The organism is Plantactinospora sp. WMMC1484, assembly GCF_049315195.1.
Classification (GTDB): Bacteria; Actinomycetota; Actinomycetes; order Mycobacteriales; family Micromonosporaceae; genus Plantactinospora.
In genome coordinates, this window is the sequence record NZ_CP186055.1 from 3,613,720 (window position 1) to 3,727,542 (window position 113,823).

102 protein-coding genes and 1 pseudogene (1 of these 103 only partly in view) are annotated in these 113,823 nt (G+C 72.1%); 60 read left to right on the forward strand and 43 right to left on the reverse strand.

What is annotated here, in order from left to right; translation table 11 throughout:
- Nucleotides 1-265 precede the first annotated feature (265 nt).
- Entirely contained in the window at nucleotides 266-925 is a 660-nt protein-coding gene (locus ACN28C_RS15875; protein ID WP_422774214.1) for a hypothetical protein, read from the forward strand.
- A gap of 81 nt (nucleotides 926-1,006) precedes the next feature.
- On the opposite strand, the gene ACN28C_RS15880 is transcribed toward ACN28C_RS15875, so the two are convergent.
- Together ACN28C_RS15880 and ACN28C_RS15885 are read right to left on the reverse strand one after the other, a co-directional pair.
- The gene (locus ACN28C_RS15880; RefSeq protein WP_422774215.1) at nucleotides 1,007-2,302 is read right to left on the reverse strand and encodes an MFS transporter; all 1,296 of its coding nucleotides are present in this window, start codon (nucleotides 2,300-2,302) and stop codon (nucleotides 1,007-1,009) included.
- Between the two features lie 31 nt (nucleotides 2,303-2,333).
- Nucleotides 2,334-2,924, reverse strand: a complete 591-nt coding sequence (locus ACN28C_RS15885) for a winged helix-turn-helix domain-containing protein (protein ID WP_422774216.1) — start codon at nucleotides 2,922-2,924, stop codon at nucleotides 2,334-2,336.
- Between the two features lie 190 nt (nucleotides 2,925-3,114).
- Between ACN28C_RS15885 and rapZ the strand changes: the two genes are divergently transcribed.
- The 8 genes from rapZ to ACN28C_RS15925 all read left to right on the forward strand — a co-directional run bounded on the left by rapZ (nucleotide 3,115) and on the right by ACN28C_RS15925 (nucleotide 10,225).
- Complete coding sequence (rapZ, locus tag ACN28C_RS15890; RefSeq protein WP_422774217.1) at nucleotides 3,115-4,092, forward strand: RNase adapter RapZ; 978 nt, start codon at nucleotides 3,115-3,117, stop codon at nucleotides 4,090-4,092.
- Nucleotides 4,089-5,054: a gluconeogenesis factor YvcK family protein gene (locus ACN28C_RS15895; protein ID WP_422774218.1), complete on the forward strand. Its 966-nt coding sequence runs from the start codon at nucleotides 4,089-4,091 to the stop codon at nucleotides 5,052-5,054. The genes rapZ and ACN28C_RS15895 overlap by 4 nt, the downstream gene beginning before the upstream one ends.
- Nucleotides 5,055-5,149: 95 nt before the next feature.
- Nucleotides 5,150-6,130 (forward strand): DNA-binding protein WhiA, encoded by a 981-nt coding sequence (gene whiA, locus ACN28C_RS15900; RefSeq protein ID WP_422774219.1) that lies wholly within the window; start codon nucleotides 5,150-5,152, stop codon nucleotides 6,128-6,130.
- Between the two features lie 264 nt (nucleotides 6,131-6,394).
- On the forward strand, nucleotides 6,395-7,399 hold the full coding sequence (gene gap, locus ACN28C_RS15905; protein WP_422774220.1) for a type I glyceraldehyde-3-phosphate dehydrogenase: 1,005 nt from the start codon (nucleotides 6,395-6,397) through the stop codon (nucleotides 7,397-7,399).
- Between the two features lie 52 nt (nucleotides 7,400-7,451).
- A complete protein-coding gene (locus ACN28C_RS15910) occupies nucleotides 7,452-8,651 on the forward strand; it encodes a phosphoglycerate kinase (protein WP_422774221.1) in 1,200 nt (399 codons plus the stop codon).
- A gap of 32 nt (nucleotides 8,652-8,683) precedes the next feature.
- A complete protein-coding gene (gene tpiA / locus ACN28C_RS15915; protein WP_422774687.1) occupies nucleotides 8,684-9,448 on the forward strand; it encodes a triose-phosphate isomerase in 765 nt (254 codons plus the stop codon).
- Between the two features lie 52 nt (nucleotides 9,449-9,500).
- Nucleotides 9,501-9,755: a preprotein translocase subunit SecG gene (gene secG / locus ACN28C_RS15920; RefSeq protein ID WP_422774222.1), complete on the forward strand. Its 255-nt coding sequence runs from the start codon at nucleotides 9,501-9,503 to the stop codon at nucleotides 9,753-9,755.
- Nucleotides 9,756-9,874: 119 nt separating this feature from the next.
- Nucleotides 9,875-10,225 (forward strand): RNA polymerase-binding protein RbpA, encoded by a 351-nt coding sequence (locus tag ACN28C_RS15925; protein ID WP_422774223.1) that lies wholly within the window; start codon nucleotides 9,875-9,877, stop codon nucleotides 10,223-10,225.
- A gap of 80 nt (nucleotides 10,226-10,305) precedes the next feature.
- Here ACN28C_RS15925 and pgl read toward each other — a convergent pair whose 3' ends face one another.
- The 6 genes from pgl to ACN28C_RS15955 all read right to left on the reverse strand — a co-directional run bounded on the left by pgl (nucleotide 10,306) and on the right by ACN28C_RS15955 (nucleotide 16,694).
- Nucleotides 10,306-11,064, reverse strand: coding sequence for a 6-phosphogluconolactonase (pgl, locus tag ACN28C_RS15930; protein ID WP_422774224.1), 759 nt, complete (start codon nucleotides 11,062-11,064; stop codon nucleotides 10,306-10,308).
- A complete protein-coding gene (locus ACN28C_RS15935) occupies nucleotides 11,061-12,044 on the reverse strand; it encodes a glucose-6-phosphate dehydrogenase assembly protein OpcA (protein WP_422774225.1) in 984 nt (327 codons plus the stop codon). The genes pgl and ACN28C_RS15935 overlap by 4 nt, the downstream gene beginning before the upstream one ends.
- Nucleotides 12,045-12,113: 69 nt before the next feature.
- A complete protein-coding gene (gene zwf / locus ACN28C_RS15940; protein ID WP_422774226.1) occupies nucleotides 12,114-13,628 on the reverse strand; it encodes a glucose-6-phosphate dehydrogenase in 1,515 nt (504 codons plus the stop codon).
- Nucleotides 13,629-13,677: 49 nt separating this feature from the next.
- Entirely contained in the window at nucleotides 13,678-15,363 is a 1,686-nt protein-coding gene (locus tag ACN28C_RS15945; protein WP_422774227.1) for a glucose-6-phosphate isomerase, read from the reverse strand.
- The gene (gene tal, locus ACN28C_RS15950; protein WP_422774228.1) at nucleotides 15,360-16,547 is read right to left on the reverse strand and encodes a transaldolase; all 1,188 of its coding nucleotides are present in this window, start codon (nucleotides 16,545-16,547) and stop codon (nucleotides 15,360-15,362) included. The genes ACN28C_RS15945 and tal overlap by 4 nt, the downstream gene beginning before the upstream one ends.
- A gap of 15 nt (nucleotides 16,548-16,562) precedes the next feature.
- Complete coding sequence (locus ACN28C_RS15955) at nucleotides 16,563-16,694, reverse strand: hypothetical protein (protein WP_422774229.1); 132 nt, start codon at nucleotides 16,692-16,694, stop codon at nucleotides 16,563-16,565.
- Between the two features lie 433 nt (nucleotides 16,695-17,127).
- Here ACN28C_RS15955 and ACN28C_RS15960 point away from each other — a divergent pair, with 433 nt between their 5' ends.
- The 3 genes from ACN28C_RS15960 to ACN28C_RS15970 all read left to right on the forward strand — a co-directional run bounded on the left by ACN28C_RS15960 (nucleotide 17,128) and on the right by ACN28C_RS15970 (nucleotide 19,594).
- Entirely contained in the window at nucleotides 17,128-18,075 is a 948-nt protein-coding gene (locus ACN28C_RS15960) for a heme o synthase (RefSeq protein ID WP_422774230.1), read from the forward strand.
- Nucleotides 18,076-18,337: 262 nt separating this feature from the next.
- A complete protein-coding gene (locus tag ACN28C_RS15965) occupies nucleotides 18,338-18,673 on the forward strand; it encodes a hypothetical protein (protein ID WP_422774231.1) in 336 nt (111 codons plus the stop codon).
- A gap of 3 nt (nucleotides 18,674-18,676) precedes the next feature.
- Nucleotides 18,677-19,594, forward strand: coding sequence for an ATP-grasp domain-containing protein (locus ACN28C_RS15970; protein ID WP_422774688.1), 918 nt, complete (start codon nucleotides 18,677-18,679; stop codon nucleotides 19,592-19,594).
- Nucleotides 19,595-19,661: 67 nt separating this feature from the next.
- Here ACN28C_RS15970 and ACN28C_RS15975 read toward each other — a convergent pair whose 3' ends face one another.
- Complete coding sequence (locus tag ACN28C_RS15975; protein ID WP_422774232.1) at nucleotides 19,662-20,603, reverse strand: COX15/CtaA family protein; 942 nt, start codon at nucleotides 20,601-20,603, stop codon at nucleotides 19,662-19,664.
- A 179-nt stretch (nucleotides 20,604-20,782) separates the two neighbouring features.
- Between ACN28C_RS15975 and ACN28C_RS15980 the strand changes: the two genes are divergently transcribed.
- The 9 genes from ACN28C_RS15980 to ACN28C_RS16020 all read left to right on the forward strand — a co-directional run bounded on the left by ACN28C_RS15980 (nucleotide 20,783) and on the right by ACN28C_RS16020 (nucleotide 28,703).
- Complete coding sequence (locus ACN28C_RS15980; RefSeq protein ID WP_422774689.1) at nucleotides 20,783-21,496, forward strand: helix-turn-helix transcriptional regulator; 714 nt, start codon at nucleotides 20,783-20,785, stop codon at nucleotides 21,494-21,496.
- Nucleotides 21,493-22,923, forward strand: coding sequence for a Fe-S cluster assembly protein SufB (gene sufB / locus ACN28C_RS15985; RefSeq protein WP_422774233.1), 1,431 nt, complete (start codon nucleotides 21,493-21,495; stop codon nucleotides 22,921-22,923). Before ACN28C_RS15980 ends, sufB begins: the two co-directional genes overlap by 4 nt.
- 49 nt (nucleotides 22,924-22,972) lie before the next feature.
- Entirely contained in the window at nucleotides 22,973-24,157 is a 1,185-nt protein-coding gene (sufD, locus tag ACN28C_RS15990; RefSeq protein WP_422774234.1) for a Fe-S cluster assembly protein SufD, read from the forward strand.
- Nucleotides 24,157-24,486 (forward strand): non-heme iron oxygenase ferredoxin subunit, encoded by a 330-nt coding sequence (locus tag ACN28C_RS15995; protein WP_422774690.1) that lies wholly within the window; start codon nucleotides 24,157-24,159, stop codon nucleotides 24,484-24,486. Before sufD ends, ACN28C_RS15995 begins: the two co-directional genes overlap by 1 nt.
- Nucleotides 24,483-25,256, forward strand: a complete 774-nt coding sequence (sufC, locus tag ACN28C_RS16000; RefSeq protein ID WP_422774235.1) for a Fe-S cluster assembly ATPase SufC — start codon at nucleotides 24,483-24,485, stop codon at nucleotides 25,254-25,256. Before ACN28C_RS15995 ends, sufC begins: the two co-directional genes overlap by 4 nt.
- A gap of 23 nt (nucleotides 25,257-25,279) precedes the next feature.
- Entirely contained in the window at nucleotides 25,280-26,587 is a 1,308-nt protein-coding gene (locus ACN28C_RS16005; protein WP_422774236.1) for a cysteine desulfurase, read from the forward strand.
- Nucleotides 26,587-27,096, forward strand: coding sequence for a Fe-S cluster assembly sulfur transfer protein SufU (gene sufU / locus ACN28C_RS16010; RefSeq protein ID WP_422774691.1), 510 nt, complete (start codon nucleotides 26,587-26,589; stop codon nucleotides 27,094-27,096). The genes ACN28C_RS16005 and sufU overlap by 1 nt, the downstream gene beginning before the upstream one ends.
- Complete coding sequence (locus ACN28C_RS16015) at nucleotides 27,093-27,518, forward strand: metal-sulfur cluster assembly factor (protein WP_422774237.1); 426 nt, start codon at nucleotides 27,093-27,095, stop codon at nucleotides 27,516-27,518. Before sufU ends, ACN28C_RS16015 begins: the two co-directional genes overlap by 4 nt.
- Before the next feature lie 219 nt (nucleotides 27,519-27,737).
- Nucleotides 27,738-28,703, forward strand: a complete 966-nt coding sequence (locus ACN28C_RS16020; RefSeq protein ID WP_422774238.1) for a DUF559 domain-containing protein — start codon at nucleotides 27,738-27,740, stop codon at nucleotides 28,701-28,703.
- Nucleotides 28,704-28,761: 58 nt separating this feature from the next.
- Here ACN28C_RS16020 and ACN28C_RS16025 read toward each other — a convergent pair whose 3' ends face one another.
- Nucleotides 28,762-32,007, reverse strand: a complete 3,246-nt coding sequence (locus ACN28C_RS16025) for a penicillin acylase family protein (protein WP_422774239.1) — start codon at nucleotides 32,005-32,007, stop codon at nucleotides 28,762-28,764.
- A 297-nt stretch (nucleotides 32,008-32,304) separates the two neighbouring features.
- Here ACN28C_RS16025 and ACN28C_RS16030 point away from each other — a divergent pair, with 297 nt between their 5' ends.
- Together ACN28C_RS16030 and ACN28C_RS16035 are read left to right on the forward strand one after the other, a co-directional pair.
- A complete protein-coding gene (locus tag ACN28C_RS16030) occupies nucleotides 32,305-32,931 on the forward strand; it encodes a LysE family transporter (RefSeq protein WP_422774240.1) in 627 nt (208 codons plus the stop codon).
- 154 nt (nucleotides 32,932-33,085) lie between these two features.
- Nucleotides 33,086-33,736: an acVLRF1 family peptidyl-tRNA hydrolase gene (locus ACN28C_RS16035; protein ID WP_422774241.1), complete on the forward strand. Its 651-nt coding sequence runs from the start codon at nucleotides 33,086-33,088 to the stop codon at nucleotides 33,734-33,736.
- Between the two features lie 75 nt (nucleotides 33,737-33,811).
- On the opposite strand, the gene ypfJ is transcribed toward ACN28C_RS16035, so the two are convergent.
- Nucleotides 33,812-34,723 carry a KPN_02809 family neutral zinc metallopeptidase gene (gene ypfJ, locus ACN28C_RS16040; RefSeq protein ID WP_422774242.1) on the reverse strand — a complete coding sequence of 304 codons (912 nt, stop codon included), beginning with the start codon at nucleotides 34,721-34,723 and terminating at the stop codon, nucleotides 33,812-33,814.
- A 361-nt stretch (nucleotides 34,724-35,084) separates the two neighbouring features.
- Here ypfJ and ACN28C_RS16045 point away from each other — a divergent pair, with 361 nt between their 5' ends.
- The 4 genes from ACN28C_RS16045 to ACN28C_RS16060 all read left to right on the forward strand — a co-directional run bounded on the left by ACN28C_RS16045 (nucleotide 35,085) and on the right by ACN28C_RS16060 (nucleotide 40,485).
- The gene (locus tag ACN28C_RS16045; protein ID WP_422774243.1) at nucleotides 35,085-36,692 is read left to right on the forward strand and encodes an ABC-F family ATP-binding cassette domain-containing protein; all 1,608 of its coding nucleotides are present in this window, start codon (nucleotides 35,085-35,087) and stop codon (nucleotides 36,690-36,692) included.
- Between the two features lie 480 nt (nucleotides 36,693-37,172).
- Entirely contained in the window at nucleotides 37,173-37,400 is a 228-nt protein-coding gene (locus ACN28C_RS16050; protein WP_007462679.1) for a helix-turn-helix domain-containing protein, read from the forward strand.
- A gap of 46 nt (nucleotides 37,401-37,446) precedes the next feature.
- The gene (locus ACN28C_RS16055) at nucleotides 37,447-38,211 is read left to right on the forward strand and encodes an enoyl-CoA hydratase/isomerase family protein (RefSeq protein ID WP_422774244.1); all 765 of its coding nucleotides are present in this window, start codon (nucleotides 37,447-37,449) and stop codon (nucleotides 38,209-38,211) included.
- A 318-nt stretch (nucleotides 38,212-38,529) separates the two neighbouring features.
- Nucleotides 38,530-40,485: an ABC transporter ATP-binding protein gene (locus ACN28C_RS16060; RefSeq protein WP_422774692.1), complete on the forward strand. Its 1,956-nt coding sequence runs from the start codon at nucleotides 38,530-38,532 to the stop codon at nucleotides 40,483-40,485.
- Here the strand turns inward: ACN28C_RS16060 and mug are convergent.
- From mug to ACN28C_RS16090, 6 genes are all read right to left on the reverse strand, one after another.
- The gene (mug, locus tag ACN28C_RS16065; protein WP_422774245.1) at nucleotides 40,470-41,111 is read right to left on the reverse strand and encodes a G/U mismatch-specific DNA glycosylase; all 642 of its coding nucleotides are present in this window, start codon (nucleotides 41,109-41,111) and stop codon (nucleotides 40,470-40,472) included. The two genes, ACN28C_RS16060 and mug, sit on opposite strands and share 16 nt — an antisense overlap.
- A 325-nt stretch (nucleotides 41,112-41,436) precedes the next feature.
- Complete coding sequence (locus ACN28C_RS16070) at nucleotides 41,437-42,198, reverse strand: SDR family oxidoreductase (RefSeq protein WP_422774246.1); 762 nt, start codon at nucleotides 42,196-42,198, stop codon at nucleotides 41,437-41,439.
- Nucleotides 42,199-42,208: 10 nt separating this feature from the next.
- Nucleotides 42,209-42,736, reverse strand: a complete 528-nt coding sequence (locus ACN28C_RS16075) for a hypothetical protein (RefSeq protein ID WP_422774247.1) — start codon at nucleotides 42,734-42,736, stop codon at nucleotides 42,209-42,211.
- The gene (locus ACN28C_RS16080; protein WP_422774248.1) at nucleotides 42,733-43,581 is read right to left on the reverse strand and encodes a DUF692 domain-containing protein; all 849 of its coding nucleotides are present in this window, start codon (nucleotides 43,579-43,581) and stop codon (nucleotides 42,733-42,735) included. Before ACN28C_RS16080 ends, ACN28C_RS16075 begins: the two co-directional genes overlap by 4 nt.
- Nucleotides 43,582-43,652: 71 nt before the next feature.
- Complete coding sequence (locus tag ACN28C_RS16085; RefSeq protein ID WP_422774249.1) at nucleotides 43,653-44,231, reverse strand: TetR/AcrR family transcriptional regulator; 579 nt, start codon at nucleotides 44,229-44,231, stop codon at nucleotides 43,653-43,655.
- A gap of 83 nt (nucleotides 44,232-44,314) precedes the next feature.
- A complete protein-coding gene (locus tag ACN28C_RS16090) occupies nucleotides 44,315-45,112 on the reverse strand; it encodes a thioesterase family protein (RefSeq protein WP_422774250.1) in 798 nt (265 codons plus the stop codon).
- 72 nt (nucleotides 45,113-45,184) lie between these two features.
- On the opposite strand from ACN28C_RS16090, the gene ACN28C_RS16095 reads away from it, so the two are divergent.
- From ACN28C_RS16095 to ACN28C_RS16105, 3 genes are all read left to right on the forward strand, one after another.
- On the forward strand, nucleotides 45,185-46,051 hold the full coding sequence (locus ACN28C_RS16095) for a carbon-nitrogen hydrolase family protein (protein WP_422774251.1): 867 nt from the start codon (nucleotides 45,185-45,187) through the stop codon (nucleotides 46,049-46,051).
- 83 nt (nucleotides 46,052-46,134) lie between these two features.
- Complete coding sequence (locus ACN28C_RS16100) at nucleotides 46,135-46,779, forward strand: HAD family hydrolase (protein WP_422774252.1); 645 nt, start codon at nucleotides 46,135-46,137, stop codon at nucleotides 46,777-46,779.
- Between the two features lie 266 nt (nucleotides 46,780-47,045).
- Nucleotides 47,046-48,002, forward strand: a complete 957-nt coding sequence (locus ACN28C_RS16105; protein ID WP_422774693.1) for a serine protein kinase RIO — start codon at nucleotides 47,046-47,048, stop codon at nucleotides 48,000-48,002.
- A gap of 14 nt (nucleotides 48,003-48,016) precedes the next feature.
- Here ACN28C_RS16105 and ACN28C_RS16110 read toward each other — a convergent pair whose 3' ends face one another.
- The gene (locus ACN28C_RS16110; RefSeq protein WP_422774253.1) at nucleotides 48,017-48,262 is read right to left on the reverse strand and encodes a DUF2630 family protein; all 246 of its coding nucleotides are present in this window, start codon (nucleotides 48,260-48,262) and stop codon (nucleotides 48,017-48,019) included.
- Between the two features lie 639 nt (nucleotides 48,263-48,901).
- On the opposite strand from ACN28C_RS16110, the gene ACN28C_RS16115 reads away from it, so the two are divergent.
- On the forward strand, nucleotides 48,902-49,546 hold the full coding sequence (locus ACN28C_RS16115) for a hypothetical protein (RefSeq protein ID WP_422774254.1): 645 nt from the start codon (nucleotides 48,902-48,904) through the stop codon (nucleotides 49,544-49,546).
- 6 nt (nucleotides 49,547-49,552) lie between these two features.
- The gene (locus ACN28C_RS16120) at nucleotides 49,553-50,503 is read left to right on the forward strand and encodes a nucleoside-diphosphate kinase (protein ID WP_422774255.1); all 951 of its coding nucleotides are present in this window, start codon (nucleotides 49,553-49,555) and stop codon (nucleotides 50,501-50,503) included.
- 13 nt (nucleotides 50,504-50,516) lie between these two features.
- On the opposite strand, the gene ACN28C_RS16125 is transcribed toward ACN28C_RS16120, so the two are convergent.
- The 3 genes from ACN28C_RS16125 to ACN28C_RS16135 all read right to left on the reverse strand — a co-directional run bounded on the left by ACN28C_RS16125 (nucleotide 50,517) and on the right by ACN28C_RS16135 (nucleotide 54,782).
- Nucleotides 50,517-51,296, reverse strand: coding sequence for a TIGR03089 family protein (locus ACN28C_RS16125; protein ID WP_422774256.1), 780 nt, complete (start codon nucleotides 51,294-51,296; stop codon nucleotides 50,517-50,519).
- A 126-nt stretch (nucleotides 51,297-51,422) separates the two neighbouring features.
- Entirely contained in the window at nucleotides 51,423-54,257 is a 2,835-nt protein-coding gene (locus tag ACN28C_RS16130) for an aconitate hydratase (RefSeq protein WP_422774257.1), read from the reverse strand.
- A gap of 315 nt (nucleotides 54,258-54,572) precedes the next feature.
- Complete coding sequence (locus tag ACN28C_RS16135) at nucleotides 54,573-54,782, reverse strand: hypothetical protein (protein WP_422774258.1); 210 nt, start codon at nucleotides 54,780-54,782, stop codon at nucleotides 54,573-54,575.
- Between the two features lie 52 nt (nucleotides 54,783-54,834).
- Between ACN28C_RS16135 and ACN28C_RS16140 the strand changes: the two genes are divergently transcribed.
- Together ACN28C_RS16140 and ACN28C_RS16145 are read left to right on the forward strand one after the other, a co-directional pair.
- A complete protein-coding gene (locus tag ACN28C_RS16140; RefSeq protein ID WP_422774259.1) occupies nucleotides 54,835-55,515 on the forward strand; it encodes a hypothetical protein in 681 nt (226 codons plus the stop codon).
- Entirely contained in the window at nucleotides 55,512-56,210 is a 699-nt protein-coding gene (locus tag ACN28C_RS16145) for a hypothetical protein (protein ID WP_422774260.1), read from the forward strand. The genes ACN28C_RS16140 and ACN28C_RS16145 overlap by 4 nt, the downstream gene beginning before the upstream one ends.
- Here the strand turns inward: ACN28C_RS16145 and ACN28C_RS16150 are convergent.
- Complete coding sequence (locus tag ACN28C_RS16150; protein ID WP_422774261.1) at nucleotides 56,182-56,664, reverse strand: hypothetical protein; 483 nt, start codon at nucleotides 56,662-56,664, stop codon at nucleotides 56,182-56,184. The genes ACN28C_RS16145 and ACN28C_RS16150 overlap by 29 nt on opposite strands.
- A 97-nt stretch (nucleotides 56,665-56,761) precedes the next feature.
- Between ACN28C_RS16150 and pulA the strand changes: the two genes are divergently transcribed.
- Both pulA and ACN28C_RS16160 read left to right on the forward strand, forming a co-directional pair.
- Entirely contained in the window at nucleotides 56,762-62,338 is a 5,577-nt protein-coding gene (gene pulA / locus ACN28C_RS16155) for a pullulanase-type alpha-1,6-glucosidase (protein ID WP_422774262.1), read from the forward strand.
- Between the two features lie 112 nt (nucleotides 62,339-62,450).
- Complete coding sequence (locus tag ACN28C_RS16160) at nucleotides 62,451-64,244, forward strand: glycoside hydrolase family 15 protein (protein WP_422774263.1); 1,794 nt, start codon at nucleotides 62,451-62,453, stop codon at nucleotides 64,242-64,244.
- A 193-nt stretch (nucleotides 64,245-64,437) separates the two neighbouring features.
- Here the strand turns inward: ACN28C_RS16160 and ACN28C_RS16165 are convergent, their stop codons facing one another.
- On the reverse strand, nucleotides 64,438-66,078 hold the full coding sequence (locus ACN28C_RS16165) for a peptide ABC transporter substrate-binding protein (protein WP_422774264.1): 1,641 nt from the start codon (nucleotides 66,076-66,078) through the stop codon (nucleotides 64,438-64,440).
- Between the two features lie 258 nt (nucleotides 66,079-66,336).
- Here ACN28C_RS16165 and ACN28C_RS16170 point away from each other — a divergent pair, with 258 nt between their 5' ends.
- Nucleotides 66,337-67,326 carry an ArsR/SmtB family transcription factor gene (locus tag ACN28C_RS16170; RefSeq protein ID WP_422774265.1) on the forward strand — a complete coding sequence of 330 codons (990 nt, stop codon included), beginning with the start codon at nucleotides 66,337-66,339 and terminating at the stop codon, nucleotides 67,324-67,326.
- Nucleotides 67,327-67,368: 42 nt separating this feature from the next.
- Here the strand turns inward: ACN28C_RS16170 and ACN28C_RS16175 are convergent, their stop codons facing one another.
- The 4 genes from ACN28C_RS16175 to ACN28C_RS16190 all read right to left on the reverse strand — a co-directional run bounded on the left by ACN28C_RS16175 (nucleotide 67,369) and on the right by ACN28C_RS16190 (nucleotide 71,761).
- A complete protein-coding gene (locus ACN28C_RS16175) occupies nucleotides 67,369-67,902 on the reverse strand; it encodes a hypothetical protein (protein ID WP_422774266.1) in 534 nt (177 codons plus the stop codon).
- Between the two features lie 110 nt (nucleotides 67,903-68,012).
- The gene (locus ACN28C_RS16180; protein WP_422774267.1) at nucleotides 68,013-68,495 is read right to left on the reverse strand and encodes a hypothetical protein; all 483 of its coding nucleotides are present in this window, start codon (nucleotides 68,493-68,495) and stop codon (nucleotides 68,013-68,015) included.
- Nucleotides 68,496-68,515: 20 nt separating this feature from the next.
- On the reverse strand, nucleotides 68,516-70,249 hold the full coding sequence (locus ACN28C_RS16185; RefSeq protein WP_422774268.1) for a RyR domain-containing protein: 1,734 nt from the start codon (nucleotides 70,247-70,249) through the stop codon (nucleotides 68,516-68,518).
- 87 nt (nucleotides 70,250-70,336) lie between these two features.
- On the reverse strand, nucleotides 70,337-71,761 hold the full coding sequence (locus tag ACN28C_RS16190; protein ID WP_422774694.1) for an aminopeptidase P family protein: 1,425 nt from the start codon (nucleotides 71,759-71,761) through the stop codon (nucleotides 70,337-70,339).
- Nucleotides 71,762-72,039: 278 nt separating this feature from the next.
- Between ACN28C_RS16190 and asnB the strand changes: the two genes are divergently transcribed.
- A complete protein-coding gene (gene asnB / locus ACN28C_RS16195; RefSeq protein ID WP_422774269.1) occupies nucleotides 72,040-73,998 on the forward strand; it encodes an asparagine synthase (glutamine-hydrolyzing) in 1,959 nt (652 codons plus the stop codon).
- A gap of 120 nt (nucleotides 73,999-74,118) precedes the next feature.
- Here asnB and ACN28C_RS16200 read toward each other — a convergent pair whose 3' ends face one another.
- Nucleotides 74,119-75,213 (reverse strand): lytic polysaccharide monooxygenase, encoded by a 1,095-nt coding sequence (locus ACN28C_RS16200; protein ID WP_422774270.1) that lies wholly within the window; start codon nucleotides 75,211-75,213, stop codon nucleotides 74,119-74,121.
- Nucleotides 75,214-75,641: 428 nt separating this feature from the next.
- On the opposite strand from ACN28C_RS16200, the gene ACN28C_RS16205 reads away from it, so the two are divergent.
- On the forward strand, nucleotides 75,642-76,580 hold the full coding sequence (locus ACN28C_RS16205) for a PfkB family carbohydrate kinase (RefSeq protein ID WP_422774695.1): 939 nt from the start codon (nucleotides 75,642-75,644) through the stop codon (nucleotides 76,578-76,580).
- 97 nt (nucleotides 76,581-76,677) lie between these two features.
- Here ACN28C_RS16205 and ACN28C_RS16210 read toward each other — a convergent pair whose 3' ends face one another.
- Both ACN28C_RS16210 and ACN28C_RS16215 read right to left on the reverse strand, forming a co-directional pair.
- Nucleotides 76,678-77,514: an MBL fold metallo-hydrolase gene (locus ACN28C_RS16210; protein WP_422774271.1), complete on the reverse strand. Its 837-nt coding sequence runs from the start codon at nucleotides 77,512-77,514 to the stop codon at nucleotides 76,678-76,680.
- Nucleotides 77,511-77,894 carry a thioesterase family protein gene (locus tag ACN28C_RS16215; RefSeq protein WP_422774696.1) on the reverse strand — a complete coding sequence of 128 codons (384 nt, stop codon included), beginning with the start codon at nucleotides 77,892-77,894 and terminating at the stop codon, nucleotides 77,511-77,513. Before ACN28C_RS16215 ends, ACN28C_RS16210 begins: the two co-directional genes overlap by 4 nt.
- 310 nt (nucleotides 77,895-78,204) lie before the next feature.
- Between ACN28C_RS16215 and ACN28C_RS16220 the strand changes: the two genes are divergently transcribed.
- Nucleotides 78,205-79,371, forward strand: a complete 1,167-nt coding sequence (locus ACN28C_RS16220; RefSeq protein WP_422774272.1) for a phosphatase PAP2 family protein — start codon at nucleotides 78,205-78,207, stop codon at nucleotides 79,369-79,371.
- On the opposite strand, the gene ACN28C_RS16225 is transcribed toward ACN28C_RS16220, so the two are convergent.
- The 3 genes from ACN28C_RS16225 to ACN28C_RS16235 all read right to left on the reverse strand — a co-directional run bounded on the left by ACN28C_RS16225 (nucleotide 79,355) and on the right by ACN28C_RS16235 (nucleotide 81,629).
- Nucleotides 79,355-80,782 (reverse strand): PH domain-containing protein, encoded by a 1,428-nt coding sequence (locus ACN28C_RS16225; RefSeq protein WP_422774273.1) that lies wholly within the window; start codon nucleotides 80,780-80,782, stop codon nucleotides 79,355-79,357. The two genes, ACN28C_RS16220 and ACN28C_RS16225, sit on opposite strands and share 17 nt — an antisense overlap.
- A complete protein-coding gene (locus tag ACN28C_RS16230; RefSeq protein WP_422774697.1) occupies nucleotides 80,779-81,258 on the reverse strand; it encodes a PH domain-containing protein in 480 nt (159 codons plus the stop codon). The genes ACN28C_RS16225 and ACN28C_RS16230 overlap by 4 nt, the downstream gene beginning before the upstream one ends.
- Nucleotides 81,259-81,374: 116 nt before the next feature.
- Nucleotides 81,375-81,629: a hypothetical protein gene (locus tag ACN28C_RS16235; RefSeq protein WP_422774274.1), complete on the reverse strand. Its 255-nt coding sequence runs from the start codon at nucleotides 81,627-81,629 to the stop codon at nucleotides 81,375-81,377.
- A 385-nt stretch (nucleotides 81,630-82,014) separates the two neighbouring features.
- Between ACN28C_RS16235 and ACN28C_RS16240 the strand changes: the two genes are divergently transcribed.
- From ACN28C_RS16240 to ACN28C_RS16250, 3 genes are read left to right on the forward strand one after another with little or no spacing between them, the layout of a single operon-like run.
- Nucleotides 82,015-83,163: an AAA family ATPase gene (locus ACN28C_RS16240; protein ID WP_422774275.1), complete on the forward strand. Its 1,149-nt coding sequence runs from the start codon at nucleotides 82,015-82,017 to the stop codon at nucleotides 83,161-83,163.
- Nucleotides 83,160-84,143: a DUF58 domain-containing protein gene (locus ACN28C_RS16245; RefSeq protein ID WP_422774698.1), complete on the forward strand. Its 984-nt coding sequence runs from the start codon at nucleotides 83,160-83,162 to the stop codon at nucleotides 84,141-84,143. Before ACN28C_RS16240 ends, ACN28C_RS16245 begins: the two co-directional genes overlap by 4 nt.
- Nucleotides 84,140-85,090, forward strand: coding sequence for a VWA domain-containing protein (locus ACN28C_RS16250; protein WP_422774276.1), 951 nt, complete (start codon nucleotides 84,140-84,142; stop codon nucleotides 85,088-85,090). Before ACN28C_RS16245 ends, ACN28C_RS16250 begins: the two co-directional genes overlap by 4 nt.
- A gap of 686 nt (nucleotides 85,091-85,776) precedes the next feature.
- Here the strand turns inward: ACN28C_RS16250 and ACN28C_RS16255 are convergent.
- From ACN28C_RS16255 to ACN28C_RS16270, 4 genes are all read right to left on the reverse strand, one after another.
- Nucleotides 85,777-87,030, reverse strand: coding sequence for an acyltransferase family protein (locus ACN28C_RS16255; protein ID WP_422774277.1), 1,254 nt, complete (start codon nucleotides 87,028-87,030; stop codon nucleotides 85,777-85,779).
- On the reverse strand, nucleotides 87,027-88,028 hold the full coding sequence (locus tag ACN28C_RS16260) for an alpha/beta hydrolase (protein ID WP_422774278.1): 1,002 nt from the start codon (nucleotides 88,026-88,028) through the stop codon (nucleotides 87,027-87,029). Before ACN28C_RS16260 ends, ACN28C_RS16255 begins: the two co-directional genes overlap by 4 nt.
- Before the next feature lie 187 nt (nucleotides 88,029-88,215).
- Entirely contained in the window at nucleotides 88,216-88,887 is a 672-nt protein-coding gene (locus ACN28C_RS16265; protein ID WP_422774279.1) for a response regulator, read from the reverse strand.
- Between the two features lie 34 nt (nucleotides 88,888-88,921).
- On the reverse strand, nucleotides 88,922-90,208 hold the full coding sequence (locus ACN28C_RS16270) for a sensor histidine kinase (protein WP_422774280.1): 1,287 nt from the start codon (nucleotides 90,206-90,208) through the stop codon (nucleotides 88,922-88,924).
- Between the two features lie 245 nt (nucleotides 90,209-90,453).
- Between ACN28C_RS16270 and fabG the strand changes: the two genes are divergently transcribed.
- The 4 genes from fabG to ACN28C_RS16290 all read left to right on the forward strand — a co-directional run bounded on the left by fabG (nucleotide 90,454) and on the right by ACN28C_RS16290 (nucleotide 94,128).
- Nucleotides 90,454-91,158, forward strand: a complete 705-nt coding sequence (fabG, locus tag ACN28C_RS16275; RefSeq protein ID WP_422774281.1) for a 3-oxoacyl-ACP reductase FabG — start codon at nucleotides 90,454-90,456, stop codon at nucleotides 91,156-91,158.
- 204 nt (nucleotides 91,159-91,362) lie between these two features.
- Nucleotides 91,363-92,136: an enoyl-ACP reductase FabI gene (fabI, locus tag ACN28C_RS16280; protein WP_422774282.1), complete on the forward strand. Its 774-nt coding sequence runs from the start codon at nucleotides 91,363-91,365 to the stop codon at nucleotides 92,134-92,136.
- Between the two features lie 99 nt (nucleotides 92,137-92,235).
- A complete protein-coding gene (locus tag ACN28C_RS16285; protein ID WP_422774283.1) occupies nucleotides 92,236-93,264 on the forward strand; it encodes a ferrochelatase in 1,029 nt (342 codons plus the stop codon).
- Nucleotides 93,265-93,348: 84 nt separating this feature from the next.
- The gene (locus ACN28C_RS16290) at nucleotides 93,349-94,128 is read left to right on the forward strand and encodes an HAD-IIA family hydrolase (RefSeq protein WP_422774284.1); all 780 of its coding nucleotides are present in this window, start codon (nucleotides 93,349-93,351) and stop codon (nucleotides 94,126-94,128) included.
- Nucleotides 94,129-94,174: 46 nt separating this feature from the next.
- Here the strand turns inward: ACN28C_RS16290 and ACN28C_RS16295 are convergent, their stop codons facing one another.
- Nucleotides 94,175-94,966, reverse strand: coding sequence for a hypothetical protein (locus tag ACN28C_RS16295; protein WP_422774285.1), 792 nt, complete (start codon nucleotides 94,964-94,966; stop codon nucleotides 94,175-94,177).
- Nucleotides 94,967-95,063: 97 nt separating this feature from the next.
- Here ACN28C_RS16295 and ACN28C_RS16300 point away from each other — a divergent pair, with 97 nt between their 5' ends.
- Nucleotides 95,064-95,873: a DUF3097 domain-containing protein gene (locus ACN28C_RS16300; protein WP_422774286.1), complete on the forward strand. Its 810-nt coding sequence runs from the start codon at nucleotides 95,064-95,066 to the stop codon at nucleotides 95,871-95,873.
- A 91-nt stretch (nucleotides 95,874-95,964) separates the two neighbouring features.
- On the opposite strand, the gene ACN28C_RS16305 is transcribed toward ACN28C_RS16300, so the two are convergent.
- A complete protein-coding gene (locus ACN28C_RS16305) occupies nucleotides 95,965-97,383 on the reverse strand; it encodes a serine hydrolase domain-containing protein (RefSeq protein WP_422774699.1) in 1,419 nt (472 codons plus the stop codon).
- Between the two features lie 204 nt (nucleotides 97,384-97,587).
- Here ACN28C_RS16305 and ACN28C_RS16310 point away from each other — a divergent pair, with 204 nt between their 5' ends.
- From ACN28C_RS16310 to ACN28C_RS16340, 7 genes and pseudogenes are all read left to right on the forward strand, one after another.
- Nucleotides 97,588-98,076: an NfeD family protein gene (locus ACN28C_RS16310; RefSeq protein WP_422774287.1), complete on the forward strand. Its 489-nt coding sequence runs from the start codon at nucleotides 97,588-97,590 to the stop codon at nucleotides 98,074-98,076.
- A 26-nt stretch (nucleotides 98,077-98,102) separates the two neighbouring features.
- Nucleotides 98,103-99,215, forward strand: coding sequence for an SPFH domain-containing protein (locus ACN28C_RS16315; protein WP_422774288.1), 1,113 nt, complete (start codon nucleotides 98,103-98,105; stop codon nucleotides 99,213-99,215).
- 256 nt (nucleotides 99,216-99,471) lie between these two features.
- Nucleotides 99,472-100,344, forward strand: a complete 873-nt coding sequence (locus tag ACN28C_RS16320; RefSeq protein ID WP_422774289.1) for a hypothetical protein — start codon at nucleotides 99,472-99,474, stop codon at nucleotides 100,342-100,344.
- 162 nt (nucleotides 100,345-100,506) lie between these two features.
- A pseudogene (locus ACN28C_RS16325) lies at nucleotides 100,507-100,967 on the forward strand (DUF5753 domain-containing protein).
- 19 nt (nucleotides 100,968-100,986) lie between these two features.
- Nucleotides 100,987-101,175: a DUF397 domain-containing protein gene (locus ACN28C_RS16330; RefSeq protein ID WP_422774290.1), complete on the forward strand. Its 189-nt coding sequence runs from the start codon at nucleotides 100,987-100,989 to the stop codon at nucleotides 101,173-101,175.
- A 69-nt stretch (nucleotides 101,176-101,244) separates the two neighbouring features.
- Complete coding sequence (locus ACN28C_RS16335) at nucleotides 101,245-102,084, forward strand: TrmH family RNA methyltransferase (protein ID WP_422774291.1); 840 nt, start codon at nucleotides 101,245-101,247, stop codon at nucleotides 102,082-102,084.
- Between the two features lie 54 nt (nucleotides 102,085-102,138).
- Nucleotides 102,139-103,896, forward strand: coding sequence for a PucR family transcriptional regulator (locus ACN28C_RS16340; RefSeq protein WP_422774292.1), 1,758 nt, complete (start codon nucleotides 102,139-102,141; stop codon nucleotides 103,894-103,896).
- A gap of 32 nt (nucleotides 103,897-103,928) precedes the next feature.
- On the opposite strand, the gene ACN28C_RS16345 is transcribed toward ACN28C_RS16340, so the two are convergent.
- On the reverse strand, nucleotides 103,929-105,254 hold the full coding sequence (locus ACN28C_RS16345; RefSeq protein WP_422774700.1) for a hypothetical protein: 1,326 nt from the start codon (nucleotides 105,252-105,254) through the stop codon (nucleotides 103,929-103,931).
- A 199-nt stretch (nucleotides 105,255-105,453) separates the two neighbouring features.
- Between ACN28C_RS16345 and ACN28C_RS16350 the strand changes: the two genes are divergently transcribed.
- Entirely contained in the window at nucleotides 105,454-106,740 is a 1,287-nt protein-coding gene (locus tag ACN28C_RS16350; protein ID WP_422774293.1) for an aspartate aminotransferase family protein, read from the forward strand.
- A gap of 59 nt (nucleotides 106,741-106,799) precedes the next feature.
- On the opposite strand, the gene ACN28C_RS16355 is transcribed toward ACN28C_RS16350, so the two are convergent.
- Nucleotides 106,800-108,152 (reverse strand): acyltransferase family protein, encoded by a 1,353-nt coding sequence (locus ACN28C_RS16355; RefSeq protein WP_422774294.1) that lies wholly within the window; start codon nucleotides 108,150-108,152, stop codon nucleotides 106,800-106,802.
- A gap of 210 nt (nucleotides 108,153-108,362) precedes the next feature.
- Here ACN28C_RS16355 and ngcE point away from each other — a divergent pair, with 210 nt between their 5' ends.
- The 4 genes from ngcE (at nucleotide 108,363) to ACN28C_RS16375 (ending at nucleotide 112,339) form a co-directional block, all read left to right on the forward strand.
- On the forward strand, nucleotides 108,363-109,772 hold the full coding sequence (gene ngcE / locus ACN28C_RS16360; RefSeq protein WP_422774295.1) for an N-acetylglucosamine/diacetylchitobiose ABC transporter substrate-binding protein: 1,410 nt from the start codon (nucleotides 108,363-108,365) through the stop codon (nucleotides 109,770-109,772).
- A 115-nt stretch (nucleotides 109,773-109,887) separates the two neighbouring features.
- Nucleotides 109,888-110,796: a carbohydrate ABC transporter permease gene (locus ACN28C_RS16365; RefSeq protein ID WP_422774296.1), complete on the forward strand. Its 909-nt coding sequence runs from the start codon at nucleotides 109,888-109,890 to the stop codon at nucleotides 110,794-110,796.
- Nucleotides 110,793-111,707, forward strand: coding sequence for a carbohydrate ABC transporter permease (locus tag ACN28C_RS16370; protein WP_422774297.1), 915 nt, complete (start codon nucleotides 110,793-110,795; stop codon nucleotides 111,705-111,707). The genes ACN28C_RS16365 and ACN28C_RS16370 overlap by 4 nt, the downstream gene beginning before the upstream one ends.
- A gap of 242 nt (nucleotides 111,708-111,949) precedes the next feature.
- Complete coding sequence (locus ACN28C_RS16375) at nucleotides 111,950-112,339, forward strand: hypothetical protein (RefSeq protein ID WP_422774298.1); 390 nt, start codon at nucleotides 111,950-111,952, stop codon at nucleotides 112,337-112,339.
- A gap of 223 nt (nucleotides 112,340-112,562) precedes the next feature.
- Here ACN28C_RS16375 and ACN28C_RS16380 read toward each other — a convergent pair whose 3' ends face one another.
- Nucleotides 112,563-113,282, reverse strand: coding sequence for a VOC family protein (locus tag ACN28C_RS16380; RefSeq protein WP_422774299.1), 720 nt, complete (start codon nucleotides 113,280-113,282; stop codon nucleotides 112,563-112,565).
- An 83-nt stretch (nucleotides 113,283-113,365) separates the two neighbouring features.
- On the reverse strand, nucleotides 113,366-113,823 hold the end of the coding sequence (locus ACN28C_RS16385; protein WP_422774701.1) for an N-acetylglucosamine kinase. The gene runs 535 nt beyond the window's last position; 458 of the gene's 993 nt are visible here — the last part of the coding sequence; the start codon falls outside the window, past its right edge — the gene reads right to left on this strand; it ends in the stop codon at nucleotides 113,366-113,368.

The window sequence follows — 113,823 nt, forward strand, 5'->3', positions numbered from 1 at the left end:
CCGACCCCGGCGGAATGCCGGACGGCCACCGGTCGTTACATAAGGCGTACGACCGAGTGGTTGCCGCTATGAGCTGGGCAGCCGTTGAGGCCCCCGGGAATGATCCGTGGCGAGCGGTCGTTACATATAGGGTTCGCCCGAGTACGAGCGCGCCACCGAGCGCCGGGCGATCGTCCTGGAGGCCACCCCCATTGCCTCGGGACATCTCCATTGGCACCTCGCGTCCCCCGTGGGGTGTTCATCCCCGAATGGAAGGTAGACCATCATGAACACGAAGCTGTTCAGCCGATGGCTCCCGGCCATCGAGCAGACTCCGATCATCCGTAAGACCGGACTGGGCGTGGCCGGCCTGGCGTTCGTGACCGGCGCCGTGGCCGCCCCGGCCATCGCCGCGCAGACCACCGCCGAGCACGTCGGCACTCCGGCGTCGTACTCGGTGATGGCCGACCGCGACCACCAGGACGGCAAGGGCAAGCCGGAGCGGGAGAAGCTCGTCCCGCACGGTGTGCAGGGTGCCCAGTCGCGGATCGACATCTCCGACGAGCAGGCCGACAACGTCAAGGCGATCGTGAAGGCGACCAAGAAGGCCGGCATGGACGAGCGGGCCGCGGTGATCGCGGTCGGTACCAGCCTGCAGGAGTCGAAGTTGGAGAACCTGGGTCATCTGGGTGCGCGTAACGACCACGACTCGCAGGGCCTGTTCCAGCAGCGGCCGTCGTCGGGTTGGGGCACGGTGGAGCAGATCACCGACCCCGAGTACGCCACGACCGCGTTCCTGAAGGGGCTGCGGCAGGTTGACGGCTGGCAGGAGCTGCCGCTGACCGTGGCCGCGCAGAAGGTACAGGTGTCGGCCTACCCGGACGCGTACGCCAAGTGGGAGAACCAGGCCGCCGACCTCGTCGCGGACGCCTGGGCCCGCAGCTGACCGGATCGACGCGAGAACGCCGGCCGCGGCGGTGACGACGACGTCACCGCCGCGGCCTTTTTCGTACCCTGTTGACGCCGGTCAGGCGGCCGCGGAGGTGTCGGGTTCGGGTAGTTCGCGCAGGCCCGGGATCGGGGTGGGCAGCAGCCAGAGCAGCCCGGCGACCGCACCGACGGTGGCGATCCAGAGCGTGGGGCGTACCCCGATCGCCGCGCCGAGGCTGCCGCCGAGGACGGCGCCGATCGGCCGGATGCCGTAGTTGACGGTCCGCTTGGCGCCGGCGACCCGGGCCAGCAGCCGCTCCGGGGTGACCGCGACCTGGAGGGAACCGACGGTGATGTCCAGCACCATCACGCCGAGCCCGGAGAGGAACTCCGCGACGAGCAGCGCACCCACGATCACCGGGGTCGGCCCGCCGGCCAGCGGCACCAGCACCAGCGGAGCCGGGAAGAGCACGAAACCGACAAGCGCGGTCCGGCCGATGCCGAACCGCCGGACGAGTCGGCCGGTGACCGCCGCGCCGAGCAGCGCGCCGACCGAGCCGACACCGATCACCAGGCCCAGCAGCCCGGGGGAGAGCCCCAGCTCCGTGCTGACGTAGAGCACGAAGAGCGCGGCGAACATGTAGTTGAAGAGGTTCAGCGTGGTGGTGCCGAGCAGCACCGCCCGGAGAATCCGGGAGCGGGCGACGAACCGGAGGCCCTGGCCGATGCCGAACCCGGTCCCGTCCGGCGCGGCCGGCTCCGGCGCCCGCGCCGGCCGGATCCGGGCCAGGAAGAGCGCGGAGACCAGGTACGACACCGCGTCGGCGAGCAGCGCGACCGGCGCGGTGAGGGTCTGCACCAGCAGTCCGCCGGCGCTCGGCCCGGCGACGTACGACATCGCCCGGCTGCCGTTGGTCAGCGCGTTCGCGTCGACGTAGTCCCGCCGGGGCACCAGCGAGACGAAGAGCGCGCCGTGCGCGACCTCGAAGAGCACGGCCAGGGTGCCGGTCAGGAAGGCGACCAGGTAGAGCTGCCCGAGGGAGAGCACCCCGACGAGGTACGCCACCGGCACGGCCGCCAGCAGCGCCGCCCGGCCGAGGTCGGCGATAACCATCACCCGCCGCTTGTGCGGGTAGCGGTCGACCCAGGCGCCGAGGAGCAGTGAGAAGAGCAGGTTCGGGATCAGTGCGGCGGCGGTCAGATAGCCCATCTCGGCCGGACCGGCTCCGGTGCCGAGCACCGCCAGCAGGGGCAGGGCGATCGCGGAGATTTGGTCGCCGAAGAGAGAGACGGTCTGTGCCGACCAGTACCGCCGGAACGGTGCCTGGCGTAGCAGATCAGGCAGCCAGCGCCGGGCGCGCCGGGCCGCCGGCCGGGGCAGGGTGCCGGTCATCGCGCCGCGTCCGGCGGTCGCGGGCCGCGGGTCATCGTGTGGCCGACGTCGGTGGCGGATCGGTGGGGACCAGTAGCTGGATGACGCCGATCGGCCGGGAGCCCTCCGGCCGGGTCGCCGGGTCGGTCAGCCGCTCGTCGTACTCGGCGAGCAGCGCCTCGATCCGCTCGGAGAGCTCGGCGAGCTCGGCGGCGGTGACGTGCACCAGGGCGTCGCCGAAGCCGAGCACGGCCCGCCACTGCGCCGGCTCGTCCGCCCGGCGCACCAGGTGGGTCCGGGCCCGTGCGACGTAGTGGTCCAGGATGATCGCGTTGAGCTCATTGGCCGCCACCCGGGCATCCGGGTCGTCGGAGAGGTCGTCCCAGGAGGTGACCTGGGCGGTCGCCCGCCACGGACGTTCCCGGGCGTCGGCACCCTCGACCCGCTCGGCGAGGCCGTACCTGGCGAGCTGTCGGAGGTGGTATGAGCAGCTCGGCACGCTCTCGTCGAGCCGCTCGGCGGCCTGGGTGGCGGTCAGCGGGCCCTCCCGGCGCAGCAGCCCGACCAGGGCCAACCGGAGGGGGTGGGCGTAGCCCCGGAGCGCTCGGGGGTCGGTCAGCCGGACCTCGGGCTTGGACGACATATGCTAAAGCTATCTCTAGAAAGATTTCTTTAGCAACTGCCTCCAGTGAATCCGGCCGGGCCGGTGGCTCGGGAGATTCCGACGGCCGGGTAGATTACGTCTCCAAACCTCGCCGGGTGGTCGACCCTCGGGTACGCGCCCGCAGGCGCGTACCGTCGATCCGGCAGGCGGGGCGGCTGGGGGGTGGAACATGAGCGAGACGCGGGTGGCGACCGACGGGTCGCCGGCGGAGCAGGAGCACGGGGCGGAACCGCTGCCGGACGGGACAACCCCGGCGCCGGTCTCGGCCGAGCCGGAGTCGAGCCGGTCCGACACCACCCTGGTGGTGGTCACCGGGGTCTCCGGAGGCGGGCGCAGCACCGTCGCCCGGGCGCTGGAGAACGTCGGCTTCTACGTGGTGGACAATCTGCCCCAGGCACTCATGCTCGACATGGCCGAGCTGGCCTTCCAGGCCGGCGGGGCGGCCCGGAAGACCGCGATGGTGCTCGACGTGCGCAGCCGGGCCTTCTCGACCGACCTCGCCGGGGCGATCCGGGCGCTCAAGGAGCGCGGCTTCCAGCCCCGGGTGGTCTTCGTGGACGCCGACGACGAGGTGCTGATCCGCCGCTTCGAGAGCGTCCGACGCTCGCACCCGCTGCAGGGCGACGGCCGGCTCGCCGACGGCATCGCCGTCGAGCGCGGGCTGCTGGAGGAGGCCCGCGACCAGGCCGACGTGATCATCGACACGTCCCACCTGAACGTGAACCAGCTCCGCAGCCGGGTGGAGGAGCTCTTCGGCGGCGAGGACGCCCGACGGCTCCGGGTCACCGTGCTCTCCTTCGGCTTCAAGTACGGTCTCCCGCCCGACGCCGACTTCGTGCTCGACGCCCGCTTCCTACCCAACCCCTACTGGGTGCCGGAGCTGCGCGAGCACACCGGTCGGGACGAGGACGTCAGCCGGTACGTGCTCGGCCAGCGCGGCGCGGTGACCTTCGTCGAGACGTACGCCCGGTTGATCAACGCCACGGCGCCCGGCTTCGAGCGGGAGGGGAAGCGCTACCTGACCGTGGCGGTGGGCTGCACCGGCGGCAAGCACCGCAGCGTGGCGATCTCCGAGGAACTGGCGGCACGGCTGCGCCAGGCCCGGCTGGCCGCCACCGCGCACCACCGCGACCTGGGGCGCGAGTGAGGCGCCGCGTCGTCGCGTTCGGCGGCGGGCACGGCCTCGCGGCGTCGCTGCGCGCGCTGCGCCGCTGCGCGCCGGAATTGGACCTGGAGATCACCGCGGTGGTCACGGTCGGCGACGACGGCGGCTCCAGCGGCCGGCTGCGGCTGGAGCGTGGCGCCCTACCTCCCGGTGACCTGCGGCAGGCGCTCGCCGCGCTCGCGGCCGACGAGCCCGGCAGCCGGCGCAGCGCGGAGCTGTTCCAGCACCGGTTCGCCGGTGGCGGGCCCCGGCCGGATCCGCTGGCCGGGCACGCCGTCGGCAACCTGGTGCTCTGCGGGTTGATGGAGCTGCTCGGCGACCCGGTGGCCGCGCTCGACCACGCCGGCGCGATGCTCGGCGCGGTCGGCCGGGTGCTGCCGATGGCCTGCCAGCCGGTCGGCATCGAGGCCCGGGTACGCGGCGCGGACCCGCGCCGGCCCGGTGCGGTGCAGACCGTGCGCGGCCAGCACGCGGTGGCGGTCACCGACGGCCGCGTCGAGCTGGTCCGGCTCACCCCGGAGGACCCGGCAGCCTGCCCGCAGGCGGTGGCGGCGGTGGGCGAGGCCGACTGGCTGATCTTCGGACCGGGGAGCTGGTACACCAGCGTGATCCCGCACCTGCTGGTGCCGGAGCTGGCCGCCGCGATCGTCGCCAGCCCGGCCCGCCGGCTGGTCACGCTCAACCTCGCCAACGAGGCGGAGACCCTCGGCCTCTCCCTCGCCGACCACCTGGCGGCGCTCGGCTGGTACCTGCCCGGTCTCAGCGTGGACATGGTGCTGGCGGACGGGAAGGCGGTGGGTGACCCCGAACCGGTGCATCGTGCGGCAGAATCGCTGGGTGCGCGGCTGGTGCTCGCCCCGGTGGCCGTGCCGGACGGTGGTCCCCAGCACGATCCGGCAGCGCTCGGCGCCGCACTGGTGCCTCTCCTGGGCGCCGATCGTTAAGCACCTACGAATCACCGTTGAGCATCCACGAACCACGACGAAGCACGTAGTAATCACCGGCACCCGCCGGGATCGGCCTCCGAGGTGACGACAAGATGGCGATGACGGCTGCGGTCAAGGACGAGCTGAGCCGGGTGGATGTGCCCAAGCCCTGCTGCCGGCGGGCGGAGATGGCTGCCCTGCTGCGCTTCGCGGGTGGACTGCACATCGTCTCCGGGCGGGTGGTGGTCGAGGCCGAGCTGGACACCGGTGCGGTGGCCCGCCGGCTCCGCCGGGAGATCGCCGAGGTCTACGGATATCCGAGCGAGATCCACGTCCTCGCCTCCGGCGGGCTGCGCAAGGGCAGCCACTACATCGTCCGGGTGGTCAAGGACGGTGAGGCGCTGGCCCGGCAGACCGGCCTGCTCGACGTCCGTGGCCGACCGGTACGCGGGCTGCCGCCGCACGTGGTCGCGGCGAACGTCTGCTGCGCGGTGTCGGCCTGGCGGGGCGCCTTCATGGCGCACGGCTCGCTGACCGAACCCGGCCGCTCCAGCGCGCTGGAGATCACCTGCCCCGGCCCGGAGACCGCGCTCGCCCTGGTCGGCGCGGCCCGCCGGATCGGCATCACCGCGAAATACCGCGAGGTGCGCGGGGTGGACCGGGTGGTGGTCAAGGACGGCGACGCGATCGCCGCGCTGCTCACCCGGATCGGCGCCCACTCCAGCGTGCTCTCCTGGGAGGAACGCCGGGTACGCCGTGAGGTGCGGGCCACCGCCAACCGGCTGGCCAACTTCGACGACGCGAACCTGCGCCGCTCGGCCCGGGCCGCGGTCGCCGCCGCCGCCCGGGTGACCCGGGCCCTGGAGATCCTCGCCGAGGACGCCCCCAACCACCTCACCTCGGCCGGCCGGCTCCGGCTGGAGCACCGGCAGGCGTCCCTTGAGGAGTTGGGCGCGCTGGCCGACCCGCCACTGACCAAGGACGCCATCGCCGGCCGGATCCGCCGGCTGCTGGCGCTGGCCGACAAACGCGCCCGTGACCTGGGCATCCCGGACACCGAGGCGGCGGTCACCCCGGACATGCTGGCGGTCTGATCCCCCCGGGGCGGCGTCACACACCCGCCGGTGAAGTCGATTGGCCGGATTGTGCCCCGACGCAACGCGGGGCGGCGCGCTCGGATAAGGTCGCAGCGTACGGCGACGGGGCCGGGACCGGCCTTCTCCGCCGTGCTGACCGCCCATGGTTCGCGGTGAGACGGCCGGGGTGACATCCAGCGGCCGGCTCCAACGGTCGGCGCACCCATCTTCGCCGCCGCACGGTCAGTCGGCGGCGAACCAGAACACGAGGAGATGGACCCAGTGACCATCCGGGTTGGCATCAACGGATTCGGCCGGATCGGCCGCAACTTCTTCCGCGCGGTGCTCGCGTCGGGCGCCGACGTCGAGGTGGTCGGCGCGAACGACCTGACCGACAACGCCACGCTGGCGCACCTGGTCAAGTACGACAGCATCCTCGGCCGGCTGCCGCAGGAGGTCAAGGCGAGCGCCGACGAGATCAGCGTCGGCGGGCACACCATGAAGGTCTTCGCCGAGAAGGACCCGGGCAAGCTGCCCTGGGGCGACCTCGGTGCCGACGTGGTGATCGAGTCGACCGGCTTCTTCACCGACGCCACCAAGGCCAGGGCGCACATCGACGGCGGTGCCAAGAAGGTCATCATCTCGGCCCCGGCCAAGAACGAGGACGTCACGGTCGTGATGGGGGTCAACCACCAGTCCTACGACCCGGCCACGCACAACATCATCTCCAACGCCTCCTGCACCACCAACTGCCTCGCCCCGATGGCCAAGGTGCTGCAGGACACGTTCGGCATCGAGCGCGGCCTGATGACCACCATCCACGCGTACACCCAGGACCAGAACCTCCAGGACGGCCCGCACAAGGACCTCCGCCGGGCCCGCGCCGCCGCGCTGAACATCGTGCCGACCTCGACCGGTGCCGCCAAGGCGATCGGGCTGGTCCTCCCCGATCTCAAGGGCAGGCTGGACGGCTTCGCCCTGCGGGTGCCGATCCCGACCGGCTCGGCCACCGACCTGACCGTCACCGCCGGCCGGGAGACCTCGGTCGAGGAGGTCAACGCCGCGATGAAGGCGGCCGCCGAGGGCCCGCTGAAGGGCATCCTCACCTACACCGAGGACGAAATCGTCTCCACCGACATCGTCACCGACCCGGCCTCCTGCATCTTCGACTCCGGCCTGACCAAGGTGATCGGCGACCAGGTCAAGGTCGTCGGCTGGTACGACAACGAGTGGGGCTACTCGAACCGCCTCGTCGACCTCGTGAAGCTGGTCGGTGCCGGGCTGTGAGCGCGAGGAGTGAGCTTGCGAGCCCCGCAGTCGCGAACGGAGTGATGGCTCTGTGAGCATCCGTAACCTCGACGATCTGCTCGCCGAGGGGGTGTCGGGTCGGCGCGTGCTGGTGCGCGCCGACCTGAACGTGCCCCTCGACAAGGAGACCGGCGCCATCACCGACGACGGCCGGATCCGGGCCGTGCTGCCGACGCTGACCGCACTGCGGGACGCCGGGGCCGCCGTGGTGGTCTGCTCCCACCTGGGGCGCCCGAAGGGTGCGCCAGACCCGAAATACAGCCTCGCCCCGGTCGCCGACCGCCTCGGTGAGCTGCTCGGCGCCGAGGTGGCGTTCGCCACCGACACGGTCGGCGAGTCGGCCCGCAAGGCGGTCGAGCAGCTCGGTTCGGGGCAGGTCGCGCTGCTGGAGAACCTCCGCTTCAACGCCGGCGAGACCAGCAAGGACACCACCGAGCGGGGCGTGTTCGCCGACCAGCTCGCCGCGTTCGCGGAGGCGTACGTCGACGACGCGTTCGGTGCCGTGCACCGCAGCCACGCCAGCGTCCACGACGTGCCGGCCCGGCTGCCGCACGTCGCCGGCCGGCTGGTGCTGCGCGAGGTGGAGGTGCTGGCCCGGCTGCGGCAGGAGCCGGACCGCCCCTACGTGGTGGTGCTCGGCGGCTCCAAGGTCTCCGACAAGCTTGCCGTGATCGAGGCGCTGCTCCCCACCGTCGACAAGCTGCTGATCGGTGGCGGCATGTGCTTCACCTTCCTGCGCGCCCAGGGGCACGAGGTGGGGAAGTCGCTGCTCGAGGAGGAGATGCTCGACACCTGCCGGGACCTGCTGGCCCGGGGCGAGGGGCGGATCGTCCTGCCGGTGGACGTGGTGGCGGCGACCGAGTTCAGCGCCGAGGCGGCGTACGACACGGTGCCGGTGACCGCGATCCCGGCCGACCGGCTCGGTCTGGACATCGGCCCCCGGACGGTTTCCGAGTTCGCCGAGGCGATCGGCACCGCCCGTACGGTGTTCTGGAACGGCCCGATGGGCGTCTTCGAGCTGGCTCCGTTCGCCGCCGGCACCCGGGGGATCGCCGAGTCCATCACCACGGTGAAGGGCTTCACCGTGGTCGGCGGCGGGGACTCCGCCGCGGCGGTCCGCGCGCTCGGCCTGGACGAGTCGTCGTTCGGGCACATCTCCACCGGCGGGGGCGCCTCGCTGGAATACCTGGAGGGCAAGGCTCTCCCCGGCATCGTCGCTCTGGAGCAGTAGTGGCCACCCCCGCACCCGCCCGCCGCCCGCTGATGGCCGGCAACTGGAAGATGAACCTCAACCACCGGGACGCCAACCTGCTGATCCAGAAGCTCGCCGCGAGCCTCAACGAGAAGCAGTTGACCGAGGTCGAGACGGTGGTGCTGCCGCCCTACACCGACCTGCGCACCGTGCAGACCGCCGTCGACGGCGACAAGCTGATGATCGGGTACGGCGCGCAGGACCTCTCGCCGCACCAGGGTGGGGCGTACACCGGAGACATCTCCGGCCCGCTGCTGACCGCGCTGGGCTGCAGCTACGTGGTGGTCGGGCACTCCGAGCGGCGGACCTACCACCACGAGGACGACGCCCTGGTCAACGCGAAGGTCAAGGCAGCGCTGGCCAACGAGCTGACCCCGATCCTCTGCGTCGGCGAGGGGCTGGACATCCGCGAGCAGGAGGGTCAGGTGGCGTACGTCCGCGACCAGCTCGACGGCTCGCTGGCCGGGCTGACCGCCGAGCAGGTGGCGAAGGTGGTCGTCGCGTACGAGCCGGTCTGGGCGATCGGCACCGGCAAGACCGCGACCCCGGAGAACGCCCAGGAGGTCTGCGGGGCGATCCGGCAGCGCCTCGCCGAGCTGCACGGCCAGCAGACCGCCGACGGTATCCGGATCCTCTACGGCGGCTCGGTGAAGGCGGCGAACATCGCGGCGATCATGGCGCAGCCGGACGTCGACGGCGCACTGATCGGCGGGGCGAGCCTGGACGCCGAGGAGTTCGCGCAGATCTGCCGGTTCCCGGAGCACATCGCCCGTTGACGGGTCGCTATCCTTGACGGGCCCCGCGTAGCTGAGAGGACTGACCCCTGCCATGCCGATCTGGTTCGCATACACGTTGATCGTGTTGCTGGTGATCACGAGCTTGCTGCTCGTCCTGTTGATCCTGCTGCACCGGGGCAAGGGCGGCGGCATGTCCAGCATGTTCGGCGGAGGGGTCAGCTCCAGCCTGGCCGGCTCCTCGGTGGCCGAGAAGAACCTTGACCGATACACCGTTCTGGTGGGTCTTGTCTGGTTCGCCTGCATCGTCGGGCTGGGTCTCTGGCTGCGGCTCGCCGAGACCACCTGACAAACGTCGGGCGCACCACGAACCAGGGCGTACAAATCGCGCGCGGTCCGCTAACGTGGGCCGCGCGCAGTTTGTCATGCCCTGCTGGGGACCCCCTCTGACGAACGGAGCGAAGAACCGTGCCAAGTGGCAGCGCCATCCGTGGCAGTCGGGTCGGTGCCGGTCCGGCCCGCCCGACCGAACGATGCGAACCCGCCCCCCGCCGCCCGGTCACCTACTGGTGCGGCAAGGGGCACATGCTGAAGATCCTGCTCGCGGCCGAGGCCGAGATTCCGGAGACCTGGGACTGTCCGCACTGCGGCCAGCCGGCCGGGCAGGACGCGCACAACCCGCCGGGGCGGCAGCGGACCGAGCCGTACAAATCGCACCTGGCGTACGTGAAGGAGCGGCGCAGCGAGGCGGACGGCGAGGCGCTGCTCGCCGAGGCGCTGGCCGCGCTCCGGGCCCGCCGCCGTGGCGAGCCGGCCTAGGGGCTCGGCGTCACCTGAGCCGGCCTAGGGGCTCGGCGTCACCTGAGCCGGCCTAGGGGCTCGGCGTCACCTGAGCCGGCCTAGGGGCTCGGCGTCACCTCGGCGGCCGCCGCCCGGTCCAACAGCCACCTGGTCCGCCGCACCCCCGCGACACCCGCCGCCGGCACCTGTCCCGCCCCGGCACCGTGCAGCGCCATGCCGACCGCCCGCGCCTTGTCGGTGCCGCTCGCGATCAGCCAGACCTCCTCGGCGGTGTTGAGCGCCGGACGGGTCAGGGTGATCCGCACCGGTGGCGGCTTGGGGCTGCCCCGGACCGCGCTCACCGGGCGACTCTCGTCGCCGGCCGGATGCTCGGGGAAGAGCGAGGCGACGTGACCGTCCTCGCCCACCCCGAGCATCAGCACGTCGAAGTAGGGCAGCATGGCCGTGTCCGGCCCGGCCGCCGCGGCGAGGGTGGCCGCGTAGCGCACCGCCGCCGCCTCGGGGTCGGGCCCGTCCGGGCCGTCGGAGGCGGGCATCGGGTGCACCCGTTCCGGGGCCAGCGGCAGCGCGTCGAGCAGTGCCTTCCGGGCCTGGGTCTCGTTCCGGTCCGGGTCTCCGGCGGGGAGGAAGCGTTCGTCACCCCACCAGACGTCGACCCGGGACCAGTCCACCGCGTCCCGGGCCGGCAACTCCCGGACCGCCCGGTAGACGGCGGCGGCGATCCGGCCCCCGGTCAACACAACAGCTGCCTCGCCCCGCTCCGCCTGCGCATCGATCAGCCGGACCAGCAGTCGGGCCGCGACCGCCTGCGCCAGCAGTTCCGGGTCGGCGTGCACCACCACCGCGGTCCCGGTCACGCGACCCCCTGCGGCTGCTTCGTCGGGTCCTTCCAGACGTGCACCCGCTGCGCCGGCCGGGCCTGCAGACCGGCGACCCCGGCGGCGGCACCGAGCGCTTCGGCGTAGATCTGGTCGGGGTCGAGCCGGCGCAACTCCTCGGCGAGCTCGTCACCGAGCGGGCGGCGTACCAGCGGAAGCTGCCGGTCGGCCTGCCCGGTACGCCGGAACGTCGCCTGGTTGTCGTCTCGGGTCAGCACGACCTGCTCGCCGTTGGCGCAGCTCAGCTCGACCGAGCGCATCCGGGGAAACTCGCTGGTGTGCTCCCAGTGCGGGTGCAGACCCAGCCGGGACCTGAGCCAGCCGATCATCAGTGCCGCGGTCGGGTCGGTGTGCGGCGCCACCACGGTCGCCGAGGTGACCTGGTTGCCCTCGGTGGTGTCGAACGCCCCGGCGACCAGGGTGCGCCACGGGGTGATCCGGGTCCACGCCAGGTCGGTGTCGCCGGGCGCGTAGTCCCGGGCCCGCTGCCGCAGCGCCTCCACCGGATCGGCCGCCTGCGCACAGTCGGTGATCCGCCGGTCCGCCACCACGCCGAGGAAGTCGTTGGCGATCTCGGTCGGCGGCTCGCCGTGCCACCAGGTCACCACCGGCACGTCCGGCACCAGCAGCGGCATCACCACCGACTCGGCGTGCAGGGCGAGCCGGCCGTACATCCGGGTCACCACCGCCTCGCCCGGACCGAGCCGGCCACCGACGACGATTTCGGCGTCGAGCCGGTTGCGGTCCCGCTCGATGTCGGAGCGGACCACCACCACCATCCGGCACGGGTGCGCGGCCGAGGCGATCGTCACCGCCGCCTCGGCCTCCCGGACCCGGGGCTCGTCCACCACGACGATCAGCGTCAGCGCCATCCCGCTGGCCACGCCGCCCGCGCTGCGCCGCTCGGCGGCCAGGGCCTTCACCACCTCGTTACCGGTGGTGTCCCACAAGCCGATCAACGGTGCCTCCTGGTTGCTGTCGTTGTTGCGCTGCTCCGGGGTGCTGTCGTTGTGGCGCTGCTCCGGGCGTCACGCCCGCCGCCACGCCCGGCCCTCCCGGGCCAGCAACTCGTCCGCGGCCCGTGGACCCCACTCGCCGGCCCGGTACGGCTCCGGCCGGACGCCGTCCCAGGCCTCCTCCAGCGGGTCGATCACCTGCCAGCTCTGCTCGACCTCGGCGGCGTCCGGGAAGAGCGTCCGGTCACCGATCAGCACGTCGAGCACCAGGCGCTCGTACGCCTCGGGGCTGGACTCGGTGAAGGCCTCGCCGTACTGGAAGTCCATCGCGATGTCCCGGACCTCCATCGTGGTGCCGGGGACCTTGGAGCCGAACTTCAGCACGACGCCCTCGTCCGGCTGGACCCGGATGACGAGTTGGTTGTTGCCGAGCATCTCCATGTCGGCGGGGTTGAACGGCAGGTGCGGCGCCTTCTTGAACATGATGGCGACCTCGGTCACCCGGCGCGGCAACCGCTTGCCGGCCCGGATGTAGAACGGCACCTCGGCCCAGCGCCGGTTCTGGATGCCGAGCCGGACCGCCACGTAGGTCTCGGTGGTGGAGTCGGCCGGCACCCCCTCCTCGTCGAGGTAGCCGACCGCCCGCTTGCCGGCCACCCAGCCCGGCAGGTACTGCCCGCGTACGGTGCCGGTCTGCACGTCCTTCGGCAGGGTGATCGCGCGGAGCACCTTCAGCTTCTCGGCCCGGATCTCGCTGGCGTCGAAGCTGGTCGGCTCCTCCATCGCCACCAGGGCGAGCAGTTGCAGCAGGTGGTTCTGGAGCACGTCCCGGGCGGTGCCGGTGGCGTCGTAGAAGCCGGCCCGGGTGCCGATGCCGACGTCCTCGGCCATGGTGATCTGCACCGAGTCGACGTACTTGGAGTTCCAGAGCGGCTCGAAGAGGCTGTTGGCGAAGCGCAGGGCGAGGATGTTCTGAACAGTTTCCTTGCCCAGGTAGTGGTCGATCCGGAAGACGTCGTCCCGGGTGAAGACGTCGTCGACCAGGTCGTTGAGTGCCTTCGCCGAGGGCAGGTCGTGCCCGAACGGCTTCTCCACCACCACCCGCCGCCAGCCGCCGCACTTGTCGTTGTCGGCCATGCCGGTCCGGGCGAGCTGCTTGAGCACGGTCGGGAACGCGGCCGGCGGGATGGAGAAGTAGAACGCGGCGTTGCCGCCGATGCCGTGACTCTCCCGCAGCTCTTCCAGGCAGGTGGCCAGCTTGTCGAAGGCGGCGTCGTCGTCGAAGGCGCCGCCGACGAACTTGATGTTGCCGGCGAGCCGGCCCCAGACCTCCTCCCGCCACGGTGTCCGAGCGTGTGCCTGTGCCGCGTCCCGGGCCATCGACTCGAAGTCGCCGTCGCCCCAGTCACGGCGGGCGAAGCCGAGCACCACGAAGCCCGGCGGCAGCAGGCCCCGGTTGGCCAGGTCGTAGACGGCCGGCAGCAGTTTCTTGCGGGCCAGGTCCCCGGTGACGCCGAAGATCACCAGTGCGCACGGCTCCGGGATCCGCGGTAACCGCCGGTCCTGCGGGTCGCGCAGCGGATTCACGGCTCCCCCTCCTCGCTCAGTCGGTCACTGTCAGCATGCCCGGTGGTGGTCAACTCCGCAGTCCCCGTACCGCGTCGAGCAGGTGCGGGATGCCGGCGGCCCGGTCGGTCAGGTGCAGCCGGAGCACCGGCCGGCCCCGCTGGGCGAGGGCCTCGCGGTCCCCCGCGGCCTGCGCCGCCTGCAACTGCGCGAAGGAGTACGCCTTGCCGGGCACCGGCAGGTCCTCGGCCACGTCCCCGGTGATCTGCAGGTACGAGCCGAGCTGCGGCCCGCCCTTGTGGTACTGCCCGGTCGAGTGCAGGAACCGGGGCCCCCAGCCGAAGGTGACCGGCCGGCCGGAGGCGGCGGCGAGACCGGGGCGTACCTGCGCGGTCTTGGCGTCGGCGAACCGGTCCAGGTAGGCCATCACGGCCAGGTAGCCGTCGTCGCCGAGCCCGTCCAGCAGCAGCCGCAGCGCACCGGCGAGGTCACCGGGGAGCGGGGCGGCCTGCTGCGGCTCGCCCGGGAACCAGTACCCCTCGACACCGGCGTCGACGAAGGTCGGCGACTCGATCGGCAGCCCGGAGCCGAGCAGCCGGTTGGTGTTCTCCTTCGACTCGGTCACGTTCGGCTGGTTGAACGGGTCGATCCCGAGCACCACGCCGGCGATCGCGGTGGCGTACTCCCAGGTGAGAAACTGCGCGCCGAGCGGGCCGTTGACCGCCAGGTCGGGCCGGATGCCGTTGCCGGGCACCGCACCGGCGGCGAGCCCGCCGCCGTAGGTGACGGTCAGCACATCCGGGCCGGTCGCACCCGGGCTGCCCGGGTCCTCGACCACCACCGGCAGGATGCCGATGCCGTTCTTGCCGGTGGACTCGGCGATCAACTGCTCGGCCCAGTCGCCGAGACCGTCGATGCCGGTGCCGTCCGGGACCAGCGCGACCTTGTCCCGGCCGGTGGTGGCGGCGGCGCCGAGCGCGGCGCCGAGCGCCAGCCCCGGGTTGTCCTGCGGGCCGCCGAGCGCGCCGAGCAGCTCCTCGGCCTGGTCGAGCAGCTCGACCACCTCGACCCCGGCCAGCGCCGACGGCACCAGCCCGAACGCGGTCAGCGCCGAGTAGCGCCCACCGACGTCCGGGTCGGCCAGCACCACGAAGGCACCCATCTCGGCGGCGGTCTCCGCCAGCGGCGAGCCGGGGTCGGTGACGATGACGAACCGTCGGCCGGCCTCGGCCTCGCTGAGCCCGGCGTCGAGGAACGCCTGCCAGTAGGCCCGGCGGTGGCTGTCGGTCTCCACCGTCGAGCCGGACTTGCTGGAGACCACCACCACGGTCCGGTCCAGCCGGTCGGCGATCGCCGCCCGGACCTGCCCCGGATCCGTGGTGTCGAGCACGGTCAGGGACTTCCCGAGGGTACGCGTGATCACCTCGGGGGCCAGGGAGGAGCCACCCATCCCGGCCAGTACCACGTGGTCGAGGTCGGCCAGTTCGGCCTTGAGCTCGGCGAGCTGGGGGAGGAGCTCCCGGCTGCGCCGGAAGGTGTCCACCCAGCCGAGCCGGATCGCCGCCTCGTCCTGCGCCTCCGGGCCCCAGAGGGTGGCGTCCTTGCCGACCAGCCGGGCCGGCACGTCCTCGGCCAGCAACGCTGCCCGGGCCGAGGCCGGTGCGGTGGCGTCGACCGCCTCCGCACCGTAGACGGCGAGCCCGGCCGCCGCCTCGCAGCCGCCCTCCAGCAGGTCCTCGGGGTTGCGGTCGCTCATGCGTTGCCTCCGGCCCGGCCGGCGGCCTCGGCGTTCTCCTCGGCGGCCCGGTTCGGCTTCCCGGAGCCCTCCGCGGCCGACTCCAGCGACTTGCGGACCCCGTCCAGCAGCTCCAGCCAGCTCGCCTCGAACTTCTCCACGCCCTCCCGCTCCAGGGTGGCGATCACGTCGTCGAAGTCGATGCCGGCGGCGGCCAACCCGTCGAGGACCTCGCGGGCCTCGGCGTAGGCGCCGGTGACCGTGTCGGGCCGGGTCTCGCCGTGGTCGGCGTAGGCGTCGATCACCGGTTCCGGCATCGTGTTGACGGTGCCGGGTGCGATCAGCTCCTCGACGTAGATGACGTCGCGGTAATCCGGGTTCTTCGTGGAGGTGGAGGCCCAGAGCGGGCGCTGCGGGTGGGCACCGGCGTCGGCGAGCGCCTGCCACCGGTCGGAGGAGAAGACCTCGGAGTAGCGCTCGTACGCCAGCTGGGCGTTGGCGACCGCGGCCCTGCCCTTCAGCGCCGCCAGCTCCGACCGGCCGCCCGCACCGAGCTTGTCCAGCCGCTTGTCCACCTCGGTGTCGACCCGGGAGACGAAGAAGGAGGCGACCGAGGCGATCTTCGTCAGGTCGTGCCCGTTCGCCTTCGCCTGCTCCAGGCCGGCCAGGAACGCCTCCATCACCGCCGAGTAGCGCTCCAGCCCGAAGATCAGGGTGACGTTCACGCTGATCCCCTCGGCCAGGGTCGCGGTGATGGCCGGCAGCCCGGCCTCGGTCGCCGGGATCTTGATGAAGAGGTTCGGCCGGTCGACCAGCCACCACAGCGCCTTCGCCTCGGCCAGCGTCGGCTCGGTCTGGTACGCCAGCCGGGGGTCCACCTCGATGGAGACCCGGCCGTCCACCCCGGCACTGCTGTCGTACGCCGGACGCATCACGTCACAGGCCCACCGCACGTCGTAGGTGGTGAGCGCGCGTACCGCCTCGTCGACGTCGACCCCGCGCACGGCCAGGTCCCGCAGTTGCCAGTTGTACTCGTCGGCGTCGCTGAGCGCCTTGGCGAAGATGGTCGGGTTGGTGGTCACCCCGACGAGGTGCTTCTCCCTGCGCAACTGGTCCAGGTTGCCCGAACTCAGCCGTACCCGGGAAAGGTCGTCGAGCCAGACCGCCACTCCTGCGGCGGTCAACTCGCCCAATCGGTCCGTCATGACTGCAACGCTCCCTTAGTTGCCGGTGGTCCCGCCGGTGATCTCGCCCACCCGGATCGCCGGGCCGACCGCTCCGCCGGTGCCGACGGCACGCCGGTCGAGATCGGACCAGTTCAGCGCGGTCTGCTCGCGTCGACTGTCAGCCACGATCGTGTGCTCCTCGGCGTGGATGGGCGGAACCCTCACTGATGACCCTAGTGCGGTGTCCATAAACGTTCACCGGATCCCCCGGTGGTGTCTGGATCCTCGCCTGGTCGGGTGTCCGGAAGCTGAACAGGTCCGTGGCCCGGAAGCTGAACAGGTCTGTGGCCCGGAAGCTGAACAGGTCCGTGCGGCGGCGTCGGGTCTCCGGTCGGCCGCTCGGGGCGGGCGGTGATCGTCGCTCGCCGTACCTCCGCATCTCCGGGCCGGTGGTGCGGTTCGCCGGAAGTGTGATCGTTCGCACCGGAGAAGGGTCGCCCGGGCAGCGAAAACGACGACGCGTAGGCTGTCGGTCGGCGTGCTGGCTCCGGGCCATCCCGCCCGCCTGAGCTGTTTTCCGCAGCGACCAGTCTGTGCCCGACGCCGGAGGTGGCAATCCGTGAGCATGATCACCGAGCGCCCCGTGACCGGCGGTGCCCCGGCTGCGGGGGCCCCGGGCGAGGTGGCTCGGCGTAGCGACGTCTCGGCCCGGATCCGGGCGTACGTCGCGCTGACCAAGCCGCGGATCGTCGAGCTGCTGCTGATCTCCACGGTGCCGACGATGATGCTGGCCGCCGACGGACTGCCCCCGCTCTGGCTGGTAGCGGTGGTCCTGGTCGGCGGATCGCTGGCCGCAGGAGCCGCCAACGCACTGAACTGCTACATCGACCGCGACATCGACCAGGTGATGAAGCGGACCAAGCGTCGTCCGCTGCCCACGCACACCGTGGCACCCCGCAACGCGCTGGTCTTCGGGCTGGTCCTGGCGGCGGTCTCGGTGATCCTGATGGCGGTCTTCACCAACTGGCTGGCCACCGGCCTGACCCTGGGCGCCATCGTCTACTACGACCTCGTCTACACCATGTGGTTGAAGCGGACCACCTGGCAGAACACCTTCTGGGGCGGCATCTGCGGCTCCGCCCCGGTGCTGATCGGCTGGGCGGCGGTCACCGGTTCGCTGGCGCCGACCGCCTGGGGACTCTTCGCGGTGGTCTTCTTCTGGCAACTGCCGCACTTCTACGCCCTGGCGATCAAGTTCAAGGACGACTACGCCCGGGCCGGCATCCCGATGCTGCCGGTGGTGGCGTCGATCCGCCGGGTCTCGGCGGAGATCGTGGTCTACACCTGGCTGACGGTGCTGGCCTCGGTGCTGGTCTGGCCGCTGGGCATGGGCCCGGTCTACGGGATCACCGCTCTGGTGGCGGGCGGGGTCTTCATCGCCGAGGCGCACCGGTTGAACCAGCGGGCCGGGCGGGGCGAGCGGGTGAAGCCGATGCGGCTGTTCCACTGGTCCATCACGTATCTGACGATCGTCTTCGTCGCGGTTGCCGTCGACGCGTTGCTCTGACCGGCACGGCGCAACCCCGGCACGGCGCAACCCCGGCACGGCGCAACCGGCAGGACCGAAGTCGGTCGCTTTGTGGTCCTTTATGCGCTTTCGTCCTGTTTGCCGGGCTATAACGTGAATATCGGTTGTGAATTGATCACATCTATATCCGGAAAATCACCCAAAGGTCCTCGGCGCTTTCGGTAAACCTCACCGTAATCGGCATCACAAATTATCGGTAGCTGCCCCTCGTTCATGCAGAAGTCTGCTTAGGCTTCGCGTTATGGCAGATGGTTCCGATACGACGCCGACGGCCGAGCAGACCGTCGCGGGTCAGACCCCCAACGGTCTGGTCGCCGGCATCCAGTCGTTTGCCGCCGGCCACGGTGGCGCGAAGGCGGTCATCGAGTACGTCGGCAAGCGGGGCGCGCGCATTGTCCTGGTGGGGGAGGACGGCGCGTGGGCTGACCAGTTCGCAGACAGCACGGACGTCGCGCGACTGGCCTGCGCCAAGGCGGGGGTCGCCGTGGAGAACGAATGGGAGCGGGAGCTGATGGACCAGATGCGTCCGAGTCACGACCTATGGCGGTCGATGGCTCGGCGTACTCTGGCTCGTTGATGAATTTTGTCCGATAACATCCGCGCGACCCGGGGCGACGAGCCCCGGGTCGCTCTCATCACCTGTGCCGAACTACCCGGACTCGACCCCGACGACCGGCTGTTGCTGGCGCCACTGGCCGAGCGCGGCATCCGGGTCGAGGCGGCCGTCTGGGACGACCCGGCCGTGGACTGGGCCGGCTACCGATTGGCGGTGCTCCGCTCGCCCTGGGACTACCCGCCCCGTCGGGCCGAGTTCGTCGCCTGGGCCGAGAGCGTGCCCCGGCTGGCCAATCCCGCCGACCTGGTGCGCTGGAACACCGACAAGCGCTATCTGCGGGAACTCGCCGAGGCCGGGGTGCCGACGGCGCCGACCGACTGGCTGGGTCCCGACGCGGACTGGAGCCTCCCGGCGCAGCGCGGCGAGTACGTCGTCAAGCCCGTCGTCGGCGCGGGCAGCCTGGACGCCGGCCGTTACGACCTCGCCGACGCCGAACACCGGGAACTCGCCACCGCGCACGTGAAGCGGCTCCAGGCGACCGGCCGGTGGGTCATGGTGCAGCCGTATCTGGGCGCCGTGGACACCGCCGGGGAGACCGCCTTGCTCTTCGTCGCCGGCCCGGACGGACTGCGGTTCAGTCACGCGATCCGCAAGGGGCCGATGCTGGTCGGTCCGGACCGCGGCGTCGACGGGCTGTTCCGGCCGGAGCAGATCGCTCCGCGTACGCCCGCCGACGCCGAGATCGCGGTCGCCGAGCGGGTGCTGGCGGCGCTGCCCGGCGGGACGGCGCGCCCGCTCTACGCCCGGATCGACCTGATCCCCGGGCCGGACGGCGCCCCGGTGCTGGTCGAGGTGGAGCTCACCGAGCCCTCCCTCTTCCTGGCCCACGACCCGGCCGCACCCGGCCGGCTCGCCGATGCCATCGCCGCCCGGCTCGGCTGACCGGTTAGGAAGGGCCCCCGCTACAACAAAAAACGATAAGCGGGGGCCCTTCCTTACACCCGTTTCCTTACACCCGTTCCAGCTGGCGGGGGTCGGTGGGGGTGGGCGGGAGGGTGGCGGCGGCGGTGCGTTCCCGGGTCGACCAGAGCACCGCCAGCGCGGCGAGCCAGACCAGGCAGGAGCCGAGCATGTGCGCGCCGACCAGCGCCACCGGCAGTCCGGTGAGGTACTGCACGAAGCCGATCACACCCTGGCCGAGCTCGGCGAGGACCAGCAGCCCGGCGGCGCGGACCGCGGCCGGTGGCGCGGAGACCGCGCGGAACGCGAACCAGATCGCGACCGAGAGGCCCAGCAGCAGGAAGACGGTGTCGGCGTGCACCTGGGAGATGGTCTCGGGATCCAGGCCGTTGCGGGCCGCGCCGGAGTCGCCGGAGTGCGGGCCGCTGCCGGTCACCCAGGTGCCGACGACCAGTACGGCCGCCGCGACCACGGCGGTGAGCCAGGCGAGCGTACGCAGCGGGGCCGGCACGGTCGGTCGGGCCGGCGCGTCCGACTCGAGGGTCCGGCGCCAGAACGCGTACGCGGCGGCGATCACCGCCATCGAGGCGAGGAAGTGCAGCCCGACCACCCACGGGTTCAGGTCGGTGAGCACGGTGATGCCGCCGATCACCGCCTGCGCCGGGATGCCGAACGCGGCGGCGACGCTGAGCAGCCGGAGCCCTCGGCGGGCCGGGCGCTGCTGCCAGGCGGCGACCACCCCGGCGATCACCACGGCGGCGAGCACGAAGGTGAGCAGCCGGTTGCCGAACTCGATCACCCCGTGCACGCCCATCTCGGCGGTCGCCACGTACGACTCGTCGGTGCAGCGGGGCCAGGTCGGGCAGCCCAGCCCGGATTTGGTCAGCCGGACCGCCCCGCCGGTCCCGACGATCAGCACGTTGCCCACCACCGAGGCGAGGGCGAGTCGCGATAGGGTGGGTTTGCCAGAAAATTCGCCGAATCGGCTCACGCCGGCCATGCTACGTGCGAATGTGATCATGCTGGACGGCGCGTCCGCCGCCCGGTGGTCCGGATCACCGGAGTGCGGGTTTGCGGACCTTGGCCGAAATACGTAACGTTGGCGTAGTGAAAAACCAGGCGGCGTTCTCGGAGCAGGAACGGGTGACCGGTCCGGTCGCCGGCTCCGCCGTGCCCGCCGCCGGCTCCGCCTCCGCCGAGGTCGCCGGTCTGGACGGCCGACCGACCCGGGACCGGGTGACCCAGCTGCTGCTGGAGCACGGTGCGGCCACCGCCGCGCAGCTCGGCGCGGAGCTGGGGCTCAGCCCGGCGGCGATCCGTCGGCACCTCGACGCGATGCTCGCCGACGGCGACGTGATCGCCCGTGACCAGGTCGTGCACGGCCAGCGGGGGCGCGGCCGGCCCGCCAGGATCTTCCGGCTCACCGACTCCGGCCGGCGGCGCTGCGGCACGCACACCTACGACGGGATGGCCACCGCCGCGCTCCGCTGGATCTTCCGGCACGGCGGTCCGGACGCGGTCGACGCCTTCGCCGCCGAACAGGTCGCGGCGCTGGAGGCCCGGTGCCGGGCGGCGCTGGAGGATGCCGGCGACGACCCGCTGGCCAGGGCCGAGGCACTCGCCGGGGCGCTGACCGCGGAGGGCTACGCTGCCAACGCGTCCACGATCGCCTCCGGTGGCCAGCTCTGCCAGCACCACTGCCCGGTGGTCCACGTGGCCGCGGAGTTTCCCCAGCTGTGCGAGGCCGAGACGGCGGTCATCTCCCGCCTGATCGGCACCCACGTGCAGCGCCTCGCCACCATCGCCCACGGCGACGGGGTGTGCACCACGCACATCCCGGCCCAGCCCAAACCTTCCGTCAGCAGTGTGAGGACAGATAGATGACCGACCAGATCGTCCAGCCCATGACGCAGGAGGAGCAGCTCGCCGCCCTGGGCCGTTACGAGTACGGCTGGGCCGACTCCGACGTCGCCGGTGCCGCCGCCCAGCGTGGCCTGAACGAGGCGGTGGTCCGGGACATCTCCGCCAAGAAGAACGAGCCCGCCTGGATGCTCGACCTGCGGCTCAAGGGCCTGCGGCTCTTCGGTCGCAAGCCGATGCCGAACTGGGGCGCCGACCTCGGCGGGATCGACTTCGACAACATCAAGTACTTCGTCCGCTCGACGGAGAAGCAGGCCGCGAGCTGGGACGACCTCCCCGAGGAGATCAAGAACACCTACGACAAGCTGGGCATCCCGGAGGCCGAGAAGCAGCGGCTGATCGCCGGCGTCGCCGCCCAGTACGAGTCCGAGGTGGTCTACCACAAGATCCGTGAGGACCTGGAGGAGCAGGGTGTCGTCTTCCTGGACACCGACACCGCGCTCAAGGAGCACGAGGACCTCTTCAAGGAATACTTCGGCACCGTGATCCCGGTCGGCGACAACAAGTTCGCCGCGCTGAACACCTCGGTCTGGTCCGGCGGCTCCTTCATCTACGTGCCGAAGGGCGTGCACGTGGAGATCCCGCTGCAGGCGTACTTCCGGATCAACACCGAGAACATGGGGCAGTTCGAGCGGACCCTGATCATCGTCGACGAGGGCGCGTACGTGCACTACGTGGAGGGCTGCACCGCGCCGATCTACTCCTCCGACTCGCTGCACAGCGCGGTCGTCGAGATCGTCGTCAAGAAGAACGCCCGCTGCCGCTACACCACCATCCAGAACTGGTCGAACAACGTCTACAACCTGGTCACCAAGCGGGCGGTCTGCCACGAGGGCGCGACCATGGAGTGGATCGACGGCAACATCGGCTCCAAGGTGACGATGAAATACCCGGCGGTCTGGATGACCGGCGAGCACGCCAAGGGCGAGGTGCTCTCCGTCGCGATGGCCGGCGAGGGCCAGCACCAGGACGCGGGCGCCAAGATGGTGCACGCCGCGCCGCACACCTCCAGCACGATCGTCTCCAAGTCGATCGCCCGGGGTGGTGGCCGCACCTCCTACCGGGGCCTGGTGCAGGTGCTGGAGGGCTCGCACCACAGCAGGAGCACCGTCAAGTGCGACGCGCTGCTTGTCGACACCATCTCCCGGTCGGACACCTACCCCTACGTCGACATCCGCGAGGACGACGTGGCGATGGGACACGAGGCGACCGTCTCCAAGGTCAGCGAGGACCAGCTCTTCTACCTGATGAGCCGCGGGCTGACCGAGGACGAGGCGATGGCGATGATCGTGCGCGGCTTCATCGAGCCGATCGCCAAGGAACTCCCGATGGAATACGCCCTGGAGCTCAACCGGCTGATCGAGCTGCAGATGGAGGGCGCGGTCGGCTGAACGCCGGCCCGATCCCGCCCCGGCTCTCGCAGACAAGACCAAGGAAGAGATGACTACCGAAGCATTCGCGCCCGAGGCGCCCGAAGCGCGCCAGACGCCCGCCGCACCGGTCGCGCAGACCAAGGCGCAGACGCTCCGCTCGTACGACGTCCGCGACTTCCCGGCCCTGACCGGCATGGAGGAGGAGTGGCGGTTCACCCCGCTGAAGCGGCTGCGCGGTCTCGCCGACGACGGGTTCACCGCTGTCGACGGGCGGCTGCGCTACGAGGTCACCGCGCTGCCGGACGGGGTGACCTTCGGCGGCGTGCACGAGGGTGACGCCCGGATCGGCAGCGTGCTGACCCCGTTCGACCGGGTCAGCGCGCTGGCGCACGGCCGGGCCGGCGAGGCGGTGGTGCTCGCGGTGGCCCCGGAGACCCGGCCGGCCGAGCCGGTGACCCTCCGGCTGGTCGGGCAGGGCGCCGACGGCGCCTCGTTCGGGCACACCTTCGTCGACGTCGGCCGGTTCGCCGAGGTGACGCTGGTGCTGGAGCAGACCGGCTCGGTCACCCTGGCCGACAACGTCGAGGTGGTCGTCGACGAGGGCGCGAAGCTGACCCTGGTCACCGTCGCAGACTGGGCACCGGACGCCGTCCAGGCCCAGCACCTCAAGGTCCGGCTCGGTCGGGACGCCAAGGTGACGCACGTCCAGGTGAGCCTCGGCGGCGACCTGGTCCGGCAGTACACGAGCGTGGAATACACCGGACGGGGCGGCGAGGCCGAGCTCTACGGCCTCTACTTCGCCGACGCCGGGCAGCATCTGGAGCACCGGCAGATGGTCGACCACAGCGTGCCGGACTGCCGCAGCTACGTCGGCTACCGAGGCGCGCTCCAGGGCGCCAGCGCGCACACCGTCTGGGTCGGCGACGTGCTGATCCGGGCCGAGGCGACCGGCACCGACACCTACGAGATCAACCGCAACCTGGTGCTCACCGACGGCGCCCGCGCCGACTCGGTGCCCAACCTGGAGATCGAGACCGGCGAGGTGGCCGGCGCCGGGCACGCCAGCGCGACCGGGCGTTTCGACGACGAGCAACTCTTCTACCTGATGGCCCGGGGGATCCCGGAGGCGGAGGCGCGCCGCCTGGTGGTGCGCGGCTTCTTCGCCGAGCTGTTGCAGAAGATCCCGGCCGAGGAGCTGCGGCAGCGGCTCGGTGACCAGATCGAGGCACGGCTGCTCAAGGCCGGGGCGTGATGATCCGAATCTGTTCGACCGAGGACGTGCCGAAGGGCACCGCGGTGCAGGCCGAGGTGGAGGGGACCGAGGTCGCCGTCGTGCACGCGGAGGACGGCAACTTCTACGCCGTACGCGACGAGTGCTCGCACGCCGCCGTCGCGCTCTCCGAGGGCGAGGTCGACGGCTGCACCCTGGAGTGCTGGCTGCACGGCTCCCGCTTCGACCTGCGTACCGGGGAGCCGACCGGGCTGCCCGCCACCGAACCCGTACCCGTCTACCCCGTCGAGATCCGCGACGGCGACGTCTACCTGAGTCTCACACCGAGCAATGGAGTTACCGCACCATGAGCGTTCTGGAGATCCGTGACCTGCAGGTGTCGGTCCGGCTGCCCGAGGGCGAGCTGAAGCCGATCCTGGCCGGAGTCGACCTCACCGTGCGGGCGGGGGAGACGCACGCCATCATGGGCCCGAACGGGTCCGGCAAGTCGACCCTGGCGTACTCGATCGCCGGCCACCCGAAGTACGAGATCACCGGCGGCGAGGTGCTGCTGGACGGTGCCGACGTGCTCTCGATGGCCGTGGACGAGCGGGCCCGCGCCGGCCTCTTCCTCGCCATGCAGTATCCGGTCGAGGTGCCCGGCGTGTCGGTGGCGAACTTCCTGCGTACCGCGAAGACCGCGATCGACGGCGAGGCGCCGAAGCTGCGCACCTGGGCCGGTGAGCTGCGCGGCGCGATGGAGCGGCTGCAGATGGACCCGGCCTTCGCCCAGCGCAACGTCAACGAGGGCTTCTCCGGCGGCGAGAAGAAGCGGCACGAGATCGTCCAGCTCGAGCTGCTCAAGCCGAAGGTGGCGATCCTGGACGAGACCGACTCCGGCCTCGACATCGACGCCCTGCGGGTGGTCAGCGAGGGGGTCAACCGGGTCCGCGAGACCGGCGAGACCGGCCTGCTGCTGATCACCCACTACACCCGGATCCTCCGCTACATCACGCCGGACTTCGTGCACGTCTTCGTCGCCGGCCGGATCGTCGAGGAGGGCGGCCCGGAGCTGGCCGAGAAGCTGGAGGCCGAGGGCTACGAGCGGTACGTCGCCGGCGCCGGCACGGCCCGGGCCTGAGAGACCGGAAGGGCGCCGTCGAGATGACCAGCATCGCGATCCCACCGGGGATGCCACAGTACGACGACGTGCCGCGCTACGACGTCGAGGCGGTACGCGCCGACTTCCCGATCCTGGGGCGCGAGGTCAACGGCCATCCGATGGTCTATCTCGACAGCGCGAACACCTCGCAGAAGCCCCGGCAGGTGCTGGACGCGCTGCGTGAGCACTACGAGCGGCACAACGGCAACGTCTCCCGCTCGGTGCACACGGTCGGCACCGAGGCGACCGAGGCGTACGAGGGCGCGCGGGCCAAGGTGGCGGCCTTCGTCAACGCGCCCAGCGCCGACGAGGTGGTCTTCACCAAGAACTCGACCGAGGCGATCAACCTGGTCGCGTACGCCTTCTCCAACGCCTCGCTCGGCGGCCCGGCCGGCGACCCCCGGTTCCGGCTCGGCCCCGGCGACGAGATCGTGATCTCCGAGATGGAGCACCACTCCAACATCGTGCCGTGGCAGCTCCTCTGCGAGCGGACCGGCGCCACGCTGCGCTGGTTCCCGGTCACCGACGGCGGTCGGCTCGACGAGTCGGGGCTGGAGGAGCTGGTCAACGAGCGGACCAGGCTGGTCTCGATCGTGCACATGTCCAACATCCTCGGCACGGTCAACGCCACCGCCCGGATCACCGAGCGGGTCCGCCAGGTCGGCGCGCTGCTGCTGCTCGACTGCTCGCAGTCGGTGCCGCACCTGCCGGTCGACGTGGTCGAGCTGGACGCCGACTTCATCGCCTTCACCGGGCACAAGATGTGCGGGCCGAGCGGGATCGGGGTGCTCTGGGGGCGCGGCGAGCTGCTGGCCGCGATGCCGCCGGTCTTCGGCGGCGGTTCGATGATCGAGACGGTGAGCATGGCCGGCTCCACCTACGCGCCGCCGCCGGCCCGGTTCGAGGCGGGCACCCCGCCGATCGCCGAGGCGGTGGCGCTGGGCGCGGCGGTCGACTACCTCAGCGGGATCGGCATGAAGGCGATCCAGTGGCACGAGAGGGAGCTGACCGCGTACGCGCTCGACGCGCTCAAGACGGTTCCCGGGCTGCGGATCTTCGGTCCGGAGCTGCCGGTCGGCCGGGGCGGGACGATCTCGTTCGCGCTGGAGGGTGTCCACCCGCACGACGTGGGTCAGATCCTGGACGCCCAGGGTGTCGAGGTGCGGGTCGGCCATCACTGTGCGCGACCGGTCTGCGTACGGTTCGGCGTACCGGCGACGACCCGCGCGTCGTTCTACCTGTACACCACGACCAGTGAGGTCGACGCCCTGGTACGGGGGCTGGAACAGGTACGGAAGGTGTTCGGGTGATGCAGGTCGACCAGCTCTACCAGGAGATGATCCTGGATCACTACAAGCATCCGCACGGTCGCGGGCTGCGCGAGCCGTACGCCGCCGAGGCGCACCACGTCAACCCGACCTGCGGGGACGAGGTGACCGTCCGGGTCACCCTGGATGGCGACACTCTCCGTGACGTCTCCTACGACGGCCTGGGCTGCTCGATCAGCCAGGCCTCGGCGAGCGTGCTGCACGAGCTGCTCACCGGCAGGGAGAGCGCCGAGGCGTTCGCGGTGCATGCCGCCTTCGTCGAGCTGATGTCGGGGCGTGGGCAGGTCACCCCGGACGAGGAGTTGCTCGGCGACGCGGTGGCGTTCGCCGGGGTGGCCCGCTATCCGGCCCGGGTGAAGTGCGCGCTGCTGCCGTGGATGGCGTTCAAGGACGCCGCAGCTCGGGCCGGGTTGGACGCGTCCCGGACCGGGTTGGACGTCGAGGCCGGTGCCGAGGAAAGTAACGAGCGGAGCGAGGTGAAGACGGCATGACCGATCAGGACACGACGGTCGCGTCGACGGCGGCGACCCCGCCGGCCGGTGCGGTGGGTGCGGCCGGTGCGGCCGGTGCCGCCGGTGCGGTGGGCGGCAGGGCGGCGATCGCCGATGTCGAGGAGGCGATGAGGGACGTCGTCGACCCCGAACTGGGCATCAACGTGGTCGACCTGGGCCTGGTCTACGGCGTCCACGTCGATGACGAGAACGTGGCGACCCTGGACATGACGTTGACATCGGCGGCCTGTCCGCTGACCGACGTGATCGAGGACCAGGCCAGGCAGGCTCTGACCACCGGACCGGGCGGCGGCATCGTCTCCGACTTCCGGATCAACTGGGTCTGGATGCCACCGTGGGGCCCCGACAAGATCACCGACGAGGGCCGCGACCAACTCCGCGCCCTGGGCTTCAACGTCTGACCAACGCCCCACGCCCAACGCCAACGAGCCCCGACAGCCCCCACACCGCGCAGCCCCACCACCCCGCGCCCCGTGTGACGCGCCCCGCGCCCCGCGTGACGCGTGACGCGCGACGCGCGACGCGCGACGCGCGACGCGCGCGGGGATTGTCGCGGATCTTGACGAGTTGTTGTCGTTCCCGCGACAACAACTCGTCAAGATCTCGGCTGAGCTATCCGGATGCGAGTGCCGGAGGACGACGACAGCGAGTTGGACTGGTTGCTGTTCAATCAGTCGCAGGTGGTGAGCTGGGCGCAAGCCAGCCGGGCGCTCTCGCCGGGCAAGGTGCGGCACCTGCTGGCGGCAGGGCGGTGGCGGCGGTGGTGTCGTGGCGTACTGGTGGCGCATCCCGGTGAGCTGACCCGGCCGCAACAGCTCTGGGTGGCGGTGCTCTCGGTCGGCTCGGACGCCGTGCTCGCCGGTCTCACCGCCGCCGCCGAGGCAGGGCTGCGGGGCTTCCGGCGGGAGCCGATCGACGTACTGGTGCCGGAGCGCCACAGCACCTCGACCGCCCGCCGCCGGCTCGAACCCGGGATGCCCGGGGTGCGGGTGCACCGGACCAGCTCGCTGCCGCCGGAGCAGGTGCAGGCGGCACGTCCGACCCGCACCGGTACCGCCCGCTCCCTGGTGGACGCGGCCGGCTGGGCGCGCAGCGACGACGAGGCGCGGTCGGTGATCGCGGCCGGTTGCCAGCAACGCCTGGTACGCCCCGAGGAGATCATTCAGGTGGCTGGGGTGCTGTCGCGGGCGCGCCGCCGGGCGCTGGTGCTGGGGACGGCCCGGGACGCGCAGGGCGGCGCAGAGGCGCTCTCCGAGATCGACTTTGTCCGACTCTGCCGGCGCTACCAGCTACCCCGGCCCGACCTTCAGGAGCGGCGCCGGGATGCCGCCGGCAGAATGCGCTACCTGGACGCGTACTGGCGGGAGTGGCGGCTGCACGTCGAGGTGGACGGTGCGCATCACATGGACGTACGCCACTGGGAGGCGGACATGCGCCGGCAGAACGAGGTGTGGCTCGACGGCGACCGGGTGCTGCGCTTCTCCGCCGGACAGATCCGCCACCGCCCCGCCGAGGTCGCGGCGCAACTCCGCCGGGCCCTCACCGCTGCCGGGTGGCGCCCCGTCCCACAGTTCGGCGGGCAGTAGATCTTGACGAGTTGTTGTCGTTCCAACGACAACAACTCGTCAAGATCTACGTGGTAACTCAGTGGGTGTAGGCCTCGAGTTCCCAGAGGGAGATGCCGTAGGGGGTGGCGCGGGTGAGGGCGTGCAGGCGGAGGTGGCGAGCGGAGGTTGCCGGGAAGGCGACGTTGTCGGTGTTGCCGTCGCCGGTCGTGGTCGACCAGACGGTGCGCCAGGTGGTGCCGTCGGCGGAGACCTCGATCCGGTACGACGGCGCGTACGCCGCCTCCCAGCGCAGCACCACCCGACCCACCTGCCGGACGGCACCCAGGTCCACGCTGATCGACTGGTTGTCCGACCACGAGCTGGCCCAGCGGGTGCCGAGGTCGCCGTCGACCGCCCGGGTCGCGGGCCGGCCGAGCTGGGTGCTCGACGCCTTCACCGACCGGCCCAGGGCCAGGTTCGTCAGGTCGTCGCCGCGTCCGGCCGGGAAGGAGACCACCTGCTGGTACGTCGGCCGGTTCTGCCAGGCGATGATGTCCTGCCGGATGCCGCCGAGGGGGGAGTGCACGATCGCGTCCGCGCACCACTGGTCGCCGGCCGCGCAGTACTCGTCACCGGGGTAGATCTCGGCGGCGGGGGTGCCGGCGGCGGCGCGCAGGCTGTCCAGCAGGATCTGTCGGCACGCCGCCAGGTCCCCGGCACCGCAGTAGGTCCGGCCGAGCCCGCCGGACACCGGCTCACCCAGCACGGCCCGCAGGTCGGTGTCGACATAGCCCCACCAGCCGTGCTGGAACGACGACCCCTTGTGGGTCTGGCCGGCGGCGGCCGAACCGGGCAGGTCCGAGGCGTCGCCCTGCTGGTGCCCGGAGGGTGACTCGTTGATCTGCATCGCGTTCACCAGCGCCCGGTAGAGGTCGGTGCCGAGCGGCCCGGCGAACTGGCCCCGGACCAGCAGCGGCCACCAGGCATCGAAGATCCGGATCGCCTCGGCGTGCTGGTAGGTCTCCGACCCCTCCGCCGTCTCCACCCGCAGCGCCCCGGCCTGCCGCCACGCCCTGAGCCGGTCGACCACCCCGGCCAGGCCGGCGTCGGCGATCGGCTGGCTCTCCAGCACCCGGAGCAGCTCGTCCAGCACCTCGATCCCGCGCAGGTCGGTCAGGCCGGCCCGTTGCACCAGGGTGGTCAGCGAGGCACGGTCGAACTTCTGCCCGGCCTCGATCGCCGCCCGGATCGGCCGGTCCAGCAGGTCACCCCGGTGTACCGGGCCGAAGCTGAAGTTGCCGTCCGCCGCGCTGTAGTCGGCGGCCTGTTTGTTGTTCCAGCTCACGTAGTAGTCCTGGTCGACCGAGTTCGGGTGCGCCGACACCGGGTGGTAGTCGGCGGTGTTGGCCTCCGGATCGAAGCCCTGCCACTCGTACGCCGGTTCGGCCCGCATCGGCAGGTGGGGATTGGCGCCGGCAGCCCGGACCGGGTTGAGCCCGGAGTTGTAGTACGCCGCCTGGCGCGAGTTGACGTAGAACCAGTTGAAGGCGTACCCGATCTCGGCGGCCGCGGCGGTGAACTGGCTGGCGTCGCCCATCGCGGCGGGGTCGTTGAAGATCTGGAACCCGATCGCCGAGTCGGCCTCGTGCCGGTACGTCGAACGGAGCTGGGTGAAGGCGTGCGGCGCCCCGGCCACGGTGCCCCGCCAGGCCACCAGTCCGAGTTTCGTGCGCCGGGCGACAAGCGTGTACGAGCCGGCCGCCGTGTCGTCCGCCAGCGTCGGCCGCCACGAGTTGACGTGCGAGATCTCCTCCATCGGCAGGCACTCGCCCCGGTACCGGTAATGGTTGCTGGCCAGCGTCGGCGCGCTGCCGTCGGTCGTGCAGAGCGGCACGGCGTAGGTGTCGGTGATGTCCTGGGTGGCCGAGGTGGCGCTCCAGGCGTAGTCCTGGCCCCGGCCGAGCAGCACGTAGAGGTTGACCCCGGCGAAGGCGGCGCCCCGGGCGCTGATCCCCGGCCCCTGCAACTCCTGCATCATCAGCAGTTGCGGCGCGAAGTATCCGGTCTGCGGGCCGAAGACCGCGATCGGATGGCCGGTGGCGGAGTGCGCCCCGGAGATCACGGCGGCGTTCGACATGCCCCTCGGGGTGACGGTCAGCCCGGAGAGCGCGGCGGCCAGGTCGGACGCTCCGCCGGTGGAGCGCTGGGCCGAGCCGGTCGGGTTCTCGGTGACCGGTTCTACCCGGACCGATCCGGCGTCCGGAAGCACGACGCTCGACGCATCCGGGTCGGCCTCGCCGTATGGGAAGCTCTGCCCGTCGTGCAGGGTCAACACCGTCTCCGGGTTGTTCTGCATCCGGAACGCCGTCCACACCCTGTCCCCCTCGACCGGGCCGTACCGGGCCCGCGCGGCGATCCGGACCAGCGCGGACTGCATCTCGTGGCCGCCACCGCCGCCGAACAACCCGCCGATCACCCCCGAGATCGCGATCAGGTCGGTCATCTCGAACGGCTCCGGCCCGCCCTCGTTGGTGATCGCGTCCAGGTGTCCGGTCAGGACGTACTCGCCGGGACAGTTGCGGTTGGCCATGCAGTGCCGGATGTAGGCGTTGATCCCGGCGATGTACTCGCGGACGTCGTCGTGGAGCTGTTCGCCCCGAGGGCCCCGCTCGCGCAGCGCCTCGACCTGGGCAGCCAGGTCCGCCTCCGGGTACGGCGAGTTCCGCCAGACGCTCTGCTCCAGGGCCCGGTTTCCCGGTGCGCCGCCGGCGAAGGAGGTGAGCGTGCCACGCCCGACGTGCCGGAGCAGGTCCATCGTGAAGAGCCGGTCCTCCGCACCGACGTATCCGGCACCGTAGATGGTGCCGGCCCGGGTGGTGCCGGTGACGTGCGGGATGCCGGTCGCCCGGTCCCGGACGACGGTGACGTCGGAGCGTGGCGAGTAGGTGCGTTCGGCCTGGCCGGGCGGGACCCCGAAGGACGCGTCGTTGAAGAACTCGCCGAGCTGCTCCTCGCGCAGCCCCGCATACCCGTAGACCAGGCGGGCGTAGCGGTCGAGCTGGTCGCCGGCGTGCCGGGGGAGTACGCCCAGCGTCTGGTTGGCCAGGATCTCCACCAGGGTGGCGTTGCCGTTCTGGCCGGGGGGCAGGATGTCGGCGCACTCACCGAGGCAGTAGTCGTTGGCCGCGAAGGTGGCGGTGGGCGTGCCGGCGGGGGCGCTGTGGGTGGCGGTGCGGGTGCTGGCTGGTGGGGCGGCGGGTGCCGGTGCGGCGGTCAGCGCGAGCACGGCCGCGCTGAGCACCGCGACGCCGGCGACGGCGCGACGACGGGGACGGTGGGCCATCGGGAATCCTTCCGCCGGTACGAACGAACATGAGAGACATTCGGTTACCGGATGGTAACCACTCGGGGTGGCCGATAGATAGCCCTGGATCAGCGAAGACAACTCCGGACCGGCCCGCGGACCGGCGCGCACACGGAGATCAGGCGGATATTCCGTCGCGGAACGGCCGGTTCCGGTCCAGAATCGTCGCGTGATCACGCCCAGCTCGTGGACATCCGTAACCGCCGTCGTGGCCGTCCGGGCCACCCGGCGACAGCGGTGGTGCCCCGGGCCGGCCACGATCACCCCGCCACGGTCATGACCGACGCCGTCGTCGCCGGCCTGATCGCCGGGTACGGCGTCGCCGTGCCGGTCGGCGCCATCGCAATCCTCGTCCTCGGACTCACCGCCCGGACCTCGATCCGGGTCGGGGCGGCCGCCGCACTCGGCGTCGCCACGGCCGACGGCCTCTATGCGGGGATCGCCGTGCTCGGCGGGGCCGCGCTGGCCGGCCTGGTCGGGCCGGTCGCCGGACCGCTGCGCTGGATCGCCGTCGGCGTACTGCTGGCGCTGGCCGGGACGGGCGCCTGGAACGCGCTGCGGCACCGGGCGGATCCGGCGCGGGCGGCCAGGACCGGCCGGAGCCTGGGCACGCCGGCCCGGGCGTACGCCGGCCTGCTGGTGCTGACCCTGCTGAACCCGATGACGATCCTCTACTTCGCCGCTCTGGTGCTCGGCCGGCGGGCCGCGCAGGAGTGGCCGGCACGTGGCGAGCTGCTCTTCGTGGTAGCCGCGTTCGCCGCCTCGGCGAGCTGGCAGCTGCTGATCGCCTCCGGTGGCTCGCTGGTCGGCCGGATGCTCTCCGGACCCCGGGGCCGGTTGGTTACCGCCCTCGTCTCCAGCGGGCTGATCACGGTGCTCGCCCTGAAGGTGCTCCTGGGCTGAGCCGCGCTGCTGCTGGCGAGCGCGGGCGGGGTTGTCGTCGTGGAGCCGCAGACCAGGGTGCTGCTGTTCAATCCGGGGCGGGATGGGCCGGTTCGGTCGCGCGGAGCAGACCCGTCGCGCCGCCGAACCGATCCCGATGTCGTACCGTTCCGTGATGAACAGCCGACCCGCTGCCGGTGGCGGCCGGTGGGTGGACGTGGCGCCGGCCCGGCTCACCCGCTGGCTCGAGGGCTTCGCCGAGCGGCACGGCGGGCCGCCGGAGATCACCGCCGGACCGGACGGGCTCCGGCTCAGCGCGCCGGACGACACCCTCGCGGTACTCTCTCCGCCGCCGGGTGTGCCAGCCGCGCCCGACCTGCCCGCCTTTCTCTCCGCAGTCGCGGCACCCCGGCGGCTGGGCCTGCTGCTGGCCCGCAAGGCAGCGGTGGCGGTCGGTGTCGCCGACGGTGACCGGCTCGTCGTCTCCAAGGTGGACAGCCGGTATGTCCAGGGGCGCACCGCGGCCGGTGGCTGGTCCCAGCAGCGCTTCGCCCGGCGCCGGGAGAACCAGGCCAGGGCCGCCGCCGCGGACGGTGCCGAGCTGGCCGTCCGGCTGCTGCTGCCCGAGGCCGGTCGGCTCGCCGCGCTGGTGACCGGCGGCGACCGGCGCGCGGTGGACGCGATCCTGGCCGACCGTCGGCTGGCGCCGGTGGCGGCGCTGCGGGCCGAACGCCTGCTGGACGTGCCCGAGCCCCGGCACGCCGTCCTGGTCGAGGCGATTGTCGCCGCCCGGGCCGTACGCGTGCTGGTCCGCGATCCGGCCTAGTGGCTCGCCGGGTCGATGGGTGTCACCAGCGGCGCGGGCCAGCGGGTGCGGCGCAACCAACGGGTGCGGACAGGGTCAGCGGGCGGCGCCGAAGGTGTCGCAGTCGGTCGGGTCACCGCTGGAGTACCCGGTGCCAAACCACTTCTGCCGGTCCGCCGAACTGCCGTGGGTGAACTGCGACTCGTCGATCCGGCCGCCGGACTTCTGCTGGATCGCGTCGTCGCCGATCGCCGCCGCCGTGTCCAGGCCCTCCTGGATGTCCTGTTGAGTGAGGCTGGTGAAGATCTTCACGCCCCGGTCGTCGGCGGTGCCGGTGGCGTTGCGGGCCCAGGCTCCGGCGTAGCAGTCCGCCTGGAGTTCGAGCAGCACCGAGAGCCGGTTGGCCTCGGCGGGATCGGCCTGCCGCTGGTCGCGTACCCGCTGCTCGGTGCCGAGCAGGTCCTGCACGTGGTGGCCGTACTCGTGTGCCAGCACATAGGGCTGGGCGAACTCGCCCGGGGCGCCGAGCTGTTCGGCGAGTACCCGGTAGAAGCTCAGGTCGATGTAGATCTTGTCGTCTAGCGGACAGTAGAACGGCCCGACCCCCGAGTCGGCCTGCCCACATCCGGTGCTGACCGCCTGCTCGAAGAAGACGGTGTCGGATTCCTCGTAGGGGCGGTCGAAGTGCTCCGGCAGGGCACGCTTCCAGTACGCCTGGATGGAGTTGACGAAGAGCGTGTTGCGGCAGTCGAGGTGCTGGAGCGCGTCGGACGTCTCACAGCGCTGCTCCAAAGCGGTGTTGTCGCCCTGCTGCTCACCGTCGCCCCCGGTGAGCTGGCTGACGCCGAAACCGCCGCCGACCAGGGTGATCAGGACGAAGATGACCAAGCCGACGATCCCGCCCCGGCCACCGCCGATCGGGATCGGGATCCCGGCCCGCCCGCCGCCCGAGCCACGCCGGTCCTCGATCTGACTGGTGTCAATCCGTGCGTCGTCGTTGAGTTCCATGCCGTTCCCCGATCGCTCCGATCGTCGAGTCCGTGGTCGAGTGCCTCGTTGCCGAGCGTTGCCGAGCGTTGCCGAGCGTCGCCAGGCGTCGCCGCTGTCTGTCCGTCGGCCGCTGTCTGTCCGTCTGTCCGTGGCGGTGTCCGTCTGTTCGTCGATTCGATCTGTTCGTGGCGCGATGTCGCCGGTGTCGATACCCGGTGATCTTGATCGGTAATCCGGCGCCGGTTCGTCGGGCCGCCCGGTACAATCGGACCCGTGCTGCTCTGCGAAGGCTGAACGCCCCGGAGCCGACGGATCTGTGGACCGCCGGCTCGTTCGTGTGCCCTGAGTCAGCCTTCGACCCGAGAGCGAGTCCTCCGACATGATCACTGCCACCGGTCTGGAGCTTCGTGCCGGCGCCCGGATCCTGCTGTCCGACACCACGCTTCGGGTCCAGCCCGGCGACCGGATCGGCCTGGTCGGCCGCAACGGCGCCGGCAAGACCACCACACTGAAGGTGCTGGCCGGCGAGGGCCAGCCCTATGCCGGCCAGATCGACCGGCGCAGCCAGGTCGGCTACCTGCCGCAGGACCCCCGCACCGGCGACCTGGGGGTCACCGCCCGGGACAGGGTGCTCTCCGCCCGGGGCCTCGACGTGCTGATGGCCCAGATGAAGGAGGTCGAGCAGCGGCTCGCGGAGGGCGCCGAGGACGACCGGCTGGTCCGCCGGTACGGCGCCCTGGAGGACCAGTTCGCCTCGCTCGGCGGGTACGCCGCCGAGGCCGAGGCAGCCCGGATCTGCGCCAACCTCGGCCTGCCGGACCGGGTCCTCGCGCAGACCATCGGCACCCTCTCCGGCGGCCAACGCCGCCGCGTCGAACTGGCCCGGATCCTGTTCCGGGACGCCGCCGAGGGTGGCGGAGGGATCCTGCTGCTCGACGAGCCGACCAACCACCTCGACGCCGACTCGATCACCTGGCTGCGCGGATTCCTCGCCGCGCACAAGGGCGGCCTCGTCGTGATCAGTCACGACGCCTCGCTACTGGAGGCCGTGGTCAACAAGGTCTGGTTCCTCGACGCGACGCGTTCGGTGGTGGACGTCTACAACGTCGGCTGGCAGAAATACCTGGAGCAGCGGGAGACCGACGAGCGACGCCGCCGTCGGGAACGGGCCAACGCCGAGAAGAAGGCCGGCGCGCTGATGGCCCAGGCCGACAAGATGCGAGCCAAGGCGACGAAGACGGTGGCCGCGCAGAACATGGCCCGGCGAGCCGAGAAGCTCCTCTCCGGGTTGGAGGATGCCCGTGTCGCCGACAAGGTGGCCAAGGTCAGGTTCCCCAGCCCGGCGCCGTGCGGCAAGACACCGCTGACCGCCACCGGGCTCTCCAAGTCGTACGGCTCTCTGGAGATCTTCACCGACGTCGACGTCGCCGTCGACCGGGGCTCCCGGGTGGCGATCCTCGGGCTCAACGGTGCCGGCAAGACAACCCTGCTGCGCATCCTCGGCGGGTTGCTGGAGCCGGACACCGGCGAGGTCCGGCCCGGCCACGGGCTGCGGCTGGGCTACTACGCGCAGGAGCACGAGACGCTCGACGTGGAGCGCAGCGTGCTGGACCACATGCGCAGCGCCGCCAGCGAGCAGTCCGACACCGAGCTGCGCAAGATCCTCGGGGCGTTCCTCTTCTCCGGTGACGACGTCGACAAGCCGGCCGGGGTACTCTCCGGTGGCGAGAAGACCCGGCTCGCGCTGGCCACCCTGGTCTGCTCGGGCGCCAACGTGCTGCTCCTGGACGAGCCGACCAACAACCTCGACCCGGTGAGCCGGGAGCAGGTGCTCGACGCGATCGCCCGCTATCCCGGGGCGATCGTGCTGGTGACCCACGACCCGGGGGCGGTGCTGGCGCTCAAGCCCGATCGGGCGATCCTGCTTCCCGACGGTGATGAGGACGCCTGGAGCGACGACCTGCTCGAACTCGTGGAACTCGCCTGACAATGTCTCGGATCGGGATGCCGCGGCCGACGAGCCCCTGCGGTGCCCGGGGGCGGACTTGGTCTCGTACATGTGACAGTTCAGCCGTCGAACACCATTCTGCGAATCCCGTCGGACCGAATCGACCGGTCACCGAAACCCGGCGAGACGAGAGCCGAAACTTGACGACGACGGAACGAAACTCGCCGAATGCTGAAGCTGAACTCGGTTGAGGTGGAAGGAAACTCAACCGTGGGCCGGTGGGCCGCATGGCCCGGGCGGGCCCGCAGCGCCCCGCGCGGTGAAATCCCTGTTGGGGCGGGGTGGAAACCCACGGCGTCCGGGAGTGGACGGCCTCGTTGGCGCAATCACTCAATCGGGAAACTGACACTGCTGTGCGTGTCGGTTGGCGAAGAGTTGATATCTAGCGCATGATCGTTCGAGGCGGTCTAATAGGTGGGACCGTATCGAACCGCACAGTCTGGGACGTGAGGAATCAACATGGCAGCCACCGGCACAGCCACCAGCACTGAGAAGGGTCGCCGGATCGTCGGAGCCGAGCGCCAGACGCTCGCCAAGGACCTGGTCAAGCGGTATACCTCCGGCGAAAGCATCCGCGCCCTGGCGGCCTCGACCGGCCGTTCCTACGGGTTCATCCACCGGGTGCTCACCGAGTCTGGTGTACAGCTTCGTCAGCGTGGCGGCGCTCGTCGTCGGAAGAAGGCGTGACCCGCTCAACAGCCTGGTCCGGAGCCGAACGCCTGCGGAGTCATTCGTGAACCCGGGCGTACGACTGAATTGCGACGGGCCGGTCGCGACAGTGACGTTGTGCCGGCCCGACGTACTCAACGCACAGACGCCGCAGATGTGGCGGGCGATGTACGACTTCTCCCGGGAGCTCCCGGGAGACGTACGCATCGTGGTGGTACGGGGCGAGGGTCGGGCCTTCTCCGCCGGGCTCGACCTCTCCGTGGTCTCGGGACGTTCCGGGACCGGGGACTCGCTGGCGGAGATGGCCGCGCTGCCGCCCGAGGAATGCGCCGAGCGGATCGCCGGGCTCCAGGCTGGCTTCACCTGGTTGCACCGTCCCGACCTGATCTCCATCGCGGCGGTCCAGGGGCACGCCATCGGCGCCGGGTTCCAACTCGCGTTGGCCTGTGACCTCCGGGTACTGACCTCGGACGCCACCTTCACGATGGCCGAGGTGACCCTGGGCCTGGTGCCCGACCTCGCCGGCACCGGGCGGCTGGTGGAACTGGTCGGCTATGCCCGGGCCCTGGAGATCTGCGTGACCGGCCGGCGGATCGACGCCCCCGAGGCCGAGCGGCTCGGCCTGGCGACCGTGGTCGTGCCACCGCCGGATCTCGATGCGGCGGTCCAGGACCTGGCCGCGGCGATCCTGAACGGAAGCCGGGACGCGGTGGTGGAGATCAAGGCCCTGCTGGCCAGGGCGTCCGGCCGTTCTCCGGCGGATCAGCAGCGGGCGGAGCGCGAGGCACAGACCCGCCGCCTCCGCGACCTGGCCGGCGTCGGCGAGTAGGACCCTTCCGTATGCGCCGTCGCCGGCGAGTAGCAGCGCCGACGCCGGCACCGGCGCTGCGGAAGAGTCCGGGCTGCGCCCGGGAGCGGGAAACCTGTCGGAGCCGGCGAATACGCTGGACGCCGACGACCGCGTGATCCGCCGGGTGATCTCCGCTGACCGACAGTAGAGCGAGCTGACCGACAGTAGAGCGACCAGCCGGCAGGGGCGACCAGCCGGCAGGTGGGCGACCAGGAGGGCCATTCGGGAAGAATCGGGCCGCCGCTCCGGTTGTCGTAGTCGTTACTGATGACGGGGAGGTCGCGCGTGGTGAACCCGATGGGCGCCGGCGCCAGCATGGGCGGTTGGAACATGCTGCGCTCGTTGCGTAACCGCGACGAGGTGACCGGGCATCGGATGAGCCGGCGCAGCGTCCGGCGGGTCGTCGAGTTCGCCCGCCCCTACCGGCGGGACATCGCGGTGTTCCTGGTCACCGTCATTCTCGCCGCCATCATCGGGGTCGCCACACCGGTCCTTGCCGGTGACGTGATCAACGCCATCTCGAACGGCGGTGCCGATGCCGGTGGCCTGGTCATCAGGCTGGCGCTGGTCATCGCCGGACTCGCGGTCGCCGACGCGCTGCTCTCGCTGGCCCAGCGCTGGTACTCGGCCCGGATCGGCGAGGGGATCATTCTCGACCTGCGGACCCGGGTCTACGACCATGTCCAGCGGATGCCGTTGCAGTTCTTCACCCGTACCCAGACCGGCGCGCTGGTCAGCCGGCTCAACAACGACGTGACGGGTGCGCAGCGGGCCTTCACCAGCACGCTCTCCGGAGTGGTCAGCAACATCATCCAACTGGTGCTCACCGCGGCTGTCATGCTGACGCTCTCGTGGCAGATCACCGTGCTCTCCCTGGTGCTCCTGCCGATCTTCATCATTCCGGCCCGCCGGGTCGGCCACCGGCTGGCGGAGATCACCCGCGAGTCGTACGACCTCGACGCCAAGATGAACGCCACCATGACCGAGCGGTTCGGGGTGGCCGGGGCGCTGCTGGTCAAGCTCTTCGGCCGGCCGGACGTGGAGGCGCGGCGCTTCGGCGAGCGGGCCGAACGGGTCCGCGACATCGGCATCCAGTCGGCGATGTACTCCCGCACCTTCTTCGTCGCCATGCTGCTGGTGGCCTCGCTCGCCCAGGCCCTCACCTACGGTCTCGGTGGCTGGCTCGCCGTTCGTGGCGAGGTCAGCGCCGGTACGGTCGTGACGCTCGCCCTGCTGCTCACCCGCCTCTACGGTCCGCTGACCGCGCTCTCGAACGTCCGGGTGGACGTGATGAGCGCACTAGTCTCCTTCGACCGGGTCTTCGAGGTCCTCGACCTCACCCCGACCATCGCCGAGAAGCCGGGCGCGGTGGCCATCCCGCGCGGCGCCGGGCGGCTGGAGTTCGACGACGTCCGGTTCCGCTATCCGACCGCCGCCGAGGTGTCGCTCGCCTCGCTGGAGGACGTGGCCACGCTCGACCGGACGGCCTCCGAGCCGGTACTGCGCGGGGTCTCCTTCACCGTCGAGCCGGGGCAGATGGTGGCGCTGGTCGGCCCCTCCGGTGCCGGCAAGTCCACCACCTCGATGCTGGTTTCCCGGATCTACGACGTGACCGAGGGCGCGGTGCGGGTCGGCGGCGTCGACGTCCGGGACGCCACCCTGGATTCGCTGCGCGACACCATCGGGGTGGTGACGCAGGACTCCCACCTGTTCCACGAGACGATCGCCGAAAACCTCCGCTACGCCAGGCCGGACGCTACCGACGACGAACTCTGGGCCGCCCTGCGCGGTGCCCAGGTGGAGGACCTGATCAGAGGGCTGCCGGACGGGCTGGACACGATCGTCGGCGAGCGGGGATACCGCTTCTCCGGCGGTGAGAAGCAGCGCCTCGCCATCGCCCGGCTGCTGCTCAAGGCCCCGTCGATCGTCATCCTCGACGAGGCGACCGCACACCTCGACTCCGAGTCGGAAGCGGCGGTGCAGCGGGCGCTCTCGGTGGCGCTCAGTGGGCGTACCGCGCTGGTGATCGCACACCGGTTGTCGACCGTACGGGAGGCCGACCAGATCCTGGTGCTGGACGGCGGGCGGATCGTCGAGCAGGGCCGGCACGACGAACTGGTTGCCGTGGGCGGCCTCTACGCCGAGCTGTACCGGACGCAGTTCGCGGTCGCCGACTCCCCGGCCCCGTACGTCGACGCGGTGGGCGCGGAGCCGGTGATCACGATGCCTCGCCCGGACTACGACCCGGTCTGACCGGCGCCCCGGCCAGGATCCGAGCCGTTCCCGCCGTCGAGGACCGCGGCACGCAGCGCCGCGAACTCGGCGGCGAGTCCGGTCACCGTGAAGTGAGCGTTGAGCCCGCTCGGATTCGGCAGCACCCACAGCTGAGCGCTCCCGATCGTCTCCGGCTGACGGCCGATCGCCGCCGACGGCCGCGCGAACGCCGTCCGGTACGCGGTCACGCCGAGCACCGCCACCCAGCGCGGCCGGTAGCGCCTGACCTTGCGGAGCAGTTGCCGGCCGCCCTCGGCGAGCTCGTCCCGGCGCAGTTCGTCGGCCCGAGCGGTGGCCCGGGAGGCCAGGTTGGTGATGCCGAGTCCGTAGCCGAGCAGCTCGGCCTGGTCGGCCGGGTCGACCTGGTGCGGGGTGAATCCGCCCCGATGCAGGGCAGGCCAGAACCGGTTGCCCGGGCGGGCGAAGTGCCATCCGGTCGCCGCCGAGTAGAGGCCCGGGTTGATGCCGCAGAAGAGCACGTCGAGGTCCGGGCCGATCAGATCGGAGAGCAGCCGGTCGGCCGCCGCCGCGACCTCGGCCGGGGTCGGCCGGAATCCGCGCGGCCGCGGGGCCGTCAGCCCCGCCGACGTCTTCGGACTGCCCATATCACCACCAGCACCACCGTCGTGACCGCCATCAGACAGCAGAGCGCACCTGCGGCGGCAACCGCCAGAGCCAGCAGTTCGATGACGCCCGCCTCCAAGGGTCGACGGATGGCAACTCTATCCCGGTCGAGGAGGGAGACAGCGAGCCACCGGAGACGCGACAGCCGGTCAGTCGGTCCGGCCGCAGTCGGTCCGGCCGCAGTCGGCGGGCCGGGTCGGCGGGCGGCGCATCGGGTGGGCGGGCTCAAGGCGGCGGGCGGCGCGTCGGGCGGACGGATTCGAGACGGCGGGCTCCGGGCGGCGGTTGAGCGGGTCGGCGGAGGCCTCAGATGCCGCGTAGGGCCCCGCCGTCGACCGGGATGGTGACGCCGGTCAGGTAACTGGCGGCGGGGGAGAGCACGAAGGCGGCCACCCGGCCGAACTCCTCCGGGTCGCCCATCCGGCGCAGCGGAATCTCCGCCTCGATCTCGGCCCGGGCCCGTTCCGGGTCGTGGCCGGCGGCGAGGAGTTCCTGGTTGCGGTCGGTGAGGAGCCGGCCGGGCAGTAGGCTTACCACCCGCACGCCGCGCGGGCCGTACTCGTCGGACATGTCCTTGGCCACCCCGGCCAGCCCCGGCCGCAGCCCGTTGGAGACGCCGAGTCCCGGGATCGGCGCCCGGACCGAGTTCGAGAGCACCAGGCCGATGGCGCCACCGCCCGGGAGCGCCGCCGCGACCGTGCGGGCGGTCCGGACCGTGCCGAGGAAGATGGTTTCGAAGGAGGCGCGCCACTGCGCGTCGGTGGCCTGGGCGGCGGTGCCCCGGGGCGGCCCGCCGACCGAGACGAGCGCGCCGTCGAGCTGACCGAAGCGCTCCAGGGCGGTCTCGACCAACCGTGTCGAGGTGTCCGGGTCGGCCAGGTCGGCCGCGAGTCCGATCACCCGGTCGTCCCGGCCGAGCTGCTCCGCCGCCGCGGCCACCCGGTCGGGATCCCGGGCCGAGAGCACCACCCGGGCCCCGTCGGCCACCAGGGCGCGTGCGGTGGCGAAGCCGAGTCCCTTCGAGGCGCCGGTCAGCACGTACACCCGGTCTGCGAGTCCGAGGTCCATGGAGGACATTCTATGGTGTGGCCGGTGGGGAGTCGATCTTCGCCTCTCGCGGGAAGGGCAGGGTCCAGATCCGGATCCGGCCGGCGATCTGCGTCACCAGGGTGTTCCGGGTGCGGCGCAGCGCCGGCAGCCGGCGACGTCGGGGCGCGCTCCGGCCGTCGTAGTGCCAGGCCGCGTCCCGGACGGCCAGCTCCTCGGCGGCGGCAGCAGGCAGCCCGCCCTCGGCCGCGAGCCGCCGGGCCAGGTCCCAGCCGTCCCGGATCGAACCCGCGGTCGGGCGGTCGGCCGCCCAACCCGCGAACTCGGCGGGCCAACGCGCGCCGAGGCCGGCGGCGAGCAGTGGCCAGTGCCGGGCGACCTCGCCGGCCCGCTTTCCCAACAGCGCGGCACGGGCCACGCCGGCCAGCCGGGCGTCGAAGCCAGGCGGCAGCGGCGCACCCGCGACCAGTGCGGCCACCAGCGCGCTCTGCCGCTCGGCCAGCGTCCCGCCCAATTCGGTCCCGTCCGACCCGGTCCCGCTGGTCGTCCGGACGGTCACCGCGGGGTCACCGGAGGATAGCCGGAGGCGGCGGCGATCGCGTCGAGTTCGGCGTGCAGGACGGCCGCCGGTGGATAGCGCCCGTCGCGCTCCAGCAGCAGCGCGGGCGGCCGGTGTCGGGCGGAGACCTCGGCGACCAGGTCGAGCACCTCCTGCGGCACCGGATCGGTGTGCGTGTCGTGGTAGATCCCGTCGTCGACCGCCCCGCCCGCGACATGTACGTAGCCGACCCGCTCCAGCGGCAGCCGGTCGAGCAACTCGAGCGGATCGCTGCCCCGGTTGCGGGCATTGGCATACACGTTGGCGACGTCGAGGAGCAGCAGCGCGTCGGTGCGGTCGAGGATCTCGGTGAGGAAGTCCGCCTCGTCCAGCTCGTCGTCCGGCCAGTCGAAGATGGCGGCGATCGGCTCCAGGGCGAGCGGGACGGCCAGTTCGGCACGTACCCGGGTAACGTTCCCGACCACCGCGTCGACGGCTTCCCGGGTACGCGGCAGCGGCAACAGATGTCCCGCCTCCACCCCGCCGGCCCGGACGAACGCGATGTGCTCGCTGGCCATCGGCGCCTCCAGCAGTTCGACGGCCCGGGCGAACTGCCGGACCCGGGCCGGCCCGACCGGCTCGGCACCGCCGAGCGAGAGCCGCACCCCGTGCGGTATGACCGCCACACCGCGCCGGCGCAGCTCGACCAGGGCCGGCGGTGGTCCGGCTGCCGGTATCGACTCGGCGATCACCTCGACGAACCGCAGGCCGGGCAGGCCCGCCACGAATCCGGCGATCTCCGGCCGCCAGCCGATTCCCACGCCGTAGTCGGGCTCCGGCTTCCTCGCTCCCACCAACACGTCCATCGGTCACTCCAACCGTGCGGATCGGGACCACCATTGTGGATCCGGCCCGCCAGCGCGCGATGCGACCCGGGTCAGTGGCCGGGCCGGCGGACCGCCTCCTCGACGAGGTCGAGTACCGGGCCGAGGTCGCCGGCCGGGCGGGCCATCGCCAGTTGCAGCACCAGTCCGTCGTAGGCCAGCTCCAGAAACCGGGCCAGCGTCTCGATCGGCACGTCGTCGCGCAGCACCCCGGCGTCCCGCTGCCGCGCCAGCCGCTCCCGGGTGGCCTCGGCCAGGCTCGCCGAGCGCTCCGCCCAGCGCCTCGCGAACGCCGGGTCGGTGCGCAGCCGCCGGGACACCTCGAGCTGACTGCCGAGCCAGCCGGTGGTGTCCGGCGAGGCGGCGCCGGCCAGCAGATCGCGCATGACCTGTACCAGGCCGTTGCGGGCCACCGTGGCGACCATCGCGGCGGCGTCGTCCTCGGCGACCGCGAGGAAGAGCGAGTCCTTGTCGCGGAAGTGGTGGAAGATGGCGCCCCGGGAGAGCCCGGTCGCCTCTTCGAGCCGGCGTACGGTCGCGCCCTCGTAACCGTGCCGGGCGAAGCAGGCCCGTGCCGCGCCGAGGATCTCCTGGCGGCGGGCATCGAGCTGGTCCTGACTTACCCTGGGCACCACCCGATGGTGCCAGGCGACGACAGGCTATGCAATCCGTACGTACGTCTTGGGTATCTGCCGCGCGGCTCGGCCGACGCCGCTCAGCCGGGGCGGCGGCCCACCATCAGGGCCTGGGCGCCCTGGCCGAGCGGGCCGGTGACGTCCGAGAGCACCGTGCGGGCCAGACCGGAGCCGTGCTCGTCGAGGACGGTGTGTGCCTGCACGTGGAGCCAGTCGTCCACCGGCTGCCGGTGCAGGTGCACGGTCAGCTCGGTGTTGATGAACCACCACTGCTCCATGTCCAGCAGCCGGCTCAGCCCGTTGCCCGAGTCGGCGAGCAGGGCGACCCGTTGCAGCGGACTCGGTTCCTCCCCGGCCACCAGCGGGATCCGCTGCCGTGCCCAGGCCGACGCCGGGCCGGGCCGCTCGAAGTGGCCGTCGACGAACCGCCAGTCGATCGCCCGCAGGTAACCGACCTGCCAGCGCGGCTCGGTGAACCGGGACGAGGTCGCCGGCCGGGGCGGCGGCGGGACCGGGGCGGTGAGCGCTTCGGCGGGCAGCCCGACCGGCGTACTCCGGACCCGCCAGACCCGGGCCCGTAGCACCGGACGCCCGGCGGCGTGCATGTCGGCCTCGACCAGCTCGACCGAGCGTCCGGGTCGGGCCAGCGAGGCCCGGACCGTGACCTCGCCGACCGGCACCCCGCCGAGGATCTCCACCGTCAGCCGGGCGACCTGGGCCGGCCCCTCCAGGGAGCCGGGCACCTGCTCCACGGCTCGGGCCAGCAGCGCGCACGGCGGTCCCGCGTGTTGCAGCTCGCTGCTCCACGGTCCCTCGGTGGAGCCGGTGGCGACGAATCGTCCGGCATCGTCGGTGGGCTGATAGAAGGCGTCGGGCACGCGCCGATTGTCCTCCCCGGCGGCACTTTGGCAAGATCGGCGCGGTGGCCGGGGGCCGCTACTATCGCGGCCGTGACCAACCCCACCGCCGGGCTGCCGGCGGCGCCGCTCGCTGTCGCCGCGGTCCAGGCCGAACCGGTCCCCGGTGACGTGGCCGGCAACGCCCGCTCGGCCGCCCGGCTCGTCGAGCGGGCCGTCGGCGGCGGCGCCCGGGTGGTCGTACTCCCGGAGCTCTTCCTGCCGGCGTACCATCCGCCGACCCTGGCCGTCGATCCGGCTGGTACGGACGTGGTTGCCGACAGCGCGGGCCGGATCGCGGATCCCCGGCTCGATCCGCTGCGCGAGGTGGCCCGGGAGCACCGCGTGGTGGTGGTGATCGGTGCGGCGGTCCGGCATCCGGACGGCCGGCGGACCTGCTCGTCGTTGCTGGTCGAGGCCGCCGGCCGGGTCGGCGCCGGATACGCCAAGCAGCACCTCTGGGGGCCGGACGAGAACGCGTTGTTCACGCCGGGGCGCTGCGGCGCGACCCTGCTGGTCGACGGTTGGCGGCTCGGCCTCGGGGTCTGCTACGACGCGTGTTTTCCGGAGCATGCGCGGGCGGCCGCGGCCGACGGGGCAGGCGGCTACCTCTGTCCGAGCGGCTACCTGGTCGGCTCCGAACACCGCCGCGACCTCTACTACCGGGCCCGCGCACTCGACAACACCATGTACGTCGCCTTCGCCAACGCCGTCGGTGGCGCGTCGCCGTGGCGGTTCAACGGCGGCGCGGCGATCTACGATCCGGAGGGCCGGATACTGCGCCGGGCCGCGGACTCGGGCGAGGCCGTCGTCGTCGAGCGGTTCGACCCGGCGGAGCTCCATCGGGTACGCGACGCGCACCGGATGCTCGCCGACCGCCTACCGGACCAGGGCGGCGTACGGACGCTATTGACCGGTTGACCGCTGCTTGTCACCCCGGACAACCCGGGTTGTTTACATGCTGGGACTGTTGTCCGACCGGGTGCGTCCCGTACTGTGCGCAAGTGCCGCTGTTGCTCCTTGATCTGGACAACACTCTGCTCGACCGGGCAGGTCCGTTCCGGACCTGGGCGCAGGGATTCCTGGACGAGATCGGCGCACCGGAGGGCGACATCGACTGGCTCCTGTCGGTGGATGCCGACGGCCTGACAAATCGCTGGGATGTGGCGGACGCGATCCGTGACCGCTACCGGCTCCGGATCCCCTCCATTGATCTGGTCGAGGCGCTGCACGAGGGAGTGGTGGAGTACACCCGGCTGGATCCGCTGATCGCCTGCGCACTACGGATCGCCGACGACGCCGGCTGGGTGCCGGTCGCGGTCACCAACGGCAGCGAGCGGCTACAGGAGATGAAGATCAGGCGTACCGGCCTGGACGGCTACCTGGCGGACTGGGTGATCTCCGAGCAGGTCGGGGTCAGCAAGCCGAATCCCAGGATCTTCGCGCTCGCCGCCGAACGGGTCCGGATGCGGCTGCGCGGGGCCTGGATGGTCGGGGACAGCCCGGAGGCGGATATCGGCGGTGCGGCCGCGGTGGGGTTGCCGAGTGTCTGGCTGCATCGGGGCCGCCGCTGGATGGAGCGCCGGTACGCCCCGACCAAGACCGTGGACGGGCTGATCGCCGCCGTCGCCACGGTGCTCGCCGCCTGAGCGGTTCTCTCCACCCCGACGGTTCTCTCGGCTCACCCCGACGGTTCTCCTCGGCGCGCCCCGGCCGGTGGCTCGTGGCCGTTGTACGGCGGCCGTTATTCGGTTGACTCGGGAGAGCGGGATTGGCGAGCATGTGCCGACGGAGTCGTTCCCGGGCGTCCGCCCGGCCGAGTGGAAGGAGGAATCGCTGTGGCTGTCTTTGCGCTGCGCTCTCGCCTGCCTTCTTCCGACTCGACCAGAGGAATCCTCCAGTGCCACACGACTACGTGTCACACGATCACGACGACCATTCGGGTTCGGCCCGCCACCACCGTGGCGGTCGGCGTACCGTCCGGCGGTTCGACGACGACGAGCCACGGTTTCTGAAGCGGACGCGGCACGCGACGGCGCCCGCGTTCGACACCAATGCCGACACCGACCTTCCGGACGTCGGTGACCGCTGGTCGAGCTGGGACCAGGCGGTGCGCGGTCCCGAGCCGCACCCCGAGTGGCTGGTCACCGAACTCGCCGCCACCGACACCGAGCTGGGCGTGCTCAAGACCGGCAAGGAGGCGGACGTGCACCTGGTCCGCCGGGCCGTCCCGGAGACCGACCGGAGTTGCCTGCTCGCCGCCAAGCGTTACCGGGACCCGGACCACCGACTCTTCCACCGCGACGCCGGCTATCTCGAAGGGCGCCGGGTGCGCCGGTCCCGGGAGAATCGGGCGATGGCCGGGCGTACCGCGTTCGGCCGGCAGATGATCGCCGGCCAGTGGGCGTCTGCCGAGTTCACCGCCCTGACCCGGCTCTGGCAGGTGGGGCAGGAGCTGGGCAGCGTCGCCGTGCCCTATCCGGTGCAACTGATCGGCACCGAGCTGATGCTCGAATTCGTCGGTGACCCGGTCGGGGGAGAGGCGGCGCCGCGCCTGGCACAGCTCCGGCCCGACCCCGCGCTGTTGCGCCGGCTCTGGGACCAGCTCGTGGACGCGCTGGTGGTGCTGGCCCGGGCCGGGCTGGCGCACGGCGATTTGTCGCCGTACAACCTGCTGGTGCAGGGGGAGCGGCTGGTGCTGATCGACCTGCCGCAGGTCGTGGACGTGGTCGCCAACCCGGGCGGCCCGGAGTTCCTGGCCCGGGACGTACGGGTGGTCGCGGGCTGGTTCGCGGCGCGAGGACTTCCCGGTGACCTGGTCGACCCGGCCACGCTGACCGGACAGCTGCTCCGGGAGGCGGGGCTGCGGTAACCGGCGTCAACCGGTCACTGGAGGTATTTCTCGACCTCGTTCACGCTGCGCGCGCCGGCGGTGTCCGGGTCGTTGCCGGCCTGTCGGGCGGCCCGGCGGCGGCGGAGCAGATCCCAGCACTGGTCGAGCGACTCCTCGAGGTCCCGCAGCCGCGTCCGGTCCTCGTCGGTGGAGTTTTCGACCTGCTGGGCGTGGGTGCGGAGCCGGTGCTCCTCGTCGACCAGCTCGGAGATCCGGCTCAGAATCGTCCTGTCGTCCATGCCCAAGATCCTGGCACAGCGCCGTACGTGCCGCCCACCATCCGCCGGTGACGGGCGGCACGTGTCGGCGCACCCGCCGGGCCGGGACGTCATCGTTGACACAGCTCTCGACGGTTCTTATGGTGGTCTCGGGAAAGCGCTTTCCTGATCGTGTCGCTCCGCCCGCCACCGCCCACCACGGTCCGCGTCGGCGCCGGCACCGGACGGATCTCCGGCTGACCCGATCCCCCGCCTGACCGGGTCTCGTGAGTGACCGGTCAGGTTGTGGCCAGCCGGGGTGGACGGCCGGGAGGTGGGTCCCGGCCGTCCACCGTCGCCGGTGCTTCCGTGGCCCCGCGCGAGACACCGCCCGCACCGTCGGCCTGCTCCGCGGGCAGGCGGCTCGGCGAGCGGGATGCCGGCCACCACCCGCTGTCAGCCTGCTCTGCAGGCACCCGCTGTCGGCCGGCTCATGGCGGCACCGCGCGTCACCGGACGGTGACCGATGCTGCCATTTGGTCATTTCACTCCGATGGGCATGTCCGTTTGATATGAACTACCAAACTCGGTGCCGAGAAGCCCACTAATCGGGCATTCTCGATGTCGGGTAGGTAGTCCTGTCCTCAGGGGACCAGACCCGGAACGGAAAGAGCCCGCATCATGGACCAAGCTTCGTTGCCGACATCGCTTCGGGAGGCCGTCACGGTCACCACGGCCGGGGCCACCGGAGTTGCCCGGCTGGTGATCGAAGGCCTGCTGGAGCTGATCGACGATCCCGCCGCGGCAGCCGATGCGACGGAGTTCCTGACCGCCGAGCTGCCCGGCTACGCGCCGATGTGGCACATCGCCAACGCGGTCCGCTCGGACGAACCGGCCGAGTCGCTCCGCCGGATCCGGGCCGAACTCGACCACGCGGTGGAGAAGACCGTGAAGGCGGCGGTTGGCTGGGTCGGCGAGCACGGCGGCCCGGTCACGTGCGCGCCGAGCAGCTCGATCGTCAAGCAGATCCTGGCCCAGCTGCCGGAGTCGATGCGCACCGGCGAGCCGGTGGTGGCGCTGGCCGGCGCCGACGCGATCGGCCCTGGCACCGTACTCAACATCCGGGGTACCCGGGAGCTGGCCGAGCGGCTACCGACCCTGATCGTCACCACCGCGCTGAAGCTCGTCCCGGAGCCGGTCTTCGCCCGGCTCGGCGCGCCCGTCTTCGAGCACATCCCGCTGGACAGCTTCGTCGGCGTGGTGCTCGACGGTGAGATCCTCAGCCCGGGAGAGGTTCGCCGCCGAGCCGCGGAACTGCGTGAGTGATCCGCCATGGCCACCCCCGGCGCCCAGGAGATCCCCGCCTTCCTGACGACGCTTCCCCGGAAGCGGTCCCTCTACGCGGTCGACACCTACTTTCGGGAGAGCTTCGAGGACCTGGTCGCCGTCGGTGGTGGCCGGATCGAGGAGTTCTGTCACGACCACGCACTGCTGCTGCTGAAGCCGGACGCCGTGGTCAGCCGCCGGCTCGGCCCGGTGCTGCGCTGGGTGCTGGCGTACGGCTTCAGCATCGTCTGGGCGGCGACGGTGACGATCGACCGGCACGGCGTACGGGCACTGTGGCAGTACGGCCTCAACGCCGCCAGCCGGGACCGGCGGGACGCCGCCGACCTCTACGTCACGGCATGCGAGTGCCTGCTCCTGCTGCTCGCCCTGCCCGGTCGACCGCAACCGGCCTCGCTGGTGCTCAGCGCGGTCAAGGGGCCGGCGGACCCGATCCGCTGCCGCCCGGGCCAGCTCCGCCACGACGTCGGCAGCTTCAACTACCAGCTCAACCTCGTGCATGCCGCCGACGAGCCGGCCGACCTGTTGCGGGAGCTGGCAGTGCTCTGCAACCACGAGACCCGGGCCACGCTCTACCGGCGGGGCCTGGACGCCTCGGCCGGCGTGGACCGCCGGTCCGAGGCGTTCGCCCTGGTCGACCGGTTGGAGGCGGCCACCCCCGCCGTCGACCTCGAACTGGACCGCACGCTCGAGGATTTGGCCGACGCGGCACGGACGCGCCTGGAGGGCCGACCGGACGCGCGGGCCCGGGAACTGCTCTCGGCGATCGTCCGGATCCGGGACCGGTGCTCCCGGGACTGGCGTTCGGTGGTCCGGCTCGCCGACTCGAGCGGGATCCCGGTGAGCCGGTGGCAGCGGATCGTGCTCGCCACGCACCTGCTCGACCCGTACGTGCCGGGCGCCACCAGCCTGCTGCCGGACACCTCCACCGCACCGTGAGCGCGGGCGCCGGTCACAGCACCCGGGTCACCCGTTCGGCCCGGCCGTGCTGCCGCACCGCCGCGGGGTCGAGGTTGGCGCAGAGCAGCACCGAGGCGCCGGCCGCCAGCGGGGCCAGCAGCCACTTCACCGGGTGCTCGTGCGCGGCCGCGTCGACCAGCACCCGGTCGCCGGGGCGGAGTTCGAAGTGGTCGGCCAGTTCCCGGGCCAGCCGGCCCCAGTCCGCGTAGCTGGTGCCGTCGACACTTGCCGCGTCGTCCGGCCGGAGTGGGACGTACGGCCGCAGGTCGGCGTCGTGCCGGCGAACCTCGGCGAGGTAGTCGCGGTAACCGGCCGGCGGCTCGGGCATCGGCGCGGCGTCCCGGGCGAGACCGAGCGCGAACCGGTGGTGCGCCTCGGGCACGTGGTCGAGCCAGTCGTCGATCCGGGGCAGCGCGGCGTATGTGACGTCGAACGGTTCCTCGACGCCGGGACCGAGTTGGGGCAGCCCGGCCGTCGCCGCGCCGTGGAAGCTCACCGACACCCCGGCGGACCAGGTGCCGAGCAGGACGGCGGCGGTCTGCCAGTGTGGCGGCAGCAGCACCGCCGCCCGGGCGCCGACCCCCAGCCGGCAGTCCTGGACCAGCATGTTCGCCGTGCGGGCGACCCACTGCCCGAGCGCCTCGGCCGAGAGCTCGGTGCGTTCCCCGGTTGCGCCGTCGAGGTAGGTGAGCAGCGGCCGGCCGGGGTGGGCCGCCAGTGCGGACGCGAACGCCGCCGGCATGCCGGTCGGTCGGACCAGATCGTGTCGCACGGACGGCTCCTCCCGTTTTCCTCCAGGCCAGTATGCAACGGTATGGCATTGCAGCTGCGGAACCGGGCCGGGACGGTGCCTCTCGGCGACCGGCCCGGCCCGGCATCGGAACGGAGCGTGCGGGGCTCAGCTGGTGAGCATCTTGCGCAGCACGTACTGCAGAATGCCGCCGTGCCGGTAGTAGTCGGCCTCGCCAGGGGTGTCGATCCGGACCACCGCGTCGAACTCGACGCCGGTGTCCGTGGTCACCCGGACGGTACGCGGGATCTGGCCCTCGTTGAGCGCGGTCACCCCGCTGATCGAGAACGTCTCGGTGCCGGTCAACCCGAGCGATGCCGCGTCGCTGTCGGCCGGGTACTGCAACGGCAGCACGCCCATCCCGATCAGGTTCGACCGGTGGATCCGCTCGTACGACTGGGCGATCACCGCCCGGACCCCGAGCAGCATCGTGCCCTTCGCGGCCCAGTCCCGGGACGAGCCGGAGCCGTACTCCGTACCGGCCAGGATCACCAGCGGGATGCCCGCCTCCTGGTACGCCACCGAGGCGTCGTAGATCGAGGTCTGCTCGCCGGTCAGGTGGTTGACCGTGAACCCACCTTCGGGAAGCGCGGCTCCCGCGGCCTCACCGTCGCCCGGCATCCGCAGTTGATTGCGCAGCCGGATGTTGGCGAAGGTGCCCCGGATCATGACCTCGTGGTTGCCACGCCGCGAGCCGTACGAGTTGAACTCGTGCCGGGCCACGCCGTGGTCGGCCAGGTACTTGCCGGCAGGGGAGTCGGGCTTGATCGAGCCGGCCGGCGAGATGTGGTCGGTGGTGACGGAGTCACCGAGCTTGGCCAGCACCCGGGCGCCGGAGATGTCCTGCACCGGGGTCGGCTCCGCCGCCATCCCCTCGAAGTACGGGGGCTTGCGGACGTAGGTCGACCCGGCGTCCCAGGCGAAGGTGTCGCCCTCCGGGGTGGGCAGCGAGCGCCACTGCTCGTCCCCGGCGAAGACGTCGGAGTAGTCCTTGGTGAACATCTCGCTGCGCAGCGCGTTCGCGATCACGTCGTCGATCTCGGCGGTGCTGGGCCAGATGTCCCGCAGGAAGACCGGCTGCCCGTCCGCGCCGGTGTCGATCGGCTCGTTGGCCAGGTCGATGTCCATCGTGCCGGCCAGCGCGTACGCCACCACCAGCGGCGGGGACGCCAGGTAGTTCATCTTGACGTCCGGGTTGATCCGGCCTTCGAAGTTCCGGTTGCCGCTGAGCACCGAGACCACCGACAGGTCGTGCTCGTTGACCGCCGCCGAGACCTCCTCGGGCAGCGGGCCGGAGTTGCCGATGCAGGTGGTGCAGCCGTAGCCGACCAGGTGGAAGCCGAGCTTCTCCAGGTAGGGGGTGAGGCCGGCCCGCTCGTAGTAGTCCATCACCACCTTGGAGCCGGGGGCCAGGGTGGTCTTCACCCACGGCTTGCGGGACAGCCCCCGGTCGACGGCGTTGCGGGCCAGCAGCGCGGCACCGATCATCACCTGCGGGTTGGAGGTGTTGGTGCAGGAGGTGATCGCGGCGATCACCACGGCGCCGTGGTCGAGTTCGTACTCGACGCCGTCGTCACCGGTGACCTGGATCGGGTTGCTCGCCCGGCCCTTTGCCCCGGTCGCCGCCGAGACCAGGTCGCGCGGCGCGTCGGCCGGGTCGTTGGTGTCGTTGGCCGGCGGGTCGCTCGCCGGGAAGGACTCCTCGCTCGCCTCGTCGGCCGGGCCGTGCGCGCCGTCGGCGCCGTCCCCGACGTAGTCGACAAGCGCGGACCGGAACAGCGTCTTGGCGTTGCCGAGCGGCACCCGGTCCTGCGGGCGCTTCGGGCCGGCCAGCGACGGCTCGATGCTGCCGAGGTCGAGTTCGAGCCGCTCGCTGTAGTCGGGCTCGGCGGCCGGGTCGTGCCACATGCCCTGTTCTTTGGCGTACGCCTCGACGAGCGCCACCTGCTGCTCGCTGCGCCCGGTCAGCCTCAGGTAGCGGACGGTCTCCTCGTCGATCGGGAAGATCGCGACGGTCGAGCCGTACTCCGGTGACATGTTGCCGATGGTGGCCCGGTTGGCCAGCGGCACCGCGCCGACGCCGGGGCCGTAGAACTCGACGAACTTGCCGACCACGCCGTGCTTACGCAGCATCTCGGTGATGGTCAGCACCAGGTCGGTGGCGGTGGTGCCGGCCGGCATCTCGCCGTGCAGCTTGAAGCCGACGACGCGCGGGATGAGCATGCTGACCGGCTGGCCGAGCATCGCGGCCTCGGCCTCGATGCCACCGACGCCCCAGCCGAGCACGCCGAGCCCGTTGACCATGGTGGTGTGCGAGTCGGTGCCGACCACGGTGTCCGGGTACGCCTGGCCGTTGCGCTCCATGATCGTGCGGGCCAGGTATTCGATGTTGACCTGGTGCACGATGCCGGTGCCGGGCGGGACGACCTTGAACTCGTTGAACGCGTTCTGGCCCCAGCGGAGGAACTGGTAGCGCTCCCTGTTGCGGCCGTACTCCAGCTCGACGTTGCGGGTGAAGGCGTCCTGGCGGCCGAAGAGGTCGGCGATGACCGAGTGGTCGATCACCAGCTCGGCCGGCGCGAGCGGGTTGACCTTGGTGGGGTCGCCGCCGAGCTCGCGGACCGCCTCACGCATGGTGGCCAGGTCGACCACGCAGGGCACGCCGGTGAAGTCCTGCATCAGCACCCGGGCCGGGGTGAACTGGATCTCCACGCTGGGGTCGGCGTTCGGGTCCCAGTCGCCCAGCTGCCGGATGTGCTCGGCGGTGATGTTCGCTCCGTCCTCTGTGCGGAGCAGGTTCTCCAGCAGAATCTTCAGGCTGTACGGCAGGCGTTCGTGCCCGGGAACCGTATTGATCTTGAAAATCTCGTAGCTCGCGTCTGCGACGCGCAGCTGGCTCTTCGCACCGAAGGTGTCGAGGCTCGCCACGTCGTACTCCTTCACGCTGTCTTCGTCCCGGTCCGTGCCGACCGGTCCGCGCGGCACCGACCGGCTACCGGCGGGTGCCCGGGCGTAGTCCTGAGCAAGTCTTTCCTACCCACAACCGGGGCGGCTGGCTCAGGTAACCCTTACCAATCTGCGTCCCTATCCAGTAAACCGTACGTCCGTCTTGCTATGCGCGCAAGCCCGTCCCCGGCCCAGGTGGTCGGGTGAGTCCGGGGCGCTGTCCCCACCACCCGTGCCGGGTCCGGTCGAGGCGCCGCCGTCCATCGATAATGGCGACTTGTCGGGCGTACGCGACCGTGGGTGGGGGCGTATTTACTGCGAGGTTTCGGATTTGTTCGGGCCGTCGGAGTGGGCGGCGTCGGTCTCGGCCACGCCGATCGCCTCGGCGTGCCGCTCCCGCAACCGGTCCCGGATCTGCTCCGGGGTGTACGCCCGGCGGCGCCGCTCGGCACGGGCCAGCACCACCCCGGTGGCTGCCACCCCGACGACACTCGCCACGCCGATTACCTTCCACCACCGCATCCGCCTAGGGTAGTCGCCAGACCCAGGCGGACAGGTGGACCGAGGTGGGTGCATGGCCGAGGAGCGCGGCGAGATTAGCGGCACCGACAGGCTCGGCCCAGCCGGCGGGCTCAGTCTCGACGAGGCGGTCGAGCTGACCCGTACCGGCGACGTCTGGGTCTTCCGGGGGCGCAGTGTGCCGGATCGGGCGATCCAGTTGACCACGAACAGTCCGGTGAACCATGTCGGAATGTCCGTGGTCATCGAGGACCTTCCGCCGTTAATGTGGCACGCCGAACTCGGCCGGTCGCTGCCCGACATGTGGTCGGGCGGTCACCACCGGGGGGTGCAGCTGCACGACCTGCGCGACGCCGTCCGGGTCTGGGGAGTCCGGTACGGTCAGCGCGCCTGGTTGCGGCAACTCGAACCGCCGGCCGACGACGAGATGGAGAACGGGGTGCTGCGTACCATCGCCCGCCTGGACGGAACTCCCTTCCCGTCCACCGCCCAGCTCGCCTGGCGGTGGCTGCGCGGCCGGACGCCCGCGCCGCGCCGCCGCCCGCACGAGAGCACCCTGGAGACGGCGTACTGCGCCGAGGTGGTCGCCGCCACCTACCAGGCGATGGGACTGCTCCCGGCCGGGCGCCGACCCGACTGGTACGACCCCGGCCGGTTCTGGAGTGGCGACGATCTGAAACTGCTGGCCGGACGGAGGCTCGGCAACGAGATCTCCGTGCGGATCCCGGCTCGGTGAGCACCCCCGAACCGACCCGCCCGCGACTGCTCCAGGCGACGCCGTGGGCCGTCGTGCTCGCCGGTGTCCTGGTCATGATCGTGCTCTTCGCCCTCGCCACCGGATACCTCACCGGCGGTCCCCGGCACAGCTCCGGCGCGCCCGATCCGGCCTGGCCGTTCGCGCCGGGCGCCACGCCGTCCTCGGTGGCCTCCGTCGACGACGCGCCGAGCCCGGCCAGATCGTCGGCGGGCGGGTTCCACCAACCGACGTCCGCGGCGGACCGGCAGGGCGGCGGCGACAAGGAGGAGGGTTCCCGGGCGACCCCCACCCGGACCACCGCGTCACCGCCCCGGCCGACCACCGCCGCGCCGAAGCCGCCGCCGGAGCCCCCGCTGACCGGTCGCTACCGGGTGCTCGCCGACTACCGCGACTCGTTCATCGCCGAGGTCTTCATCCGTAACGACGGCGACTCGGCACAATCGTGGAGAGTGGAGCTGCGATTCCGGTCCGAGGTGCACGGACTGCGCGCCTTCTGGGTCGAGGGCGCGCCCCGGCCGTCGGTGGACCGCGACGGCAGCCGGTACGTCTTCCGCAGCGGGGCACCCCTGCAGGGCAACCGCTCCGATCCGCTGCGGTTCCACCTCGACCGGTGGGGGAACGGCGAGCGGCCGATCAGCTGCACGGTCAACGGCCGGCCCTGCGAGATCCGCTGACCGGCGCCAACAGCGCGGCGGTCTCCCGGTGCCCGCCCCGGAGCGCCCACTCCAGCGGGCTGAGGCCGGTGCCGGCGCCCTCCCGAAGGTCCGGGTCGGCGCTGGCGGCCGGCAGCGCGCGTACTACCTCGATGTGTCCCCAGGCGGCGTCGGTTAGCGGGATGCCCCTCGGCGCGTGGCCACGCGCCCCGTCTCGGTACGCCCGCCAGCTCCGGTGCTGCGCAGCGCATATCGCGATCCACCATGCCGCCGAGAACAAGCCGATCGATCCAGTCGCCCCGGGAACCCGGCTGGCGCGAAGCCGCTCCGACCGTCCGCTGGAATCAGCGTGCCAGGTGTCGGCGGCGGCGCAGATCGCGGTGACGAAGGCGGCGGTGGTCGGATGGTCGGCGGCACCGCGCCGGTACGCAGCGGGCCGGTCGGGCCGGCGACGTCGCGGCCGCGCCTTGCGCAAGATGATGGATGGGGGACACTATCCCTGCAAAGTCTTGCATAGACTTTCCGCAAGGGACTAGCGTGCGGGCAGTTCAGCGACCAGAGGAAGGCCGTCGATGAAGCCGCTGCCCTTGCCGCGTACTGTCCTGCTGGTCCTCAGCGCCGTTCTCACGCTCGCCTTGGCCGGCGGCACCGTCCCCACCGGACCGGAGCGCCACACGGCGGCCGGTGCGGCGTTGCCGGCGGGTGCGGCCGCCGGCGAGGTGGCGCAACGGATGGCAGCCGCTGGCGCCGCAGAGTGGAGGACGGAGCCGTCGCCAGGTGAACTGCTCGACGCGGCCGCCGCCGACACCGGCCGGGCGGAACAGTTCTACTTCGTGCTGCCGGACCGGTTCGCCAACGGCGATCCGGGCAACGACCGCGGCGGGCTGACCGGCGACCGGCTGCGCACCGGCCACGACCCGACCGACAAGGGCTTCTACCACGGCGGCGACCTGCGCGGCCTGCTCGACAGGCTGGACTACGTCCAGGGGCTCGGCACCACCGCGATCTGGCTGGCCCCGGTCTTCGTCAACCGCCCGGTGCAGGGCAGCGGCGCGGACGCCTCGGCCGGATACCACGGCTACTGGATCACCGACTTCACCCGGGTCGACCCGCACTTCGGCACCAACGAGGAGCTGCGGCGGCTGATCCGGGAGGCGCACCGGCGGGGCATCAAAATCTATCTGGACGTCATCGTCAACCACACCGCCGACGTGATCCAATACGCCGGAGGCGAGAGCTCCTATCGGGAGAAGGCGGACCGGCCGTACCGGGACGCCCAGGGGCGGCCCTTCGAGGACCGCAACTACGCCGACGGCAGCCGCGACTTCCCGGCGGTCGACGCCGCCGGCTCCTTCCCCTACACCCCGACCTTCGCCAGCCCGGCGGACCGGCAGGTCAAGGTGCCGGCCTGGCTGAACGACCCGACCATGTACCACAACCGGGGCGACTCGACCTTCGTCGGCGAGAACAGCGAGTACGGCGACTTCTTCGGCCTCGACGACCTCTGGACCGAGCGCCCCGAGGTGGTCCGGGGGATGACGAAGATCTTCGCCGACTGGGTCACCGAACTCGGCGTCGACGGCTTCCGGCTGGACACCGCCAAACACGTCAACCTGGAGTTCTGGCCGCAGTTCCGGGCCGGGGTCGAGCGGGCCGCACAGCGGGCCGGCAAGCCGGAGTTCTTCATGTTCGGCGAGGTCTACGACGCCAACCCCGAGGTCACCTCGACCTACGTCCGCCGGGGCGGGCTGCCGGCCACCCTCGACTTCACCTTCCAGAACGCCGCCCGGGGCTACGTGGCCAGCGGCGGCGGCTCGGCCAGGACGCTGGCCGACGGCTTCGCCGCCGACGACCTCTACACCGCCCGGGACACCTCCGCCGGCCGGCTGCCGACCTTTCTCGGCAACCACGACATGGGCCGGATCGGGTCGTTCATCGCGAACGGCGACACCGACCCCGCCAGCCACCTGCGTCGGGACCAGCTCGCGCACGAGCTGATGTTCCTGACCCGGGGACAGCCGATCGTCTACTCCGGTGACGAGCAGGGCTTCACCGGGCCGGGCGGCGACAAGGACGCCCGGCAGGACATGTTCGCCTCCCGTACCCCGGACTATCTCGACGACGACCTGCTCGGCACCGACCGGGGCCACGCCGTCGACCAGTACGACCCGACCCACCCGCTCTACCGGACGATCGCCGGGCTCGGCGCGCTCCGCCGGGCGCATCCGGCGCTGCGCGACGGCATCCAGGTCACCCGCTACGCCGCCGACGGTCCCGGCGTCTTCGCCTTCTCCCGGATCGCCCCCGCCGACCGGGTCGAGTACGTCGCCGCCGTCAACAACGCGCCGACCGCGCAGACCGTCACCGTCGACACCTGGTCGGCCGGCACCCGGTTCGGCGGGGTCTACGGCACGGACGCCACCGGGCAGGCCGGCCCGGACGGCAGGCTGACGATCACCGTGCCGCCGCTGGGCGCCGTCGTGCTCCGGGCCGGCACCCCGATCGCCCGCCCGGCGACCGGCCCCACCGTCCGGATCACCGACCCGGCGCCGGACGCCGCCGTGCCGACCCGGGCCGGGGTGGTCGCCCAGGTCACCGGCGACCCGCTCGGCACCGTCACCGTCGCGGCCCGGGTCGAGGGCGGCCCGTGGACCCTGCTCGGCCAGGCCCGCAACCAGGGCGGGCCGGTGCCGTACCGGGTGTACCACGACCTAACCGGGTTGCCGGGCGGCGCCCGGATCGAGTACAAGGCGGTGGTGCGGGACTCGTTCGGGCGTACCGCCACGGCCAGGTCGACCGCGACGGTCGGCACCCCGCCTCCGGCCGGACAGCGGGACTGGCTGGTGGTGCACTACCAGCGGCCGGCCGGCGGCTATCCGGACTGGCAGCTGCACGCCTGGGGAGACATCGACCCGGCCTACCAGACGCCGTGGCCGACCGGGCAGCCGTTCGCCGGGGAGGACTCCTACGGCCGGTTCGCGTGGGTCAAGCTCAAGCCGGGCGCGGCCAGCGTCGGCTTCCTGGTGGTGGACGCCGCCGGCAGCAAGGACGTGCCGGTGGATCGCACCGTCGACGTGCGGCAGACCGGCGAGGTCTGGCTCAAGCAGGGCGACCCGACCGTCTATCCCAGCCGCCAGGCCGCCACCGGAGAGCCTGACCCACCCGGCGACGAGGGCACGGCGGTGCTGCACTACCGCCGGGCCGACGGCAACTACGACGGCTGGGGGCTGCACGTCTGGGACGGCGCGGCAACCCCGACCGACTGGGCGAGTCCGCTGCCGCCGGCCGACCGCGACGGGTTCGGGATCACGTTCCGGGTGCCGCTGGCCGCCGGGGCGACCGGGCTCAGCTACATCATCCACCACGGCGACACCAAGGACCTTCCCGACGACCAGCGCCTCGACTTCGCCAGCGCCGGCCGGGAGACCTGGCTGCTCGCCGGCACCCCCGGCCGGCTGCTGCCGGCGACCGGCAGCTCCGCGCCCGACCTGGACATCACGAAGCAGCGGGCACACTGGATCGACCGCACCACCGTGCTCCGCCCACCCGGGCAGCCGACCGACGGCCGGCGGTACGACCTGGTCAGCGCCCCGGCCGGCGGGCTGGCGGTCATCGACGGCGAGCTGCACGGGACGTACGCCGAACTGCCGTTGCGGGCGGCGCCGGACGGGCCGACGGAGGCGCAGCGCGTGCGGTTCCCGCACCTGTGGCAGTACACCGCCCTGCACCTGGACCGGCGCGACCTGGCACGGGTGCCGGCGACGCTGCGCGGCCAGCTCGTGCTGACCGAGCGGGACCACGCCGGAGCACTGCTCGGCGCGACCGGGGTGCAGTTGCCCGGCGTCCTCGACGACCTCTACGCCCCGGCCACCGCCGCCCGGCTCGGCCCGACCGTCGAGCGGGGACGCCCCAGCCTCTCGGTCTGGGCACCGACCGCCCGCACCGTCGCCCTCGAACTCTTCGACTCGCCCTCGGCGACGCCGAGGATCGTGCTGATGCGCCGCGACGAGCGCACCGGCGTCTGGTCGGTGCGCGGCGACCGCAGCTGGCTCGGTCGCCACTACCGCTATCGGGTGCAGGTCTGGCAGCCGGCCGCCCAGCGGATCGTCACCGCCTCGGTCACCGACCCGTACGCGCTGGCGCTGACCGCCGACTCCACGCACAGCCGGATCGTCGACCTGGCCGACCGGGCCCTCGCCCCCGCCGGCTGGGCGGGGCTGCGCAAGCCGGCGGCGGTGCCGCCGACGCGTACCCAGATCCAGGAGGTCTCGGTCCGGGACTTCTCGATCGCCGACGCGTCGGTGCCGGCGGAGCGCCGGGGGACCTACCTTGCCTTCACCGACCCGGCCAGCACCGGGATGCGGCACCTGCGGTCGCTGGCCTCCGCCGGGGTCAGCCACCTGCACCTGCTGCCGACCTTCGACTTCGCCACCATCCCGGAGCGCCGGGCCGACCAGGCCGTGCCGCCCTGCGACCTGGCGGCGCTGCCGCCGGACTCCGAGCGCCAGCAGGAGTGCGTCGGCGCGGTCCGGGACACCGACGGCTACAACTGGGGCTACGACCCGCTGCACTACACCGTCCCGGAGGGCGGCTACGCGGTCGACCCGGACCGGCGGACGGCCGAGTTTCGGCAGATGGTGGCCGGGGTGAACGCGGCCGGGCTGCGGGTGGTGCTGGACGTGGTCTACAACCACACCTCGGCCGCCGGGGTCGACCCGAAGTCGGTGCTGGACCAGGTCGTCCCCGGCTACTACCACCGGCTGCTCGACGACGGTGCGGTCGCCACCTCCACCTGCTGCGCCAACACCGCCCCGGAGCACGCCATGATGGGCAAACTGGTGGTCGACTCGGTCGTCACCTGGGCGAAGGCATACAAGGTGGACGGGTTCCGGTTCGACCTGATGGGCCACCACCCGAAGGCCAACATCCTGGCGGTCCGGGCCGCACTGGACAGGCTGACGGTGGCCCGGGACGGCGTCGACGGGCGGGCGATCCTGCTCTACGGCGAGGGCTGGGACTTCGGCGAGGTGGCCGGCGACGTCCGCTTCGTCCAGGCCACCCAGGCGAACATGGCCGGCACCGGCATCGGCACCTTCAACGACCGGCTGCGCGACGCGGTGCGCGGCGGCGGCCCGTTCGACGCCAACCCCCGGCGGCAGGGCTTCGGCTCCGGGCTCTTCACCGACCCGAACGGCGACCCGGTGAACGGCACCCCCGCCGAGCAGCGGGCCCGGCTGCTGCACCAGCACGACCAGATCAAGGTCGGGCTGACCGGCAACCTCGCGGGCTATCGCTTCGTCGCGTCGTCGGGGGAGACGGTGACCGGGGCCGAGGTCGACTACAACGGCGCGCCGGCCGGCTACACCGCCGCACCCGGCGAAGCCGTCAGCTATGTGGACGCGCACGACAACGAGATTCTCTACGACGCGCTGGCGTACAAGCTGCCGGCGGGAACGGCGGCGGTGGACCGGGCGCGGATGCAGGTGCTCTCGCTGGGCGCTGCCGTGCTGAGCCAGGGGACCGGATTCGTCACCGCCGGCAGCGAGCGGCTGCGCTCGAAGTCGCTGGACCGCAACTCCTACAACAGCGGCGACTGGTTCAACCAGATCCGCTGGGACTGCGCCCAGGGGAACGGGTTCGGGGCGGGCCTGCCGCCGGCCGAAGACAACGCCGACAAGTGGCCGTACGCCCGGCCGTTGCTGGCCGACCCGGCGCTGGTGCCGGACTGTGCGGCGATCGCGCTGGCCGAGGAACGCTACCGCGAGTTGCTGCGGGTGCGGTCGTCCTCCCCGGTCTTCGGGCTGGCGGATGCCGCCGAGGTGCAGCGGCGGGTGTCGTTCCCGCTGTCGGGGCCGGCCGAGACGCCCGGGGTGTTGACGATGCGGCTGGACGGGACCGGGCTCGACCCGCGTTGGCGGTCGCTGACCGCGGTCTTCAACGCGACCCCGGCGGCGGCGACCCAGACGGTGCCCGGGCTGCGCGGCGCGGACGTGTCGCCGCACCCCGTGCTGCGGGACTCGGCCGACCCGGTGCTCCGGACGGCTTCCTTCGACGCCGCCACCGGCACCTTCACCGTCCCACCTCGCAGCGTCGCGGTGTACGTCGAACCACACCGGGACAGGGGTGTTCACGGACCGCCGGCCGGTTAGGGCGATCGTGTACGGGTAGACGGGCGGCGCGTGGACATCACCGACGAGAACCGGTCATCGGGGATGTTCGGAGTCGTTCGGACACCGACCACCCCAGGGAGGCGGCCCTACGATGTACGTCCGCCGAATCGAGGACTACGGCTACCTCGCCGACGGCCGGTCCGGGGCGCTGGTCAGCCGGAACGGTTCCGTGGACTGGTGGTGCCCCACCCGGTTCGACGCGCCGTCGGTCTTCGCCCGCCTGCTCGACGACGACGGCGGGCACTGGTCGATCCGCCCGGCCGGCGAGTTCCAGGTCGAGCGGAGCTACCTGCCGGACACGCTGGTGCTGCGCACGGTCTTCCGCACCGGGGAGGGGACCGCGGTGGTGACCGACGCGCTGGCCCTCGGGCGGGGACGGGGGCACGACATCGGCCGCTACCCGCCCTGCCTGCTGCTGCGGCTGGTGGAAGGGCTCGCCGGGCAGGTGCCGATGGTGATGTCCTACGAACCGCGCTTCGAGTACGGGCGGGTGCGGGCCTACCTCGAACTCCGCGACGGGAGGGTGGTGGCGAGCGCCGCCGGCGGCACTCTCGGGATGGCCACGACGGTGCCGGTGGACTGCCAGGAGACCTTGGCCTCGGCATCCTTCACCGTGCGGGCGGGCCAGCGGGAAAGCTTCTCGTTGGCCCACTGGCCGACCTATCACGAGCCCGAACCGGCACCTCCGGACGTGCCGGCGGCACTCGCCCACACGGTCGAGGGCTGGCGGTCCTGGGCGCGTGAGCACGACTACGTGGGAGAGCGCGCCGACCTGGTGCGGCGCAGCACGCTGGTGCTCAAGGGATTGAGCTACCAGCCGAGTGGTGGAGTGGTGGCGGCGGCGACCACCTCGGTGCCGGTGCGACCGGAGGGACACGACAACTACGACTACCGCTACGTGTGGCTGCGCGACTTCAGTCTCACCCTGCGAATGCTCTCCGTGGCGGCCTGCCCGACCGAGGCGGACCGGCTGTTCGGCTGGTTGGCCGAGTCGATCGGCGACGCGGAGCTGACGGCGATGCCGATCATGCTCGGCGTGGAGGGGGAACGTGACCTGGCCGAACGTGAACTCGGGACGCTGGCCGGGCCGGGCGGTCCGGTGCTGCTCGGCAACGACGCCTGGCGGCAGCGGCAGCAGGACGTACTCGGTCAGGTGCTCGATGCCGCGTGGTTGCTGCGCAACCGCCTGGACCCGATGCCCGAACCCGTACGGCGGATGCTGCGGTCCCTGGCCGAGCGGGCGGTCGAGACCTGGCGGCTGCCGGATTCGGGCATGTGGGAGCTGCGGGGAGAGGAGCGGCACCACCTCACGGCCAAGATGGGTTGTTGGATCGCCCTGGACCGGGCCGTACGGTTCGGCGCCGCGCTGGGCGAGGCGGCCGACGTGGCGCGATGGGCAGCCGTGCGCGCGGAGATCCGGCGGGCGATCCTGCGGCACGGTTGGAATCCCCGGGTCGGTGCGTTCACCGACGCCTTCGGGTCGGATCGGCTGGACGCGTCGGTCCTCGTCCTCCCGCTGGTCGGATTCATCTCGGCGGGCGACCCCCGGATGCGGGCCTCGATCGAGCAGATCGAACGGGAATTGACCGTCGACGGGCTGGTCCGGCGCTGGCCCGGGGACTCCGCCGGTTTCGTCATCTGCTCGTTCTGGCTGGTGGGTTGCCTCGCGCTCCTAGGCGAACAGGAGCGGGCCGCGGCCCTCTTCGACCGGATGGCGGCCCGGACCAACGACCTCGGCCTCTTCGCCGAGCAGATCGACCTGCGTACGGGCGCGCAGCTGGGCAACTTCCCGCAGGCTCTCTCGCACATCGGGCTGATCTCGGCGGCCTGGCGGCTCACCTCGGCCGTGACGGGTCGACCCACTCCGGAAGCCACGGCGATCTGACCTCCGAGCGGTCGACTCCGCCGCGACCGCCGCATCGCGGACGGAGCGGCACCGGGCCGGCGGAGCGATCTCGACGACGTCAGCCGGATCGGGACCACTTCCGCCGACCGCCCCGTCAGCCGGATCGGGACCGCTTCCGCCGACCGGCCCCGTCAGCCGGCTACCCCGATCGTCAGCCCGGCACCGTGACCCCTCAGTCGATCACCTCGATCTTCAGCAGGTCGACCTGGCCCTGCGCGTCGAGTTCGACGTTGCCGACCCGGGTGGAGTGCCCGTAGTTGTTCTGGCCGAAGCGCAGCGGGATCACCGGCATCTCCCGGGCCAGGATCTGCTCCGCCTCCTGGTACTTCTTGATCGCCTCCTCCTGGTTCGGCGCCCGCTCGCCCTCCTCCACCAGCCGGTCGAACTCGGCATTGCTGAAGCCGTAGTAGTTGGACGATCCATTGGTGGTGTAGATCGGTCCGAGGTAGTTCTGCATCGACGGGTAGTCCATCGACCAGCCCATCCGGAACATCCCGACCGGGGTCTTCGCCTCCACCTTGTTCAGCAGGTCGGCGAACTTCGCCTCCGGGGTGCTGACGCACTCCACGCCGAGGTTGTTCTTGAGCTGGTTGCAGGTCGCCTCCACCCAGTCCTTGTGGCCGCCGTCGCCGTTGTAGGAGATCTGCAACCGGGCCGGGCCGCCGGCCGCCTGGTATTCGGCCTTCGCCCGTGCCGGGTCGAACTGGCAGGGCTCGCCGCAGGTGTCCGGGCGGGCGCCGGCCAGCAGCGGGGAGACGAAGGACCGGGCCGAGGTCTGCGAGTCCTTGAAGATGGTCCGCACGATCTCGTCGCGGTCGATCGCCATCGAGATGGCCCGGCGTACCTCCGCCCTGGCGAACTCGGGCTGGAAGGTGGGGAAGGCGAGGAACTGGAAGGACGAGAGCGGGCTCTTCCCGAACCGGTCGCCGAGGTCGGTCGGCGCGCTGCCCAGGCTCTCCGTCGGCACCTGCCGGGTCACGTCGTTGTTGCCGGCGAGCAGGTCCGCGTAGTCGGTCGTCAACTGCTGGTAGATCTGGAAGACCACACCGCCGATCTTCGGCTTCGGGCCGGGATGGGCGTCGTAGCGCTCGACCTCGATCCGGCTGTCGTGCTGCCAGCTGCCCTTCATCCTGAACGGACCGTTGCCGATCGGCGCCTCCTCGAAGCCCTCCTTCAGCACCCCCTCGGAGGCCCAGGCGGCGGCCGGCAGCGGCGAGAAGACGTGGTAGCCGAGTACCGACTCGAACTCCGCGAACGGTCCGGAGAGGGTGACGGTGAAGGTGAGGTCGTCGACCTTGTTCAGCCCGGTCAGCGTCTTCGCCTTCGGCTCGGGCGCCTGCTGCGGGCCCTCCTCTCCGTCCGGGTCGGTGGACTGGAGGTCGTCGTACCCCTCGATCTGGCCGAAGAAGTATGCGCCGCCGTTGCCGTTCGGCCCGTACGCCGCGTGGTTCCAGGCGTTGATGTAGCTGTCGGCGGTGACCGGCTCGCCGTTGTGGAAGGTGTAGCCGCCCTTCAACTTCACCGTCCACAGGACGTTGTCCGCCGACTCGATCGACTCGGCAGCCACCTCGACCGGCTTCTTCTCGGCGTCGAACTCGACCAGCGGGGTGTAGAGGGCGGCCAGCACCTGGGCGCCGGCGCTCTCGGTGGCGTTCGAGGGGATCATGTGCTGCGGCTCGGCGATCCCGATCCGGATCACGGCGTCGCCGTCCGGAGTGTCCGAGCCCCCGCCGTCGCCGCTGCACGCCGTCGCGGCGAGCACGACCGCCACGGCCGCCGCCGCGCCCCAGCTCATCCGTCTGGACACCCGCATGAAGCCTCCTCGGTATCGGCGCCGTACCGGGACCTCGCCGGCGGCGCGACCTCACCGGACGACAGCGTCGTACGCCCGGCCGGGCCGGACCGTCACCGGCCGGCTCCTGCCTCCCAGTTACGAGCCGGTCAGGCCGTACCGGCAATGCTTTTGACTGGGTCCAAACCGACCGGAGAGCCGACAACGACGCGACGGGGCCACCGCGTTTCGTGACCAGACACAGCCGGCAGGGCGCTGGGACGAGGCGTGGAGGTGGTGATGATCCGGATCTGGCTGGGCCCCGAGGACATCGCCCGGACCCGGATCGCACCCGCGCCCCTGCCGCTCTACGAGATCTTCGTCAGCCTCGCCCGGCCGCCCGCGGAGCAGTCACCCCCGTCGGCGGACGGACCGCCCTCGTCCTTTGCGGACACGGTGGCCGGGACGGAACTGGCCCGCTGGCTGCGTGAGCTGGGTGGGGTTGCCGGCACCGGACCGGGCGCGCGTCGGGAGCCGGCCACGGCACCGGCCGGCACGCCGGGCTCGGCCGACCTGCTCGCGCCGCTGTCGGCGGCCCGTACCCTGGAGGGCGCGCTCGCCTGGCTGGTCACCACCTCCGTGCGCCGCGCCCGGAGCCTGGCGGCGGCCGTGCGCAGCTACCACGACCGTCGGGTCGCCGCCGAACTGACCGCCTGGGAGTCGGTGGTCCGGCTCGACGTCAACGAGCGCAGCCGGGCGCTGGCCACCGGTGGCGTGGAGGCCCTGCTGGCGATGTTCGACCCGTGGGCGACCTGGCGCAACCCGGTGCTCTCGGTCGTCTCCACCGCCGATCTCGACCTGCGACCGAACGGCGCCGGCCTGCTGCTGGTGCCGTCGGTCTTCGCCCGCCAGCTCTGGGTCGGCGGCCAGGCCGATTCGGTCGTGCTGGCCTATCCGGTACGCCGACCCCGCGGCCTCGGCGGTCGTGTTTCGGGGCACCGGCCGGTCCCGGCGTACGCGTTGGGTCCTGGCGCGGCCACCGACGATCCGCTGACCGCGCTGCTCGGCCGCTCCCGGGCGGCGGTGCTCCGGGCGGCCCTGGTCGGCGCCAACACCACCGACCTGGCCCGGCGGGCCGGGATCAGCACGCCGTCGGCGTCACAGCACGCCAGCGTGCTCCGCGACGCCGGGCTGCTGCGCACCACCCGGCACGGCAAGGCGGCGCACCACACCCTCACGCCGCTGGCCCGCGCCCTGCTTACCGGCAACGACGCCGTCAGCCGCCGCTGACCGGGACGGTGGAGCAACGTCAACGGTGCGGCCGGGTCGCAGTCAGCGCAGGTCCCGGTAGTAGTGGTTGACCACTGCCGCCCGCCACTTCTCGAGAACCTGGTCGAAGCCGTTCCGCCGGGCGCCGCCGCGCGGGCCCCCGTCCGGCATCGGCTGGAGGAAGACATCGGTGACGCCGGTGTCGAAGATGCCGCCGGAGACACCCTCCTCGCGGAAGATGATCAGCGGAAGGCCGAGCCCGAACAGCAGCCCCGCCTCCAGTTGGTTCCACGGTGTCGGGATGCCGAGCGGCTCGGTGATCTTCTGCTCCTTCGGCGTGCCGGGCTTGTTGATCCCGGTGGTCACCCGGATCTGCTCGAAGCCCAGGATCACCCCGCCCGAGCAGTGCCGGCCGATCGCGTGGACCTCCTTCAGCGGGAAGTCGTTCGGATAGTCGGTCGCACCGAGCGTCCGTGGCTCCAGACCGTTGTTACGCAGGGCCTTCTCCACGAATCTCCGGGAGGCCAACTGGTCGTCGGAGAGGGCGGTCGGGGTGGAGACGAAGACCGGAATCCGCATCCGCTGGGGTTCGGGCACGGAGCCGAGTCTAGAAGTGGAGGTCGATGGCGGGCATCAGGAGTCGGGCCTGCCGGGACCGGCCGGGATTCTCGTCCGGACCGTGCTGTCGGGCCTGCGCCGGCGTCCGGTCAGTGCCGCCGCGCACCGGTCGGCCAGAGTACGGTGACCGGCAGGCGATGCTCCTGGGCGGCTCGGACCACGTCCGCGGTGTCTCCCACGTCCGCCGACGGGCACCCGTCCCAGACGGCGAAGAGGCGATCGCAGCGGCGCAGCATCTCCAGGCTCGCCGCCAGGTACGCGTCCCGTCCCGATCGCGGAAACGGCATGTACGACACCGCGCTCGCCCTGCGCAGAAGATCATCGAATGTCCTCAGGTTGTGCGCACGTACCGCCCGCAGCCGGTAGTCCCGGGCCGGGATCACCGCCTCGTAGCTGCCGCCGCAGGCGAGCACCGCCCGAGCGAAGATCTGGTCCGCACCGTCGGCGAGACAGGTGACACCGTGCAGCCCCGGACCGGCGTGCGGGCGCAGCTCCTCGACGAGCCTGGCATAGACCAACTCCGCTGTTCCGTCGGCGAGCACCACATGCCCAGTGACGCCGATTCGGGTCATCGAGCACCGTCCGTTCCTGGTTACGCGTGCCCGACGCGGACGATCCTGAAGCCCGCGTCGGCCAGGATGACCGGCAGTTCCCGGACCGCCTCGTGGTTGCGTTCCCGTAGATCCTCGCGTAGATCCTCCCAGCGGCTCAACGCCGGATGCAGCCGGCGATCGTCGTCCCGGTCCGGTGCGTACCGCCAGCCGTTCGCCACCCGCTCGGCCAGCCATCGCTGGTGCTCCAGGTTGGCGAGCCGCTCGATCTCCGGCTCCGCCAGGGCGTGTTCGTCACCGGGCCCGACCCGGGGCGACAGGGCACAACCGAGTTCCCGCAGCTTCCGGCCGATGTCCTTGGCCTGGGCCCGGTTGGCCCGGCGCAGCGACTCCGGCAGTTCCTCCCACGGCACCAGCGCGGGATTGGTGGCGGGCCGCTCGCCGTGCCGGCGCCGGGCCACCACGTAACTCTCGTGGATCACCCTGGCCAGCCGTTCCACCAGGTCGTCGCCGATCAGCGCCGGATCGCAGGCCGCGTGCACCACGCCGTAGAGGCGGAGCGCGCCGGAGAGGTCGTCGAGCAGGTTGATCCCGTGCTCGCTGCCGAACGCCTCCCGCAGGTTGGCCAGCCTGTCCAGCCGGACGACCATCGACCCGGGGCCGCCGTGCCAGAGCTGCTCGGCGGTGAGCGCGGTCTTCAGCGCCTGCTCCTCGTCGTCGTAGCAGATGAAGACCCGGTCGGGCGGCAGCGGGAAGTCGGCCCGGGGGAGTCGGGCCAGCAGGTCGCCGAGGCCGCCGTCGAGCGGGATGATCCGGCAGACCCGGGACAGGAACGGATAGCGGTGGGTGAGCTGGGCCGCCGCCTCGGTCGCCGCCTCGTCGACCAGCACCAGCGGGACCAGCCGGGCGCCGTGCGGGTCGCGTACCCGCCATCGCCGGGCCAGCTCGACCAGGACCGCCCGGCCGAACGCGGTCGCGCCGAGCACGACCACCCGGGGCGGACGCCCGTCGACCGCGGTCAGCGGATCCGCCGCGAAGAGCTTCCGGGCCGCCAGGTCGTCGATGTTGAAGAAGTCCAGCCGGGCGCCGGGCTGCCGGGCCAGCCCGAGATGCCGGGCCTGCAACGCGAGGCAGAGTTCGGGGTCGGCGACCTGGGCGTAGACCGCCAGAGGGGAGCGGCCGTGCCGGGCCGCGGCCAGCCCGATCGCGGCGTTGGTGGCGCTGTCGTCGGTGCAGGCGTAGACCGCCCGGGCCCGCCCGATGCCGGCGCCGCGCAGCACGCTCGGATCCCGGGCGGCCCGGGCCACGCCGCCGGAGCCGGCCGGTGCGGTGCTCTCGGAGCGGACCGTCACCACCCGGCGACCGGCCGCCTGGAGCCGGCGGGCCAGAGTGTCCGCCACCAGCCCGTCGCCGCAGACGATGACGTGTCCCCGGGCGTTGCGGTCGCGCAGCCGGCGTAGCTCGGTGGCGAAGAGCAGCCGGCAGGCCTCCACCACGGCGTAGGCGGTGACGGCCGGCGCCGCGAACCGGGCGACGTCCAGCAGGGGCGGGAACGGCCCGCCCTCGTCCAGCGGCGGGGAGCCGAGCACGAAGAGCTGCAGATCGTAGTAGAACAGGTCGAACGGGGTGTCGCCGTAACCGCCGATCGCGGCGATGTGCTGGGCGAGCCCGACGTAGCCACAGACGAAGGCGACCACCCCGGCGAGCGCGAACACCAGCCTGAGCAGACTCTTGGTCGGTGCGCGGGGCGGCTCGCCGAGGTTGTTTCCGGGCACCACACCTCTCCTGCTCTCCGGGTGTGACGACGCAGCGCCATCGTACCGTCGCAGTCTGCCAACAGCGAACGTGAACGATGGACGGGTCTACCCGGGGAGCCGGAATCCGGCGGCGCGCTGGGCCGCCAGCCACTCCTGCACCTCGTCGGCCCGACGGGGGAGCCCGGCCGAGAGGTTGACCGCGCCGTCCGCCGTCACCAGGACGTCGTCCTCGATCCGGACGCCGATCCCGCGTAGCTCCGCCGGCACCAGGTCGTCCTCCGGCTGGAAATAGAGCCCCGGCTCGACGGTGAGCACGTACCCCTCGCCGAGGGTGCCGTCCCGGTAGTTCTCCTTGCGTGCGTTGGCGCAGTCGTGCACGTCGATCCCGAGCATGTGCCCGAAGCCGTGCAGCGTCCACCGCCGGTAGACCATCGACTGCTCGTCCATCGCCTCGTCCACGCTGACCGGCAGCAGCCCCAGGTCGGCGAGCCCTTCGGCGAGCACCCTCATGCAGGTGCGGTGCACGTCCTTGAAGCTCACCCCGGGCCGGATGACGTCGATGCCGGCCTGCTGTGCGGCGTACACGATGTCGTAGACCTGGCGTTGCAGCGGGGTGAAGGTGCCGGAGACCGGCAGCACCCGGGTCACGTCGGCGGTGTAGAGGTTGCGCCCCTCCACGCCCATGTCCATCAGCAGCAACTCGCCCGGACGGGTGACACCGGTGTTGTGGATCCAGTGCAGGATCGTGGCGTGTTCGCCGGCCCCGACGATCGAGTTGTAGCCGACGTCGTGGCCGTCGTGCCGGGCGCGCAGCCCGAAGACCCCGTCCAGCAGCCGCTCGCTCACCGGCCGGTCGGCCGGCAGCACCCGGGCGACGTCCTCGAAGCCGCGTACGGTGGCGTCGATCGCCTCCTGGAGCTGGGCGATCTCCCACTCGTCCTTCACGAGCTTCTGCTCGGACAGCAGCGCGGCCAGCTCGCGGTCCCGGCCGAGCGGGGCCGGCCGGTCGCCGGTGCTCTCCGTTGCCGCACGCTTCGGCGGCTCGTACGGCCGCACCGCGCCGTCGACCGACGGGTCCAGCCCGCGCAGCACCCGGGTCCGCCCCGGCGCACAGTCGGCGAGCGCGGCCGGCAGGTCGGCCAGCGGCGCGGTCTCGATGCCCAGCTCGGTCGACTTCTCCGCCAGCGTGTGCCGGCGGCCGACCCAGAGTTCGCCGTCGCGGCTGCGGAAGAACTCGTCGTTGTCCCGGGGTGAGCGGGGCCGCACGTAGAGCACGGCGTCGTGGCCGGAGCCGTTCGGGCGCATCACCAGCACGCCGTCCGGGTCGTGGTCTCCGGTCAGGTACACGAAGTCGCTGCCGGGGCGGAAACGGTAGGCGGTGTCGTTGGCGCGTACCTTCTCCGGGCCGGTCGGGATCACCAGGGTCTCGCCGGGAAGGGCGGCCGAGAGCGCGGCCCGGCGCTTGCCGTGGTTCGGCACCTCGGGCCGGGGGCCGACCGGCAGCGTGCTGTCCCGCCAGCCCTGCCGCATGAACTCGAGGAACTTCTCCGGAAAGTCGGGGTCGTGCGACTCGGTCCGGGCCGTATCCGCTCGGGCCGTATCCGCTCGCGCCGTATCCGCTCGGGCCGTCTCCGTCACTGCCGGTTCCGCCGTGATGTCGGTGCGCTCGTCTGACATCGCCGCTCCTCCCTCGTCCGGCTGACCCGGTCCGTGCTGCTGCGGTGCTCCGACCGTACCGTGCCGCGGCCGGATCGGTCTCGGTGGCGGTGCCGGCACAGCGGCCCGGTCCGCGTGGAAAGATGACCGCCATGTGCGGACTCCTGGCCTTCTTCAGCGCGCACGGCAACGCCGGCGCACATCAGGACGCCCTGGCCGGTGCGTTGGAATGCCTGCACCACCGGGGACCGGACGAGACCGGCGTAGAGGTGATCTCCACCCCGGAGGGGTACACCGACGCCGTCTTCGCGCACAAGCGGCTGTCGATCATCGACGTGGCGTTGAGTCACGAGCCGCTGCCGTACGCGAACGGCCGCTACCTGCTGACCTTCAACGGCGAGATCTACAACTACCTCGAACTGCGCGAGGAGCTGGCCCGTGACTACGGCGCCCAGTTCGCCACCCAGGGCGACGGCGAGGTGATCGTCGCCGGCTTCCACTACTGGGGCGAGCAGGTGCTCACCCGGCTGCGCGGGATGTTCGCGTTCGTGATCTGGGACCGGCAGCAGCGCCGCGCCTTCGGCGCCCGGGACTACTTCGGGATCAAGCCGCTGCACTACCTCCAGACCCGCGACGGCGTCTACCTGGCCTCGGAGAAGAAGGCGCTGCTGCCGTTCGCGCCGGCCGCACACGCCGGCGACGCCGGGGTGGACACCGCCAACCTCTCGCACTACCTGACGTTGCAGTACGTCCCGGAGCCCGGCACCCTGCACCAGGGGATCAGCCGGATCGGCTCGGGGGAGTACCTGACCTGGACCCCCGGCCGGCAGATCGAGGTACGCCGCTGGTACCGGCCGGTCTTCCGCCCCGCACCCGTGCCGGAGCCGCAGAAGCTCTACGACCGGATCCGGGAGACGCTGCGGGAGAGCGTCCGGATGCACATGCGGGCCGACGTGCCGGTGGGCTGCTTCCTCTCCAGCGGCATCGACTCGACCGCGGTGGTGGCGCTGGCCCGCGAGTTCAACCCGAACATCCTCACCTTCACCGTCGGCTACGACGTCGACGGCTACTCGGAGATCGAGGTCGCCCAGGACTCGGCCCGGCATCTCGGAGTCACCACCATCCCGACCAAGATCGGGCCCCGGGACATGATGGAGGCGCTGCCGAAGATCGTCTGGCATCTCGACGACCCGGTCGCCGACCCGGCCCTGGTGCCGCTCTACTTCGTCGCCAAGAAGGCCGCCGAGCACGTCACGGTGGTGCTCTCCGGCGAGGGCGCGGACGAGTTCTTCGGCGGGTACACGATCTATCGGGAGCCGCTCTCGCTCGGCACCGTCAACGGCCTGCCCGGCGGGATGCAGAAGGGGCTGCGCGCGGTCTCCAGGGCGATCCCGCAGGGGGTCAAGGGCAAGAGCTTCCTGGAGCGCGGCACCACCCCCATCGAGCAGCGCTACTACGGCAACGCCCGGATGTTCACCGAGGAGGAGAAGGAGCAGCTGCTCCGCCGCTACGACCCGGGGGTGCGCTACACCGACGTCACCGCGCCGATCTACGCCGAGTGCACCGAGCTGGACGACGTCACCAAGATGCAGTACGTCGACCTCTACACCTGGCTGCGCGGCGACATCCTGGTCAAGGCGGACCGGATCTCGATGGCGCACTCCCTGGAGGTGCGGGTGCCCTTCCTCGACCGCGAGGTCTTCGAGGTCGCCGCCGGCATCCCGGTGGAGCTGAAGCTGCCGCCCCGCTCGGACGCGACGAAGTACGCGATGCGGCAGGCGTTGCAGGGTGTGGTCCCGCCGGCCATCGTCAACCGGCGCAAGCTCGGCTTCCCCACTCCGACCCGGGTCTGGCTGGCCGGCGAGATGTACGAGTGGGCCCGGCACATCTTCTCGATCTCCGGCGCCGGTGATCTGCTCGACCTGTCGTACGCGATGCGGCTGCTCGAGGAGCACCGGCGGGGTGAGGCCGACCACTCCCGCAAGATCTGGACTGTGTTGATCTTCTGCGTCTGGCACGCCATCTTCGTGGCCCGCACCCTCGACCCCGGCATCGAGCGCAACCAGTCCGCCCTGCTCACCAAGCCGGTCGTCGGCTCGATGGTCCGCTAGCGGCGGCGCGTGTCGCGGCGCGGCGGGCGGGCCCCGTCGCGTCGCAGGCAGCCGCGGCGGACGCGAACGGGCCCGGCGCCGCCGACGCCGGGCCCGCTGCGGTGTGCGGTGGTGGTGTTGCTACGGGCTGGTGCAGGTCAGCGTCGGTGTGCCACTGGTGTTGCCGCTGCCGACGAAGCCGAAGGTGGCGGAGGCACTCGGGGCGAGGTTGCCGTTGTGCCCGGCGTTCCGGACGGTGACCGTGCTGCCGCTCTGGGTGTGCGTGCCGTTCCACAGGCTGCCGATGGTCTCACCGTTCGCCCAGGTCCACCGGGCGGTCCAGCCGCTCAGGGCGGCGGTGCCGCTGTTGCGTACCGTCACCTCGGCCTGGAAGCCACCGCTCCAGCTACCGGTCGACCGGTACGTGGCGGTGCAGGCGCCGGTGCCCGGGTTGCCGGTCGGCGGGGTGGTCGGGTTGCCGGTCGGCGGCGGGTTGGTGGGCGGCGGGTTGGTGGGCGGCGGGTTGGTGCCAGGACCGAGCCCGGTCACCTCGCCGTTGCCGCCGTCGAAGACCACGTCGGAGCAGCCGAAGAAGTTTTCCTGGCTGTCCGAGCGGACCCAGCGGGAGTAGATGATGTGCCGGCCGCTCTTGCCGCTGGGCAGCCGGCCGCTGAAGTAGTAGTGACCCTCGTTGGTGCCGACCGCGCCGTTCTGCGGCGGGTTGGTCACGGTCAGGAACGGCGACGACTCCAGGTCGCTCCAGGCCAGCGACCTGGTCGGGCTGAAGCCGTCCCGGGTCACGTAGAAGTAGAACGTGCCCGGGTGGTGGGCCCAGTTGCTGTACCTGAAGTTGAAGTTGGCACCGGCGGTGAGGTGGGTCAGCGGCCAGTCGTTGCGGGCCAGGTTGAAGCCGCTGAAGCTGCTGTTGCCGCCGCTGCAGAGCTGACCGTCCGAGATGAACCCCGTGGTCCGCCCGCCCGCGTCCGAGCGGAGCACGCTGAACCAGTTGTAGAGCGAGTTGGCCCCGCTCTGCGCGACCGCTGCCGAACAGGCTGGGTTCTGCGGAATGATCTGACCGGTCTGGCTGAGTCCGTCTCTCCAGCAGAGGTAGGTGCGGCTGCCCGGCGCCATGGCGGCACCGTGGGCGGCGGCCGGAGAGGGATTGACCACCGTGATGACACCGGCGGTGAGCGCGGCCACGGCGCCGAGCACCGCGATCCTGCGTAGACGTTTCACCGAGTTCTCCTTCTGGGGGCAGTGCCGCAGCTGAGTCACGCTGCGGATGACCTGCGGGGGACCCGCGACACGGCGGGCGCCCGCTTCCGACACTGGTTGCGGTATCGCCGGTCCGCCCCGCCAGAGGTGGTGGGCTGTGATCTGCCGGATGGCAGACGGGCGACACGGCGCACAGTCCGATCACGGATGTGTGCCCTTCGCGTGGCCCCTGCCGGCACCCGGCACAGCGCGTCAGCCCCCGCACTGGCTCGGTACCGGCAATCGCATCACGGAACCCGGGCCGATGCAATAGGAAACCCTCGATGAAATGTTTCCGGACGGGACGACCGCCCGAGTACGCCCACCTGCCGGGCGCCTGCCCGCCGGGTACGACGGAACTCCGGTATGCCAGGGTCAGGAGACGACCGGTGCTGCTCCAGGAGGCTCAGATGGGATACGCGGTGGTGCTGGGGGAGGCCCTGGTCGATCTGCTGGACGGCGAGCACGACGGGCAGCCCGTCTACCGGCAGGCGATCGGCGGCGCACCGCTGAACGTCGCCGTGGGGGTGGCTCGGTTGGGCGGGGAGGTGGAGTTCGTCGGCTCGCTCGGTGACGACGTACTCGCCGGGCGGATCGCGGACTTCCTGACCGCCACGGGGGTCGGCCGGCGGGGCGTCGTGGTCCGCCCCGTACCGACCGCGCTGGCGGTGGCCACCTTCGCCGGGGCGGAGCCGGACTTCCGGTTCTACGGCGAACCGCTCTCCTACGGGCTGCTCGGACCGGAGGATCTCGACGTACCGCTGGTCGAGGGCGCGTCGGTGCTCTATGCCGGGTCGATCGTGCTGCTCTGCCCGCGGATGCTCGCCGCCGCCCGGCGGGCCTGGTCGCTCGCCACCGGCCTGCGGGTCTTCGACCCCAACGTCCGGCCGCGGCTGCTGTCGGACCGGGCTGCGGTGGCCGGGCTGCGGGAGGTGGTGGCTGACTTCGTCGCCTCCGCCGACCTGGTCAAGCTGAGCCTGGCCGACGCCGAGGTGCTCTACGGTGACGGCACCGCCGAGGTCGCCGCAGGGCGGCTGCACGACCTCGGCGCCGACACCGTCGTGGTCACCCTCGGCGCGCGCGGCGCGCTGGTCTCGGCCGATGCCGGCGGTACGCGGGTCAGCCTGCCGGCGCCGGCGGTGCGGGCCGTCGACGCGACCGGAGCGGGCGACTCGGTGATGGCGGCGCTCGTCGCCGACCTGCTCGCCGACGGCATACCGCCGGAGCCGGCCGGCTGGTCCGCCCGGGTCCGGTACGCCCTCCAGGTCGCCGGCCTGGTCTGCGAGTCACCCGGCGGCGCGGTCTCGATGCCCACCCGGGCCCAGGTCGCACTCCGCTTCCCGGGCTGAACGCTGCGGTGCCCGCTTCCCGGGCTGAACGCTGCGGTGCCCGCTTCCCGGGCTGAAGCGCTGGCGCTCCGCGCCGCCGGGGGTGGTTGGTGCAGGGTCAGGCGTCGCCGCGCAGTTCGGCATAGCCGCGCTGGACGGCGGCGAGCCCGGCCTCCGGGCCGAAGGGCGTACGCTGGGCGACCCTTTCGGCTGGCGCCCGGTCGGCGTCCCCGTTGCGGATCAGCCAGCTCATCGTGGCCAGGTCGTCGTGCTGCACGCGGACGAAGTCGGTGCCGACCACCGCCCCGTGGCCGGGCACGACCACGCTCGCCGGAGTGAGGCAGTCCAGCAGCGCGGCGACCGTCTCCACCCACTCCAGCGGGAAGGCATCCTCGAAGGCGGGCGGGCCGCTCTCCTCGATCAGGTCCCCGGCGACCAGCACGTCCGCGTCCGGCACCTGCACCACCAGGTCGCCCTCGGTGTGCCCCCGACCCAGGTGGCGCAGCAACACCGTCCGGCCACCGACATCCACGGTGGCCTCCTTCCGCACCGGATGGGTGGGGGCGAGGACGGCGGTCCGGGCCAGCTCGGCGGCGAGCCCGGGATCGGCCGGCAGCACCTCGTCGTACGCCTGGCGGCGCAGCAGGGCGGGTTGTTCGCGGAGCAGCCGGGCGGTCTCGTCGTGAGCGTAGATCGGCACCGGAGCCTCGGCGGCCAGTGCGGCGTTGCCGAAGCAGTGGTCGAAGTGGTGGTGCGTGTTGACCACGATCAGCGGGTCGGCGGTGAGCTCCCGGAGCGCGCCGAGCAGCTCGGCGGCCTGGCTTGCGGTGGAGAGCGTGTCCACCAGCAGTGCCGCGCCGTCGCCGACCACCAGGGTCACGTTGACGTCCAGCATCCGCTGGCGCAGTACGTACACCCGGTCGGCGATCTCGGTGAAGGCGACGGTCGTGGTCATGGCGTGCGGAGCGCCCGCTCCACGAACCGCTGCCGGTCGACCAGGAGCCGCTCCACCCGGCCCTCCGCCACGGTCGTCGCCCCCTCGGTGACGGCCACCTCGAAGAGCAGCCGCCGCCCGTCGACCTTGGCGAGCCGGGCCTGCGCCACGGCGGTCCGGCCGACCGGGGTCGGCACCCGGTGGTCGAGTTCCACCCGCATCCCGACGGTCGTCATCCCGGCCGGCAGCCGGCTCGCTGTCGCGGCGACGGTGGCCGCCTCGGCCAGCGCCAGCACCCTCGGCGTGCCCAGCACCGGTACGTCACCGGAGCCGACCGCCTGCGCGGTGTCGACGTCGGTGACGGTCAGTTCGACCCGGGCGCTCAGACCCGGCGGAAACACGCTCTGCGGCTCGGTCGCTGCCGTGCCGCCCGGTGGGGCGTCGGGCTGTGCCGCGGCCGTGCCGCCCTGCGGGTGCTCCGGCCCGGACACCGAATCCGGCGCCCGCTCCGCCGGATGTTGCTGATCCATGGGAAGAGCGTAGATGTTCCACCGGCCGGCGTTGTCGACACGCGGCGACACGCCGGACGGCTATCGGACACGTCAGGTCGGCGGAGCTGTTCGGCACTGTTCCGCCGGGCGGACGCCGTACCGCCGTGGTCCCCCGTCCCTCCCGTCATGCGCGGTACCGCCGCCGTTAACCTGGACGGCGATGCTCGTTACCGCCACCGACACCTCGCGCACGCCACCGCCCGGCCCGCCCGCCCCGGGGAGCCGGCGCCGCCGGGTCGTCGCCATGTCGATCTGGACGGTGGCCTTCGTCGCGGCCTGGCTGCTGATCGGTCTCCCCACCGACCCGCTGTACGCCTTCGCCTGGCTCTGGGCCGCCACCATAGCCTGGCGCAGCGACCAACCATGGCGGACGCATTCCGGGTTCGCCCGGGACTGGCTGCCGGTCGTCGTGCTGCTGGCCCTCTACAACCTCTCCCGCGGGTTCGCCGACAACGGGGCGACACCGCACGCCATGGAGCTGGTCGTCGCCGACCGCTGGATGTTCGGCTGGGCGATGGACGGGCAGGTGCCGACGGTCTGGCTGCAACAGCACCTCTACGACCCGGACGGCATCCACTGGTGGGACGTGCTGGTCAGCTGGGTCTACTTCTCGCATTTCGTGGTCACCCTGGCCGCCGCGGTGGTGCTCTGGCTGCGTTCCCGCCCGCGGTGGGGAGCCTTCATGCGTCGCTGGGGCTTCCTCTGCGCCAGCGGCCTCGTCACCTACTTCCTCTACCCGGCCGCTCCACCCTGGTGGGCGGCGCAGTACGGGATGCTGGAGGAGGTCGCCCGGATCTCCACCCGCGGGTGGCGGGAGTTCGGCATGCACGGCGCCGGCAACCTGCTCAACGCCGGCCAGATCGCCGCGAACCCGGTCGCCGCGATGCCCTCGCTGCACACCGCCTGGGCCCTCTTCGTGGTGGTCTTCTTCCTCGGCACAACCCGGCGACGCTGGTGGCCACTGCTGCTCTGCTATCCGCTGGCGATGACCTTCACCCTGGTCTACGCGGGCGAGCACTACGTGATCGACGTGCTGGTCGGTTGGGCGTACGTCGGGCTGACCTTCCTGGTCGTCGGGCTCGCCGAACGCTGGTGGGCGGCCTGGAGGGCCCGGCGCCGGGAGCCCGACGTCGCCGGTGCTCCGGCGGGCACCCTCGACGGCACTGCCGGGCCGGCGGCCGGGACTTCTCCCGACGGCGCCGCCAGCTCGGCCGGGACTCCCGTCGGCGGCGCTGGTCCGGTGGACCCTCCCGCCGGCCGTCCGGAGGGCGAGCAGGGGCAGGAGGCGGATCCGGCCCGGCAGCGCCGGGTCAGCCTCGGCCGCTGACCCGGGCCGCCCGGGCCCGGGCGGTGAGTTCGGCCGCCAACGCCCACGCCTCGTGCAGGTCGCGGTCCCGGGCGGCCGCGGCGGGTCCGCCGGCCGTGTCGGCGTAGACGGTGGCCAGCCGTAGCCGGCGCTGCACCGGACCCTGCACGACCCGGACGCTCTGGATCCGGGCGTACGGCACGACGAGCAGTTCCCGGGTCAGCAGCCCGGAGCGGACCGCGAAGACCCGCGCGGAGAGCCCGGCGCCGAGCGCGGTACGGGCCAGCGGATGCACCCAGCGGGCCCGGGCCGGCGGCGGGGTGAGGGCGCCGGTGATCGACACGCCGGGGAGCACCTCGGACATGACCATCTGTGCGGTCGCCACGTCGCCGACCGGCAGCAACCGGTCCGGGTGGCTCCGCTGATCCAGCTCGGCGCTGGCGTACCCGGCGACCGACAGCCGCATCCGCAGCCATCCCTTCATCCGCCACAGCAGCGGCCAGGTGACCCCGATCGCCTGCAACCGGTCCAGCGGGACGGTCTGGGCCCGGGTCTCCAGCAGGCCGTGCCGGACGCGCAGCGCGGACTCGTCGCGGGCCAGCCGGAAGTTCCAGTCGTCCAGCACGCGCCGGATCGGCTGAAGGATGACCCCGGCCATCGCGGTGAGGGTGCTGGCGACCGCGATGAACGACCACGAGCCCTCGGTGTAGAACTGGGTCAGCACGAACGCGACACCGAACGGCAGCAGGAACGCCTGCGGTGTGAGCAGCTGGCTGACCAGCAGGTCCTGGTTGGAGACCGCGTGCAGGTGCCGGCCGGGCGGCGGCGCGGCGGCACCGGGCGCCCCGGCCGTCCACGGTGCACCGGGCCGACCCGGCCCGGGCGTGTCGAGGTGGACCGGCCCGGGTGCACCGGGCTGGCCGGGCGCGACCTGGCCGGGGCCCGGGGCTCCGATGACGCCGCCGGGAGCCCGGTCCGGCGCCCGGCCGGCCAGCGCCAGCAGCCGGTCACGCAGGGCCACCGCGTCGGCCACGGTGACGTACGCCAGCGGCGCCTCGGTCTTGCCGCCGCCGACCACCTCCAGACGCAGCTCGGCGAGCCCGCTGAGCTGCGCCAGCAGCGGCCGGACCACCTCGACGGACTGCAACCGCTCCAGCGGGATGGCCCGGGTCCGCCGCCACAGCAGGCCCTCGTGGATCCGCAGCTCCCGCCCGACCACGTGGTAGCCGGTGTTGTACCAACTGACGACGGAGAGCGCGAGCGCGCCGACCAGCAGCACCGCCACCAGCAGCGCGAAGAAGCCCGGCCCGACCCGGGACAGGGTCGACCACGAGAGCGCGGCGACGATGACCGCCAGGGACTTGGCCCCGTGTAGCAGCGGGCTGAGCGGGTGCAGCCGCTTCCGTGGCTCGGTGACCTCTCCGGGGGTCACAGACCCTCCGCCCGATCCTCGCCGAGCGCGGTGAGCCGGTCCCGCAGCCGGGACGCCTCGGCCGGGCGCAGCCCGGGGACCCGGGCGTCGCTCGCCGCGGCGGCGGTGTGCAGTTGCACGGTGGCCAGGTCGAAGGCGCGCTCCAGTGGGCCGGCGGTGACGTCGACGAACTGCATCCGGGCGTACGGCACGATCGAGAGCCGGCGCACCAGCAGGCCGTGCCGGACGAGCAGGTCGTTGTCGCGTTCGGCGTATCCCCAGGCCCGAACGGCACGGACGATCACCGTCAGTCGCCAGAGGGTCAGCAGGACCACCACGCCGAGGGCGAGGCCGAAGAACCAGTGGCCGGTGAGCGCGAGCCCCAGCCCGAGCCCGGCGAGGACGACCAGCACCCCGATGCCGAGTCGCAGCGCCTCGACCTTGATCAGGTCCGGGGAGACCGGCTGCCAGCGTACGGTCTCCGGCCACGGCTCCAGCGGATCGGCCGGCCCGGCCGCCGTACCGCCGGCGGTCGGTGACCCGCTGCCGGTCGTCGGCTGGGCATCGGTTGGTGGGTGGTCGCCGTGTTCGCTGCCGTCGCCGCCTCGCTCGCTCACGTGTCGAGCGTAGGCGATCCGTCGGCGGGTGTTACCTCGCGCAGGAACCCCCGCGCGCCGAGGAAGTCGCCGAGTGACCGCCGGTGCTCGGAACAGGCGAGCCACGTCTTGCGTCGCTCGGCGGTGTGCAGCCGGGGGTTGTTCCAGTGCAGGGCCCAGGCGGCCGGCGCCCGGCAGCCGCGCGCCGAACAGATCCGGTGCGGACCGTCGACCGGCGGAGGGCCGCCGACGGTAGGGAACCCCTCGTTCACGACGGCGAGTCTACGGCGGCGAGCCGACCGCGCCGGTCACCCGGGCCGCCGGCCACCCGGGGCCGCGGGGCAACGCGCCGGCTCGACCGGAGGTCCCGTGCGGCGCACCGGTGCCCGCCTGCGGCGAGCAGGCTCGCTTGGATAGATCGCCGGGCGGCCACGGGGGGAGCCGCCCGGCGATCCGCTGCATCCTACCCGGAGAAAACCCCCCTATGTCTACCCGTCCTCGGCCGTTTCGCGGATCGCGGGTGACCGGATGGCCCGGCCGGTCGGCCGGGAGCGGCAAATCCCGTTCCGCTTCGCGGTCGATCGGCCGGACATGCGACGCTTGGGGTCGTCGGCGCCGCGCCGACCCGTTGATCCGTGAACCTGCTGTGGAGGACCGGTGGCCCAGCCGACGACGCCCGACACCCCGAAGTCGCCCGAGCCGGGCGTCGCCGTCCCCGGCGGGGACAGCACCCCGGCCGAGGACGCCACCCTGCTCGAACGCGCTCTCTTCGAGGTCAAACGGGTGATCGTCGGGCAGGACCGGATGGTGGAGCGGATGTTCGTCGCCCTGCTCGCCCGGGGGCACTGCCTGCTCGAAGGGGTTCCGGGGGTGGCCAAGACCCTCGCGGTGGAGACCCTGGCCCGGGTGGTCGGCGGCACCTTCGCCCGGGTGCAGTTCACTCCGGACCTGGTCCCGGCCGACATCGTCGGCACCCGGATCTATCGACAGTCGAGCGAGAAGTTCGACGTCGAACTCGGGCCGGTCTTCGTGAACTTCCTCCTCGCCGACGAGATCAACCGGGCCCCGGCCAAGGTGCAGTCGGCGCTGCTCGAGGTGATGTCCGAGCAGCAGGTGTCGATCGGCGGCCAGACGCACCGGGTGCCGAATCCGTTCCTGGTGATGGCCACCCAGAACCCGATCGAGCAGGAGGGCGTGTATCCGCTTCCCGAGGCGCAGCGGGACCGCTTCCTGATGAAGATTCTCGTCGGATATCCCACCGACGCCGAGGAACGCGAGATCGTCTACCGGATGGGGGTCAGCGCTCCCGAGCCGGCGTCGGTCTTCACCCCGCTGGAACTGGTCGGGCTGCAACAGAAGGCCGACAGGGTATTCGTGCACAACGCCCTGGTCGACTACGCGGTGCGGCTGGTGCTGGCCACCCGCGCGCCGGCCGAGCACGGCATGCCGGACGTGGCCCAGCTCATCCAGTACGGCGCCAGCCCGCGCGCCTCGCTCGGCATCGTCCGGGCGACCCGGGCACTCGCCCTGATGCGTGGCCGTGACTACGCGCTGCCGCAGGACGTGCAGGACATCGCCCCGGACATCCTGCGGCACCGGCTGGTGCTCAGCTACGACGCGCTGGCCGACAACATCCCCGCCGACCACGTGGTCGACCGGGTGATGTCCACCATCCCGCTGCCGACGGTCGCGCCCCGGCAGAACGCCAGCCCGGCACCGCCGGCCGGTCCGGTACCCGGCCTCGCCCTCGGTCCCGCACCCGGCGGTGCGGGCGGTCCGGCGTGGCCCGGGCACCCGCCGGCATGATGGCGGTGACCGACACCAACCCGGCCCGGGCCGAGGCCGTCCTCTCCCGGTTGCAGCTGCTGGTCACCCGCAAACTCGACGGACTGCTCCAGGGCGACTACCTCGGGCTGCTGCCCGGGCCGGGGACCGAGGCGGGGGAGTCCCGGGAATACCGCCCCGGCGACGACGTACGCCGGATGGACTGGCCGGTGACCGCCCGTACGACCGTGCCGCACGTGCGGCGTACGGTCGCCGACCGGGAGCTGGAGACCTGGCTGGCGGTGGACCTCTCGGCCAGCCTCGACTTCGGCACCGGCCGCTGGCTCAAGCGGGAACTCGTGATCGCGGCGGCGGCGGCCATCGCCCACCTGACCGTGCGCGGCGGCAACCGGATCGGCGCGGTGATCGGCACCGGCCCGTCCCGGGACGGCAGCGGGATCAGACCGGCGTTCGGCGGAGCGGGCCGGGCGGCGTTCGGCGGGCCGGAGGTGTTGCGGCTGCCGGCCCGGCCGGGGCGGAAGGAGGCGCAGGGACTGCTCCGGAGCATCGCCGGCACGCCGATCCGCCCCGGCCGCACCGATCTCGGCCGGCTGGTGGACGCCCTCAACCGCCCGCCCCGGCGCCGGGGTATGGCCGTGGTGATCTCCGATTTTCTCGCCCCGCCCGAGCAGTGGGGTCGCCCGGTACGCAAGCTCCGGGTCCGGCACGAGGTGCTCGCCGTCGAGGTGCTGGACCCGCGCGAGCTCGAGCTGCCGGACGTCGGCGTGCTCCCGGTCGTCGACCCCGAGACCGGTGAGCTGCACGAGGTGCAGACCGCCGATCCACGGCTGCGGCGCCGTTACGCCGAAGCGGCGGCCGCCCAGCGTGCCGCCATCGCCCACGAGCTGCGCGCCGCCGGAGCGGCGCACCTGCGGCTGCGTACCGACTCCGACTGGCTGCTGGACATGGTGCGCTTCGTCGCGGCGCAGCGCCACGCCCGTACCGGAGGGACGACACGATGATCCGTTTTCTGCAACCGTGGTGGCTGCTCGCGGTGGTGCCGGTACTGCTGCTCGCCGGGGCGTACGTCTGGCGGCAACTGCACCGCCGCACGTACGCGATGCGGTTCACCAACGTCGAGCTGCTGCGCAACCTCGCGCCGAAGGGGATCGGCTGGCGCCGGCACGCCGCCGCCGGCGTGTTCCTGCTCAGCCTCCTGATCCTGGCCACCGGGATGGCCCGGCCCGCCGTGGACGTCAAACGGCCGCTGGAGCGGGCCACCATCATGCTGGCGATCGACGTGTCGCTGTCGATGGAGGCCAACGACGTGACGCCGAACCGGCTGGAGGCGGCGCAGGAGGCGGCCAAGCAGTTCGTCGGCGAGCTGCCGCCGAGCTACAACCTCGGGCTGGTCGCCTTCGCCAAGTCTGCCAACGTGCTGGTGCCACCGAGCAAGGACCGCCCGGCGATCATCCAGGCGATCGACGGCCTGGTGCTGGCCGAGGCGACCGCGACCGGTGAGGCGGTCTTCACCTGCCTGGAGGCGATCCGGTCGGTGCCGGCGGACGGTGCCCAGGGCATCCCGCCGGCCCGGATCGTGCTGCTATCCGACGGCTACCGCACCTCGGGGCGCTCGATCGAGGAGGCCGGGGCGGCGGCCCAGGCGGCGAACGTGCCGGTCTCGACGATCGCGTTCGGCACGGACTCCGGCTCGGTCGACATCGGCGGCCAACTACAGCGGGTGCCGGTCGACCGGCTCGCCCTGGCCGAACTCGCCGAGACGACCCAGGGCTTCTTCTACGAAGCGGCGTCGGTCAGCGAGCTGAAGCAGGTGTACCAGGACATGGGCAGTTCGATCGGGTTTCGCACCGAGGCCCGGGAGATAACCCAGTGGTACGCCGGGATCGCGCTGCTCTTCGCGCTCTGCGCCGCCGGGCTGAGCCTGCTCTGGACGTCCCGGCTGGTGTGACGGCCCACGCAGGCCGCGGAGGAGGGTTGTGGGCGTACCCGGTCGGTGCCGGTTACCGGCCCGGCCGGGTACGCGGGAACGGCCGGCCGGGTACGCGGGAACGGGAATGTGTTCGGCAGCGCCGACGAGGCGACGGTCGTGGCGTCCGTCGGCGCGACGCGACGGTCGCGGCGTACCTCACGGGGTCGCGCGGACCAGGATGAAGAGCACCACGATCCAGGCCGCGGCGAGGGTGAAGCCCAGCGGGGCGACGTAACGCTGCATGATTCTGCTCTCCGGGTGGCGACTGAGACGTCCCGGGCCGGCGCAGGGCCGGCCGGGGTGGGTCTTCGAGGATCAGCGGACGCGCACACGAAGTCGTGACCGGGCACTCCACACGATCGGCTCGGCGACAGCCGTCAGCACGCACAACCGGGACCGGCACTGCCGAGGGAGGCCGGAGTGGTCCGGGGTGCGGTGTGGAGCGGAAGCTGGGTCAGTCGGCGGGAGACGTCAGGGCTCGGGCGGACTGACCAGGGGCCCGGCCACGACTGGGAGGATCGCTATCTCGCACAGCGATCACCTCCATCTGTCGACCGGACCTGGAACCTGAGCCATCCTACACCCGGGCGATGGAGAGGCCGCAGCCGGCGGTGTGGTGTCGACTGTCGGCTCGCCGACTCCGGCGGGGTCACCGGGAGCGGAGGTCAGGCAGGCTCCGGGTCGCTCCGGGCCCGGCGACGGCCGGGTCCGAGCAGCACGCTCAGGACCAGGACGAACACCGGTAGCCAGACCAGTCGGGCAGCAATCCAGTCGGGTCCGTCCGGCGCGGTGTGCAGCCCGGGTACCGCACCGGCGCCGGACAGCCCGGCGGCGAGCGCGACCAGCGCGGTGACCCCGAGCAGGGTGCTCTGGTGCCAGAGGTAGACGCTGATCGCGACGCGGTTGAGCCGGCGTACCGCCGCCCACCGGCGTGGTCGGGCCAGCGCGCCGGCCAGCACCGGCCGGATCAGCAGCGCGGCGCCGACCTGGGCGGACGCCAGGCAGACCGCGAAGAGGGACGGCGGGTCGAGGTTGGACATACCGTCTCCGGGCACCCCCACCGCACTGGTGGGATACCCGGCGAGTCCCAGGCCGGCCATGCCGGCGGCTCCGCCCAGGAGCAGCCCGACGGCGGTACGCCGGTTGCCGAGCCGGCCACCGGCGAGCGCCATCCCGAGCAGGTACGGCAGCAGCCAGGCCGCCAGCACCGCCACCGGTACCCGCCATCCACCGTCGGGCAGCGGCACCGGCCAGCCCGCCGGGTCGATGCCCCGCCCGGCCAGGTCGCTCAGCGTGACCAACGTCACCGCCGGCACCGCCAGCCGGAGTGGCCCGTGCCGGTGCAGCGCCCGGGCCAGTGGGCCGGTCGACGCGACCATCGCCACCAGCGGCAGTAAGAACCACAGTGGACTGGCCACCAGCGTGACGGCGGTCCGCAGGGTGGCCGCCGGTGTGCCGAGCAGGGCTGCACAGGTCAGCACCACGAGCCAGCCGCCGAGGAGCAACAGCACCGGCCGCCCCAGCCGGCCGAGGCGCCGACGCAGCCACCGTGCCGAGGTGAGACCGCGGGCGGTGGCCGAGCCGAGCGACCGGGCCGAGGCGTACCCGCTGACGAAGAAGAAGAGCCCGAGCGTCTGGAGGAGCCAGGTCACCGGTGCGAGTACCGGCATGGCGGCCAGCGGACTCGCCATTCGCAACGCGCCGTCCGCGCCGAGGACCAGGCCGGTGACCAGCCAGTGTCCGAAGACGACACCACCGATCGCGTACGCCCGCAGCCCGTCGATGCCCCGGTCCCGCCCGCCGGTCTCCCGCCGCGGCCCGTCGGTCACCCGGTCCCGGTCGTCCGGGGACGGGCTGCCCGTACCGCGGTCCTGGCGGCCCGGCGCGGTGCCGGCGCGCCGCTGGCCGAGGATGTTCATCGGGCGCCCCCCGCCGTCCCACCCAATGCCGTTCGGGTTGCGCCGAGCGTGACCTGGGCCGTCGCGTGCAGCGTCGTGCTGCCCGGCACCAGATAGCCGTCGTGCCCGGTCACCCCGTCGACCGGAAGGGGCCGGGCCCCGAACGCCGGCTCGGCCGGCCGGACGCCGTGCCCGAAGCCGAACAGCCGCACCGGAGGCAGCCGTCGGATCCAGTCGTCCGGGGCCTCGGCGGCCCAGACACGTGCGCCGGTGTGCAGTCCGGCAACCTGGTCGACGCCCATCCCGATGCCGGCCAGCGCCACCAGATCGGTCACCTGGGCGGGCAACGCGGGCGCGGCCAGCCCGACCACCAGCGCGCCGTAGCTGTGCCCGATCAGTGTCATCGTCGCCTCGGGACGGTGCCCGGCCAGCGTCCGGGCAAGTTCGACCAGGGCGACCGCACCGTCCTGTGCGGTCTCCGCGCGGGCGGCCGCCCGGCCCAGCCCGCCCGGCGGGTCGTAGCCGAGCCAGGCCAGCACCGCGACCCGAGCACCGGGGCGGGCTGCGCGGATCTCCTGATACAGGGCCCGGGCCTGGGCGGCGGGGGCGCGTCGGCGTACCCCGCCCAGCCCGGAGTCGAAGTCCCGCAGCGTGCTGTCCACTCCGGGCACCAGTACGGCGATCCGGTCGGCGGTGCGGAGATCGCCGAGCACCTCCACGGCGAGCCCGTCACCGCGCGGATCGAAGGCGAGGAAGGTGCGGCCGGCGGCGACCCAGCAGGCGTACGGGCTGCCGGCCGCGCGCATCGCCGCCGCCACCGCCGGGTACGCCTCGACGAACCCGGCCGGCGCCACCGCCGTCCCGCCCGACGCGGCGGGTGGTGGCACCACCAGCCCCACCGCGAGCAGTCCCGCCACCACGCCCCGGATCGCCACCCTGCCCCGGATCGCCACCGCGTCCCGGATCGCGACCACGCTCCGGATCGCCACCGCGCCCCGCATCATCGGCCGCCGGCCCATCCCGCTCTCCCTCCGCTCCGCTCAGCTACGAGCCGAGGATGCGCGGCGGGAGGTGGTCGGCGCGTCACGCCACGGAGCGGCTTCCGCCGACCTACTCAGGTACTACCCGGGGCTACCCACGCACGAGCGCGGCGGCGGGCCGTTCCGGCGATCGCGACCCGGCGGTGGATCGCGACGCCGCCGGCGCCTACAGGTGGTCGCCGGCGGTGACCAGGCCGGACTCGTACGCGACCACGACCGCCTGGGCCCGGTCGCGCAGGTCGAGCTTGCTGAGGATCCGCCCGACGTGGGTCTTCACGGTCTGCTCGGCGACCACCAGCTCCTCGGCGATCTCGCCGTTGGAGCGGCCCCGCGCGACGAGCCGCAGCACCTCGGTCTCCCGGGGCGTGAGCCCGGCCAGGCTGGTCGGCCTGGGCCGGTCCCGACCGGGTCGGGCGGCGAACTCGGCGATCAGCCGGCGGGTCACGGCCGGGGCCAGCAGTGCATCGCCGGCCGCCACGACCCGTACCGCGTGCACCAGGTCGGCGGCGGGGGCGTCCTTCAGCAGGAAGCCGCTGGCTCCGGCCCGGAGTGCGTCGTAGACGTAGTCGTCGAGGTCGAACGTGGTCAGGATGAGCACCCGGGGGCGGTCGGAATCCCGCCGGTCGCCGAGGAGCTGCCGGGTGGCGGCCAGGCCGTCCAGCACCGGCATCCGGACATCCATCAGCACCACGTCCGGGTCCAGCCGCCGGGCGGCGGCGACGGCCTCCTGCCCGTCGGCCGCGTCCCCGACCACCAGCAGGTCGGGCTGGGCCGCCAGCAGCGCCCCGAACCCCTGCCGGACCATCGCCTGGTCGTCGGCGATCAGCACCCGGATCATCCGGCCACACCTCCGTACCGTCGGCCCTGGATCGTCATCCGGCTGCCTCCGCCGGGCCGTCGTAGGGGAGGTAGGCGGTCACCGCGTACCCCTGGTCGCTGGTCGGTCCGGCGCGGAGCCGGCCGCCGAGCAGCCGGGCCCGCTCCCGCATCCCGGTCAGGCCGTGCCCGGCCGGGCCGACAGCCTCCGGTGGCCGGCCGGCGGGCGCGCCGGCCGGGTCGTTCCAGACGCCGATCGTCAGCGCCTGCTCGCCAGCGTCCACCGCCACCCGCACCGCCGTCCCGGGGGCGTGCCGCGCCGCGTTGGCCAGGGCCTCCTGGATGATCCGGTACGCCGCCAGCCCGACCGCCTCGGGTACGGCCCGGCCGGCTACCGGCGCCGGATCGGCCGCCACGGTCACCGCCATGCCCGCCCGGCGGGCCGCCTCCACCAGCTCCGGCACGTCGGCCAGGCTCGGCTGCGGCGCGGTCTCCGGGGCGGCGGGCGACTCGCTGCGCAGCACGCCGAGCAGCCGGCGCATGTCGGCCAGCGCCTCCCGGGCCGAGCCGGCGATCGCGGTGAACTCGGCGCGGGCCGGCTCGGACAGCTCGGCCAGCCGGTAGGGGGCGGTCTCCGCCTGCACGGCGATCATCGACATGTGGTGCGCGACGACGTCGTGCATCTCCCGGGCGATCCGGGTGCGTTCCTCCAGTACGGCGCGCCGGGCCTGCTCCAGCTCGCTCCGTTCGGCCTGCTCGGCCAGGGCCCGCTGGCTCTGCCGGCGCCGGCGTACCTGGTCGCCGACGAGCACGACCGCGGTGAAGAGGACGGCGACGCCGTGCGCGTTCGCCGCCGTTCCCACGAACAGGTACGCCGGCACCACGCTGAGCAGCCCCGCCCAGGCGGCGACCCCCAGGGTGGTCCGGCCGGCCAGCAGGAGCAGGACGAAGAGGAAGGCGACTACCTGCACCGGGCTCCACGGCCACGTGTCCGCCGGCCGTGCGTCGACGACGCCCACGAAGAGCATGAGGTAGCCGAGCCGCCAGGCGAGCAGTGGGCGGAACGGGGCCAGCACGGCCGGTAGGCTCCCGCCGATGCCGAGCCCGATCACCAGCCACCCGGCCAGGTCGCGGGTGTCCGTCAGGTACTGCACACCGGCGACGGTCAGGCCGAACACCGCGAAGACCAGCACCGGTATCACGAACGGCTGGATCCGCTGCCACCGCCGCCGCCACCGGCCGGGCGGTCCGACCGGCGGGGACGGCGGGTAGTCCGCACCGACCAGCAGCCGGCGCAGGTCGTCCAGTGCGCCGCGCAGCGTGCCGGCCGGACCGTTCTCCATCAACGGCAGGGTACGGCGTCCGGGGGCGGCGGTCGTGACCCTGCGGGACGATCCGTGGCGGCCCGCCGGGTAGTACCGGGGTAGCAGCCGAGTGGTACCGGGGTAGCACGCGGCACCCGGTTACGGATTACCTGCCGGTAGCGCCTAGTCTCCAACCGCACGTCACCGCGCCACCGGCTTGCAGGTCCACCCGGGCGGGAGGCCGGGACCGCGTAGCATCCGTACCGTCCGTGAGGAGGACACCCGTGGCCCGAACCGTGCTGGTGACCGGAGGCAACCGGGGCATCGGCCTGGCCATCGCGCAGGCCTTCGCCAAGCAGGGCGACCGGGTCGCGGTCACCCACCGGGGCAGCAACCCACCCGCCGATCTCTTCGGCGTCCGGTGTGACGTCACCGACAGCGCCGAGGTCGACGCGGCCTTCTCGGCTGTCGAGGCGGAGCTGGGCCCGGTCGAGGTGCTGGTGGCCAATGCCGGCATGACCGACGACACGCTGCTGCTGCGGATGTCCGAGGAACAGTTCACCGGCGTCCTCGACGCCAACCTGACCGGCGCCTGGCGGTGCGCCAAGCGGGCCTCCACCAAGATGCTCCGGGCCCGGTGGGGCCGCATGATCTTCATCTCCTCGGTGGTCGGGTTGAGTGGCGGTGCCGGCCAGGTGAACTACGCGGCGAGCAAGGCCGGTCTGGTCGGGGTGGCCCGGTCGATCACCCGGGAGCTGGGCGGCCGGAACATCACCGCCAACGTCGTCGCGCCCGGGTTCATCGATACCGACATGACGGCCGTGCTCTCCGAGGAGCGCAAGGCGGAGATCGCCGCGTCCATCCCGGCGGGCCGGATGGCCAGCCCGGACGAGGTCGCCGGGGTGGTGGCCTGGCTCGCCTCCGACGCCGCGGGCTACGTCTCCGGGGCGGTCATCCCGGTCGACGGCGGCCTCGGCATGGGCCACTGACCGCCCTCGGCATGGGCTACTGACCGCCCTCGGCACGGGGCACCGCCCTCGGCACGGGGCACTGACCGGCCTCGCCATGGGGCACTGACCGGCCTCGCCATGGGGCACTGACTGGCACAATCGCCCAGGCGCCGTCGGCCGGCCGGGACGGACCCGGGACCGGCCACGGGACGCGGGGACCACGAGGCAATGGAGGATCTTCACGTGTCTGGACTGCTGGCCGGCAAGCGGCTGCTCGTCACCGGTGTCATCACCGACCAGTCGATCGCCTTCTCGGTGGCGAGGCTCGCCCAGGAGAACGGCGCGACCGTGGTACTGACCGGCTTCGGCCGGATGTCCCTGGTCGAGCGGATCGCGAAGCGGCTGCCACAGCCCGCACCCGTGATCGAGCTGGACGTCACCGACCCCGCGCACCTGACCAGCCTGGCCGACCGGGTACGCGAGCACGTCGACGGGCTGGACGGGGTGGTCCACTCGATCGCCTTCGCCCCGCAGAGCTGCCTCGGCGGCGGGTTCCTGGACGCGCCGTGGGAGGACGTGGCGACCGCGGTCCAGGTCTCGACGTACTCCTACAAGTCACTCGCGGTGGCCGCGCTGCCGCTGATGAGCCCGGGTGGCGCGGTGGTCGGGCTCACCTTCGACGCCACCAAGGCCTGGCCGGTGTACGACTGGATGGGTGTCGCAAAGGCCGGCCTGGAGTCCGCCTCCCGCTACCTGGCGCTGCACCTGGGCCCGAAGGGTATCCGCAGCAACCTGGTCTCGGCCGGGCCGCTGCGCACAATGGCGGCGAAGTCGATCCCCGGCTTCCAGCAGTTCGAGGACGCCTGGGCCGAGCGCGCGCCGCTGGGCTGGGCCCTGACCGACCAGGAGCCGGCCGCGCGGGCCTGTCTGGCCCTCCTCTCCGACTGGTTCCCGGCAACCACCGGTGAGATCGTGCACGTCGACGGCGGCTACCACGCCCTCGGCGCCGCGATGTAGCGCAAGGAAGGGCCCCTTCTTATCGCTTTTTGTATAGGAAGGGCCCCCGCCAATCAGGGCCCCCGCCAATCAGCTCGGAGCGGCGGGGAGAATGGCGGTATGTCGTACGACGCCGTGGTGCTGATCTCGTTCGGCGGGCCGGAACGGCCCGACGACGTCCTGCCCTTCCTCGCCAACGTCACCCGGGGGCGGAACGTGCCGCCGGAGCGACTGACCGAGGTCGCCGAGCACTACCAGCACTTCGGCGGTGTCTCACCGATCAACCAGCAGTGCCGCGACCTGCTCGCCGCGATCCGGGCGGACTTCGCCGCGCACGACCTCGACCTGCCGGTGTACTGGGGCAACCGGAACTGGCACCCCCTGCTGGCCGACACGGTGACCCAGCTGCGCGACGACGGGATCCGATCCGCGCTCGGCTTCGTGACCAGCGCCTACGGCGGCTATTCTTCCTGTCGTCAGTATCTGGAGGACATCGTGACCGCGCGGGCGGCGGTCGGGCCGGACGCGCCGCGGATCGACAAGCTGCGGCAGTACTGGGATCATCCCGGCTTCGTCGAGCCGCACGCGGACGCGGTCGCCAGCGCGCTGGCCACCCTCGACCCGGGCCGGCGGGACAGCACCCGGTTGGTCTTCACCGCCCACTCGGTCCCGGTCTCGATGGCCGCCTCCGCCGGTCCGTCGGGCGGCCGGTACGAGGCACAGCTCCGCGAGACCGCCGCGCTGGTGGCCGAGCGGGCGGCGCCCGGCCTCCCGTACGACCTGGTCTGGCAGAGCCGGTCCGGGCCGCCGCAGGTGCCGTGGCTGGAGCCGGACGTCAACGACCACCTGCGGGCGTTGCCGGCCGAGGGGGTGACCTCGGTGGTGGTCAGCCCGATCGGTTTCGTCTCCGACCACCTGGAGGTGGTCTGGGACCTCGACACCGAGGCGGCGGCGACCGCCAAGCAGCTTGGCCTCGACTTCGTCCGGGCCGCCACCCCGGGCACCGACCGGCGGTTCGTCGCGATGGTCCGGGAACTCGTGACGGAGCGGCTTAACCCGGCGGACACGGCACTGCGACGCCGGCTGGGTACGCTGCCCGCCTGGGACACCTGTCCGGCCGGCTGCTGCCTGCCGGCCCGGCGCCCCTGACCGGTAACATCCGGCGTCCCCGGTCATCCACAGGAGAGCTATGAGCAAGAACAGCCCGCTCGCCGCCCGGCCAGGAGGCCCGGCGTGAGCGACAGGAAGCCGGTGGAGAGCTGGCTCACCGACATGGACGGGGTACTGGTGCACGAGGGGCAGCCGGTGCCCGGCGCGCCCGAGTTCGTCCGCGCGCTGCGCGCCTCGGGCAAGCCGTTCCTGATCCTCACCAACAATTCCATATACACCGCCCGCGACCTCCAGGCCCGGCTGAACCGGATGGGCTTCGACGTCCCCGAACATGCGATCTGGACCGCGGCGCTGGCCACCGCCCAGTTCCTGGCCGACCAGCGCCCGGGCGGCACGGCGTACGTGATCGGCGAGGCCGGGCTGACCACCGCGATGCACGCCGTCGGGTACGTGCTGACGGACTTCGCACCCGACTACGTGGTGCTGGGCGAGACCCGCACCTACAGCTTCGAGGCGATCACGAAGGCGGTCCGGCTCATCGACGGCGGCGCCAGGTTCATCTGCACGAACCCGGATCCGACCGGCCCCTCCACGGAGGGAGCGCTGCCGGCCGCCGGCTCGGTAGCGGCGATGATCTCGAAGGCGACCGGGGTGGAGCCGTACTTCGTCGGCAAACCCAACCCGATGATGATGCGCTCGGCCCTGAACACCATCGACGCGCACTCCGAGACGACCGCGATGATCGGTGACCGGATGGACACCGACATCCTCTGCGGGCTGGAGGCCGGGTTGCAGACCGTGCTGGTGCTCACCGGGATCAGCACGCGGGCCGAGGCCGAGCGCTACCCGTACCTGCCGTCCCGGATCGTATCCTCGGTCGCCGACCTGATGGACGAGATCTGAACCGCCCGGTCCGACGGGGTCACCGGTCGGACCGGGCCTGGGGCGCTCAGGCGGAGAGCGGGGCGTTGCAGGCCGCCACGACCGCCCGGCGGCAGGCGGCGGTGAGCGGGCGGAGCGCGGCGTCGCGCTGCTGGGCCTCGTATCCGTTGACCGAACCGCCGGGCGCGACGTGCTCCGCCAGCGCCAGCACCTGGTCGAGCACGCTGGCCCGGGCGAAGAGCCGCCGGGAGCGCGGGTCGAAGCCGGGCGGCAGGTCCATCCCGCTGTCGGGCCGGCGCAGCGCGGCGAGCGCGCCGGCCAGCTCCGGGCGCCACTGCGCGACGTCGAGTCGGGTCAGCGCCGCGGTCGCCTCGGCCAGGCACACCGCGAGTTCGGCCTCGGCCTCGGCCGCACCCGGGCCGGCCAGCGAGGCGGTCGGTGCGCTCTCCGGCAGCGGATGGACCCGCCACAGCACCGTCTCGAACGTCACGCCGGACCCGCTGGTGTGCGTGCGCACCTCGGGAATCACGCCCAGCCCCCGCGCCACCACCGCCTCGCCGGCGAGCAGGGCCGCCGAGGCGAACGGACCCGGACCGGGCAGCCCGCGCGGGTCGCCCGGGGCGGGCAGCACCAGCCGGATCTCGTCGGGCGAGAGCTTGGAGAAGGCGGAGAGCGCGTCCCGCAGCGGGACGTCGGTCCAGGCGCCCGGGGCGTCGGCGACGAGGTGTTCCTCACCGGCGGCGATCTCGTCGGCGATCTCGTCGTACGGCACCAGCCCGGCACGCCATGCGCGTACCCAGGCCACGAAGCGGCTGGACCGGCGCGCCACGAGAGTTGCCGCGCCCGTTGCGGGGGACATGCGGTTAGGGTACGTGCTTCCTGCGCCGGCTGTCTCGGTGCCGGCCGCTGGCGCGTCAACGTCGAGCGGGCGGCCGGCGGCGGCTAGCGTCGCCACCATGGGGAGAATGTACGGCGACGACGTACTCGCCGGGGACCGGCGGCGGCGCAGGGTCGTACCCGAGGTGGCGGCCGAGCCCGACCTGGTGGTGGAGGACGCCGATTCGGGGTTCTGCGGCGCGGTGGTGGGTTTCGAGTCCGGTGCGGTGGTGCTGGAGGACAGGCACGGACGGCGGCGCAACTTCCCGCTGCTGCCGGCGGCGTTCCTGCTCGACGGCGAGCCGGTGACCCTGCGCCGACCGGCGCCCTCGGCCGCGCCGGCACCGCGTCGGCGGACCGCCTCCGGCTCGGTTTCGGTGGCCGGAGTACGTGCCCGGGTGGCCAAGGCCAGCAGGATCTGGGTGGAGGGCGTGCACGACGCCGCGCTGGTGGAGCGGATCTGGGGCGACGACCTGCGGATCGAGGGCGTGGTGGTGGAGCCGCTGGACGGCATCGACGCGCTCGCCGAGCGGGTCCGCGAGTTCGGTCCCGGCCCCGGACGGCGGTTGGGTGTGCTCGTCGACCACCTGGTGCCCGGCTCGAAGGAGAGCCGGATCGTCGCGGCGGTCACCTCGCCGGACGTGCTGGTCACCGGGCACCCGTACGTCGACGTGTGGCAGGCCGTGAAGCCGGCGGCGCTCGGCATCCGGCAGTGGCCGGTGGTGCCGCCGGGACAGCCGTGGAAGGAGGGTGTCTGCGCGGCTCTCGGGGTCGCCGAGCCGGCCGAGATGTGGCGGCGGATCCTCTCCCGGGTCGACAGTTTCCACGACGTCGAGACGCCCCTGATCAACGCGATGGAGCGCCTGATCGACTTCGTCACCGTGCCCTGATCGACTTCGTCACCGTGCCCTGATCCGGGCTGCGTCACCGTGCCCTGATCCGGGCTGCGTCAGCGTGCGTGAGTCGGCGGCGCAGCCCGGATCAGTCGAGGCGGTCCGGGTCCCGGGTGAAGACGAAGGTGGCGATGTCGAGTGCCGTGACGGCACCGGCCCGGTCGCGGCGGACCGAGAGGATCTCGCCGTCGTTCCAGCCGGACCGGCCCTGCCAGCGGCCGGTGGCGTCCCGGCCGAAGCGCGAGGCCGGGACGGGGCCGGGCGGTAGCTGGCTGATCACCAGTTCCTCGGCCGTCGGCTCCCACGCCACCTCGAACTCCCGGCCCATCCACCACCACCGGCCGGTCAGCTCGGCAATCTCCCCGGTCGGTACGGCGGTCGCCGGTCGCCAGGGCCGGACCGGCACGGGTTCGGCGTCGAGCACCGTACTGAGCACCTGCCGGCCGAGCATCGGGAGGGAGCCGCTGCGCAGCCCGTACGCGTTGGCGAAGCCGACTACGCCGATGCCGGAGGGGCGGTGCACCGAGAGCGTCGCCACATAGCCGGGCATCGAGCCGCCGTGCCCGGTGTAGACCCGGTCGCCGGCCCGGTGCAGCTCCAGGCCGAGCCCGTAGCCGGCGGTCCAGGAGTCCAGATCCGCCATTGCCACCGGTACGCACATCTCGGCGAGCGTGCCCGGAGCGATGATCTCCGGATCGGGGTCGGCGAGGAAGCCGGCCCAGCGTGCCAGGTCGGCCAGGCTCGCCCAGAGCTGCCCGGCCGGGGCCATCGCCCCGGTGTCGGTACGCGGCTCCTCGCGCAGCGTGCCGTGCCAGGGATGCACGACGTAGCCGCGGGCGTACGGTTCCGCCGGCTGGTAGGAGGTGCGGGTCATCTGTAACGGATCGAGCAGGCGGGACCGGACGAGCTTCCACCACGACTCCCCGGTGCACCGTTCCAGCACCGCCCCGAGCAGCCCGTAGGCCAGATTGGAGTAGTGGAAGGTGCGGTGCGCCGGGAAGGCCCGTTTGGCGCCGGTCAGGGCGGCCAGCAGGGTCGCCAGGTCGGCGCCGGCGGAGCGCTCCCACCACTCGCCGTCCGGCTCGCGTTGCAGTCCGGCGGCGTGGCCGAGCAACTCGCGCAGCCGGAGCGTGCCGAGCGGGGTACCGGGCAGGTGCCGCTCCAGCGGGTCGTCGAGGTCGAGCAGCCCGTCGTCGCGCTGGCGTAGCAGGAGTACCGCTGTCATGGTCTTGGTGATCGAGCCGATCCGGTACTGCATCTCCGGGTCGGGTGCCGGGGTCTCGCCGGCGGCGGCGACGTGGACGAGCCCGCCGGCCGGGACGTCCCGCCCTGCCCCCGCACCAGCGGTGGCGGACTGGGCCCGGAGCACCCCGAGGATCAGCGAGGGAGCCCGGCCCACGGCCTGGGCTTGGGCCACGAGCGCGTCGACCCGGCGGGCGGTCTCCGGCGGCAGGCCGGTCTCCGGCGGCAGGCCGGTCTCCGGCGGCAGGCCGGTCTCTGGCGACAGCGGGTCCAAGGGTGCCTCCTCGAACGTCGGGTACGGGAACCGGACTGGACGATCCGAACCTGACCGGATTATCCGAACCGGACCGGTCGGGGCGGAACCGGACCCCGGTGAGGACGGGGGTCCGATCGTCCCCGTTCGATGCGAGATCTTATGCGTGTCGATCGCGGGTCGCCGACACGTGCACCACCGTGACAGGATCGAGAGGTGGAGCCGCTCCTGTGGATCGTATTGGGCGTCGTACTGGTCATCGCCGAGATCTTCACGACGACGCTCTTCCTGGTCATGTTCGGGGTCGGGGCGTTCGCCGCCGCCGGCGCCGCCGCGCTCGGTGCTCCGTTCGCCGTCCAGGCGATCGTCTTCGCCGCGGTCTCGGCGCTCACCGTGGCGTTCGCCCGGCCGACCATCCAGCGGCACCGGGCGGCGGAGTTGACCGGCGACGAGCAGCCGTTCGGGGTGCACGCCATCACCGGCAGCAGTGCCCTGGTGCTGGAGCAGGTCGATGCCGACCGCGGGGTGGTCAAGATCGACGGAGAGATCTGGACCGCCCGCTCCTACGACGCCACCCAGGTGATCCCGGAGGGCGTCCGGGTGCGGGTGATCGAGGTCAGAGGTGTGACGGCCCTGGTGTGGCAGGACGAGTTCACACTTGACGAGCAACCAGATAAAGACCAACAACCAGATAAAGACAGATAGAGACAGATAAAAGAGGTGAGCGCGACGTGGATACGGTGATCGGTCTGCTGTTGGCCGCCGTGGCACTGATCACGGTGGTCACCCTGGTGCGCGCGGTGCGGATCGTGCCGCAGCAGCGGGAGGACGTGGTCGAGCGGCTCGGCCGGTACAAGCGCACCCTCAACCCCGGGCTCAACCTCCTGGTGCCCTTCATCGACGCGGTGCGGACCAAGGTCGATATGCGGGAGCAGGTGGTCAGCTTCCCACCCCAGCCCGTGATCACCTCGGACAACCTGGTCGTCTCGATCGACACGGTGCTCTATTTCAAGGTCGTCGACTCGGTGAAGGCCACCTACGAGATCTCCAACTTCCTCCAGGCCATCGAGCAGTTGACCGTCACCACCCTGCGGAACGTCATCGGCTCGCTCGACCTGGAGCGGGCGCTGACCAGCCGTGAGGAAATCAACCGGCACCTCTCCGGCGTACTGGACGAGACGACCGGACGGTGGGGCATCAAGGTGACCCGGGTCGAGATCAAGGCGATCGAGCCGCCGCCGAGCATCCGCGACTCGATGGAGAAGCAGATGCGCGCCGAGCGGGACCGCCGGGCCGCGATTCTGAACGCGGAGGGGCACAAGCAGTCGCAGATCCTCTCCGCCGAGGGTGAGAAGCAGGCGGCGGTGCTCCGCGCCGACGGTGACCGGCAGGCCCGGATCCTCCAGGCGGAGGGCCAGGCGAAGGCGATCCGTACCGTCTTCGACGCCATCCACCAGGCCAACCCGAGCCAGAAGGTGCTGGCCTACCAATACCTCCAGGCGCTGCCGCAGATCGCCAACGGCCAGGCCAACAAGGTCTGGATCGTGCCGGCCGAGATGACCAAGGCGCTGGAGGGGCTCGGCGGCGCGCTCGGCGGGCTGAGCCGGGCGGCCGGCGACGAGCCGCAGGCCGGCGTCGACTCCGGCGCCGTGGAGCGGGAGGCGGCCGAGGCGGCCCGCGCCGCCGCCGAGGCGGCGCAGGAGGTCAACGCGGAGGTACGCGCCGCCGAGGCGCAGGTGACCTCCCGACCCACCAGCCCGCAGGGGTTGCCGGCACCCGAACCGGTCTCGCCGGACAGCCTCGCTGGCGACTCCACTGTGGACAGGCAGCCGGAGCGGGGCTGACGCCGTCGCGCCGGACAGCCGTCCGGTGGCGGCACGGCATATTCGACAAAGCGTCCGCGCGGCGCCCCGGCACCTGACACGATCTGTCTAGCGACGGGTGGTGACCAGGAGCCGGGGCGTCGACGCGTAGTACGCCCGCGCCCGCCCGCGCAGCACGTGGAGCGAGGTGACGCGCGTGACCCACCCCTCGAAAGCGAACAACCACCCCTCGGACCCCAAGCCAGCTTTCATGGCGTCTAGGGCGCAAACGCGACCGTTGACGCCGAAGCGGGCAACCGGCGCCGCACCCGCCGATCCCGGCAGCACCGGTTCCGCGAGCACCGGTTCCGCCCGTAGCGCTTCCACCGCCGACCCGGTCTCCGGCCGATGGCCCCACGGCGGCTTCGCCCGGCTGCCGTTCGTGGTCGAACGCCCTGCCGGCCAACCCGCGAGCGACGCGAGCTGGGCGTGGTCGCTGCGCCGGCTCGCCCGGCTCGCCGTCTGGTCACTGCCCGGTTATGCCATTGTGTACGGTTCGGTCACCCTCGTCGGGGCCGGGAACGCACCGTTTCTCACCCAGCAGCGGCCGGGCCACCTGCTCGGCTGGATCGGCGCGCTCTGGCTCGGCCTGCTCGCCCTGATGGCACTGGCCAGCCTGCTGGTCAGCACCCGCACCCGGGGCATCGGCCTGGCCGGGCTGCTGGTCGCGGTCGCCGGCACCATGCTGGTGCTGCCGTTCGGCGGGCTGCCGGACGACACGGCGGCGTTCGGCCGGGCCGGCCAGGTCATCGCGGTCAGCGGCGGCCTGCTTTACTCCCTCGGCTGGTGGCTGACCGGGATGGCGGTGCACCGCTCCGGTGTATTCAGCCGCTCCGACGGCGCGCTGCTGATGATCGCGGCACCGCTGCTCGGTGCCGGTGGGATGCTGGCCTCGGCGCTGCACGCCCTCGGCGCGGTTCTCGTGCTCGCCGCCGGGGTCGGCATCGCCTGGCGGGCCCGGCGGCTCGTGCCGGTGGTCGGCCGGGCCGCGCTGACCCGCCCGACCACGGCCGGCGCGGTGGCGGCGAAAGTCTCCCGGGAGGGTCGTGCCGTCGTGCCCGCGACGGGCGGGGGGCTCGGCTCCGCGACGACCGGACCGGCCCCGTCCTGACCGCACTCGCCAGGGTGCCTCGCCCCGGTGGGGATGACGATCAGGGCTCGCCCCTCCTGGCCCAGGTCATGAAGCGCGCGGTGAGGTCGATCGGGCCAGTCGGGCTGGCTGGCACGGCCAGGAGCCCGATCCGGCCATCTCCGGCGCTTCCAGCCCCTGGTCCTGCCCGGCCTCCTCCAGACCGAACGATACGCCCGAGCCCTGCACGAGGGGGCGGGCCATCTCGTCGGCGACGAGATGGAGCAGCAGGTGGCGGCCCGGCTGGCGCGACAGGAGATCCTGCGCCGGGACTCGCCCCCGCAACTCGTCGCGGTGCTCGACTACACCGCGCTGGAGCGCCCCGTCGCGGCCCCGACGTGATGCAGGAGCAACTGCGCTATCTGCTGGAGGTGGCAAGCCGGCCCAGGGTCCACCTGCACGTGGTGCCGAGAGGGGTCGGGGCATACCCCGGGCTGAACGGGGCCTTCGTGATCGCCAGTGTCCCGGGAGGCGGCGACATGGCGTATCTGGACAACCAGTTGCAGGGCACGATCGTGGAGCGCGCGGCGGACGTACGATCGTCCGGCGCACCTGGGAGTCTGTGCGAGCCGAGGCGATGCCACACGGGGCCACCCTCACGTTGATCTCGGAGGCGGCGAAGACATGGACCTGACCGGCGCGATCTGGCACAGGAGCACCCGCAGCAGTGGCAATGGTGGCGACTGCGTGGAGGTTGCGGAGAACCTGCCGGGCGTCGTCGGCGTCCGGGACAGCAAGGACCGGCAGGGGCCGGCGCTCACCTTCGACCCGCAGGCGTGGCGTTCGTTCCTGACCTTCGTCAAGCGACACTGACCCGGCACCACGACGGCTTCCGGCGCGACGAGTTCGACTCCGCAGATCGCGACCTGGGAAAATCAGCCCGTGTCCGACCTGCCGACCGCTGCTGTTGACGAGATCACCGACCCGGACGATCCCCGGATTGCCGACTACCGGGCGCTCACCGATGTGGAGCTGCGTACCCGGTGGGAGCCGCCGAACGGGCTCTTCATCGCCGAGGGTGGACTCGTGCTCCGCCGGGCGCTCCGAGCCGGCTACCGGCCGCGTTCCTTCCTCGTCGACGGGAAGCGTCTCGACCAGCTCGGCGACCTGGACACCGGTGGCGCACCCGTCTACGCCGCCCGTCCGGCCGTGCTGGAGCGGGCCACCGGCTTCCACGTACACCGGGGTGTCCTCGCCTCGTTCCACCGCCGCCCGCTGCCGGACGTGCCGGAGGTGCTCCACGACGCTCGCCGGGTGGTGGTGCTGGAGGACGTCAACAACCACACCAACCTCGGGGCGATCTTCCGGGGTGCCGCCGCGCTCGGGGTCGACGCCGTGCTCCTCTCGCCGACCTGTGCCGACCCGCTCTACCGGCGCAGCGTCCGGGTCAGCATGGGCGAGGTCTTCGCGGTGCCGTACGCCAAGTTCGACCGCTGGCCGGCCGGGCTGGCCGAGGTCCGCGCGGCCGGTTTCGCGCTGCTGGCGCTGACGCCGGCCCCGGACGCGGTGCCGCTGCAACGGCTCACCCCGGCGCAGCGGCAGCGGGCCGCGCTGCTCCTCGGTGCCGAGGGCGCCGGTCTCACCCCCGCCGCCCAGGCCGCCAGCGACACCCGGGTGGTCATTCCGATGCGCCGGAATGTCGACTCGCTCAACGTAGCGGCGGCCGCCGCCGTGGCTCTCTGGGAACTGGCCCGCGACGACCCACCGCAACCGGCCGCATGATCCGGTAGCGTCCGGCCGGCGAGGAGGGCCGGCACGGAGGGTAGCGTCGGGGCCGTGTTTCCCACCGTGCGTGAGGTGCTGGCTCTCGACCCGGTCCGGCACGGCGGCCCCCGGGTGGTTGCCGGGGCGGCCGGGCTGGACCGGCCCGTACGCTGGGTGCACGCCGCCGAGGTGCCGGACATCGCGGCCCTGCTCAGCGGTGGTGAGCTGGTCCTCACCACCGGGATTGGGCTGCCGGCCGACGACGCCGGGCTGCGCGCCTTCGTCGGCGAGCTGGCCGACGTCGGGGTCTCCGGACTCGTCGTCGAGCTGGGCCGGCGCTATCCGGCGGCGGTGCCCCGGGCGATGATCGCGGCGGCCGAGCGCCGGCACCTCCCACTTGTCGAACTCTGTCGGGTGACGCCCTTCGTCCGGATCACCGAGGCGGTGCACGGGCTGATCGTCGACGCCCAGCTCGCCGAGCTGCGGGCCACCGAGGAGATCCACCAGCGCTTCACCGAACTCTCCGTCGAGGGTGCCGAGCCGGCCGAGGTGGTCCGGCAGGCTGCCGAGCTGGCCGGCTGCCCGGTGGTCCTGGAGAACCTCTCCCGGCAGGTGCTCTGCCACGACCCGGCGGGGGAGAGTGCCGAGCTGCTGCTCCGGGGCTGGGAGCAGCACTCCCGGCGGATCCGGCCGACGACCGGCCGGACCGGCTACGACCCGGACGCCGGCTGGCTCTGCACCACCGTCGGCGCCCGGGGGCAGGACTGGGGGCGGCTACTGCTGCGCTGGCCCGCCGGTGAGCTGCCGGCCGCACCGGGTGCCCCGCCGACCCGGTTGACCATCCTTGTCGAGCGGGCCGCCTCCACCCTGGCGCTGGGCCGGCTGATCCGGCGGGACGCCGAGGGGCTGGAGCGGCAGATCCACCGCACCCTGCTCAGCGCCCTGCTCGACCACACCCGGCCGGTCGACGAGGTGGCGTTGCGGGCCCGGGCGCTCGGCGTACCGCTGGACCGGCGGCACCTGGTCGGGGTGGTGGTGCGGTACCGCGCCGACGAGCCGGGCGGGGCCGGGCCGGCGGCGGGTGGCCCGGCAGCGGGTGGCCCGGCGGGTCAGGCCCGGCTGCGGGACCTGGCCGAGGCGGTCAGTCAGGCGCTCCGGGAGGCCGAGCTGAGCGGCCTGACCAGCACCCTGGACGACCAGGCGGTCGGGGCGCTGCTGGCGCTCCGCGAGGCCGGGCAGGAGGAGCCCGCCCTGGCCGCCTTCGCGGCGGCCCTGGACCGGGTACGCGTGGATGCGGGCCCGGCGGCTGCCGACCGGGTACGCCAGGATGCGAGCCCGCCGGCGACCGGGCCCCACGCCGCCCGGCCCTACGGCACCCCGGGGGCGGTGATCGTGGCGGCCGGGTCGGGCGTGGCGAGCGTACGGGAGGCGCGACGCTCGCTGATCGAGGCCCGCCAGGTCGCCGACGCCGCCCGGCGCGGTCGACGGGACCTGCCGGTGTTCCGGCTGCCGCAGGTCGGGCTGGCCGGGCTGCTGCACCTGCTCCGGGACGAGCCGAGGTTGCAGACCTTCGTCGAACGGGAACTCGGACCCCTGCTGGCGCACGACGCCGAACACCCGCGCGAGCACCTGCTCGGCACCCTCCGCGGTTATCTGGCGAGCGGACGGAACAAGTCGGCGGCGGCTGCGGCGGCGCACCTGTCCCGGCCGGCCTTCTACGAGCGGCTGGCCCGGATCTCCCGGATCCTCCGGGTCGACCTGGACTCGGTCGACGACTGCCTGTCGCTGCACGTCGCCCTGCTCGCCCTGGACGCCGTTCGGGACGACTGAGCCGGCGGCTGCCCGCCCTCCCCTGCGGCGGGTCAGGAGATCGCGGTGAGCGCCTTGGCGTAGGCCGGTGGGACGAAGTGCGGGCCGGCCGGGGTGAAGACATCGGTGGCGCCGGCCGCCGTCCACGCCTGCTCCGGAAGCGCGTCCAGCAGGGTGCGGACCACGGCCGCGTCCCGCCAGTCCGGGTGCTCCGCGGCCAGGCCGAGCGCCACCACCGACTCCTCGACCTCACCGACGCACTCGAAGGGCTTGTGCGCGTCGATGCCGAGGATCTCGAGGTAGCCGGGCACCTGAGCGGGATCGGCCAGCAGGTCGGCGCCGAAGATCTGCACCAGCCGGGCCCGGGGCATGAACGGGGCCAGGGCCAGGAAGATGAAGCGGCACTTCGGGCAGTTGCCGCACCACCGGTCGCTCGGGTCGCTCAGCTTGAACGCGGCGTTGCAGCTGGTCACCACGTCGTCGTAGCGGTCGAACTGGGCGAAGAGCCGGGCGATGTGCAGCTCGGAGAGGGGGCGCAGCAGCGAGAAGTACGGCTCGGCCAGCCCGGCGTGCCCGGCGAGCGCCGCCCGGAGCAGCCCTTCCGCCTCCACCCCCTTGGACCACTGGTGGTTGACCGGGCGACCGTGCCAGAGCAGGTTCGGGTCGGAGGCGGAGCGCTCGTTCGACATCACCACCGGGCCGAGCCCGTGCAGCACGGCGGTGGCGACCGCGACCAGCGAGTTGATCGCGGTGACCGGGATGTGCCCGTTGCGCGCCCCGGCCGCGTTCAGCTCGATGAGCGCCGGGTCGAGCCGGCGCCGGGCGGCCAGCGGGGTCAGCCCGGAAGCCTCGTTGACGCTGACGATGATGTGGTTCGGGTTGACCGAGAAGGGCACCGGGTCGAAGCCGGCCCGGCGCAGCGCCTCCAGGCTGACGATGGAGTCCTTGCCGCCACCGACCGTCGACAGCGGCCGGCGGTCCGAGTTGTCCAGCGCGACCGGGTCGGTGACCTGCCCGTCCGGCAGCTCCGGGACCAGGTCCAGCACGTGCGGCAGATCGTTGCGGTACGCGTACTCGGCGAGACCGGCGGTGTAGACGGCGGTGACCAGCGCGACGGCGGCCTCGCCCAGCGGCGCCGGCAGGACCAGCCGGGGCGGCGCCGCGGCCTTGTAGTAGCTCACCCCGGCGACCAGGTGCAGCAGCTCCAGCACCCGCTCGAAGGTGGCCAGGGTCGCGGCCGACGGCGGGGCCTCCGGCAGCGGAAAGGTGATCCGCTCGGTGAAGCGCAGCTCGCCGTCCGGACCGGTCAGCGCATAGCCGAGGCCGGCCTCCCCGGTGGCCGGGTCGAAGGAGCGGGCCGGGAAGGAGAAGGCGGCCATCCGCCGGAGCTGCTCGTCGGGCGCAGGCAATAGCTCGTTGGGCACACGCAATAGTAAGCAACCCCCGGAGCGGCCGGCCGCCGGTTGACGGGATGTCAATGTCCGGGCCCGGGTGCCCGACAGGGTGGCAGTTGCCCGGCGTGCCGGTGCGGTGGGAGCGTGCAGTGGTCCGCGTACCCGGGAAGGGATGTGACCACGCATGACCACCGAGGAGCTGCTGGCGCGGCACCGGGCCGTCCTGCCGTCCTGGATGCCGCTCTACTATGCCGAGCCGATCGAGATCGTCTCAGGGTCCGGGCGCCGGGTCACCGACGCGCAGGGCCGCAGCTACCTGGACTTCTTCGGCGGGGTGCTGACGAACATGCTCGGCTACGACATCGCCGAGGTGACCGAGGCGGTACGGCGGCAGCTCGCCACCGGCGTGGTGCACACTTCGACGCTCTACCTGATCCGGCAGCAGGTGGAGCTGGCCGAGAAGATCGCCGGGCTCTCCGGCATCCCGGACGCCCGGGTCTTCTTCACCAACTCCGGCACCGAGGCCAACGAGGCGGCGCTGCTGGTCGCCACCAACTACCGGCGGTCGCACCAGGTGCTGGCGGTGCGGAACAGCTACCACGGCCGGTCGTACGCGGCGATGGGGATCACCGGGCACCGGAGCTGGTCGGCGAGCAGCCTCAACCCGCTCCAGGTGAGCTGGCTGCACTCCGCCGACCGGCTGCGCGGCCTGCTGGCCCGGCTCGGCCCGGACGAGTACGTCGACGCGGCCGTCGACGACCTGCGCGAGGTGCTGGCGACCCAGACCAGCGGGGACGTGGCCTGCCTGATCGCCGAGCCGATCCAGGGGGTGGGCGGCTTCGTGGCCCCGCCGGACGGGCTCCTCGGGGCGTTCAAGAAGGTGCTCGACGAGTCCGGCATCCTGCTCATCTCGGATGAGGTGCAGACCGGCTGGGGGCGGACCGGGGAACACTTCTGGGGCTACCAGGCGCACGGGGTCACCCCGGACCTGCTGACCTTCGCCAAGGGCATCGGCAACGGCTTCGCCCTGGCCGGGGTGGTGGGCCGGGCCGAGGTGCTCGACGCGGTGCGGGCCATCTCCTTCTCCACCTTCGGCGGCAACCCGGTCTCCACGGCGGCCGGCAACGCCGTCCTGGACTACCTGCTCGACCACGACCTCCAGGCCAACGCGGCCCGGGTCGGCGGCGTACTCCTCGCCGGGCTGCGCGAGCTGGCCGACCGGCACCCGGCCATCGGCGAGGTACGCGGCAAGGGCCTGATGCTCGCCGTCGAACTCGTCCGCCCCGGCACCGCCGAGCCGGACACCACCGCCACCGGCCGGGTCTTCGAGGAGTGCCGGCGCGGCGGCCTGCTCGTCGGCAAGGGCGGCCTCTACGGCAACGTGCTGCGGATGGGCCCCCCACTCACCCTGACCGAGGATGAGGCCCGGGAAGGGCTGGCCATCCTCGCCGACGCCCTCGCCACGCTGTAGGACAGAGGTGTAAGGAAGGGCCCCCGCTTATCGTTTTCTCTTGTAGAAGGGCCCCCGCCTTACACCTTTTTCGGTGGGGTGGAGCGGAGGAGGCGGAGCAGGGCGGCCCCGGCGAGGTACGCGACCAGCGCGCCGACCGGGAGGCCGAGCAGGTAGTCGCCGCTCTTCGGGGCGACGTTGTTGCTGAACAGGCCGACGACGGCGGCGGCGAAGCCGAGCACGATGAGGAGGAGCCGGGGCAGTGGGCGGGTGAGTGCCCGGCAGAGGGCGGGTGGCATCCAGCGGGGGCGGGTGGTGGGGCGGCGGGTGCCGCGCAGTTCGAAGCGGGCGAAGGCGGTGACCAGCAGCGCCAGTACCAGGGCGAGCATGATCACCCAGGGGATCCGCCAGAGCCACCAGGCGGCGCTGCCGACCGCCGGGGTGGGCAGTGCGCCGAGCGCGTCCAGCGCGCCGGCCAGCAGGATCACGGCGGTGAGGTGCCAGAGGAAGATGGTCAGCACCACCGAGTTGACGGCGACCACCAGCGTCCAGGGGCGGGTGCGGTGCAGCCACCGCTCGGCCGGGGCGCGGAGCAGCATGATCAGCCCGAGTTGCGTGGTGGCCAGGGCGAGCAGGGCCAGGCTGGGCGGCGACATGTTCTGGATCCGCTGGCCCGGCTGGTTGATCATGCTGGTCGGGTACGGACCGACCAGGGTGAGCAGCAGCAATGCGGTCGCTCCGGCCAGCAGCAGCGGTACGCCGAGCCGGGGCCGCATCGGCAGGCTCCCGGTCCGCCAGGCGAAGCCGACCTGGTGCATGGCGAGCCAGCCGAAGAGGAAGTTGCCGTACCCCCACCGGCCCTCGCCGAGCAGCCGGGCCAGGTCACCGGCGGCGGCGAGGCCGAGCAGCACCACCGGGACCGCGAGGCCGTAGCGCAGATGCAGGGCGTACGTCACCGGGGTCAGCAGCACCACGCAGAGGTAGGCGGAGAGGAACCAGAGCGGCACGGTGGCGTACCAGACGACCTCGCGGACCTGAGTCGGGCCGGCGCCGAGCAGCCGGGCGAGCAGGGCGGCGAGGGCGAGCAGCACCAGCAGCACGGTGGTCGGCCGGAGCAGCCGGCCGCTGCGGTCCCGCAGCCAGTCGCCGGCATCGCCGCCCCGGCGCCGCTGGCTGCCGAGGGAAGCGGCGTTGGCGTATCCGCCGACCAGGAAGAAGAGCGGCATGACCTGGAAGAGCCAGGTGCCCGGGTGGGCCCAGGTGATCTCCTCCAGGGCGTTGTGGCCGCGCAGCCGTCCCGCGTCGTCGTGGTCGAGCACGGCGATCAGCCAGTGCCCGAGCACCACCATAATGATCGCCACCGCACGGAGCAGGTCGACGTAGCGCTCCCGCTGGGCGGGTGTGCGGCCGGCGACTTCCCGCAGGCGGCGCATGTGGCCAGGCTATCGACTCCGTCGCCGGGCCGGGGCGGATTGCCGGTCCGTAACGGTTCGGCCGTGAGGGCTTGCTGCCGGCACGTCTGTCCGTAAGAATCCTTCAGTAACTTTCAGTGAACTGAAGACAAGCACCACACAGTAGAGACCTGCGTGAAGACGAGCGCCATCGGCTGCGGCGTCCACCTGGACCGGATCCGAGGAGAAGCTATGAACAGGCGTGAGATCCTCCGTCGTACTGCGGCGGCCGGCCTGCTGGCCGCCCCCGCCACCGGGCTGCTGACCGGTTGCGCCCTCGGCGGCGGTGACGACAACGGCGGCGAGGCCGTCGAGGGTACGAAGAGTGAGCAGAACCCGCTCGGCGTCAAGGAGGACGCGCCGCTCGAGGTGGTCATCTTCAATGGTGGCTTCGGGGAAGAGTATGCCAAAGCCCACGAGGCGATGTACAACGAAAAATATCCACAGGCGACGATCAAGCACTCGGCGACCCAGGAGATCAACAAGACTCTCCAGCCCCGGTTCGTCGACGGCACCCCGCCGGACGTGGTGAACAACTCCGGCGGCGGCCAGATCGACTTCAACGGCCTGGTCTCGCAGGGCGCCCTGGCCGACCTCGGCGAGCTGCTGGACGCGCCGAGCCTCGACATCCCCGGCAAGAAGGTCCGGGACACCCTGCTGCCGGGCGTGGTGGACGTCGGCTCGTACGACGGCAGGTTCCTGGTGCTCAGCTACGCCTACACCGCGTACGGGATCTGGTATTCCACGAAGCTCTTCGCCGACCGAGGCTGGCAGTACCCGAAGACCTGGGACGACCACATCGCGCTCTGCCGGCAGATCAAGGCCGCCGGTATCGCCCCCTGGACGTACGCCGGCAAGCATCCCCGCTACATGAGCTGGCCGGTGATCGCGACGGCGATCAAGTTCGGCGGCCCGGACGTGGCGAAGGCGATCGACAACCTGGAGCCGAACGCCTGGAAGTCCGAGTGGATGAAGGCGGCGGCGGACGCCTGGTACCAGATAGTCAAGGACGGCTTCATCCTCTCCGGCAGCCCCGGCCTCGACCACGTGCAGTCGCAGACCGAGTGGTGCCGGGGCAAGGCCGCCTTCATCTCCTGCGGCTCCTGGCTGGAGAGCGAGCAGGCCAAGGTCACCCCGCCCGGCTTCAACATGTCCATCGCGCCGACGCCCAGTCTCGGGCCCGGCGACAAACTGCCGTTCGAGGCGATGCGCGGCACGGCGGGGGAGCCGTTCATCGTGCCGGCCAAGGCCAACAACCGGGCCGGCGGACTTGAATACCTGCGCACCATGCTCTCGATGAAGGGCGCCCAGGACTTCACTCGGAAGGTTTCCAGCCTCAGCGTGGTGGCCGGCTCGACCGAGGGCATCGACCTGCCCTTCGGGCTGAGTTCGGTGGTCAAGGCGCTGGACGCCTCGGGCAGCAACGGCTTCAACTGGGTCTACAACAACTTCTACCGGAAGCTGGAGCGGGAGCTGGTCGACGCCGCCTGCGGCGAGTTCTTCAGCGGCCGGAGCACCCCGGCGGAGTTCCTGGACCAGTGCCAGAAGGGCGCCGACCAGATCGCCGCCGACAGCAGCATCAAGAAGTACAAGCGCGGCTAGTCGAGCGCGGACAGTTCGGGTGCCGTCGCGGGGGTCGGCCGCACGGCCGGCCCCCGCGTGGAGATCATCGCGGGGGCCGGCCCTCCCGCGTGGAGTGGGCAAGGATGTCAGGCTCGTGAAACATGGCAAGTATCCGCTGATCATCACCTTCCTGGTGCCGCCGTTGCTGCTGTACGGCATCTTCGTGCTCTCGCCGTACCTCCAGGCGTTCCAGATCTCCACCACCAACTGGCTGGGCTACTCGGCCACCGCCGACTACGTCGGGCTGGAGAACTTCGCCACGCTGCTGCGCGACGGCGCCCTCTGGAACGCGGTGAAGAACAACGCGATCCTGCTGGCGCTGCTGCCGGTGCTGACCATCGGGCTCGGGCTCTTCTTCGCCAGCATGCTCAACATGGGCGGCCGGCGCGGTACCGCCGGGGTGGTCGGGGTACGCGGCACGGCGGCGTACCGGCTGGTCTACTTCTTCCCCCAGGTCCTCTCGGTGGTGATCATCGCGCTGCTCTGGAAGGAGGTCTACCACCCCAACAGCGGGCTGCTGAACGCGTCGCTGCGCGCGGTCGGGCTCCCCGCCCCGACCTGGCTCGGCGACCCGCGCACCGCGTTCTGGGCGGTGCTGGCGGTGATGGTCTGGGCCAACGTCGGCTTCTACGTGGTGCTCTTCGGCGCGGCGATGCAGGCCATCCCGAAGGACATCTACGAGGCGGTGATGCTCGACGGTGCCTCCCGGTTCACCACGCTGCGCCGGATCACCATCCCGCTGCTCTGGGACACCGTCCAGGTCGCCTGGATCTACCTGGCCATCGCCGCGCTGGACGGCTTCATCCTGATCCAGCAGATGACCGACGGCGGGCCCAACCACTCCTCGGACGTGATCGGCCTGCGGATGTACAACACGGCGTTCGGCACCGAGACCAAGTTCGGCTACGCCTCGGCGATCGGCGTGGTGATGTTCTTCCTGACCCTGTCGGTGGCGGTGCTGGCGCTGCGCGTCACCCGCCGGGAGCGGATCGAGTACTCATGACCACCGTCGACACCTCCGCGCCGGCCCCGCCCGCCGCCGGCAGCGACGGCCGGTCCGGAGCCGGCGACCGGAGACCCCGCCGTGAGCTGGGCGTGCTCAACGTCTTCTCGCACGGCTTCCTGCTGCTCTGGGCGCTGCTGACCACCCTGCCGCTGCTCTGGGTCGTGGTCAGCTCGTTCAAGAGCGACGGCGAGATCCTCAGCGAACCATGGGGACTGCCGGGCGCGCTGCGCTTCGAGAACTGGGCGCGGGCCTGGACCGAGGCCCGGATCGGGCAATACTTCCTGAACAGCGCGGTCGTGGTGGCCGGCTCGCTGACCCTGACGATGCTCTTCGGCGCCGCCGCCGCGTACGTCTTCGCCCGCTACGAGTTCCGGTTCCGGCAGGTCTTCTACTACCTCTTCGTCGGCGGGATGATGTTCCCGGTCTTCCTCGCCCTGGTGCCGCTCTTCTTCGTGGTCCGCAACGCCGGGCTCTTCAACAGCTGGACCGGGCTGATCCTGGTCTACGCGGCCTACTCGCTGCCGTTCACGGTCTTCTTCCTCTCCGCCTTCTTCCGGACCCTGCCGACCTCGATCGCGGAGGCGGCACTGATCGACGGTTGCGGCCACTTCCGGCTCTTCTTCCGGGTGATGCTGCCGATGGCCCGGCCGGGCCTGATCAGCGTGGCCATCTTCAACTTCCTCAGCCAGTGGAACCAGTTCATCCTGCCCCAGGTGCTGATGCAGGGGGACGAGTCCAAATGGGTACTCGCGCAGGGGCTCGCGGCGCTGGCGGTCAGCCAGGGCTACCAGGGCGACTTCAGCGGGCTCTTCGCCGGGCTCACCCTCGGGATGCTGCCGGTGCTGGTGGTCTACGTGCTCTTCCAGCGCCAGATCCAGTCCGGGCTGACGGCCGGGCAGCTCAAGTAGGCGAGGGGTCGTACCCGCGTCACGTCCGACGGCCCGGCTTCCCCGGGCCCGTCCGGTCCGGCCGTTTGCGACCCCACCGGGGCTCCTGGGTCTCAGCCCTGATCGCTGATCGTCGCGTGAAGCTGGTCTGAAGCTTCCGTGAAGCTTCTGACCGCTCCAATGGTCGCAACCGAGAGGCACCGACGATCGCCGATTCTTGATGCCGATCGCCATGTGTCGTGAGCCCAACAAGGGAGTAACACATGCCGAAACGGGTAGCGGTCACACTGTCCATGGTGGCAACGCTCGTTGCCGCAATCGCATTCAGTCCCCCCGCGCAGGCTGCCCCTGCCCCTGCGACGGTCGCCGCTGCGCGGACCGTCGAACCGCTCATCGATGAGCGGCGGTGTAACGCCAATCAGCTGCCGCGCCAAATCTGGCTGACCTACGCATCACGTCCGACACGGTGCTTCGGCGGCACCGTCGGTAGCTTCAACCTGGGCTACAATCCCGCGACGCCCGTCCAATGGCTCTCATCAGGGGACTACCACGGCACCATCTACTGCGTTGGCCTGACCCTGCCGTTCGGACCAGCGACTGATGCCTTGTTGAACAGGACATGTACTCGCCTCGATATCCGTCCGGCGAGCTGATGCAGCCGTAACACCCACCGTCGGTGGTGGCGCGGGGTCCGCCACCGGGCTATCCACTCCGCCCACCACCCCCATGGTCGCCGGGTCGCCCGGGGCACTCCGGCCCGGGCTCCCACATGAACGAACGCGACAGTCTCCGCTCTCTCGCTCATCCGTGAGCACTCGGTTGGCCAGGCCGAGCACGCGGACAAGGCCGAGATGAGGGAGGCGTTCGTATGGTGAGTTACCGCAGTGCTGCTGCGAGTTCGGCGGCGTTGTCGAACGCGGGTGCCGCCCTTTCGGATTCGTCTTCCGTGAGCGTGACGGACTGGGCGCGGGCCAGCATCTCGGCCGCGGTCTCTGGATTGTGTAGCACCATCGCGAGTTCGGCGCGGTAGACCAGGACCTCTACCTGCTCGACCGGGTCGTCGTCGGTTTGTGGGCGGGCCAGCGCGCTGTCGAGGATCCGAACGGCCTGGCCGACGCTTCCCCTGGAGTCGGCCTGCACGACAGCATTCGCCAGGGCCTTGGCCAGCCGCCCGGCAGGCGTGGTGGCCGGCGTGGGCGCGGTGGCGGCGTTCCGAAAGACGCGGATCCAGTTGCCGCCCGGGTCGATGACGCTGAACCCGCCCAGCCCGTCGGCGTTCTTCCGTGCCCTGGGCCTGGTCATCCGCGGCGTTCCGGATACCAGGACCTTGCCGTACGCGGCGCGCATGCCGGCTGCGAATGCTCGGTGTAGTCCCTCGATGTCCGCGGTGATGACGAGACAGGAGCCGTAGGACTGCTCCGGGTCGAATCCGGGGATCTCGAAGAATTGCAGATGCAGGTCTTCCCGCTGCACCGCCACGCACGCGTTGGGCTTGCGCTGCTTGTACGTGGTGCGGAAACCGAGAACTCCGTAGAAGGTTTCGATGTCGTCGATGGATGCGCACGGCAGCAGGGGAACGGTCACCTCGTTGGTCATGCCTCCTTCCTAGGCGTCGTGAGGTGTCCGTCGCACATGGAAATAGCCGATCATCGCCTTCGGTCATCCGATCGGCTGATGACTCAGCCGTCGACCGGGTCGAACAGCCGGCGGTGTAACTCGGCCGGGTCGGTCAGCTCGGGCAGGCTGCGGGCGGCGAGCCAGGCGGCGCCGAGCGCACCGTCGTCGGCGTACCGCAGGGGTGCGTCCGGCCAGCGCGCCGTCAGGGCCGAACGTACGGTCTGTACCAGTGGCGTGTCGACGACGAGGAGCCCGCCGCCGAGCACGATCGGCGTGCGTGCCTCCGCCGGCCGGATCCGGTCCACGTTGGCGGAGAGCAGCCGGGCGGCCTCGCCGAAGATCGCGGTGGCGGCCGGGTCGCCGTCGATGCCAGCCTTGAGCACCAGTGGGGCGAGCGCGGCCAGTTCGACGGCGGGCCGCCGGGTCACGGTCTGCACCAGCACGTCTACGGTGTCCCGGGGGCGGGCGGCGACCTCCGCCGAACCGAGCAGCTCGGTCAGCACGAGGGTGGAGAGCAGTC

Bases quoted from the DNA above. Each gene is read 5' to 3' on its own strand.
- ACN28C_RS15875 (WP_422774214.1), top strand. From the start codon at position 266: ATGAACACGAAGCTGTTCAGCCGATGGCTCCCGGCCATCGAGCAGACT.
- ACN28C_RS15880 (WP_422774215.1), bottom strand. From the start codon at position 2,302: ATGACCGGCACCCTGCCCCGGCCGGCGGCCCGGCGCGCCCGGCGCTGG.
- ACN28C_RS15885 (WP_422774216.1), bottom strand. From the start codon at position 2,924: ATGTCGTCCAAGCCCGAGGTCCGGCTGACCGACCCCCGAGCGCTCCGG.
- rapZ (WP_422774217.1), top strand. From the start codon at position 3,115: ATGAGCGAGACGCGGGTGGCGACCGACGGGTCGCCGGCGGAGCAGGAG.
- whiA (WP_422774219.1), top strand. From the start codon at position 5,150: ATGGCGATGACGGCTGCGGTCAAGGACGAGCTGAGCCGGGTGGATGTG.
- tpiA (WP_422774687.1), top strand. From the start codon at position 8,684: ATGGCCGGCAACTGGAAGATGAACCTCAACCACCGGGACGCCAACCTG.
- secG (WP_422774222.1), top strand. From the start codon at position 9,501: ATGCCGATCTGGTTCGCATACACGTTGATCGTGTTGCTGGTGATCACG.
- ACN28C_RS15945 (WP_422774227.1), bottom strand. From the start codon at position 15,363: ATGAGCGACCGCAACCCCGAGGACCTGCTGGAGGGCGGCTGCGAGGCG.
- tal (WP_422774228.1), bottom strand. From the start codon at position 16,547: ATGACGGACCGATTGGGCGAGTTGACCGCCGCAGGAGTGGCGGTCTGG.
- ACN28C_RS15965 (WP_422774231.1), top strand. From the start codon at position 18,338: ATGGCAGATGGTTCCGATACGACGCCGACGGCCGAGCAGACCGTCGCG.
- sufB (WP_422774233.1), top strand. From the start codon at position 21,493: ATGACCGACCAGATCGTCCAGCCCATGACGCAGGAGGAGCAGCTCGCC.
- sufD (WP_422774234.1), top strand. From the start codon at position 22,973: ATGACTACCGAAGCATTCGCGCCCGAGGCGCCCGAAGCGCGCCAGACG.
- ACN28C_RS15995 (WP_422774690.1), top strand. From the start codon at position 24,157: ATGATCCGAATCTGTTCGACCGAGGACGTGCCGAAGGGCACCGCGGTG.
- sufC (WP_422774235.1), top strand. From the start codon at position 24,483: ATGAGCGTTCTGGAGATCCGTGACCTGCAGGTGTCGGTCCGGCTGCCC.
- ACN28C_RS16005 (WP_422774236.1), top strand. From the start codon at position 25,280: ATGACCAGCATCGCGATCCCACCGGGGATGCCACAGTACGACGACGTG.
- sufU (WP_422774691.1), top strand. From the start codon at position 26,587: ATGCAGGTCGACCAGCTCTACCAGGAGATGATCCTGGATCACTACAAG.
- ACN28C_RS16015 (WP_422774237.1), top strand. From the start codon at position 27,093: ATGACCGATCAGGACACGACGGTCGCGTCGACGGCGGCGACCCCGCCG.
- ACN28C_RS16020 (WP_422774238.1), top strand. From the start codon at position 27,738: ATGCGAGTGCCGGAGGACGACGACAGCGAGTTGGACTGGTTGCTGTTC.
- ACN28C_RS16025 (WP_422774239.1), bottom strand. From the start codon at position 32,007: ATGGCCCACCGTCCCCGTCGTCGCGCCGTCGCCGGCGTCGCGGTGCTC.
- ACN28C_RS16030 (WP_422774240.1), top strand. From the start codon at position 32,305: ATGACCGACGCCGTCGTCGCCGGCCTGATCGCCGGGTACGGCGTCGCC.
- ACN28C_RS16035 (WP_422774241.1), top strand. From the start codon at position 33,086: ATGAACAGCCGACCCGCTGCCGGTGGCGGCCGGTGGGTGGACGTGGCG.
- ypfJ (WP_422774242.1), bottom strand. From the start codon at position 34,723: ATGGAACTCAACGACGACGCACGGATTGACACCAGTCAGATCGAGGAC.
- ACN28C_RS16045 (WP_422774243.1), top strand. From the start codon at position 35,085: ATGATCACTGCCACCGGTCTGGAGCTTCGTGCCGGCGCCCGGATCCTG.
- ACN28C_RS16050 (WP_007462679.1), top strand. From the start codon at position 37,173: ATGGCAGCCACCGGCACAGCCACCAGCACTGAGAAGGGTCGCCGGATC.
- ACN28C_RS16060 (WP_422774692.1), top strand. From the start codon at position 38,530: ATGGGCGCCGGCGCCAGCATGGGCGGTTGGAACATGCTGCGCTCGTTG.
- mug (WP_422774245.1), bottom strand. From the start codon at position 41,111: ATGGGCAGTCCGAAGACGTCGGCGGGGCTGACGGCCCCGCGGCCGCGC.
- ACN28C_RS16070 (WP_422774246.1), bottom strand. From the start codon at position 42,198: ATGGACCTCGGACTCGCAGACCGGGTGTACGTGCTGACCGGCGCCTCG.
- ACN28C_RS16080 (WP_422774248.1), bottom strand. From the start codon at position 43,581: ATGGACGTGTTGGTGGGAGCGAGGAAGCCGGAGCCCGACTACGGCGTG.
- ACN28C_RS16110 (WP_422774253.1), bottom strand. From the start codon at position 48,262: ATGGACGACAGGACGATTCTGAGCCGGATCTCCGAGCTGGTCGACGAG.
- ACN28C_RS16115 (WP_422774254.1), top strand. From the start codon at position 48,902: ATGGACCAAGCTTCGTTGCCGACATCGCTTCGGGAGGCCGTCACGGTC.
- ACN28C_RS16120 (WP_422774255.1), top strand. From the start codon at position 49,553: ATGGCCACCCCCGGCGCCCAGGAGATCCCCGCCTTCCTGACGACGCTT.
- ACN28C_RS16135 (WP_422774258.1), bottom strand. From the start codon at position 54,782: ATGCGGTGGTGGAAGGTAATCGGCGTGGCGAGTGTCGTCGGGGTGGCA.
- ACN28C_RS16140 (WP_422774259.1), top strand. From the start codon at position 54,835: ATGGCCGAGGAGCGCGGCGAGATTAGCGGCACCGACAGGCTCGGCCCA.
- pulA (WP_422774262.1), top strand. From the start codon at position 56,762: ATGAAGCCGCTGCCCTTGCCGCGTACTGTCCTGCTGGTCCTCAGCGCC.
- ACN28C_RS16160 (WP_422774263.1), top strand. From the start codon at position 62,451: ATGTACGTCCGCCGAATCGAGGACTACGGCTACCTCGCCGACGGCCGG.
- ACN28C_RS16165 (WP_422774264.1), bottom strand. From the start codon at position 66,078: ATGCGGGTGTCCAGACGGATGAGCTGGGGCGCGGCGGCGGCCGTGGCG.
- ACN28C_RS16170 (WP_422774265.1), top strand. From the start codon at position 66,337: ATGATCCGGATCTGGCTGGGCCCCGAGGACATCGCCCGGACCCGGATC.
- ACN28C_RS16180 (WP_422774267.1), bottom strand. From the start codon at position 68,495: ATGACCCGAATCGGCGTCACTGGGCATGTGGTGCTCGCCGACGGAACA.
- ACN28C_RS16190 (WP_422774694.1), bottom strand. From the start codon at position 71,761: ATGCGGCAGGGCTGGCGGGACAGCACGCTGCCGGTCGGCCCCCGGCCC.
- asnB (WP_422774269.1), top strand. From the start codon at position 72,040: ATGTGCGGACTCCTGGCCTTCTTCAGCGCGCACGGCAACGCCGGCGCA.
- ACN28C_RS16205 (WP_422774695.1), top strand. From the start codon at position 75,642: ATGGGATACGCGGTGGTGCTGGGGGAGGCCCTGGTCGATCTGCTGGAC.
- ACN28C_RS16210 (WP_422774271.1), bottom strand. From the start codon at position 77,514: ATGACCACGACCGTCGCCTTCACCGAGATCGCCGACCGGGTGTACGTA.
- ACN28C_RS16220 (WP_422774272.1), top strand. From the start codon at position 78,205: ATGCTCGTTACCGCCACCGACACCTCGCGCACGCCACCGCCCGGCCCG.
- ACN28C_RS16245 (WP_422774698.1), top strand. From the start codon at position 83,160: ATGATGGCGGTGACCGACACCAACCCGGCCCGGGCCGAGGCCGTCCTC.
- ACN28C_RS16250 (WP_422774276.1), top strand. From the start codon at position 84,140: ATGATCCGTTTTCTGCAACCGTGGTGGCTGCTCGCGGTGGTGCCGGTA.
- ACN28C_RS16255 (WP_422774277.1), bottom strand. From the start codon at position 87,030: ATGAACATCCTCGGCCAGCGGCGCGCCGGCACCGCGCCGGGCCGCCAG.
- ACN28C_RS16260 (WP_422774278.1), bottom strand. From the start codon at position 88,028: ATGGGCCGGCGGCCGATGATGCGGGGCGCGGTGGCGATCCGGAGCGTG.
- ACN28C_RS16265 (WP_422774279.1), bottom strand. From the start codon at position 88,887: ATGATCCGGGTGCTGATCGCCGACGACCAGGCGATGGTCCGGCAGGGG.
- ACN28C_RS16270 (WP_422774280.1), bottom strand. From the start codon at position 90,208: ATGGAGAACGGTCCGGCCGGCACGCTGCGCGGCGCACTGGACGACCTG.
- ACN28C_RS16285 (WP_422774283.1), top strand. From the start codon at position 92,236: ATGTCGTACGACGCCGTGGTGCTGATCTCGTTCGGCGGGCCGGAACGG.
- ACN28C_RS16295 (WP_422774285.1), bottom strand. From the start codon at position 94,966: ATGTCCCCCGCAACGGGCGCGGCAACTCTCGTGGCGCGCCGGTCCAGC.
- ACN28C_RS16300 (WP_422774286.1), top strand. From the start codon at position 95,064: ATGGGGAGAATGTACGGCGACGACGTACTCGCCGGGGACCGGCGGCGG.
- ACN28C_RS16330 (WP_422774290.1), top strand. From the start codon at position 100,987: ATGGACCTGACCGGCGCGATCTGGCACAGGAGCACCCGCAGCAGTGGC.
- ACN28C_RS16345 (WP_422774700.1), bottom strand. From the start codon at position 105,254: ATGGCCGCCTTCTCCTTCCCGGCCCGCTCCTTCGACCCGGCCACCGGG.
- ACN28C_RS16350 (WP_422774293.1), top strand. From the start codon at position 105,454: ATGACCACCGAGGAGCTGCTGGCGCGGCACCGGGCCGTCCTGCCGTCC.
- ACN28C_RS16355 (WP_422774294.1), bottom strand. From the start codon at position 108,152: ATGCGCCGCCTGCGGGAAGTCGCCGGCCGCACACCCGCCCAGCGGGAG.
- ngcE (WP_422774295.1), top strand. From the start codon at position 108,363: ATGAACAGGCGTGAGATCCTCCGTCGTACTGCGGCGGCCGGCCTGCTG.
- ACN28C_RS16370 (WP_422774297.1), top strand. From the start codon at position 110,793: ATGACCACCGTCGACACCTCCGCGCCGGCCCCGCCCGCCGCCGGCAGC.
- ACN28C_RS16375 (WP_422774298.1), top strand. From the start codon at position 111,950: ATGCCGAAACGGGTAGCGGTCACACTGTCCATGGTGGCAACGCTCGTT.
- ACN28C_RS16380 (WP_422774299.1), bottom strand. From the start codon at position 113,282: ATGACCAACGAGGTGACCGTTCCCCTGCTGCCGTGCGCATCCATCGAC.